This window comes from Methylobacterium litchii (genome assembly GCF_038442315.1).
GTDB lineage: Bacteria > Pseudomonadota > Alphaproteobacteria > Rhizobiales > Beijerinckiaceae > Methylobacterium > Methylobacterium litchii.
On record NZ_JBBXMY010000001.1, the window covers coordinates 384,205 to 491,082 of the forward strand.

General features: G+C 71.0%; 120 protein-coding genes (1 of these 120 only partly in view). 75 read left to right on the plus strand and 45 right to left on the minus strand.

Going from position 1 to position 106,878, the window contains the following annotated elements:
• On the minus strand, positions 1-312 hold the 5' end (the start) of the coding sequence (locus AAHF99_RS01935) for an alkene reductase (RefSeq protein WP_342162420.1). It extends 780 nt beyond the left edge of the window; 312 of the gene's 1,092 nt are visible here — the first part of the coding sequence; its start codon is at positions 310-312; the stop codon falls past the left edge of the window.
• Positions 313-551: 239 nt separating this feature from the next.
• Here AAHF99_RS01935 and AAHF99_RS01940 point away from each other — a divergent pair, with 239 nt between their 5' ends.
• The 3 genes from AAHF99_RS01940 to AAHF99_RS01950 all read left to right on the plus strand — a co-directional run bounded on the left by AAHF99_RS01940 (position 552) and on the right by AAHF99_RS01950 (position 2,238).
• Positions 552-1,184 (plus strand): TetR/AcrR family transcriptional regulator, encoded by a 633-nt coding sequence (locus AAHF99_RS01940; protein WP_342162422.1) that lies wholly within the window; start codon positions 552-554, stop codon positions 1,182-1,184.
• A gap of 83 nt (positions 1,185-1,267) precedes the next feature.
• Positions 1,268-1,636: a TA system antitoxin ParD family protein gene (locus AAHF99_RS01945; RefSeq protein WP_342162423.1), complete on the plus strand. Its 369-nt coding sequence runs from the start codon at positions 1,268-1,270 to the stop codon at positions 1,634-1,636.
• Between the two features lie 5 nt (positions 1,637-1,641).
• The gene (locus AAHF99_RS01950; RefSeq protein ID WP_342162424.1) at positions 1,642-2,238 is read left to right on the plus strand and encodes a zeta toxin family protein; all 597 of its coding nucleotides are present in this window, start codon (positions 1,642-1,644) and stop codon (positions 2,236-2,238) included.
• Positions 2,239-2,278: 40 nt separating this feature from the next.
• Here the strand turns inward: AAHF99_RS01950 and AAHF99_RS01955 are convergent, their stop codons facing one another.
• The 7 genes from AAHF99_RS01955 to AAHF99_RS01985 form a co-directional block, all read right to left on the minus strand.
• A complete protein-coding gene (locus AAHF99_RS01955; protein ID WP_342162425.1) occupies positions 2,279-4,423 on the minus strand; it encodes a sodium-translocating pyrophosphatase in 2,145 nt (714 codons plus the stop codon).
• Positions 4,424-4,669: 246 nt separating this feature from the next.
• Positions 4,670-5,668, minus strand: a complete 999-nt coding sequence (thiL, locus tag AAHF99_RS01960; RefSeq protein WP_412759832.1) for a thiamine-phosphate kinase — start codon at positions 5,666-5,668, stop codon at positions 4,670-4,672.
• Positions 5,665-6,189 (minus strand): transcription antitermination factor NusB, encoded by a 525-nt coding sequence (gene nusB, locus AAHF99_RS01965; RefSeq protein WP_342162427.1) that lies wholly within the window; start codon positions 6,187-6,189, stop codon positions 5,665-5,667. The genes thiL and nusB overlap by 4 nt, the downstream gene beginning before the upstream one ends.
• Positions 6,190-6,200: 11 nt before the next feature.
• Positions 6,201-6,683 (minus strand): 6,7-dimethyl-8-ribityllumazine synthase, encoded by a 483-nt coding sequence (gene ribH, locus AAHF99_RS01970; protein ID WP_243959354.1) that lies wholly within the window; start codon positions 6,681-6,683, stop codon positions 6,201-6,203.
• A 72-nt stretch (positions 6,684-6,755) separates the two neighbouring features.
• A complete protein-coding gene (locus tag AAHF99_RS01975; protein ID WP_342162428.1) occupies positions 6,756-7,319 on the minus strand; it encodes a carboxymuconolactone decarboxylase family protein in 564 nt (187 codons plus the stop codon).
• Positions 7,320-7,324: 5 nt separating this feature from the next.
• Entirely contained in the window at positions 7,325-8,860 is a 1,536-nt protein-coding gene (gene hisS, locus AAHF99_RS01980; RefSeq protein WP_342162430.1) for a histidine--tRNA ligase, read from the minus strand.
• Positions 8,861-8,954: 94 nt separating this feature from the next.
• On the minus strand, positions 8,955-9,458 hold the full coding sequence (locus tag AAHF99_RS01985) for a DUF3429 domain-containing protein (RefSeq protein WP_342162431.1): 504 nt from the start codon (positions 9,456-9,458) through the stop codon (positions 8,955-8,957).
• A gap of 361 nt (positions 9,459-9,819) precedes the next feature.
• On the opposite strand from AAHF99_RS01985, the gene rho reads away from it, so the two are divergent.
• The 10 genes from rho to AAHF99_RS02035 all read left to right on the plus strand — a co-directional run bounded on the left by rho (position 9,820) and on the right by AAHF99_RS02035 (position 18,496).
• Positions 9,820-11,163, plus strand: a complete 1,344-nt coding sequence (rho, locus tag AAHF99_RS01990) for a transcription termination factor Rho (RefSeq protein ID WP_342162432.1) — start codon at positions 9,820-9,822, stop codon at positions 11,161-11,163.
• Between the two features lie 102 nt (positions 11,164-11,265).
• Entirely contained in the window at positions 11,266-11,889 is a 624-nt protein-coding gene (locus tag AAHF99_RS01995; protein ID WP_243959344.1) for a PAS domain-containing protein, read from the plus strand.
• A gap of 159 nt (positions 11,890-12,048) precedes the next feature.
• Positions 12,049-12,660, plus strand: coding sequence for a Maf family protein (locus AAHF99_RS02000; RefSeq protein ID WP_342162433.1), 612 nt, complete (start codon positions 12,049-12,051; stop codon positions 12,658-12,660).
• An 18-nt stretch (positions 12,661-12,678) separates the two neighbouring features.
• Positions 12,679-13,641 carry a cation diffusion facilitator family transporter gene (locus AAHF99_RS02005; protein WP_342162434.1) on the plus strand — a complete coding sequence of 321 codons (963 nt, stop codon included), beginning with the start codon at positions 12,679-12,681 and terminating at the stop codon, positions 13,639-13,641.
• Positions 13,638-14,468, plus strand: coding sequence for a shikimate dehydrogenase (locus AAHF99_RS02010; RefSeq protein WP_342162435.1), 831 nt, complete (start codon positions 13,638-13,640; stop codon positions 14,466-14,468). Before AAHF99_RS02005 ends, AAHF99_RS02010 begins: the two co-directional genes overlap by 4 nt.
• Entirely contained in the window at positions 14,465-15,094 is a 630-nt protein-coding gene (gene coaE, locus AAHF99_RS02015; RefSeq protein WP_342162436.1) for a dephospho-CoA kinase, read from the plus strand. The genes AAHF99_RS02010 and coaE overlap by 4 nt, the downstream gene beginning before the upstream one ends.
• A gap of 31 nt (positions 15,095-15,125) precedes the next feature.
• Positions 15,126-15,845 (plus strand): DNA polymerase III subunit epsilon, encoded by a 720-nt coding sequence (gene dnaQ / locus AAHF99_RS02020; protein WP_342162437.1) that lies wholly within the window; start codon positions 15,126-15,128, stop codon positions 15,843-15,845.
• Positions 15,846-15,937: 92 nt separating this feature from the next.
• Complete coding sequence (locus AAHF99_RS02025) at positions 15,938-16,357, plus strand: CopG family transcriptional regulator (protein ID WP_342162438.1); 420 nt, start codon at positions 15,938-15,940, stop codon at positions 16,355-16,357.
• A gap of 26 nt (positions 16,358-16,383) precedes the next feature.
• Positions 16,384-17,589, plus strand: coding sequence for an extracellular catalytic domain type 1 short-chain-length polyhydroxyalkanoate depolymerase (locus AAHF99_RS02030; RefSeq protein WP_342162439.1), 1,206 nt, complete (start codon positions 16,384-16,386; stop codon positions 17,587-17,589).
• A gap of 22 nt (positions 17,590-17,611) precedes the next feature.
• The gene (locus tag AAHF99_RS02035) at positions 17,612-18,496 is read left to right on the plus strand and encodes a TIGR01459 family HAD-type hydrolase (RefSeq protein ID WP_342162440.1); all 885 of its coding nucleotides are present in this window, start codon (positions 17,612-17,614) and stop codon (positions 18,494-18,496) included.
• A gap of 4 nt (positions 18,497-18,500) precedes the next feature.
• Here AAHF99_RS02035 and AAHF99_RS02040 read toward each other — a convergent pair whose 3' ends face one another.
• On the minus strand, positions 18,501-19,886 hold the full coding sequence (locus tag AAHF99_RS02040) for an aminotransferase-like domain-containing protein (RefSeq protein WP_342162441.1): 1,386 nt from the start codon (positions 19,884-19,886) through the stop codon (positions 18,501-18,503).
• Between the two features lie 111 nt (positions 19,887-19,997).
• Here AAHF99_RS02040 and AAHF99_RS02045 point away from each other — a divergent pair, with 111 nt between their 5' ends.
• Positions 19,998-20,264, plus strand: coding sequence for a hypothetical protein (locus AAHF99_RS02045; RefSeq protein WP_342162442.1), 267 nt, complete (start codon positions 19,998-20,000; stop codon positions 20,262-20,264).
• A 94-nt stretch (positions 20,265-20,358) separates the two neighbouring features.
• Positions 20,359-21,972 carry a putative bifunctional diguanylate cyclase/phosphodiesterase gene (locus AAHF99_RS02050; RefSeq protein WP_342162443.1) on the plus strand — a complete coding sequence of 538 codons (1,614 nt, stop codon included), beginning with the start codon at positions 20,359-20,361 and terminating at the stop codon, positions 21,970-21,972.
• A 27-nt stretch (positions 21,973-21,999) separates the two neighbouring features.
• Here AAHF99_RS02050 and AAHF99_RS02055 read toward each other — a convergent pair whose 3' ends face one another.
• A complete protein-coding gene (locus AAHF99_RS02055; protein ID WP_243959322.1) occupies positions 22,000-22,269 on the minus strand; it encodes a hypothetical protein in 270 nt (89 codons plus the stop codon).
• A gap of 262 nt (positions 22,270-22,531) precedes the next feature.
• Here AAHF99_RS02055 and AAHF99_RS02060 point away from each other — a divergent pair, with 262 nt between their 5' ends.
• The 7 genes from AAHF99_RS02060 (at position 22,532) to prfB (ending at position 27,438) form a co-directional block, all read left to right on the plus strand.
• Entirely contained in the window at positions 22,532-22,657 is a 126-nt protein-coding gene (locus tag AAHF99_RS02060) for a hypothetical protein (protein WP_279598080.1), read from the plus strand.
• 118 nt (positions 22,658-22,775) lie between these two features.
• On the plus strand, positions 22,776-23,384 hold the full coding sequence (gene pth, locus AAHF99_RS02065) for an aminoacyl-tRNA hydrolase (RefSeq protein ID WP_342162445.1): 609 nt from the start codon (positions 22,776-22,778) through the stop codon (positions 23,382-23,384).
• A gap of 46 nt (positions 23,385-23,430) precedes the next feature.
• Positions 23,431-23,667 (plus strand): hypothetical protein, encoded by a 237-nt coding sequence (locus AAHF99_RS02070; RefSeq protein ID WP_243959318.1) that lies wholly within the window; start codon positions 23,431-23,433, stop codon positions 23,665-23,667.
• Positions 23,657-24,106, plus strand: a complete 450-nt coding sequence (locus AAHF99_RS02075; protein ID WP_342162446.1) for a PIN domain-containing protein — start codon at positions 23,657-23,659, stop codon at positions 24,104-24,106. The genes AAHF99_RS02070 and AAHF99_RS02075 overlap by 11 nt, the downstream gene beginning before the upstream one ends.
• Positions 24,107-24,114: 8 nt before the next feature.
• Positions 24,115-25,212, plus strand: coding sequence for a redox-regulated ATPase YchF (ychF, locus tag AAHF99_RS02080; protein ID WP_342162447.1), 1,098 nt, complete (start codon positions 24,115-24,117; stop codon positions 25,210-25,212).
• Between the two features lie 17 nt (positions 25,213-25,229).
• Positions 25,230-26,228 (plus strand): MaoC family dehydratase, encoded by a 999-nt coding sequence (locus tag AAHF99_RS02085; RefSeq protein WP_342162448.1) that lies wholly within the window; start codon positions 25,230-25,232, stop codon positions 26,226-26,228.
• Between the two features lie 81 nt (positions 26,229-26,309).
• Positions 26,310-27,438, plus strand: a protein-coding gene (gene prfB, locus AAHF99_RS02090) for a peptide chain release factor 2 (RefSeq protein ID WP_342162449.1) whose coding sequence is annotated in 2 segments (ribosomal slippage) — positions 26,310-26,378 and positions 26,380-27,438 — 1,128 coding nt in all. Because the reading frame shifts where the segments join, the coding sequence is not laid out codon by codon here.
• A 34-nt stretch (positions 27,439-27,472) separates the two neighbouring features.
• Here prfB and AAHF99_RS02095 read toward each other — a convergent pair.
• Entirely contained in the window at positions 27,473-28,915 is a 1,443-nt protein-coding gene (locus AAHF99_RS02095) for a lipopolysaccharide biosynthesis protein (RefSeq protein WP_243959308.1), read from the minus strand.
• Positions 28,916-29,004: 89 nt separating this feature from the next.
• Entirely contained in the window at positions 29,005-29,469 is a 465-nt protein-coding gene (locus AAHF99_RS02100; protein WP_342162863.1) for a GNAT family N-acetyltransferase, read from the minus strand.
• 689 nt (positions 29,470-30,158) lie between these two features.
• Here AAHF99_RS02100 and AAHF99_RS02105 point away from each other — a divergent pair.
• The 3 genes from AAHF99_RS02105 to moaB all read left to right on the plus strand — a co-directional run bounded on the left by AAHF99_RS02105 (position 30,159) and on the right by moaB (position 32,566).
• Positions 30,159-31,325: a type III PLP-dependent enzyme gene (locus AAHF99_RS02105; protein ID WP_342162450.1), complete on the plus strand. Its 1,167-nt coding sequence runs from the start codon at positions 30,159-30,161 to the stop codon at positions 31,323-31,325.
• 88 nt (positions 31,326-31,413) lie between these two features.
• The gene (locus AAHF99_RS02110; protein WP_342162864.1) at positions 31,414-31,962 is read left to right on the plus strand and encodes a GNAT family N-acetyltransferase; all 549 of its coding nucleotides are present in this window, start codon (positions 31,414-31,416) and stop codon (positions 31,960-31,962) included.
• A 55-nt stretch (positions 31,963-32,017) separates the two neighbouring features.
• Positions 32,018-32,566 (plus strand): molybdenum cofactor biosynthesis protein B, encoded by a 549-nt coding sequence (gene moaB / locus AAHF99_RS02115; protein ID WP_342162451.1) that lies wholly within the window; start codon positions 32,018-32,020, stop codon positions 32,564-32,566.
• Here moaB and AAHF99_RS02120 read toward each other — a convergent pair.
• The gene (locus AAHF99_RS02120) at positions 32,563-34,014 is read right to left on the minus strand and encodes an amino acid permease (RefSeq protein ID WP_342162452.1); all 1,452 of its coding nucleotides are present in this window, start codon (positions 34,012-34,014) and stop codon (positions 32,563-32,565) included. The genes moaB and AAHF99_RS02120 overlap by 4 nt on opposite strands.
• A 134-nt stretch (positions 34,015-34,148) precedes the next feature.
• Positions 34,149-34,664: a hypothetical protein gene (locus tag AAHF99_RS02125; RefSeq protein WP_342162453.1), complete on the minus strand. Its 516-nt coding sequence runs from the start codon at positions 34,662-34,664 to the stop codon at positions 34,149-34,151.
• A gap of 132 nt (positions 34,665-34,796) precedes the next feature.
• On the opposite strand from AAHF99_RS02125, the gene AAHF99_RS02130 reads away from it, so the two are divergent.
• On the plus strand, positions 34,797-35,894 hold the full coding sequence (locus tag AAHF99_RS02130) for a PA0069 family radical SAM protein (RefSeq protein WP_342162454.1): 1,098 nt from the start codon (positions 34,797-34,799) through the stop codon (positions 35,892-35,894).
• On the opposite strand, the gene AAHF99_RS02135 is transcribed toward AAHF99_RS02130, so the two are convergent.
• Genes AAHF99_RS02135 through AAHF99_RS02145 form a run of 3 tightly spaced genes read right to left on the minus strand, consistent with a single transcriptional unit; the run spans position 35,881 to position 38,379 of the window.
• The gene (locus AAHF99_RS02135) at positions 35,881-36,477 is read right to left on the minus strand and encodes a ribonuclease HII (protein ID WP_342162455.1); all 597 of its coding nucleotides are present in this window, start codon (positions 36,475-36,477) and stop codon (positions 35,881-35,883) included. The two genes, AAHF99_RS02130 and AAHF99_RS02135, sit on opposite strands and share 14 nt — an antisense overlap.
• 31 nt (positions 36,478-36,508) lie before the next feature.
• On the minus strand, positions 36,509-37,549 hold the full coding sequence (locus AAHF99_RS02140) for a glycosyltransferase family 4 protein (RefSeq protein ID WP_342162456.1): 1,041 nt from the start codon (positions 37,547-37,549) through the stop codon (positions 36,509-36,511).
• A complete protein-coding gene (locus tag AAHF99_RS02145) occupies positions 37,546-38,379 on the minus strand; it encodes a UDP-2,3-diacylglucosamine diphosphatase (RefSeq protein ID WP_243959291.1) in 834 nt (277 codons plus the stop codon). The genes AAHF99_RS02140 and AAHF99_RS02145 overlap by 4 nt, the downstream gene beginning before the upstream one ends.
• Positions 38,380-38,889: 510 nt before the next feature.
• Here AAHF99_RS02145 and AAHF99_RS02150 point away from each other — a divergent pair.
• The 4 genes from AAHF99_RS02150 to fchA all read left to right on the plus strand — a co-directional run bounded on the left by AAHF99_RS02150 (position 38,890) and on the right by fchA (position 42,813).
• Positions 38,890-40,101 carry an aminotransferase class V-fold PLP-dependent enzyme gene (locus tag AAHF99_RS02150; protein WP_342162457.1) on the plus strand — a complete coding sequence of 404 codons (1,212 nt, stop codon included), beginning with the start codon at positions 38,890-38,892 and terminating at the stop codon, positions 40,099-40,101.
• Positions 40,102-40,206: 105 nt separating this feature from the next.
• Positions 40,207-41,151, plus strand: a complete 945-nt coding sequence (locus AAHF99_RS02155; RefSeq protein ID WP_342162458.1) for a D-2-hydroxyacid dehydrogenase — start codon at positions 40,207-40,209, stop codon at positions 41,149-41,151.
• Between the two features lie 160 nt (positions 41,152-41,311).
• On the plus strand, positions 41,312-42,172 hold the full coding sequence (locus AAHF99_RS02160; protein ID WP_342162459.1) for an NADP-dependent methylenetetrahydromethanopterin/methylenetetrahydrofolate dehydrogenase: 861 nt from the start codon (positions 41,312-41,314) through the stop codon (positions 42,170-42,172).
• Entirely contained in the window at positions 42,172-42,813 is a 642-nt protein-coding gene (gene fchA / locus AAHF99_RS02165; RefSeq protein ID WP_243959284.1) for a methenyltetrahydrofolate cyclohydrolase, read from the plus strand. The genes AAHF99_RS02160 and fchA overlap by 1 nt, the downstream gene beginning before the upstream one ends.
• 215 nt (positions 42,814-43,028) lie before the next feature.
• Here the strand turns inward: fchA and AAHF99_RS02170 are convergent, their stop codons facing one another.
• Both AAHF99_RS02170 and AAHF99_RS02175 read right to left on the minus strand, forming a co-directional pair.
• On the minus strand, positions 43,029-43,559 hold the full coding sequence (locus tag AAHF99_RS02170; protein WP_342162460.1) for a gamma carbonic anhydrase family protein: 531 nt from the start codon (positions 43,557-43,559) through the stop codon (positions 43,029-43,031).
• Positions 43,560-43,581: 22 nt separating this feature from the next.
• Positions 43,582-44,361: an ABC transporter ATP-binding protein gene (locus AAHF99_RS02175; RefSeq protein ID WP_342162461.1), complete on the minus strand. Its 780-nt coding sequence runs from the start codon at positions 44,359-44,361 to the stop codon at positions 43,582-43,584.
• A 107-nt stretch (positions 44,362-44,468) separates the two neighbouring features.
• Here AAHF99_RS02175 and AAHF99_RS02180 point away from each other — a divergent pair, with 107 nt between their 5' ends.
• Together AAHF99_RS02180 and AAHF99_RS02185 are read left to right on the plus strand one after the other, a co-directional pair.
• Positions 44,469-44,747, plus strand: coding sequence for a hypothetical protein (locus AAHF99_RS02180; RefSeq protein ID WP_342162462.1), 279 nt, complete (start codon positions 44,469-44,471; stop codon positions 44,745-44,747).
• Between the two features lie 176 nt (positions 44,748-44,923).
• A complete protein-coding gene (locus AAHF99_RS02185) occupies positions 44,924-45,106 on the plus strand; it encodes a hypothetical protein (protein WP_342162463.1) in 183 nt (60 codons plus the stop codon).
• On the opposite strand, the gene AAHF99_RS02190 is transcribed toward AAHF99_RS02185, so the two are convergent.
• From AAHF99_RS02190 to AAHF99_RS02200, 3 genes are all read right to left on the minus strand, one after another.
• Positions 45,107-45,868 carry an ABC transporter permease gene (locus AAHF99_RS02190; protein WP_342162865.1) on the minus strand — a complete coding sequence of 254 codons (762 nt, stop codon included), beginning with the start codon at positions 45,866-45,868 and terminating at the stop codon, positions 45,107-45,109.
• Positions 45,869-45,944: 76 nt separating this feature from the next.
• A complete protein-coding gene (locus AAHF99_RS02195) occupies positions 45,945-46,106 on the minus strand; it encodes a hypothetical protein (protein WP_342162464.1) in 162 nt (53 codons plus the stop codon).
• Positions 46,107-46,200: 94 nt separating this feature from the next.
• Entirely contained in the window at positions 46,201-46,716 is a 516-nt protein-coding gene (locus tag AAHF99_RS02200) for an META domain-containing protein (RefSeq protein ID WP_342162465.1), read from the minus strand.
• A 177-nt stretch (positions 46,717-46,893) separates the two neighbouring features.
• On the opposite strand from AAHF99_RS02200, the gene AAHF99_RS02205 reads away from it, so the two are divergent.
• From AAHF99_RS02205 to AAHF99_RS02215, 3 genes are all read left to right on the plus strand, one after another.
• Complete coding sequence (locus AAHF99_RS02205; RefSeq protein WP_342162466.1) at positions 46,894-47,217, plus strand: helix-turn-helix domain-containing protein; 324 nt, start codon at positions 46,894-46,896, stop codon at positions 47,215-47,217.
• Between the two features lie 66 nt (positions 47,218-47,283).
• Positions 47,284-48,021 carry a PIG-L deacetylase family protein gene (locus AAHF99_RS02210; RefSeq protein WP_342162467.1) on the plus strand — a complete coding sequence of 246 codons (738 nt, stop codon included), beginning with the start codon at positions 47,284-47,286 and terminating at the stop codon, positions 48,019-48,021.
• Positions 48,018-48,869, plus strand: a complete 852-nt coding sequence (locus tag AAHF99_RS02215; protein ID WP_342162468.1) for a glycosyltransferase family 2 protein — start codon at positions 48,018-48,020, stop codon at positions 48,867-48,869. Before AAHF99_RS02210 ends, AAHF99_RS02215 begins: the two co-directional genes overlap by 4 nt.
• 642 nt (positions 48,870-49,511) lie before the next feature.
• Here AAHF99_RS02215 and AAHF99_RS02220 read toward each other — a convergent pair.
• The 7 genes from AAHF99_RS02220 to argJ form a co-directional block, all read right to left on the minus strand.
• A complete protein-coding gene (locus AAHF99_RS02220; RefSeq protein WP_342162469.1) occupies positions 49,512-50,480 on the minus strand; it encodes an HpcH/HpaI aldolase/citrate lyase family protein in 969 nt (322 codons plus the stop codon).
• Positions 50,481-50,589: 109 nt separating this feature from the next.
• Positions 50,590-53,334: a phosphoenolpyruvate carboxylase gene (locus AAHF99_RS02225; protein ID WP_342162470.1), complete on the minus strand. Its 2,745-nt coding sequence runs from the start codon at positions 53,332-53,334 to the stop codon at positions 50,590-50,592.
• A gap of 72 nt (positions 53,335-53,406) precedes the next feature.
• The gene (sucD, locus tag AAHF99_RS02230; protein WP_243959259.1) at positions 53,407-54,297 is read right to left on the minus strand and encodes a succinate--CoA ligase subunit alpha; all 891 of its coding nucleotides are present in this window, start codon (positions 54,295-54,297) and stop codon (positions 53,407-53,409) included.
• Positions 54,298-54,318: 21 nt separating this feature from the next.
• Complete coding sequence (locus tag AAHF99_RS02235; RefSeq protein ID WP_412759819.1) at positions 54,319-55,497, minus strand: malate--CoA ligase subunit beta; 1,179 nt, start codon at positions 55,495-55,497, stop codon at positions 54,319-54,321.
• A gap of 230 nt (positions 55,498-55,727) precedes the next feature.
• A complete protein-coding gene (locus AAHF99_RS02240; RefSeq protein ID WP_342162471.1) occupies positions 55,728-56,138 on the minus strand; it encodes a (deoxy)nucleoside triphosphate pyrophosphohydrolase in 411 nt (136 codons plus the stop codon).
• A complete protein-coding gene (locus tag AAHF99_RS02245) occupies positions 56,135-56,839 on the minus strand; it encodes an SIMPL domain-containing protein (protein ID WP_342162472.1) in 705 nt (234 codons plus the stop codon). Before AAHF99_RS02245 ends, AAHF99_RS02240 begins: the two co-directional genes overlap by 4 nt.
• A complete protein-coding gene (gene argJ, locus AAHF99_RS02250; RefSeq protein ID WP_342162473.1) occupies positions 56,836-58,083 on the minus strand; it encodes a bifunctional glutamate N-acetyltransferase/amino-acid acetyltransferase ArgJ in 1,248 nt (415 codons plus the stop codon). The genes AAHF99_RS02245 and argJ overlap by 4 nt, the downstream gene beginning before the upstream one ends.
• A gap of 240 nt (positions 58,084-58,323) precedes the next feature.
• Here argJ and AAHF99_RS02255 point away from each other — a divergent pair, with 240 nt between their 5' ends.
• The gene (locus AAHF99_RS02255; protein ID WP_342162474.1) at positions 58,324-58,752 is read left to right on the plus strand and encodes a response regulator; all 429 of its coding nucleotides are present in this window, start codon (positions 58,324-58,326) and stop codon (positions 58,750-58,752) included.
• A gap of 24 nt (positions 58,753-58,776) precedes the next feature.
• Here the strand turns inward: AAHF99_RS02255 and AAHF99_RS02260 are convergent, their stop codons facing one another.
• The 7 genes from AAHF99_RS02260 to AAHF99_RS02290 form a co-directional block, all read right to left on the minus strand.
• The gene (locus AAHF99_RS02260; RefSeq protein WP_342162475.1) at positions 58,777-59,574 is read right to left on the minus strand and encodes a TetR/AcrR family transcriptional regulator; all 798 of its coding nucleotides are present in this window, start codon (positions 59,572-59,574) and stop codon (positions 58,777-58,779) included.
• A gap of 100 nt (positions 59,575-59,674) precedes the next feature.
• Positions 59,675-60,478, minus strand: a complete 804-nt coding sequence (gene proC, locus AAHF99_RS02265) for a pyrroline-5-carboxylate reductase (protein WP_342162866.1) — start codon at positions 60,476-60,478, stop codon at positions 59,675-59,677.
• A gap of 14 nt (positions 60,479-60,492) precedes the next feature.
• Complete coding sequence (locus tag AAHF99_RS02270) at positions 60,493-61,002, minus strand: type III secretion system chaperone family protein (protein ID WP_243959244.1); 510 nt, start codon at positions 61,000-61,002, stop codon at positions 60,493-60,495.
• A 281-nt stretch (positions 61,003-61,283) separates the two neighbouring features.
• A complete protein-coding gene (locus AAHF99_RS02275; protein WP_342162476.1) occupies positions 61,284-61,565 on the minus strand; it encodes an accessory factor UbiK family protein in 282 nt (93 codons plus the stop codon).
• Between the two features lie 179 nt (positions 61,566-61,744).
• Positions 61,745-61,999 carry a hypothetical protein gene (locus tag AAHF99_RS02280; RefSeq protein ID WP_342162477.1) on the minus strand — a complete coding sequence of 85 codons (255 nt, stop codon included), beginning with the start codon at positions 61,997-61,999 and terminating at the stop codon, positions 61,745-61,747.
• Positions 62,000-62,133: 134 nt separating this feature from the next.
• Positions 62,134-62,850, minus strand: coding sequence for a PhoH family protein (locus AAHF99_RS02285; protein WP_342162478.1), 717 nt, complete (start codon positions 62,848-62,850; stop codon positions 62,134-62,136).
• A gap of 317 nt (positions 62,851-63,167) precedes the next feature.
• Positions 63,168-65,531 carry an ATP-dependent helicase gene (locus AAHF99_RS02290; RefSeq protein ID WP_342162479.1) on the minus strand — a complete coding sequence of 788 codons (2,364 nt, stop codon included), beginning with the start codon at positions 65,529-65,531 and terminating at the stop codon, positions 63,168-63,170.
• A 106-nt stretch (positions 65,532-65,637) separates the two neighbouring features.
• On the opposite strand from AAHF99_RS02290, the gene AAHF99_RS02295 reads away from it, so the two are divergent.
• The 3 genes from AAHF99_RS02295 to AAHF99_RS02305 all read left to right on the plus strand — a co-directional run bounded on the left by AAHF99_RS02295 (position 65,638) and on the right by AAHF99_RS02305 (position 69,964).
• Positions 65,638-65,895: a hypothetical protein gene (locus tag AAHF99_RS02295; RefSeq protein WP_342162480.1), complete on the plus strand. Its 258-nt coding sequence runs from the start codon at positions 65,638-65,640 to the stop codon at positions 65,893-65,895.
• Positions 65,896-65,980: 85 nt separating this feature from the next.
• Positions 65,981-69,439: an AsmA-like C-terminal region-containing protein gene (locus AAHF99_RS02300; RefSeq protein WP_342162481.1), complete on the plus strand. Its 3,459-nt coding sequence runs from the start codon at positions 65,981-65,983 to the stop codon at positions 69,437-69,439.
• A 72-nt stretch (positions 69,440-69,511) separates the two neighbouring features.
• Positions 69,512-69,964, plus strand: coding sequence for a type II toxin-antitoxin system MqsA family antitoxin (locus AAHF99_RS02305; RefSeq protein WP_342162482.1), 453 nt, complete (start codon positions 69,512-69,514; stop codon positions 69,962-69,964).
• Here the strand turns inward: AAHF99_RS02305 and AAHF99_RS02310 are convergent.
• Positions 69,928-72,039: a S9 family peptidase gene (locus AAHF99_RS02310; RefSeq protein ID WP_342162867.1), complete on the minus strand. Its 2,112-nt coding sequence runs from the start codon at positions 72,037-72,039 to the stop codon at positions 69,928-69,930. The genes AAHF99_RS02305 and AAHF99_RS02310 overlap by 37 nt on opposite strands.
• Before the next feature lie 399 nt (positions 72,040-72,438).
• Here AAHF99_RS02310 and AAHF99_RS02315 point away from each other — a divergent pair, with 399 nt between their 5' ends.
• From AAHF99_RS02315 to AAHF99_RS02325, 3 genes are all read left to right on the plus strand, one after another.
• Positions 72,439-72,870 (plus strand): Ros/MucR family transcriptional regulator, encoded by a 432-nt coding sequence (locus AAHF99_RS02315; RefSeq protein ID WP_342162483.1) that lies wholly within the window; start codon positions 72,439-72,441, stop codon positions 72,868-72,870.
• Between the two features lie 106 nt (positions 72,871-72,976).
• Positions 72,977-73,195 (plus strand): hypothetical protein, encoded by a 219-nt coding sequence (locus AAHF99_RS02320; protein ID WP_342162484.1) that lies wholly within the window; start codon positions 72,977-72,979, stop codon positions 73,193-73,195.
• Positions 73,196-73,268: 73 nt separating this feature from the next.
• The gene (locus AAHF99_RS02325) at positions 73,269-74,129 is read left to right on the plus strand and encodes a DUF6456 domain-containing protein (RefSeq protein ID WP_342162485.1); all 861 of its coding nucleotides are present in this window, start codon (positions 73,269-73,271) and stop codon (positions 74,127-74,129) included.
• Here the strand turns inward: AAHF99_RS02325 and AAHF99_RS02330 are convergent.
• Together AAHF99_RS02330 and AAHF99_RS02335 are read right to left on the minus strand one after the other, a co-directional pair.
• Positions 74,126-74,548 (minus strand): SufE family protein, encoded by a 423-nt coding sequence (locus AAHF99_RS02330; RefSeq protein ID WP_243959221.1) that lies wholly within the window; start codon positions 74,546-74,548, stop codon positions 74,126-74,128. The two genes, AAHF99_RS02325 and AAHF99_RS02330, sit on opposite strands and share 4 nt — an antisense overlap.
• 8 nt (positions 74,549-74,556) lie before the next feature.
• Positions 74,557-75,621 carry a sensor histidine kinase gene (locus AAHF99_RS02335; protein WP_342162486.1) on the minus strand — a complete coding sequence of 355 codons (1,065 nt, stop codon included), beginning with the start codon at positions 75,619-75,621 and terminating at the stop codon, positions 74,557-74,559.
• 208 nt (positions 75,622-75,829) lie between these two features.
• Here AAHF99_RS02335 and AAHF99_RS02340 point away from each other — a divergent pair, with 208 nt between their 5' ends.
• Positions 75,830-76,471 (plus strand): hypothetical protein, encoded by a 642-nt coding sequence (locus AAHF99_RS02340; protein ID WP_342162487.1) that lies wholly within the window; start codon positions 75,830-75,832, stop codon positions 76,469-76,471.
• A complete protein-coding gene (locus AAHF99_RS02345) occupies positions 76,446-77,738 on the plus strand; it encodes a DNA-packaging protein (RefSeq protein ID WP_342162868.1) in 1,293 nt (430 codons plus the stop codon). The genes AAHF99_RS02340 and AAHF99_RS02345 overlap by 26 nt, the downstream gene beginning before the upstream one ends.
• Positions 77,739-77,766: 28 nt before the next feature.
• Here the strand turns inward: AAHF99_RS02345 and AAHF99_RS02350 are convergent, their stop codons facing one another.
• On the minus strand, positions 77,767-78,033 hold the full coding sequence (locus AAHF99_RS02350; protein WP_342162488.1) for an immunoglobulin domain-containing family protein: 267 nt from the start codon (positions 78,031-78,033) through the stop codon (positions 77,767-77,769).
• Positions 78,034-78,289: 256 nt separating this feature from the next.
• On the opposite strand from AAHF99_RS02350, the gene AAHF99_RS02355 reads away from it, so the two are divergent.
• The 3 genes from AAHF99_RS02355 to AAHF99_RS02365 all read left to right on the plus strand — a co-directional run bounded on the left by AAHF99_RS02355 (position 78,290) and on the right by AAHF99_RS02365 (position 81,406).
• Positions 78,290-79,447: a phage portal protein gene (locus AAHF99_RS02355; protein WP_342162489.1), complete on the plus strand. Its 1,158-nt coding sequence runs from the start codon at positions 78,290-78,292 to the stop codon at positions 79,445-79,447.
• A gap of 139 nt (positions 79,448-79,586) precedes the next feature.
• Positions 79,587-80,078: an HK97 family phage prohead protease gene (locus tag AAHF99_RS02360; protein WP_342162490.1), complete on the plus strand. Its 492-nt coding sequence runs from the start codon at positions 79,587-79,589 to the stop codon at positions 80,076-80,078.
• Positions 80,075-81,406, plus strand: a complete 1,332-nt coding sequence (locus AAHF99_RS02365; RefSeq protein WP_342162491.1) for a phage major capsid protein — start codon at positions 80,075-80,077, stop codon at positions 81,404-81,406. The genes AAHF99_RS02360 and AAHF99_RS02365 overlap by 4 nt, the downstream gene beginning before the upstream one ends.
• Before the next feature lie 26 nt (positions 81,407-81,432).
• Here AAHF99_RS02365 and AAHF99_RS02370 read toward each other — a convergent pair whose 3' ends face one another.
• Positions 81,433-82,308: a S1 family peptidase gene (locus AAHF99_RS02370; RefSeq protein WP_342162492.1), complete on the minus strand. Its 876-nt coding sequence runs from the start codon at positions 82,306-82,308 to the stop codon at positions 81,433-81,435.
• 131 nt (positions 82,309-82,439) lie between these two features.
• Positions 82,440-83,162: a S1 family peptidase gene (locus AAHF99_RS02375; protein ID WP_342162493.1), complete on the minus strand. Its 723-nt coding sequence runs from the start codon at positions 83,160-83,162 to the stop codon at positions 82,440-82,442.
• A 26-nt stretch (positions 83,163-83,188) separates the two neighbouring features.
• Here AAHF99_RS02375 and AAHF99_RS02380 point away from each other — a divergent pair, with 26 nt between their 5' ends.
• The 28 genes from AAHF99_RS02380 (at position 83,189) to AAHF99_RS02515 (ending at position 105,590) form a co-directional block, all read left to right on the plus strand.
• The gene (locus AAHF99_RS02380; RefSeq protein WP_342162494.1) at positions 83,189-83,752 is read left to right on the plus strand and encodes a head-tail connector protein; all 564 of its coding nucleotides are present in this window, start codon (positions 83,189-83,191) and stop codon (positions 83,750-83,752) included.
• 26 nt (positions 83,753-83,778) lie between these two features.
• Positions 83,779-84,132: a head-tail adaptor protein gene (locus tag AAHF99_RS02385; protein ID WP_243959202.1), complete on the plus strand. Its 354-nt coding sequence runs from the start codon at positions 83,779-83,781 to the stop codon at positions 84,130-84,132.
• Positions 84,129-84,542 carry a tail completion protein gp17 gene (gp17, locus tag AAHF99_RS02390; protein WP_342162495.1) on the plus strand — a complete coding sequence of 138 codons (414 nt, stop codon included), beginning with the start codon at positions 84,129-84,131 and terminating at the stop codon, positions 84,540-84,542. The genes AAHF99_RS02385 and gp17 overlap by 4 nt, the downstream gene beginning before the upstream one ends.
• A 14-nt stretch (positions 84,543-84,556) precedes the next feature.
• A complete protein-coding gene (locus AAHF99_RS02395) occupies positions 84,557-84,967 on the plus strand; it encodes a phage major tail protein, TP901-1 family (RefSeq protein WP_342162496.1) in 411 nt (136 codons plus the stop codon).
• Positions 84,968-84,981: 14 nt separating this feature from the next.
• Positions 84,982-85,338: a gene transfer agent family protein gene (locus tag AAHF99_RS02400; protein WP_342162497.1), complete on the plus strand. Its 357-nt coding sequence runs from the start codon at positions 84,982-84,984 to the stop codon at positions 85,336-85,338.
• Entirely contained in the window at positions 85,314-85,553 is a 240-nt protein-coding gene (locus tag AAHF99_RS02405; RefSeq protein ID WP_243959195.1) for a phage tail assembly chaperone, read from the plus strand. Before AAHF99_RS02400 ends, AAHF99_RS02405 begins: the two co-directional genes overlap by 25 nt.
• Positions 85,550-86,131 carry a phage tail tape measure protein gene (locus AAHF99_RS02410; protein WP_342162498.1) on the plus strand — a complete coding sequence of 194 codons (582 nt, stop codon included), beginning with the start codon at positions 85,550-85,552 and terminating at the stop codon, positions 86,129-86,131. The genes AAHF99_RS02405 and AAHF99_RS02410 overlap by 4 nt, the downstream gene beginning before the upstream one ends.
• A gap of 13 nt (positions 86,132-86,144) precedes the next feature.
• A complete protein-coding gene (locus AAHF99_RS02415; protein WP_342162499.1) occupies positions 86,145-86,780 on the plus strand; it encodes a DUF2460 domain-containing protein in 636 nt (211 codons plus the stop codon).
• Positions 86,777-87,652, plus strand: coding sequence for a DUF2163 domain-containing protein (locus AAHF99_RS02420; RefSeq protein ID WP_342162500.1), 876 nt, complete (start codon positions 86,777-86,779; stop codon positions 87,650-87,652). Before AAHF99_RS02415 ends, AAHF99_RS02420 begins: the two co-directional genes overlap by 4 nt.
• The gene (locus AAHF99_RS02425) at positions 87,649-88,095 is read left to right on the plus strand and encodes an NlpC/P60 family protein (protein ID WP_342162501.1); all 447 of its coding nucleotides are present in this window, start codon (positions 87,649-87,651) and stop codon (positions 88,093-88,095) included. Before AAHF99_RS02420 ends, AAHF99_RS02425 begins: the two co-directional genes overlap by 4 nt.
• A gap of 32 nt (positions 88,096-88,127) precedes the next feature.
• Complete coding sequence (locus AAHF99_RS02430) at positions 88,128-92,009, plus strand: baseplate multidomain protein megatron (RefSeq protein WP_342162502.1); 3,882 nt, start codon at positions 88,128-88,130, stop codon at positions 92,007-92,009.
• Positions 92,010-92,024: 15 nt separating this feature from the next.
• Positions 92,025-93,509, plus strand: coding sequence for a DUF2793 domain-containing protein (locus tag AAHF99_RS02435; RefSeq protein ID WP_342162503.1), 1,485 nt, complete (start codon positions 92,025-92,027; stop codon positions 93,507-93,509).
• Between the two features lie 2 nt (positions 93,510-93,511).
• Positions 93,512-94,105 carry a phage tail tip lysozyme gene (locus AAHF99_RS02440; RefSeq protein WP_342162504.1) on the plus strand — a complete coding sequence of 198 codons (594 nt, stop codon included), beginning with the start codon at positions 93,512-93,514 and terminating at the stop codon, positions 94,103-94,105.
• Positions 94,014-94,511: a hypothetical protein gene (locus AAHF99_RS02445; RefSeq protein ID WP_342162505.1), complete on the plus strand. Its 498-nt coding sequence runs from the start codon at positions 94,014-94,016 to the stop codon at positions 94,509-94,511. Before AAHF99_RS02440 ends, AAHF99_RS02445 begins: the two co-directional genes overlap by 92 nt.
• Positions 94,512-94,555: 44 nt before the next feature.
• Positions 94,556-94,837: a hypothetical protein gene (locus tag AAHF99_RS02450; protein WP_342162506.1), complete on the plus strand. Its 282-nt coding sequence runs from the start codon at positions 94,556-94,558 to the stop codon at positions 94,835-94,837.
• Positions 94,837-95,046, plus strand: coding sequence for a hypothetical protein (locus AAHF99_RS02455; RefSeq protein WP_342162507.1), 210 nt, complete (start codon positions 94,837-94,839; stop codon positions 95,044-95,046). Before AAHF99_RS02450 ends, AAHF99_RS02455 begins: the two co-directional genes overlap by 1 nt.
• Positions 95,047-95,110: 64 nt before the next feature.
• Entirely contained in the window at positions 95,111-95,482 is a 372-nt protein-coding gene (locus AAHF99_RS02460; RefSeq protein WP_342162508.1) for a PepSY domain-containing protein, read from the plus strand.
• Positions 95,483-95,524: 42 nt separating this feature from the next.
• Positions 95,525-96,202: a response regulator transcription factor gene (locus AAHF99_RS02465; protein WP_243959171.1), complete on the plus strand. Its 678-nt coding sequence runs from the start codon at positions 95,525-95,527 to the stop codon at positions 96,200-96,202.
• Positions 96,203-96,290: 88 nt separating this feature from the next.
• Complete coding sequence (locus AAHF99_RS02470; protein WP_342162509.1) at positions 96,291-97,709, plus strand: sensor histidine kinase; 1,419 nt, start codon at positions 96,291-96,293, stop codon at positions 97,707-97,709.
• Between the two features lie 132 nt (positions 97,710-97,841).
• Entirely contained in the window at positions 97,842-99,332 is a 1,491-nt protein-coding gene (ccmI, locus tag AAHF99_RS02475) for a c-type cytochrome biogenesis protein CcmI (RefSeq protein WP_342162510.1), read from the plus strand.
• An 80-nt stretch (positions 99,333-99,412) separates the two neighbouring features.
• The gene (gene ccmE, locus AAHF99_RS02480; RefSeq protein ID WP_342162511.1) at positions 99,413-99,928 is read left to right on the plus strand and encodes a cytochrome c maturation protein CcmE; all 516 of its coding nucleotides are present in this window, start codon (positions 99,413-99,415) and stop codon (positions 99,926-99,928) included.
• 7 nt (positions 99,929-99,935) lie between these two features.
• Positions 99,936-101,939, plus strand: a complete 2,004-nt coding sequence (locus tag AAHF99_RS02485) for a heme lyase CcmF/NrfE family subunit (RefSeq protein WP_342162512.1) — start codon at positions 99,936-99,938, stop codon at positions 101,937-101,939.
• Complete coding sequence (locus tag AAHF99_RS02490; protein WP_342162513.1) at positions 101,936-102,397, plus strand: cytochrome c-type biogenesis protein; 462 nt, start codon at positions 101,936-101,938, stop codon at positions 102,395-102,397. The genes AAHF99_RS02485 and AAHF99_RS02490 overlap by 4 nt, the downstream gene beginning before the upstream one ends.
• An 89-nt stretch (positions 102,398-102,486) precedes the next feature.
• Positions 102,487-103,059 (plus strand): glutathione S-transferase family protein, encoded by a 573-nt coding sequence (locus AAHF99_RS02495; RefSeq protein ID WP_342162514.1) that lies wholly within the window; start codon positions 102,487-102,489, stop codon positions 103,057-103,059.
• A 137-nt stretch (positions 103,060-103,196) separates the two neighbouring features.
• Entirely contained in the window at positions 103,197-103,427 is a 231-nt protein-coding gene (locus AAHF99_RS02500; protein WP_342162515.1) for a hypothetical protein, read from the plus strand.
• Positions 103,427-103,762: a DUF2958 domain-containing protein gene (locus AAHF99_RS02505; protein WP_342162516.1), complete on the plus strand. Its 336-nt coding sequence runs from the start codon at positions 103,427-103,429 to the stop codon at positions 103,760-103,762. The genes AAHF99_RS02500 and AAHF99_RS02505 overlap by 1 nt, the downstream gene beginning before the upstream one ends.
• 331 nt (positions 103,763-104,093) lie before the next feature.
• Positions 104,094-104,939, plus strand: a complete 846-nt coding sequence (locus tag AAHF99_RS02510) for a hypothetical protein (protein WP_342162517.1) — start codon at positions 104,094-104,096, stop codon at positions 104,937-104,939.
• Between the two features lie 144 nt (positions 104,940-105,083).
• Positions 105,084-105,590 (plus strand): hypothetical protein, encoded by a 507-nt coding sequence (locus AAHF99_RS02515; RefSeq protein ID WP_342162518.1) that lies wholly within the window; start codon positions 105,084-105,086, stop codon positions 105,588-105,590.
• Positions 105,591-105,609: 19 nt separating this feature from the next.
• On the opposite strand, the gene AAHF99_RS02520 is transcribed toward AAHF99_RS02515, so the two are convergent.
• From AAHF99_RS02520 to AAHF99_RS02530, 3 genes are read right to left on the minus strand one after another with little or no spacing between them, the layout of a single operon-like run.
• On the minus strand, positions 105,610-106,053 hold the full coding sequence (locus tag AAHF99_RS02520) for a hypothetical protein (RefSeq protein ID WP_342162519.1): 444 nt from the start codon (positions 106,051-106,053) through the stop codon (positions 105,610-105,612).
• Between the two features lie 21 nt (positions 106,054-106,074).
• Positions 106,075-106,455, minus strand: a complete 381-nt coding sequence (locus tag AAHF99_RS02525; RefSeq protein ID WP_342162520.1) for a hypothetical protein — start codon at positions 106,453-106,455, stop codon at positions 106,075-106,077.
• A gap of 20 nt (positions 106,456-106,475) precedes the next feature.
• On the minus strand, positions 106,476-106,847 hold the full coding sequence (locus AAHF99_RS02530) for a hypothetical protein (RefSeq protein ID WP_342162521.1): 372 nt from the start codon (positions 106,845-106,847) through the stop codon (positions 106,476-106,478).
• Positions 106,848-106,878 lie beyond the last annotated feature (31 nt).

Here is a 106,878-nt window from a genome sequence, read left to right on the forward strand (position 1 = left end):
CCGGCCCATGTGCCAGATCTGGCAGACGATCTTGCCGCCGTGGTCGTGGACGGCCTTCACCACGGGACGCCACGCATCGACCTGCGCATCGGACCAGATGCCGGGCGCGAAGGGCCAGCCGAGGCCTTCCTGCGAGATGCCGGTGGCCTCCGTGAGGATCAGCCCGGCGCCCGCGCGCTGCGTGTAGTACTGCGCCATGAGCGGCGTCGGCACGTGCTCGCGGGTGGAGCGGCCACGGGTGAGGGGGGCCATGAAGATCCGGTTCTTGGCCTCGATGGCGCCGATACGGATCGGATCGAACAAGGACGGCATGCTGACTCGTTTCTTCGGGTTGGACGTGGCTCGGAGGACGAGATGGCGCGCCACCCCGGACGTGCCAGGGCAATGGGCAACGAAGCGCACCCGCGGGCGGGGGATGGCTCGCCGTCTCGCCGGCAATCGATTATTGTAGCGGCTGCTACGGATGCTATATCTGTAATGGCCGCTACAGGTCGTCAAGGCGGTGGGGCGGTTCCGGCCGCAGGATGTGCGGCACGGCACGTGGGGAGGAGATGAGCGCGATCATGCCGGCCCGGGGCAAGGGGCGTCCCCGCAGCTTCGACCGGGACAAGGCCCTGCAGAAGGCCTTGGAGGTCTTCTGGACCCGTGGCTACGGCTCGTCGACGGTGGCTGAGCTCTGCGCGGCGATCGGGATCAACCCGCCGAGCCTCTACGCGGCGTTCGGCAACAAGGATGCGCTCTTCCTCGAAGCGCTCCAGCATTACGAGACGACGTACTGGGCCATCCCGTGGCAGGCCCTCGCGGACGAGGCGGACCTGCGCCGGGGGATGGAGCGCTTCCTGTTCGCAGCGGCGGCGATCCTGTCCTCGCGCGACGTGCCGTGCGGCTGCCTCGTGGTGCAGAATTCCGGCAGCGTGTCACCGGATTCCGACGAGGTGCGCGACGCCCTCCGGCTGCTGCGGGAGGCGAGCAAGGCGGGCTTCCACCAACGGCTCGACCGCGCCCGCGCCGAGGGCGACCTGCCGCCAGACGCGGATATCGACGCCCTGGCGGCGACCTTCGCCGCCGTCCTTCAGGGCATGTCGGCCCAGGCGCGGGACGGCGCCCCGCGCGAGGATCTGGAGCGCATCGCCAGGGCGTCCCTGGCGATGCTGCCTCTACCCGTTGAGTCGCAGCGACACTGAAACTTTAAGTGGCACTCTGCCACCCGCTTTGGCTCCTAGCCGTCAGACGCGTTATCCTGCCGCTCTCGGAGGGAATCGCCGTCATGCCCAACAGGTCGTCCACCCGTGGCGCGGGGCAGGCGCTCGCGTCCGTGAAGCTCTCGCGGCCCTTGGTCGATCTGGCGCGCCTCGAAGCGGCGACGTTCTCCCGCTCCATCGGTGGCCAGATCGAGCATTGGGCGCGGCTCGGCCGGGCGCTCGAAGAGCAGGCCAGTTTCAATGCCGCCCGCGCCCGGACCGCCCTCACGGGGTCACGGGAGGAGCGCAACCGGTACGATGCGCTCGATGCCGCCATGCGCGCGGCCGACCCGGATGAGGCGGCGGCCATGGCCGAACTCGGCCGATCACCCGGCGCCGCCGGCTATGACGAGGACGGCAAGCTGGTCGTCGTCGGCGCCGACCGGCAGCGCTGACGTCCGTGCCGACGCTCCATGTCGTCGCCGGGCCCAACGGAGCCGGGAAGACGACGTTCTACACCCTTCGCCTGAAACGCCTCGTCCCCGACGCCGAGTTCGTGAATGCGGACGATCTGGCCCTGGCTGCGTTCGGCCATGTCGCCCGCACCGCCACCGAGTCGGCCCGGGGCCAGGATCTCGCCGAGGCGCGTCGGCGGACGCTGATGCAGGCCGGCGCCGACCTCGTGATGGAATCGACCTTCTCTCATCCCTCGAAGGTCGCGCTGGTCCGGGACGCAAAGGCGCTCGGCTACGAAGTGGTCGTCTACCACGTGAACGTGCGCGATCCGGACCTGTCGGTCCTTCGCGTCGCGCACCGGGTCGGGCGGGGCGGCCATCCTGTCCCGGAGGAGAAGATCCGCCAACGCTATGCGCGCAACCAGCCCCTGATCCGCGACGCCGCGCGGCTCGCGGACCGGACCTACGTCTTCGACAATTCCGGTCTCGGCAAACCCTATGAGGCGGTGCTGATCCTCGCGGGCGTCAAGCCGGTCTTCGTGCACGAAAGCCTGCCGGCCTGGGTCAGCGCCCTCTACGCGGACGAACTCGCCGCGCGTTAGCCGCCGGGCAGGATGAACCGCCCGGCGGATCGTCAAAACATCACGCGTGCGCCAGCACCGCCAGCAGGAGCAGGGCGATGATGTTGGTGATCTTGATCGCCGGGTTCACGGCGGGGCCGGCGGTGTCCTTGTAGGGGTCGCCGACCGTATCGCCCGTCACGGCGGCCTTGTGGGCCTCGGAGCCCTTGCCGCCGTGGTGGCCGTCCTCGATGTACTTCTTGGCGTTGTCCCAGGCGCCGCCGCCCGAGGTCATCGAGATCGCGACGTAGAGCCCGGTGATGATCACGCCGAGCAGCATCGCGCCGACCGTTGCGAAGGCCTGGCTCTTGCCCGCGATCGGCTGGATCACGAAGAACAGCACGATCGGCGACAGCACCGGCAGGAGCGAGGGGACGATCATCTCCTTGATCGCCGCGCGGGTCAGCATGTCGACCGCCCGGCCGTAATCCGGCCGGTCGATGCCCTGCATGATGCCGGGCTTCTCCCGGAACTGGCGGCGGACCTCCTCCACCACCGCCGAGGCGGCGCGGCCGACTGCGGTCATGGCGATGCCCGCGAACAGGAACGGGATCAGCCCGCCGAGCAGCAGCCCGACCACGACGTAGGGGTTCGAGAGGGAGAAATCGACGCTCACCCCCTGGAAGAACCGGTACTGCGTCGGGCTCGCGTTCGCGATGAAGTAGTTCAGGTCCGAGGTGTAGGCCGCGAACAGCACCAGCGCCCCGAGCCCGGCCGAGCCGATGGCGTAGCCCTTCGTCACGGCCTTGGTGGTGTTGCCCACCGCGTCCAGCGCATCGGTGGACTTGCGCACGTCCGAGGGCAGACCCGCCATCTCGGCAATGCCGCCCGCGTTGTCCGTCACCGGGCCGAAGGCGTCCAGAGCCACGATGAACCCGGCGAGCGCCAGCATGGCCGTGACCGCGATGGCGATGCCGAACAGGCCGGCGAGCGCGTAGGTGCCGATGATGCCGGCCACGATCACGATGGCCGGCAGCGCCGTCGATTCCAGCGAGATCGCCAGACCCTGGATCACGTTGGTGCCGTGGCCGGTGACGGAGGCGTCGGCGATGGACTTCACCGGCCGGAAGTTCGTGCCGGTGTAGTACTCGGTGATGACCACGATCAGCGCCGTGATGGCGAGGCCGATCACCGCGCAGCCGAGCAGCCCGCCCGCCGTGAAGGTGACGCCGGTGGAGGTGGTGAAGGCGGTCGAGAACCCGCCGAACATGGCGTAGGTCACGGCGGCGATGGCGACGATGGAGAGCGCGCCCGCGGTGATCAGCCCCTTGTACAGGGCGCCCATGATCGATTGGTTGGCGCCGAGCCGCACCGCATAGGTGCCGGCGATGGAGGTGACGATGCAGGCCGCGCCGATGGCGAGCGGGTAAAGCATCATCGGCTCCAGCACCGCCCGGCCGCTGCCGGTGGGGCCGGAGAAGAAGATCGCCGCCAGCACCATCGTGGCGACCACCGTCACCGCGTAGGTCTCGAACAAGTCGGCGGCCATGCCGGCGCAATCACCCACGTTGTCGCCGACGTTGTCCGCGATGGTGGCGGGGTTGCGCGGATCGTCCTCCGGGATCCCGGCTTCGACCTTGCCGACGAGATCGCCGCCGACATCCGCGCCCTTGGTGAAGATGCCCCCGCCGAGGCGGGCGAAGATCGAGATCAGCGAGGCGCCGAAGCCCAAAGCCACCAGCGCGTCGATCACCTCGCGACTCGACGGGTCGAGCCCGGCGCCGCGGGTCAGCACGAGGTAGTAGAGGGCGACGCCGAGCAGCGCGAGGCCCGCGACCAGCATCCCCGTGACGGCGCCCGACTTGAACGCCACGTCGAGGCCAGCGCCCAGCGAGAAGGACGAGGCCTGCGCCGTGCGCACGTTCGCCCGCACCGAGACGTTCATGCCGATGAAGCCGGCCGCGCCCGAGAGGACGGCGCCGATCAGGAAGCCGATGGCGACCTTGAGCCCGAGGAACGCGGCGAGCGCCACGAACAGCACGATCCCGACGAGGCCGATGGTGAGGTACTGGCGCTTGAGATAGGCCTGCGCGCCCTCGGCGATCGCCCCCGCGATCTCCTGCATGCGCTGCGTGCCCGCGTCGCGTTTCATCACGTCGGTGATCGTGACGATGCCGTAGGCGATGGCGCAGAGCCCGCCTACGATAATCAGAATCAGGGGAAGCATTCGACCGTCCTTGGGTTTCTGGTGCCTGGCTGGGGCTTGTCGTTGACGAGCTCGGCCGTTGAGGCCGCGGGACGAGACGCTCGGATTCGGGGCTTTCCTTCCCAGAACCATGCATTGATTGCCAAACTTCGCCGCAGAGCGCAAACGAGACCTTCGGGTCATCGGTGTTTATGGTGCGATGCGAAATAAAAAGCGCTTTGCCGGCGCGTGATCTTCGCAGATGCGACGCCGCTCGACTTGGCGGCGTCAGAAGTGGCTGAAGGATCCGGCCGCGAAGACGCGGTGCGTGCCGTCCGCCATCGCGAAGGCGGGCGGGCCATCGCCCGCGACCACCGTGCCGACGGCGCTCATCGGGATTCCGGTGGCCTCGGCCTCGGCCAGGAAGGCGTCGAGGCGTTCGGGCGGGACGGTGCAAAGGATCTCGTAATCGTCGCCGCCGGTCAGGATCGGCGCGATCAGGCTGGGCTCGGCGGCGAGGGCGGCCGTCGCAGCGGGCGAGAGGGGCAGGGCCTGCGCCTCGACGAGGGCCCCGCGCCCGTCCCCCACCATCTTGGCGAGGTCGCCCGCGAACCCGTCCGAGACATCCATCGACGCACTGGCGTGGCGGCGCAGGACCGGCGCGAGGGCGAGGCGCGGGCACGGATGCAGATAGCGGTCGGCGAGGTGGTCGCGCATCGCGCCGTCGAGGGCGGAGGCCCAGGCGGGTTGCCGCCGGAGGAGGAGCCCGAGGGCGCCGTCGCCCAGGGTGCCGCTGACGCAGAGGCGGTCGCCGATCCGCGCGGTCGTGCGCCGCACGATCCCGCCCTCGGGCACCTCGCCGAAGACGGTCACGCCGATCAGCGCCGGGCCGCCGGAGCGCACCGTGTCGCCGCCCAGCAGCGGGCAGCCGGCTTCCCGCGCCGCCTCGCCGAGCCCCGCCGTGAAGGCCGCGAGCCACGCCTCCGTCCAGTCGTCGGGCAGGGCCAGGGTCAGGAGAAAGCCGCGCGGCACGGCGCCCTTGGCGGCGATGTCCGACAGGTTCACCCCCAGCGCCTTGCGGGCGATGGAGGTGGGGGGATCGTCGGGGAAGTAGTGGACGCCCGCGACGATGGCGTCGGTGGTGAGGACGAGGTCGCAGCCGGGGGAGGGCGTGAGGGTGGCGGCGTCGTCGCGCATCCCGTCGGCGCCGGGGCCGGCGAGGGGGGCGAAGTAGCGGGCGATCAGCCCGTCCTCGCTCGGGCGCGGCGCCCCCCCGGACACGCTCAGCCCCGCTTCGCGCCGGGCTTGTTGGCAACCTCGTCGGGGCGGACCTGCCGGGCGAGGCGGTCGAGGACGGCGTTCACGAGGCCGGGCTCGTCGGCGTTGTAGAAGCTATGCGTGACGTCGACGTATTGCGAGATCGCCGCACGGGCCGGCACGTCGGGACGGAACATCAACTCGTAGGCGCCCGCGCGCAGGATGGCGCGCAGGACGGTCTCGATCCGGCGCAGGGGCCAGCCCTGGCTCAGGGCGGCATCGAGCTGCGGGTCGATGGCGCGCTGCTCGTCCACGACGCCGCGCAGGAGATCGCGGAAGAAGGCGGTCTCGGCGGGGGGATGGACGATGCCGTCGATCTCCCGGCCGATCCAATGGGCCTCGAACTCGGCCAGCGCGTCGAGGACGCCCTTGCCGGAGATGTCCATGTCGTAGAGCGCCTGCACCACGGCGAGCCGGGCGCCGCTGCGCGGGTTGATCGGGGGGGACTTGCCCTCCTGGGCGCCCGCCTGCGCGGGCTGGCCGTCGGCCATGCGGTCCTCCGTCATCGCGCCGCCGCCCGCTTGATCGCCAGCACCGCCAGCGCCGCCTCGGCCGCGCCGCCGCCCTTGTCCTGCTCGGAGACGCGGGCGCGGGCCCAGGCCTGCTCCTCGTTCTCGACGGTCAGGATGCCGTTGCCGAGCGGAATGTGCCGCTCGACCGACAGGTCCATGAGGGCGCGGGCGCTCTCCCCGGCGACGATGTCGTAATGGCCGGTCTCGCCACGGATCACGCAGCCCAGCGTCACCACGGCGTCGTAGGCGCCGGTCTCGTGGAGGATGGCGACGGCGGCGGGGATCTCCAGGGCGCCGGGCACGGTGACGACATGGGCCTGCGCCCCGGCGGCCTCGATGGCGGCGCGGGCGCCGGCCAGGAGTTCGTCGGCGAGGCCGTCGTAATAGCGGGCTTCGACGACGAGGATGCGGGCTCCGGCGACGCTGGGGTCGGCGGGGCGGCGCGCAGCGTCGGCGCGGGTATGGGCGACCATGGCTCTCGTCCGGCCGGAGGAAGAAGGATGGCGGGGGTTAGACCGAAGCGGCCGCCGCCACAAGCGGGGGCGTCACGGCACCAGCGGCGGCAGCGGGCGCGGGGCGCCCTCCGGCAGGGCCGTGCGGGCGACATTCATCGTCATGGCGAGGAGCGCGTAGTAGCCGTTGATGCCGGTGAGATCGATCGCGCCCTGCTCCCCGAACCGGGCGACGAGGGCCGCGTAGGTCGGGTCGCTCACCGCGCGGTTGCGCTGCAGTTCGAGGGAGAAATCGTAGGCCAGGGCCTCGTCCTCGCTCATCGTGGTCGGGCGTCGTCCTTCCGCGAGGGCGGCGGCCGTCTCGGGGGCGACGCCGGCCTTGAGGGCGATGGGGTGGTGGATGTGCCACTCCACCTGCTGGCTCCATTCCCGCGCGACGATCAGGATCGCGAACTCGCTGATCCGCAGGGGCAGGATGCTGTTGTAGCGCAGGTAGAGCCCCATCCGGCTCGCGCACTGCATCATCTCGGGGCTGCGCAGCAGCGGCGTGAACGGCCCGAAGACCGGCACGCCGCGCTCGGCCTGGAACGCGGCGGCGGCCTCCCGCTGCCCATCGGTGAGGGCCTCGGCCGGGAGGTCCGGCATGCGGTCGGTCATGAGACTCACCCCTGCACAGCCGAGAAATGCCGCGCCAGCACGGCGCGGACCTCGGCCACCATGTCCATCTCCGCGCAGGAGAACTGGGCCGGGCGGGCGGCCTTCCACTCGGCGTTGCTGGCGATGTTTTCGGCGGCGCGGGCGCCCTCGATCAGGTCCTTGATCTGGACCTCGCCGGCCACGCGCTCGTTGGAGCCCTGGATGATCGCCACCGGCGCCTTGCGGCGGTCGGCGTATTTCATCTGCGCCTTCATGCCGGCGGTGCCGAGGTAGAGCTCGGCCTTGATGCCGTCCGCCCGCAGGAGGGCGACGAGGCGCTGGTAATCGGCCATGTTCTCGCGGTCGAGGACGAGCACCACCACCGGGCCGGGGGCCTCGGTTCCGGCGAGCAGCGGGCTCTTCACCAGTTGCAGGGCCGAGAACAGCCGCGAGACGCCGATGGAGAAGCCGGTCGCCGGCACGGGCTCGGTGCGGAAGCGTCCGACGAGCCCATCGTAGCGTCCGCCGCCGGCCACCGAACCGAAGCGCACCACCTGCCCGTCCTCGTTGGTGACGGGGAAGGTCAGTTCGGCCTCGTAGACCGGGCCGGTGTAATATTCGAGGCCGCGCACCACGCTCGGGTCGGCGCGGATCACGTCGTGGCCGTAGCCCGCCGCCCCGCAGAGGCGCATCATCGCGTGCAACTCCGCGATGCCCTCGCGGCCGGTCTCGGACTCGCCCACCGCCGCGTGCCAGCCCTCGAAGAACCGTTCCCAGAACGCCACCCGGTCGGCACCCTCGCCTGGATCCGCCTGAAGGGAGACGTAGGCGAGGATGCGCTCGGCCGCCGCCTCGTCGAGGCCGGCGCCCTTGGTGAAGTCGCCGCTCTCGTCCTTGCGACCGCGCCCGAGGAGGTCGCGCACGCCGTCGACGCCGAGGCGGTCGAGCTTGTCGATGGCCCGCAGCACGGTGAGGCGCTGTCCGGCCTTGTCGGCGCCCGCGAGGCCGGCGGCCTCCATCACCCCGTCAAGCACCTTGCGGTTGTTGACCTTCACCACGAACTGCCCGGCCAGCCCGAGGCGGTTCAGGGTGTCGGCCATCAGCATGCAGATCTCGGCATCGCCCGCCACGGTCGGCGCGCCGACGATGTCCGCGTCGAACTGCATGAACTGGCGGAAGCGGCCCGGCCCCGGCTTCTCGTTGCGGAAGACATAGCCGTTGCGGAAGCTGCGATAGGGCTTGGGCAGGGAATCGAAGTTCTCGGCCACGAACCGGGCCAGCGGCGCGGTCAGGTCGTAGCGGAGCGACAGCCACGCCTCGTCGTCGTCCTGGAAGGAGAACACGCCGGCATTCGGCCGGTCGAGGTCGGGCAGGAACTTGCCCAGCGCCTCGGTGTACTCGACGAAGGGCGTCTCCAGCGCCTCGAACCCGTAGAGTTCGAAGCTCGTCCGGATCGTCTCCAGCATCCGCGCCTGCGCGGCGATCTCGCCCGCGCGGCGGTCCACGAAGCCGCGGGGCAGGCGGGGCTTCAGGGTGTCGGCCCGGTTTTCGCCCTTCGACATGGCTGTGATTCGTTTCGCTTTTCGCCGCGCCCCGAGGGGGGCTTCTCCCGGCCGGCTCTAGCGCAGGCGGTCGGGAAGCGGCAAGCGCGGCCCGTCAGTAGGGGGCGTTGAGCTTGATCCAGAGCAGCACCGCGAGGCTCACCACGGCGATCGGCATCTGGATCGGCCGCAGGCGGGCATGGGCCAGGGGCACGCTGCCGCTGCGGGCCTCCAGCGGGTCGAGGATGGCCACCAGCGCGTAGCCGAGGATCAGCATGGACAGGCCGAGGACGACCTTGCCCGTCACGACGGTGATGAGGCTCCCGAGGCCGAGCCCGTAGAGGACGAGCATCGTGACCATCTGCGACAGGCGCGGGCCGCCCTCGGTGCGGAAGCTGACGCCCCGGTGCACGCCGGCCAGGAAGCACAGGATCGAGGCCGCGTAGAGCAGCGTCACGAGGATCGCGAGGTAGTCGAGGGGCTCGCCCTGGAGCCACCACGCGGCGGCGGCGCCCGCCGCGATCGGCACCATCGGCCCGAAGCCGAACACGATGTCGAGCCACGGGACCCGGCGCGGTTCATGGGTGACGATGGTGCGGCCGGTGGCGTCGTCGAGCATGGAAAAGGTCTTTCGCAATCCTGTCGCCGGTCGGGGCGAAGGCTCCCGCACGGCCTTCGCTGCGGCGCGGTGAACGGCAGGGGGAACGGGCGCGCGGGGGAGGGGTTCCCGGCGCCGCCGAGGCCTGCAGGCGGGAGCCCCTTGAGCCTGCGGCGAAAACACGGTAAGTAAGCCTTGCCCTCCTCACAAGGTCAGCGCCGTAGCGCGCCGGTGAGCCTTCAGGGTCCTGCCAAGACGGTCCGCCAAAGTCGATGTACGGGCTTCACGCCGCGGTGCGGCCCGCCCTCCGGCGCCTCTCCCCGGGGCGTTTGGCGCGAAACCGACCTCCCTGTCCCGTCCCTTCGTCGGTCTTATACACTCCATGACGCCAGACTCCGACGCCCTCGCCGATCTTGAGACCGTTGAGCCGGCCGAGACTCCCATCGCCGCCCTCGAGGGCATGCGCGAGGTGAAGCTCTCCGAACTCAAGGCCAAGACGCCGACCGAGCTCACCGCCTTCGCCGAGGAGGTCGAGGTCGAGAACGCCTCGACCATGCGCAAGCAGGAGCTGATGTTCGCCATCCTGAAGCAGCTCGCTTCGAAGGATGTCGAGATCATCGGCGCCGGCACCGTCGAGGTGCTGCAGGACGGCTTCGGCTTCCTGCGCTCCAGCGACTCGAACTACCTGCCGGGGCCGGACGACATCTACATCTCGCCGACCCAGATCCGCCGGTTCGGCCTGCGGACCGGCGACACCGTCGAGGGGCCGATCCGCGGCCCGAAGGACGGCGAGCGCTATTTCGCGCTCCTCAAGGTCAATACGATCAATTTCGAGAACCCTGAGAAGATCAAGCACAAGGTCCATTTCGACAACCTGACGCCGCTCTTCCCCACGAAGCGGTTCAAGCTCGAGCTGGACAACCCCACCAAGAAGGACTTCTCGCCCCGCATCATCGACATCGTGGCCCCGATCGGGAAGGGCCAGCGCGCCCTGATCGTGGCGCCGCCGCGCACGGGTAAGACCGTGCTGATGCAGAACATCGCGCAGTCCATCACCCTCAACCACCCCGAGTGCTACCTCATCGTGCTGCTCATCGACGAGCGGCCGGAGGAGGTCACCGACATGCAGCGCTCGGTGAAGGGCGAGGTCATCGCCTCCACCTTCGACGAGCCGGCCACCCGCCACGTGCAGGTCGCCGAGATGGTGATCGAGAAGGCCAAGCGCCTCGTGGAGCATGGCCGCGACGTGGTCATCCTGCTCGATTCGATCACCCGCCTCGGCCGCGCCTACAACACGGTGGTGCCGTCCTCCGGCAAGGTGCTGACCGGCGGTGTCGATGCCAACGCCCTGCAGCGGCCGAAGCGCTTCTTCGGCGCCGCCCGCAACATCGAGGAGGGCGGCTCGCTCTCCATCATCGCCACGGCGCTGATCGACACCGGCTCGCGCATGGACGAGGTGATCTTCGAGGAGTTCAAGGGCACCGGTAACTCGGAGATTATTCTCGATCGGAAGGTCTCCGATAAAAGAATCTTCCCCGCCATCGACATCACCCGGTCGGGCACCCGGAAGGAAGAACTTCTCGTCCCGCCGGATTCTCTTAAGAAGACCTACGTGCTGCGCCGCATCCTCAACCCGATGGGCGTCACTGATGCGATTGAATTCTTGCTGGACAAGCTCCGTCAGACGAAAACGAACACTGACTTCTTCGACTCGATGAACACCTAAGTTTGATGTGGACTTTGGTACGAACGGCTTGTCTAGCGGTTAAGACTCACTAAATGCTTTCCCCGGGCCACAGTTTGTGGGGGGCGATCGATGGGAATGCGGGTGAGCCGTCAGACGGAATCGCCGACGGTCAGTGACGTTGTCGGGCTGTGGCAGGTCGATGCGAGCACCGGACTCGCGACGCTCGACGCGCAGGCGACGGCGATGATGAAGGTCGAGGGCTACAGCCCCGGCCAGCCCGTCCATCTGGAGGAGGTGATGAGCCGCCTCCAGGGGGAGGATCGCGACGTGATGCGCGAGATCCATCTGGACGTGACGCGCAACGGCGGTCCCTTCCTGAGCGAATTCCGGGTCATCGATGCGGCGGGCGACATCCGCTGGATCCAGTGCCGCGGCCAGTACGCGCTCGGCGAGGGCGGCGTGATGACCGGCCGGGGCGTGCTGGTCGACGTCACCGACCTCCATGCCTGGTCGGGGCCGATCCCGAGCCAGAGCGCCGTCCTGACGGTGCGGCAACCGCCGATGGCGGCGCCCACGGTCCCGTCCGATCCGCTGGCGGAGGCGGCCGACCTCGCGGTGCAGCTTCGCACGTCCCTAGGCCGGACGGGCCACGGCGCCCTCCGGCTCGCCGCCGACCTTCTCCTCTGGGAGATCAACACCGCCATCGCCGAGCGGCATGTGATCAGCGACATGCCGGTTCCCGGCCTTTCGCGCCGGTCGCGTTGACATTCGGCTAACCGATTCCTGCCAAGGTCTGCGCAGGGGTCAGGTGGCGTAACGACCCCAGCGACAGCCCCGCTGCCCGGTTCGAATCCGGCGGTGGGGCGCGTCGCACAGCACGGCTCATCCCCTTGCGGCAGCGAAGCGTTCCGTGACACTGGGACGATGACCTCCCCCTGGCTCGGCTCGGCGCCGCTCCTCCTCGCCTCGACCAGCGCGACACGGCGGCTGCTCCTCGACAGCGCGGCCCTGCCCGTCGAGACAGAATCGCCCGGCGTCGACGAGCGCGCGGTGGAGGTGGCCTCCGCCGGCCTCTCGCCCGTCGAACTCGCGCAGGCGTTGGCCCGCGCCAAGGCCGAGGCGGTCGCCGCCCGCCATCCCGACCGGGTGGTGATCGGCGCCGATCAGGTGCTCGCCCTCGACGGCATGGTGTTCCACAAGCCCGCCGACCTGGATGCCGCACGGGAGCATCTGGCCCGTCTCGCGGGGCGCACCCATGCGCTGCATTCCGCCGTCGCCCTGGTGCGGGACGGGCGGACCGATCTCTTCGTCGAGACAGCACGGATGACGATGCGCCCCCTCGCAGCGGAGGCCATCGAGGCCTACCTCGCCTGTGCGGGCGAGGCGCGGGTCCGTGCCAGCGTCGGCGGCTACCAGCTCGAAGGGCCGGGCATCCACCTGTTCGCGCGGGTGGAGGGCGACCACAGCACGGTCCTCGGCCTGCCGCTGATGCCGCTGCTCGCCCGGCTGCGGGACGCCGGCCTGCTGCGCTTCTAGGACGAGGGGGACCGATCCTTGGCAGGACACGACCATTCGCATGGGAGCCATGGCCACGACGGCCATAGCCACGCGGGCCATTCCCATGGAGGCCATTCCCATGCGCCGAAGCATTTCGGCACGGCCTTCGCCCTCGGCATTGCCCTGAACACGGTCTTCGTGGTGGTGGAGGCCGGCTACGGCTACGCCGCCAACGCGATGTCCCTCGTGGCCGATGCGGGCCACAACCTGTCCGACGTGCTCGGCCTCGTCGCGGCCTGGGTCGCCTCGGTGCTGGTGCGCCGCCAGCGGACGGCCCGCTTCACCTACGGGCTGCGCGGCTCCTCGATCCTGGCGGCGCTGTTCAACGCCGTGTTCCTGCTGATCGCCATGGGGGCGGTGATGTGGGAGGCGGTGGTGCGCCTCGTCCACCCGGAGCCGGTGGCGGGGGGGACGGTGATGGTGGTGGCCGCCATCGGCATCCTCGTGAACGGGATCACGGCGTGGCTGTTCGCGAGCGGCGCAAAGGACGACATCAACATAAGGGGCGCCTTCCTGCACATGGCGGCGGACGCGGCGGTCTCGGCCGGCGTGGTGGTGGCGGGCCTCGTCATCTGGATGACCGGCCAAGCCTGGATCGATCCGGCGGTCAGCCTCGTCGTGGCGGGCCTCGTGGTCTGGGCGACCTGGGGACTCCTGCGCGACAGCGTCGCCATGTCCCTGAACGCGGTACCGCCACAGATCTCCCCCGCCGTCGTCGAGGGGTTCCTGCGCGAGCGCCCCGGTGTGTCGGACCTGCACGACCTCCACATCTGGTCGATGAGCACGACGAGCGTCGCGCTCACCGCCCATCTGGTGATGGCGCAGGGGCATCCCGGCAACGGCTTCCTCGTGGAAACCTGCGAGGGCCTGCGCGCGCGGTTCGGCATCGGGCACGCCACCCTTCAGATCGAGGAGGCGGGCGGGCCCGATTGCCGCCTCGCCGGAGCCTGCGCGGCATGATCCGGGCCTTCGTCACCGGGCATCCTATCGCCCATTCGCGCTCGCCGCTGATCCACGGACATTGGCTCGCCGAGCACGGCATCAGCGGTTCCTACGAGCGGATCGACGTGCCGCCGGCCGACTTTCCCGCCTTCCTGCGCGGCCTGCCCGGATCGGGCTTCGCGGGGGGCAACGTCACCATCCCGCACAAGGAAGCCGCCTTCGCGCTGGCCGACACGCTGACGGATCGGGCCCAGCGCATCGGTGCGGTGAACACCCTCGTCGTCGGCGGCGACGGCCGGGTCCACGGCGACAACACCGACGCGCCGGGCTTCTGCGCCCATCTCGACCAGAGCCTCGGCCCCGCATGGCCGCAGCGCGGCGAGGCGGTGATCCTCGGCGCGGGCGGTGCGGCGCGGGCCATCGTGGTCGGCCTCGCGGAGCGCGGCGTCGCCCGCATCCGCGTCGCGAACCGTACGCCGGCCCGGGCCGAGGCGGTCGCCGCCCTCGCGCCGGGCATCGCCCAGCCGCTGGCCTGGGACGACCTGCCCGCCGCGCTGGAGGGGGCGGGGCTCCTCGTGAACACGACCTCGCTCGGCATGAAGGGCCAGCCGGCCCTCGACATCGACCTCGCGCCCCTCCCGGCCGGGGCGGCGGTGGCGGACATCGTCTATGCGCCCCTGGAGACCGACCTCCTCGCCGCCGCACGGCGGCGGGGGCTTGCGGCGGTCGACGGGCTCGGGATGCTGCTGCACCAGGCGGTGCCGGGCTTCGCGGCGTGGTTCGGTACGCGCCCGCAGGTGACGGCGGCCTTGCGCGATCTCATCGTCGCGGATCTCCGGCCGTGAGCGGCAAGCCCTTCGTCCTGGGGCTCACCGGCTCCATCGGCATGGGCAAGTCGGCGACCGCCGCCCTGTTCGCCCAGCGCGGCGTGCCGGTCCACGACGCCGACGCGGCGGTCCACACCCTCTACGGGCCGGGCGGGGCGGCGGCTGAGGCCATCGGGCGCGAGTTTCCCGGAACACTCGACGCGCAGGGCGGCGTCGACCGCGCAGCCCTGCGGGAAGCGGTGCTCGGGGACGCAACGCGGCTCAAGCAGCTCGAATCCCTCGTCCATCCGCTGGTGCGGCGGGAATCCGAGGCGTTCCTCGCCCGGCACGCGGGGGCACCGCTCGTCGTCCTCGACATCCCGCTCCTCTACGAGACCGGTGGCGAGGGGCGCTGCGACGCCGTCGCGGTGGTGAGTGCCCCGGCCGCGATCCAGCGCGACCGCGTCCTCGCCCGCCCCGGCATGACCGAGGCGGCCTTCGCGGCGATCCTCGCCAAGCAGATGCCGGACGCGGAGAAGAGGGCGCGGGCCGATTACGTCATCGACACCGGGAGCGGCTTTCCGGCGGCGGAAGCGGCCGTGGCGCGGATCGTGGCGGACCTGACCGCCTCACCGCCGGTGGCTCCCATTCCCGGAAAGGCGTAGGGTCTCTGCCCGACCGGCAGGGCCAGACAGAATGCTGCGCGAGATCGTCCTCGACACCGAGACCACCGGCACCGAAGCCCAGAACGGCGACCGCCTCATCGAGATCGGCGCCGTGGAGCTGTTCAACCACATTCCCACCGGCCGCACCTTCCACTGCTACGTCAACCCGCAGCGGGCAGTCTCCGAGGGTGCCTTCGGGGTGCACGGCTTGTCGGACGCGTTCCTCGCCGACAAGCCGGTCTTCGCCAAGATCGTGCCCGACCTCCTCGACTTCCTGGGTGACGCCCGCCTCGTCATCCACAACGCCCCGTTCGACGTTGGCTTCCTCAACATGGAATACGCCCGGCTCGGCGCCGAGGCCCCACCGCCGATCCGGCTGGAAGACGTGGTCGACACCCTGCCCATGGCCCGGCGCAAGCATCCGGGCGCGGCCAACAACCTCGATGCCCTCTGCTCCCGCTACGGCATCGACAATTCCCGCCGCACCAAGCACGGGGCGCTCCTCGACGCGCAGATCCTCGCCGAGGTCTATGTCGAGTTGCTCGGCGGCAAGCAGACGAGCCTCGGCCTCCTCGTCGCGGAGGCCGCCGCGCCCGCGTCCGCCGACCTGCCCAGTCTCGGAGGGCCTGCCCCGCGCGCCTTCCGCAGCCGCCTCACCGATGCCGAACGCGAGCGCCACGATGCCTTCCGCGCCGGTCTCGGCGCCAACGCGATCTGGTCGGATTACATCGGGGCCGCCGACCCGGCCTGAGCCGCGCCCGGATGCTGCAATGCGGTGGGCTTCTATTGCAATGCAAAATTGACCCTCTATATACCATCCACACGGATGGTAGAGAGTCAGCGATGGCACAGGGCCAGGGGCTGGCCGGCACGCGGGTGCCGGACAGCGAGAAGATCACGATCAACCTTGGCCATGTCGATCTGGGCTATGTGGACCTGCTCGTCGCGGAGGGCGTCTATGCCAACCGCAGCGATTTCATCCGCACGGCGATCCGCAACCAGATCGGGCGCCATTCCGACATCACCAAGCAATCGGTGGAGCGCCGCAGCGTCGAGCTGGGCCTCTGCCGGATCGGGCGGGCCGACCTCGAGGCGGCCCGTGCCGAGGGGCGGATGCTCGACATCCGTGTCCTCGGGCTCGCCATGATCGGGCCCGACGTCACCCCCGAACTCGCCCGCGAGACCATCGGCACGTTGACCGTGCTGGGCAGCCTTCAGGCCAGCCCTGCCGTTCGTGCGGCGCTGGCCGACCGCCTGCGCTGACCGCAACCCGAGACGAGGCGACCCCCATGTCCGACATCTTCGGCAAGTTCGACCCCAAGTCCGGGAAGCGTTCCTCCGGCGATCCCCTCTCCGATCTCGCGGAGGCGACCCGCCTCACCGGCCTCGGCCGGCTGGAGGAGGCGACCGCCCTCATCCAGCGCACCCTCACCGGGCGCGGCGGATCGCAGACCCCGACACCCCATCGTCACGGCGCCGCCGAGCCGTCGCCCGCCCTGCGCGTCCGCGAGGTGGTGGAGACTGTGGTGCGCGGCATCGCGCCCGTGCTGAAGGGCCTCGGCCACCGCCAGCCCGCCCCGGCCCCGGAGCGGAGCAGCGGCGGCAATGCCGGCGGACCTGGCGCCTTCCTGCCCCGCAGCCACGCGGTCGCCGCCGGGTCGCGGGACTACAAGCTCTTCGTGCCGAGTAGCCCGCAGACGCCTGCACCCCTCGTGGTGATGCTGCACGGCTGCACCCAGAACCCGGACGATTTCGCCGCCGGCACCGGCATGAACGTGCTGGCCGAGCGCCTGGGGCTGTTCGTGGCCTATCCGGCGCAGAGCCGGTCGGCCCACCCGCAGAAATGCTGGAAGTGGTACGATCCGAGCGACCAGAGCCGTGAGAGCGGCGAGCCGGCGATCATCGCGGGCATCACCCGCGCGATCATGGAGGCCTATCCGATCGATCCGGCGCGGGTCTACATCGCGGGCATGTCGGCGGGGGGTGCGGCGGCACTCAACATCGCCCATGCCTATCCGGACCTCTACGCCGCCGTGGGCGTGCATTCGGGCCTCGCGGCCGGCTGCGCCCGCGACCTCGGCTCGGCGCTGATGGCGATGCAGGTCGGCGCCCCCGGCCTCGGCACCGGGCCGAGCTTCGGCGCCCCGGTCGCGAACAAGCGCATCCCCACCATCGTCTTCCACGGCATGGAGGACAACACGGTGAGCGTGCGCAACGCCGACCAGATCCTTGCACAGGCCGAGGCCGCCGGCCTCGCCGCGAGCGCGGAGCGGTTCGAGGGGGCGAGCGACCGCTTCGGCGGCCATCCCTTCACCCGCACCCGCTTCACCGACCGCCAGGGTCGGGTCGTCGTGGAGGATTGGCGCATCCGGGGCGCCGGCCATGCGTGGTCGGGCGGAAAGCCGGAAGGCTCCTACACCGACCCGGAGGGGCCGGATGCCTCGCGGGCGATGCTCGACTTCTTCGCCGAGCACACGCTGGCGAAGTCCCAGTGATGCCAACGACCAGGATTGTTCGATGACCGCGCCGATCCCCACCCTCGCCGGCCTGTCCGGAATCGCGGAGGAGCGCGACCTGATCCTCTGCGACGTCTGGGGCGTGCTCCATGACGGCCAGAAGGCGCATGTCGCGGCGGGCGAGGCGCTGATCCGCTTCCGTGCCCTGCCGGGCCCACGGCGGCGGCGGGTGGTGCTGGTCTCGAACGCCCCCCGTCCGGGGGACGGCGTCGGGCGGATCCTCGACCGGTTCGGCGTCCCGCGCGAGGCCTACGACGCGATCCTCACCTCCGGGGACCTCACCCGCGAACTGATCGCGGCCCGGCCCGGCGCGCAGATCCGGCATCTCGGGCCCGAGCGCGACCTCGGCGTGTTCAAGGACCTCGATATCACCCTCGTGCCGGAGGGTGAGGCCGACCTCGTCGTCTGCACGGGCCTGTTCGACGACCGCGCCGAGACGCCCGACGATTACCGGGACGAACTCACCCGCCTCGCGACGCGCGGCCTGACGATGATCTGCGCCAACCCCGACCTCGTGGTCGAGAGCGGCAACCGGCTGATCCCCTGCGCCGGCCTGCTCGCCGCCGCCTACGCCGATCTCGGTGGCGCGGTGGTCTATGCCGGCAAGCCGCACCGGCCGGTCTACGAGGCAGCCCTTGCGGTCGCCGCCTCCCTCGACGGCGGCCCGCCCGACGACAAGGGCCGCGTCATCGCCATCGGCGACGCCATCCGCACCGACATCGCCGGGGCGAGCGCCTTCGGCATCGCGAGCCTCCTCGTCGCCCGAGGCATCCACGCGGAGGAACTCGGCGTCACGGCGGACCACCACACCCTCGGCGACATCGCCGAATGGCTCGGCCGGCAGGCGGTGCATCCCGACGCGGTGATCGAGCGGCTGGTCTGGTAGGGCTTTACCCCAGCACCGCCCGCAGGCCTTCCATCACCCGCGGGTCGGCGCAATGGCCGACGTTGAAGCGCAGGAAGTCCCGCCAGCCGCCGGAGGGGCTGAACACCACGCCGGGGGCGAGCAGCATGTTGCGCGAGAGGGCGCGGCGGGCGACGTCGGCGGCGTCGCGCCCGTCCGTCAGGTGCATCCAGAGGAAGTAGCCGCCGCGCGGCTCGGCCCAGATCCGCAAGCCGCAGCCTGACAAATCGCGGGAAACCTGCGCCATCGCCCCCGCCAGCCTCCGGCGGGTCTCGGCCACGGTGCGGCGGTAGCTGCCGTCGGTCAGGAGGCCGTGGGCCAGGGCGGCGCAGACATGGCCGTTGCCGAGGCTCAGCGCGAGCTTCAGGTCGACCAGGGATTCCACCCAATCCTGCCGCAGGGCGATCCAGCCGCAGCGGGCGGCGGCGGTCAGCGTCTTCGAGAAGCCGCCGATCTGGATCACCCGCTCGAACCCGTCGAACCCGGCGAGGCGCGGCGCCGCATCGGGTTCGAGATCGCCGAAGATCTCGTCCTCCACCACCAGGGTCTCGTGCGCCTCGCACAGGCGTAGGATGCGGTGGGCCGTGGCCGGAAGGAGGCTCGTGCCGGTCGGGTTCTGCAACGCCGAGTTCGTCAGGTAGAAGCGCGGCCGATGCTCCGCGAGGAGCGTGGCGAGCGCCGCGAGGTCCGGCCCCTCCGGCGTCATCGGCACGCCGATCACCGTCGCGCGCTGCGCCCGCAGCAGGGCGACGAAGTTGAAGTAGCAGGGATCGTCCACCAGCACCGTGTCGCCCGGCTGGAGCAGGAACCGGCCGATCAGGTCCAGCGCCTGCGTCGCGGAATCCACGAGGACGATCTGGTCCGGGTCGGCCACGACGCCCTTCTCGGCGCCACGCCGGGCGATCAGCGCCCGCAGTGGGCCGTAGCCGAGGGGCTGGTCGTAGCGGGTGAGCATGGCGGTCTCGGCGCGGGCCACCGCCCGCAGGCCCCGCCGCACCGCCTCGTCGGGCAGCCAACTCTCCGGCAGGTTGCCGCCTCCCGGCGTCATCATGGTCGAGCCGGCGAGCGCCGATTGCTTGGCGAGCCAGAGCGGCTCGACCGCTCGGTCGAGCTCCGGCCCCATCGCCTTCAGGCAGAGGGGCCTCGTCTTGCCCGCCACGTAGAAGCCCGAGCCGGGGCGCGAGACGATGGCGCCCTCGGCGGCGAGGCGCTCATAGGCCTCCACCACCGTCGATTTCGACACGCCCATCGCCTCGGCCTGGGCGCGCACCGACGGGATGCGCGCGCCGGGGGGCAGTGCCCGCGCGGCGATGCGCTGGCGGATGCCGGCGGCGACGGCCTCCGTCCGGCCGACTTGATCTGCGAGGCTCATCCGTACTGGTCCTTCGCCCGGACAATTCGGGCGAACCGTACGAAATCGTCCCTGTCTTGCCCAGGGCGTTGGCCGCATCCTGGCGCCTCGTTGTCGCGAGAGGAGACGGCCATGGTGGCGGAGCGTTGGCGCAGGGCATGGGATCGGATCGCGGCGGGGCTGCGCGAGGAATTCGGCCGCTCCGCGATGAACCGCCGCGTCCTCTACCGCCTCACCGCCACGGGCGAGGCCGATCTCGCCCGGCTCGGCCTGACGCCCCGCGACGTGCGCGAGGCCGCCGCGCCGGACGTCGCGGACGCGACCGCCTTCCTGATGGCGCGGCGTGCCGCCCGCGACGCGTTTTCGCTGCAATGCAAACGATCGGTTCAATGTGAATGAGCGAACCCCTGCCCCCGAAGGTGATCTTTCGGACATCGGCTTCACGCCGTTTTAGGTGATCGGTGGTGTCATGCGGCCGCAAGAGGTGGCCGTAATGACCAAGGCGACGATCAAACAGTGGCGGAAGGGCGAACTCTACGAGACGTTATGCCTGCTCCTGATCGGGGCGGGGATCTGGTTCGTCGGGATCACCCTCGGTTCCTTCGACGTGCTCCATGAGGCCGTGCAGGCCTACCGGCTCGGGGATTTCATGATCCTTGGCGCCTGCATGGGCGTGGCGATCTGCGGCGCCAGCATCCGCAAGTCGATCCTGATGCGCCGTCTCATGCTGGAGCGCGACGCCGCCGCCGCGAATGCCGAGGCCATCGCCCGCCACGACGGCCTCACCGGCCTCGCCAACCGCCGCCGCTTTCTCGAAGAGGTCGAGCGGGTGCGCCAGAACGCCTCGGGCGAACTTCTCGCGGTGCTGCTCATCGATCTCGACCGGTTCAAGCCGGTCAACGACCTGTACGGCCATGCCGCCGGCAACGCGGTGCTCTGCGCCGTCGCGGAGCGGCTGACCGGCCTGCTGCCCCAGGGCGGCGTCGCGGCCCGGCTCGGGGGCGACGAGTTCGCCCTCCTCGTTCCGCTCACCCACGGCAGCGAGGGGCTGACCCGCCTCGCCCAGAGCGTGATCGCCGCCATCGCCACGCCGATCAACTGGAGCCAGAACGAACTCAAGGTCGGCGCCACGGTGGGCGTCGCGGCGGTCTCGGCCGAGTATGCGGATTCCGACGCGATCCTGCACGCCGCCGACCTCGCCATGTACCAGGGCAAGAAGGAGGGGCGGGGCACCTACCGCTTTTTCCGCAGCGCCATGGACGAGGAGCTGCGCGCCCGCGCCCGTCTGGAGGCGGAGCTGCGCACGGCGATCGAGCAGGGGGCGATCGAGCCCTTCTACCAGCCGGTCGTGGCCCTGCCGCACAAGGAGATCGTCGGCCTGGAGGTGCTGGCCCGCTGGCGCCACCCGGAGCGGGGGCTGATCAGCCCGAACGAGTTCATCCCCGTCGCCGAGGAAACGGGCATGATCGCGGAACTGAGCTACAACCTGATCCGCCGCGCGTGCCTCGACGCGCGAGATTGGCCCGCGCATCTGGTCCTGGCGGTGAACATCGCCCCGCACCAGTTCCAGGACGTGTGGCTGGCCGAGCGGATCCTCGCCATCCTCACCGAGACGGGCTTCCCGCCGGGCCGGCTCGAGGTCGAGATCACCGAAAGCGCCCTGATCCAGGATCTGGAGGCGACGCGGGCGACGCTCACCTCTCTGCAGCGCCTCGGTGTGCGCATCGCGCTGGACGATTTCGGCACCGGCTATTCCAGCCTGTACCACCTCCGCGAGCTGAAGTTCGACAAGCTGAAGATCGACCGCAGCTACGTCGACGCCATCACCATGAGCGACGAGCGCGCGAAGCTGGTGGATGCCATCATCAAGCTCGGGTCCAGCCTGGGGCTCGCCACCACCGCCGAGGGCATCGAGACCGACGCCAGCGTCGATTGGCTCTCCGACCAGGGCTGCGATTTCGGGCAGGGCTACCTGTTCGGCCGGGCCATGCCGAAAGCCGAGATGGACGACATCCTGCGCGGGCCGGCGGGGGACCGGGCCCCCGTCGTGATCCTGCCCGAGGCCGTGCCGCGGGAGGCGATCATCACCTTGGCGCGGGCGTCCTGACCGCGTCCCGGCCGGGAGCGGAGCGCCTCAGCGGGCCTCGCTCACCCGCCGGGTGGCCTTCTGCTCCTTCTTGTAGGCGGTGATCGCCGAGGAGCAATCGGGCGAGAGCTTCTTCATGTTGGCGCGAAAGCAGGCCTCGACCTCCGGGCCGCCGGGGGCGAATTCGCTGCACAGTTCCATGTAGTCGCCGGTGCAGGACCGCTTCAGCGCGTCCCGCGCGGGCGAGGACTCGGCGAGGGACACGGCGGGGGCCGCGCCGAGGGCGAGGGCCAGCAGAGCCGCCAGGGTCTTGGACATCGGACTTCCTTCCACTCAACAACCGCAGGGACGCGCCCGTGGGGCGCAAACCGGCGAAGGCGAGCGGATGCCCTCCGACCATGGCATGAACGTGACGCAATCCTGACGGGGTTCTGCGCCCCTCGCCATGCTCGGGCTGCACCGGGGTCCCGTACGATCTGCCGCAGGCTCGGTGTCTCCGTGTCCACACTGTTGCCCGCTTTGAGGTGCTCACTGCGATTTCGCGGCGCGTTGTGGCCGCAGTGCCACGGAGTTCTCCGCCGTGTTCAAGACCGTCCTCGCGCTCCTGACCGTCCTCGTCGTCGTCGCCCTGGGCGGGTTGATCAAGCTTCCTCTCCTGCCCTTCCGCATGGTCCGAGACCTCCTGCGCCGGCACGCCGCCGCCTGAGGATCGGGTTGGGGGCCTCCTGTCGATCTGCTATGCGCGGGCCTTTCCCGCCGCGCGCTCGCTTCCGGTGAGCGCATCATAGGAGGACGGGGCGGTCTGTGGGCCGCTCCGGCACAGGATGCGCCTGATCGTCGGCCTCGGGAATCCGGGCCCCCGCTACGCCGCCAACCGGCATAATATCGGCTTCCTCGCCATCGACGAGATCGCCCGCGTCCACCGGGCGGCGCCGTTCCGGCGGCGCTTTCAGGGCGAGGCGTCGGAGGTGACGCTCGGCTCGGAGCGCGCGATCCTCCTGAAGCCCCAGACCTTCATGAACGAATCGGGCCGCTCGGTTGCGGAGGCGCAGCGCTTCTACAAGATCGCGCTGTCCGACGTGATCGTGCTCCACGACGAGCTCGACCTGCCCCCGGCCAAGCTCCGGGTGAAGCAGGGCGGCGGCAATGCGGGGCATAACGGCCTGCGCTCCATAACGGCCCAATGCGGGAACGAGTACCGCCGGGTCCGCCTCGGTATCGGGCACCCCGGCGACAAGGCGCTGGTCCATGCCTACGTGCTCAACGATTTCGGCAAGGCCGAGATGCCCTGGGTCGAGGACCTGTGCCGGGCGGTGGCCGACCACGCCGCCGTGCTCGCCGCGGGCGAGGATGCGAGCTTCCAGAACAAGGTCCACCTCGCCATGGCCGGGCGCGGCTGGGACGAGGTGAAGCCGCTGGGTTCCAAAAATTGACACGAAAACACGGGGACACGATATCGAGGGCGACGGAGCGGGGCCGATGCAGACCATCACCGTGAGCCTGGACGACGTGGTGCTCCAGCGGGCGCAGGAAGATGCTGCCCGCGAGGGGACGAGTCTGTCCGAATTCATCGCCAAGACGGTCGAGCAGCGTGTCGGGCGGCCGGCGATGTCACAGTCCGAGGCGATGAAACGATTCCTCGCCGGTCCGCCGCTGCGCGTCCTGGACGAGAACGGGAAGGCACCGACCCGCGATCAGATGTACGATGACGACTGACCCGGTCTTCGTCGATACGAACGTCTTCCTGTACGCCCGTGACGATCGTGAACCTTCCAAGCAAGCCGCCGCGGCGCGCTGGCTGTCCGTGCTGGCGGACCGGGGTGTCCTCGTGGTGAGCCCTCAGGTGCTCGGCGAGTTTCTCCACGTGACGCTCAGGGGAAAGCTGCCGATCACGGCCGACGCGGCCCGGCAGGCGACCCTGGAACTCGAAGCCTATTCCCAAGGCACCGTCGACCTTGAATTGATCCGGATCGCGTGGTCACTCCGGCGGGAGACCGCGTTCCAATGGTGGGATTGTGCCATCCTCGGCGCAGCCGTTCGCGCCGGCTGCCGGTATCTGCTGACCGAGGACTTTCAACACGTTCGCACGCTTCACGGCGTCACGATCCTCAACCCTTTCACTGTCGGCCCTGAAGCCGTCGGCGCAGAACACTAGGACACGTCATGGGCTTCAAATGCGGCATCGTCGGCCTGCCGAACGTCGGCAAGTCGACCCTCTTCAACGCGCTGACGCAGACGGCGGCGGCGCAGGCGGCGAACTATCCGTTCTGCACCATCGAGCCAAATGTCGGCGAGGTGGCGGTGCCGGATCCGCGTTTGGATGACCTCGCCCGGATCGCCTCCTCGAAGGAGATCGTCCCGACCCGCCTCACCTTCGTGGACATCGCCGGGCTGGTGCGCGGCGCCTCGAAGGGCGAGGGCCTCGGCAACCAGTTCCTCGCCAACATCCGCGAGGTCGATGCCATCGCCCACGTGGTGCGCTGCTTCGAGGACGGGGACGTCACCCACGTCGAGGGCAAGGTCGATCCGGCCGCCGACATCGAGACCATCGAGACCGAGCTGATGCTCGCCGACCTCGACAGTCTGGAGCGCCGCGCCGTCGCCCTGGAGAAGAAGGCCAAGGGCGCCGACAAGGAGGCCAAGGAGTTCCTCGATCTCGTGAACCGCGCCCTGCCGCTGCTGCGCGACGGCAAGCCCGCCCGCCTCGTGGAGCGCAAGCCCGAGGAAGAGAAGCTGTTCCAGCAACTCGGCCTGATGACCGCCAAGCCCGTCCTCTACGTCTGCAACGTGGACGAGGGCGATGCCGACCAGGGCAACGCCCATTCGGCGACCGTCTTCGCGCGCGCCAAGGCCGAGGGTGCCGTGGCCGTCGTGGTCTCGGCCAAGATCGAAAGCGAGATCGCGGTGATGCCGCAGGCCGATCAGGCCGACTTCCTCGAGGCCGTGGGGCTCACCGAGCCCGGCCTGAACCGGGTGATCCGCGCCGGCTACGATCTCCTCGGCCTCGTGACCTACTTCACGGTCGGCCCGAAGGAGGCCCGCGCCTGGACGATCACCAAGGGTACCCGCGCGCCGGGTGCGGCGGGCGTGATCCACTCGGATTTCGAGAAGGGCTTCATCCGCGCCGAGACCATCGCCTTCAAGGACTACACCAGCCTCAACGGCGAGGCCGGCGCGCGCGATGCTGGCAAGCTCAGGCTTGAAGGCAAGGAATACGTCGTGCAGGACGGAGACGTGCTGCATTTCCGCTTCGCCAACTGATCAACGTCCGGGGTCGAATGCCCGAACTGGCCTTCGAGGATTATTCCGTCGGCGATGTGCTGACCGGCGAACCGATGACGGTGAGCCGCGAGGACATCGTCGCCTTCGCCAGGGCCTTCGACTTCCAGCCCTTCCACCTGGATGAGGCGGCGGCGGAACAGACCTTCGCCGGCCGGCTCATCGCCTCGGGCTGGCACACGGCGGCGCTGGGGATGCGGCTCCTGCAGCAGGGGCCGTTCCAGGGCGGCTCGTCCCTCGGGGCGCCGGGCATCGACGAACTGCGCTGGCTCGCCCCGGTCCTGCCGGGCGACACGCTGCGGGTGAGCCTGACGATCACCGGCCTGCGCGACAGCGCCACCAAGCCGGGCCTCGGCTTCGTCAACGCCCTGCTCGCCCTCGCGAACGGCCGGGACGAGACGGTGATGACGCAGCGCTTCACCTTCATGCTCGCCCGGCGCGGCACGCAGCCCCTGCCGCCGCGCCCGGTCACGGTCGGCACGCCGTCTCCGGTTGCGGAGCCGGACGACGCCGAGCCCGTCCCCTACCTGCGCGACCTCGCCATCGGCGCGACGCGGGACCTCGGGGCCGCCAGCTTCGACGCGGACGCGATCATCGCCTTCGCGCGGGCCTACGATCCGCAGGTCTTCCACCTCGACGACGCGGCGGCACGGCAGACGCATTTCGGCGGACTCTGCGCCTCGGGCTGGCACACGGCGGCGGCCTACATGAACCGCCTGCTCACCACCCGCGCCCGCGATGTCGCCTTCACGGCCGAGCGCGGGCCCGTGCCGGAATCGGGGCCGTCTCCCGGCTTCCGCAACATGCGCTGGATCCGGCCGGTCTACGCGGGCGACACGATCCGCTTCGCCACGAAGGTCACGGACAAGCGCGCCTCGGCCTCGCGCCCCGGCTGGGGGCTGATCTTCGCCCGCAACACCGGGATGAACCAGCGCGACGAGCCGGTCTTCGCCTTCGACAGCACGGTGTTCCACCAATGGGCGCCGCCGGGGGAGTGACCCAGCGCCGTCCTCGCCCATTTACACCGTCGGACGCCACCGGTATCACCCCGGCCCTGACACCTCACTTCGAAACACCAGATGCGCGCCGAGATCGAGCAAGCCTCGGATGCCGCCAAGCAGTCTATAGGACTGCTGAGGAGGCATCTTTGACTGGGATACAGTCGACAAACGCCTCGCGGAGCTGAACGCCCGTTCCGAGGATCCCGACCTGTGGAACGACGCCGAGGCCGCCCAGGCGGTGATGCGCGAGCGCCAGCAGCTCGATGAATCCGTCCAGGCCATCCGCAAGCTCGAACGCGACCTCGAGGACGCGGCGACGCTGATCGAACTCGGCGAGATGGAGGGCGATTCCGCCTCCATCACCGAGGGCGAGCAGCAGATCCTCGCCGTCGAGAAGGAGGCCGCGAGCCGGCAGGTCGAGACCCTGCTCTCCGGCGAGGCGGACGGGTTCGACACCTATGTCGAAGTCCATGCCGGCGCGGGCGGCACCGAGAGCCAGGATTGGGCCAACATGCTCCAGCGCATGTACGCCCGCTGGGCCGAGCGGCGGAAGTTCAAGGTCGACGTGGTCGAGATGACCGACGGCGAAGAGGCCGGGATCAAGGGCGCCACGCTCCTGATCAAGGGCCACAACGCCTATGGCTGGCTCAAGACCGAATCCGGCGTGCACCGTCTGGTGCGGATCTCGCCCTACGATTCCAACGCCCGGCGGCACACCAGCTTCGCCAGCGTCTGGGTCTATCCGGTGATCGACGACCGGATCGAGATCGAGATCAAGGAATCCGACTGCCGGATCGACACCTACCGCTCCTCCGGCGCTGGCGGCCAGCACGTGAACACGACGGACTCGGCGGTGCGCATCACCCACAACCCGACCGGGATCGTGGTGGCGTGCCAGCAGGAGCGCTCGCAGCACAAGAACCGGGCCACCGCCTGGAACATGCTGCGCGCCCGCCTCTACGAGGCCGAGCTGAAGAAGCGCGAGGAGAAGGCCAATGCGGAGGCCGCCTCCAAGACCGATATCGGCTGGGGCCACCAGATCCGCTCCTACGTGCTGCAGCCCTATCAGCTGGTGAAGGACCTGCGCACGGGCACTCAGTCCACCGATCCGGACGAGGTGCTGGACGGCCATATCGACCCCTTCATGGAATCGTCGCTGGCCCAGCGCGTCTATGGCGGCGCCGAGGGGGTCGAGGACATCGAGTAACGGGTTCGGAAGGGGCGCTGCGGGCGCCCCTTTCTCATTCCGCCGCCACCGCCCGCGAGGGGCGCAGGCGCGCGAGGACCTGCCCGCGCAGGCCGGCGATGTCGAAGGCCCACACGAGTGCGCCGTAGAGCGCCATGCCCGCCGGCACGAGCACGGCAAGGGCCATGGCCGGCGGCAGGTGGCGGAAGGGGGCCAGCGCGAGGCCCATGGCGAGGCAGGCGAGCGCCGCCCCGCCGATCTGCCCCCAGGGAAAGGTCAGCCGATCCGGGCCGGTGAGCACCCGCCAGCCGAGCCACAGGCCGGCGCCCGTGAGGCCGAGCGATTGCGCCAAGGCGACGCCGAGCCCCCCGAAGGCCCCGGGCAGGACAAGGAGCCCGATCCCGTTCAGGACGAGGCCCATGACGGCGGCGACGATCACCGGCAGCGTCCGGCGGCGGATCTGGACGCCGGGGCTCACCGCGTAGAGCATCATCGAAAAGGCGAACAGGCCGGGGAGGAGCGCGAGGCTGTAGGTCTCGAACGGCCCCCGGTAGGCCTCCGGCACGACGAGGGCCTGCAACGCCGGCAGCACCGCCCAGAATCCCACGGCGCAGGGGGCCAGGATCGCGAAGACCATCGCGGCGTTGCGCGCCACCTGCGCCTCCGCCGCCGCCCGGCCGTGATGCTCCTCCGCGTGGACGGCGATCTGGAAGAGGAGCAGATCGAGGGCCATGCCGAGGGTCGTCAGCACCCGCGAGGTCACGTCGGCGGCGAGGGCGAAATAGCCGGCCTCCTCGAAGCCCGCATGGCTCGCCACGGCGCCCCGGTTCACGAAGGATAGGAGCTGGTAGGCGGCGTTCGCCGCGATCAGCGGCAGGCCGTAGCGGGCGAACACGCCCCAGGTCGTCGAGAGCCGCGCCCGCTCGAAGGTCGCCGCCGGATCGCGCAGCCAGCCCCGCAGCAGCACCACGGCCAGGAACTGGCTGATCCCCGCCGCCGCGAGCACCCAGGCCGGCTGCGGCAGGAACCACGCGGCGCCGGCCATCGTCACGAAGGCCAGACCGTTCTTCACGGCGACGAGGCCGAGATAGAGCTTGCCGTCGAACCGGGCGCGGGCGAGCGCGGCGTGATAATCGAACACGCCGATGCCGAGGGCCGCGAGGCCGGTGCCGCAGAGAACCGCCTCGCGGGCCTCCGCGCCCTCGCCGTAGCCGAGGGCGCCGCAGAGGGCGGCGGCGGCGGCGAGCAGGATCCCGAGGCGGAGATAGGCCCGGTCGAGCCCGTGGCGGATCCACGGCTCGTCCACCCGCACGCGGCCGGAATAGAAGCGCGTGGCCGAGAGGCGCAGCCACTCGAACAGCACGGTGTTGAGGACGATGGCCCCCGTCGTCGCCAGGGCGAAGCGGCCGAAATCGGCCGGGCCGAGGAGCCGCGCGATCAGCAGGCCGAGGACGAAGTTCAGCCCCGCATTGATGATGAAGGCGGCGATGACGGCCAAGGCGTTCGGGTCCGTGCGGAGCGGCGGCGCCCAGGATCTAGCGCCGCCGCCCGTAAGAATCCTCTAATCGGGCGTCTTCGGGGCGGGCCTCAGAGGGAGCGCTCGTAGCGCCACGCCTCCATCCCGTCCTCGTAATAATCCGGCCGCACCGCGAATCGCGTGTAGCCCCGCCGCTCGTAGAGGCGGATGCCGGCGCCGTTGTCGGCGCGGACCTCCAGGCGCAGGCGGTCGCAGCCATGGGCGCGGGCGGTCTCCTCCGCCGCGTCGAGGAGGTGGCCGCCGAGGCCGAGCCCGCCCCGGTTCGGCGCCACGGCGATGGAGGCGAGGCGGGCGATGCGGCTCGCCCGGCGGCGCTCCAGCACCGCTGCGCCGACGAGCACGTCCCCGTCCAGGAGCGCCACCAGGACGTCCATGGTGGGCGAGCGGATCGCGTGGCGGATCGCCCGCCGCTCCGCCCGGTCGGTGGCGAAGGCGGCGTGTTCCAGGGCGACCAGCGCGTCGAGGTCGCCGAGGGTGGCCGGGCGCAGATCGGGTTCCGGCCGGGCCGGCGGCATCTCGCGGAGGGGAGCGTTCACGCGGCGGCCCGCGCTGCGGTCGATTGCGTCACTCTCGGCCCTGCCATCGCCCGTCCGTCGGATCCCTGTGCCGGTGGGAGATGCCCCGGATGCGGCGCCGCTGCAACACCAACGGCCCGGCGGGTTGCATTTTGGGGATGGGGCACAATTCGGTCTTGCCGTCGGGGTCGTCAGCCCTTATGTCCGCCCTGCCCAATTTCGCACGTGCCTGTGGCCGCGTGTCGGTTGGTGGGTATCCGGTCAACTGCCGGACAGCCGCCAGGGGTCTTAGGATCGATGGTCGTGGGGGTGGATCCCCCGCTTCCGGCAATCCAGGTGGCAACACCGGACCCCGACAACAACCGGCAGCCGGAGGCGAAACCGGCGAACCCCGCTCTCCACGGGGGACGCAGCTTAAAGCAACGACGAACGGGCTTTTTTGGTCTCGCCGACCCTCCAAAGGTCGGCACCGAAGAGGCTTGTTTCTCTTTGCCCGGCGTGCGGTGGGGATTCTCCCTTCCAATCCACGGCAGCTTCCGGGTGCTCTGCGCCCGCTCGGATCGACGTGTCTCCAAAGCACGCCGCACCGCGCGACGCATCGCCCCCTGACGCCGGCGGCCGCGAGGTCGCCTGATTTCGACATGGCGCTCCGGCAGAGGGCGCTCTCGAGACGTGGATGGGAGCCTACCATGACCGACCGGATCCGCGACTTCCTGCGCGCGCGCCGCGACCTCGGCCGCGACGAGGGCCCCGTGATGGTGCTCGACCTCGAGGTCGTGCGCGAGAACTACACCGCCTTCGCCCGCTCCCTCCCGGACACGCGGGTGTTCTACGCCGTGAAGGCGAACCCGGCGCCGGAGGTGCTGCGCCTGCTCGCCGAGATGGGCTCCTGCTTCGACACCGCCTCGGTCGCCGAGATCGAGATGGTGCTCGCCGCCGGCGCCACGCCGGACCGGATCTCCTTCGGCAACACCATCAAGAAGGAGCGCTGCATCGGCCGCGCCCTGGCGCACGGCATCCGTCTGTTCGCGGTGGATTGCGAGGCCGAGGTCGAGAAGATCGCCCGCGCCGCCGCTGCCGCCGGCCTCGAGGCGGGCGCGGTGCAGGTGTTCTGCCGCATCCTGTGCGACGGCGCGGGCGCCGACTGGCCGCTCTCCCGCAAGTTCGGCTGCGTGCCGGAGATGGCGACCGACGTGCTGGAGCACGCCCACCGCCAGGGCCTCGCCGCCTACGGCGTGTCGTTCCACGTCGGCTCGCAGCAGGGCAACACCGAGGCGTGGGACGGGGCCCTGGCCTCGGCCGCCGCGATCTTCCGCGAGTGCGCCGAGCGGGGCATCTTCCTGTCGATGGTCAACCTCGGCGGCGGCTTCCCGACCCAGTATCTGAAGGCCGTCCCGGGCGTGGAGAGCTACGGCGACGCGATCTTCCGCGCGCTCACCAAGCATTTCGGCAACCGCATCCCGGAGACGATCATCGAGCCGGGTCGCGGCATGGTCGGCAATGCCGGGATGATCGAGGCCGAGGTCGTGCTCGTCTCGAAGAAGTCCGCGGACGAGGACGAGGTCCGATGGGTCTACCTCGACATCGGAAAGTTCGGTGGGCTGGCCGAGACGATGGACGAGGCGATCCGCTACCCGATCCGCACCCGCCACGACGGCGAGCGGACCGAGCCCTGCGTGATCGCCGGCCCGACCTGCGATTCGGTGGACGTGCTCTACGAGCGGCAGCACTACCCGCTGCCGGTCTCCCTCTTGATCGGTGACAAGGTGTTGATCGAGGGAACGGGCGCCTACACCACGACTTATGCGGCCGTCGCCTTCAACGGCTTCCCGCCGTTGCAGCAGATCGTGATCTAGCAGGGCGCCATCGCCCTGCACGCGCGGAAGGGTTCGTCCGTCCGCACTCCTGTTCTGTCACCTGGGTCCACCCTGGGAGGGCATGCCTGTGATCGAGATCCGCACGGAATTCCCCCACGACGTCCCGGCGCGCGAGCGCCTGCTCGACGTCTGCTTTCCCGGCCACCGCCGTGCCAAGACCTCCGAGCGCCTGCGCGAGGGGCGTCTGCCCGCGCGCGGCCTTGCCTTCGCGGCGATGCGCCGGGGCCAGCTCGTCGGCACCCTGCGCCTGTGGCACGTCGAGGCCGGGCCGGACCGGGCCGCGCTGCTGCTCGGGCCGCTCGCCGTCGATCCGGCGGTGCAGGGCCAGGGGCTCGGCTCGGTGATGATGCAGGCGGCCATCGGCCGGGCCGAGGCGCTGGGCCATGGGGCGATCCTGCTCATGGGCGATGCGCCCTATTACGCCCGGTTCGGCTTCCGCGGCGATCTCGCCACCGGGCTGGCCATGCCCGGCCCGTTCGAGCGCGACCGCTTTCTCGGGCTGGAGCTGCGCGAGGGCGCCCTGGCGGGGGCGGAGGGCATCCTGCGGGCGACGGGCCTGCCCGAGCCGGTGGCGGTGCCGGGCGCCGGAGCGGCCGCGCGACGACGCGCGGCCTAACCCTTCGTTCGGGTCCGTCCCATATCTCCCGTCACGACCGGGAGAGCCCTGACCGATGGCCGATATTTCCGAAGCCCGCCGTTTCATCCCCCTGGGGATCGCGGTGCTGACCGTCTCCGACACGCGCAAGCCCGAGGACGACCGCTCGGGCGACACCCTGGTCGGGCGGTTGACCGAGGCGGGGCACCGCCTCGCCGGCCGCGCCATCGTCCCCGACGAGGTGGCGCGGATCCGGGCGCAGGTGGAGCAGTGGCTCGCCGACCCGGCCGTCGACGTGGTGCTGACCACGGGCGGCACCGGCTTCACCGGCCGCGACGTGACGCCGGAGGCCTTGGAGCCCCTGTTCGAGAAGCGCATGGACGGCTTCTCGGCGGTGTTCCACCGCATCTCCTACGACAAGATCGGCACCTCGACCCTGCAGTCGCGGGCGACCGCCGGGGTGGCGAAATCGACCTACGTCTTCGTGCTGCCGGGCTCCCCCGGCGCCTGCCGGGATGCCTGGGACGGCATACTCGGCCAGCAGCTCGATTACCGCCACCGCCCCTGCAACTTCGTCGAGATCATGCCCCGCCTGGACGAGCACCTGCGGCGGGGGGCGGGTTAGACCGTCGTCCCGTTGCGCTTGCGCAGCACGGAGTGGCGGCGGCCGTAGAAGAAGTAGATCACGAGGCCGATCGCCATCCAGATGAAGAGGCGCAGCCACGTGTCGAGGGGCAGGCCCGCCATCAGCAGAAGGCAAAACAGGATGCCGAGGATCGGCACCAGCGGCACGGCGGGGACGCGGAACGGGCGTTTCATCCGCTTCTCGGTGCGGCGCAGGTGGATCACCGCTCCGCAGACGAGGCAGAAGGCGGCCAGCGTCCCGATGCTGACCATCTCGCCGAGGATGTTGATCGGTACGAGCGCCGCCACCAGGGCGACGCAGGTGCCGATCAAGGCCTGGCTGCGGTAGGGCGTCTGGTAGGTTGGGTGGACGTGGGAGAACAGCTTCGGCAGCAGCCCGTCCGAGGCCATCGTGTAGAAGATCCGGCTCTGGCCGTAGAGCAGCACGAGGATCACCGTGGTGAGCCCGGTGAGCGCGCCGAGCTTGATGAGCGCCCCGAACCAGCCGATGCCGATCACGTCGACGCCCTTGGCGATCGGGTCCGGCACGTTCAGGTCCTTGTAGGGGACGAGGCCGGTGAGCACCGCCGCCACCAGCACGTAGAGGATCGTGCACACGGCCAGCGATCCGAGGATGCCGATGGGCATGTCCTTCTGCGGGCGCTTGGCCTCCTGCGCCGCCGTCGAGACCGCATCGAAGCCGATGAAGGCGAAGAACACCACGCCCGCGCCGCGCAGGATGCCGCTGTAGCCGTACTGGCCGAAGGTGCCGTCGTTCGGCGGGATCAGCGGGCTCCAGTTGGCCGAGTTGGTGTAGCGCCAGCCCAGCCCGATGAAGGCGAGGACGACCACGAGCTTCACCGCCACCATGATGTTGTTGAGCCGCGCGGATTCTTTGGTGCCGCGCATCAGGAGCAGGGTCAGCACCGCCACGATCAGCACGGCGGGCAGGTTGAACAGGGCGGTGCCGCCGCCCTCGATGGCGGTGCCCGGCGCGTGGGCGATCTGGGCCGGGATGACGATCCCGACATCCTTGAGGATGCTCGTGACGTAGCCCGACCAGCCGACCGCCACCGTCGCCGCGCCCATCGCGTATTCGAGGATCAGGTCCCAGCCGATCAACCACGCGAAGAACTCGCCCAGCGTCGCGTAGGTGTAGGTGTAGCTCGACCCCGCCACGGGGATCAGGGCGGCCATCTCGGAGTAGCACAGGCCGACGAAGGCGCAGGCGATGCCGCCGAGTACGAAGGACAGCATGATGCCCGGGCCCGCATATTGCGCGGCGGCGGTGCCGGTGAGCACGAAGATACCCGCGCCGATGATGGCGCCGATGCCCATGGCCATGATGGAGAACGGCCCGAGGGTGCGCGACAGGCTCTGCGCCTCCGCTTCCCCACCCGAGACGATGTCCTCGACGGACTTGCGCGCCATCAGGCCGGAGCTATCCATCGGCAATGTCCCACAGCGGCTCCGCCAAGGCGGCGGCTTATCGTTGCCGGCAACTGAGCAAGTTTCCGGCCGTTCCGCCAGGGATGCATCCCACAATTACATGGGATGAGCTTTCGCACCGTCGTAGTTGTTGCTCAGGACCGGTCGATTCGCCCGTTCAGGGTGCGGATGCGCAGCCGCCCACTGCGTCCGGAGCGGCCGAGAAGGTCCTCCTTCCGCACCACGTCCCCGGCCCGGACGCCGCGCGCGCCGACCACGCCCTCGATGCGGGCGAGGAGGCGGGTGCGCAGCGGCGCAAAGCGGTGAAGGCGGCCGATGCCGATGTCGGCCTTGGCCATGCCGACGAAACGGTCGAGGGTGCGGATCCAGCCCTCGGCCGGCACGTCGCCGGCCTCCAGGCACAGGATCCAGTCGCGCCGGGCGTGCGCCGCTCCGGCCGCGAAGGGCGCCCCGCCGTCATGGACGACGAGGACCGCGCCGGTCGCCTCCGCGACGGTCTCCACCCCCGGCGCCTCCCGCGGTACGACGATGATCGCATCGCCGACGAGGCCGCCCGCCACGCCCGACACGAGCGCGCTGAGGGTGTCGGCCAGCCGGTCGATCGCATCCGGATCGGCCGGATCGTCGAGGAGGGTCACGGCGGAGAGCATGCGGCGCGCATACCCGATTCTCCACGCGGGACAACGCCCCTCCCGGTCTCGACGGCTCAAGTCTTTCGTTTTGCCCGCATTTTCGGCAGACCAATCAGAATGTTCGTGTTACGTTCCCAAGAGGAGCGACCCATGCGCCACGACCCGTCTCCCGCCCTGCGCTTGCCGGGGAGCACCCCACCGCCGGAGGGCCGGCGGGGGCGCGGCGCCACGGCGAATCCCGCCAGTCGCTTCGAGCCCGCCCGGCGGGAGGCGTTCGACGATGGCTGGGAGCCGGAGGCCCCGGCACCCCTGCGGACGGAGGTCCGGCCCGAGCGCTCGTCGTCGATCATCGCCCGCAACACTTCGCCGGACATCCCCTTCGACCGCTCGATCAACCCGTATCGGGGCTGCGAGCACGGCTGCATCTACTGCTACGCCCGGCCGACCCACGCCTATCTCGGGCTCTCGCCGGGGCTCGATTTCGAATCGCGGCTGTTCACCAAGCCCGACGCGGCGCGGCTGCTGCGGCGGGAGCTGGCGGCGCCAGGCTACCGGCCGGAGACCATCGCGCTGGGCACCGCGACGGACCCCTACCAGCCCATCGAGCGGGAGCAGCGCCTGACGCGCGCCGTGCTGGAGGTGCTGGACGAGGCCCGCCATCCGGTGGGCGTCACGACGAAATCGGACCTGATCCTGCGCGACCTCGAGCTGCTGGCGCGGATGGCGTCGCGGAATCTCTCCCTCGTCGCGATTTCGCTGCCGACCCTCGACCCCACCCTGTCCCGGCGCCTCGACCCCCGCGCGCCGCGCCCGGAGAAGCGGCTCGCGGCCATGCGGGCCCTGTCGGAAGCGGGGGTGCCGGTGATGGTCAACGTCTCGCCGATCATCCCCGGCCTCACCGACCATGAGATCGAATCGGTGCTGGAGGCCGCCCGCGCCCATGGGGCCAGCCGGATCGGCCACGCGCTGCTGCGGCTACCGGGGGAGGTGAAGGACCTCGTGGCCGATTGGTTCGCCGCGCATTACCCCGAGCGGAAGGAGCGGGCCTTCGCCCTGCTTCGCCAGTCGCGCGGCGGCCAGGAGAACGATTCGCGCTTCGGCCACCGCTTCCGGGGGGAGGGGCCCTACGCCGAGATGGTGAGCCAGCGGGTGCGGCTCGCGGGACGGCGGCTCGGGTTCGCGTTCGGGCGCATGGCCCTGAACTGCGAGGATTTCCGGGCGCCGGGGGCGCAGCTCAGTCTGTTCTGAACCCGCGGGTAAAGCTCATCCGATGGTGCGGGCTGCGGCCGAGGGTGGCGAGGCAGGCGCGGTGGAGGGCGGTGCCGTAGCCGACGTTGCGCTCCCAGCCATAGCCGGGATGCGTCCGGGCGAGGCGCCGCATGAAGGCATCACGCATCACCTTCGCGACGATGGAGGCGGCGGCGATCTGCGGCACCAGCCGCTCGCCCCCCACCAGGGCCTTCCCCGCGAAGCCCGGCAGCGCATCCCGCCCATCGACATAGACCGGGGCATCGATCCCGAGCTTCGTCACCGCCCGCGCCATGGCGTCGAGGGTGGCGGCGCGGATGTTGATCCGGTCGATGAGCGCGGGCGAGCCCGCCGCCAGGGCGACGCGCCCGTGCCGGCGGATCAGCGGCGCGAGACGGTTCCGCACCGGCTCCGGGAGCTTCTTGCTGTCGTCCAGGGAGGAGAGAAGATCCGGCGGGATGGCGGTCGGCGCGAACCAGACGGCGGCGACCACCACCGGGCCGCTCAGCGCCCCCCGCCCGACCTCGTCGCAGCCGATGACGATGGGGTAGTGGGCGGCGAGAGCGGGGTCGAAGGGCGGCATGGCGCCCTCCTGGCATCTGCGGGCGTCCGCGTCACGCCGCCTGCGGCTCGGCGAGGCGCCGGGCGAGGAGGATGTTCCCGTAGAATTGCCGGGCGCTCTCGTCCCAGCCCCGGCGCAGGACCTCGTCGCGGCAGGCGGCGCGGGAGAGCGTGAGCGCCCGCAGGCAGGCCGCGCGCAGGTCGTTGTCCAGCACGCCGACGGCGCTCGTGCCGATCACGTCGAGGGGGCCAGGAACGGGGAAGGCCGCCACCGGCAGGCCACAGGCCAGGGCTTCGAGGAGCACGATGCCGAACGTGTCGGTGAGGCTCGGGAAGACGAAGGCGTCGCAGGCGGCGTAGACGGCTGCGAGGTCGGCTCCCGTCCGGGTGCCGAGGAAGCGCGCCTCCGGGGCGAGCCCCTGCAACCTTGCCCGGTCCGGCCCGTCGCCCACCACCACCTTGGTGCCCGGCAGGTCGAGGGCGAGGAAGGCGGCGACGTTCTTCTCGATGGCGAGGCGCCCGACGAACAGAAAGAACGGCCGGGGCAGGCCGGCGAGGGCGGCGGGCTCCGGGGTCCCCGGCGCGGCGGGGCGAAACAGGTCGGTGTCCACCCCCCGCGTCCAGCGCATGATCCGCCCGAAGCCCCGTGATTCCAGCTCGGTCTGCAGGCTTCCCGTGCTCACCATCGTGCCGTTCGCGGCCCCGTGGAAGCGGCGCAGATAGGCGTAGGACCACGCCTCCGGCACGGGGGCGCGGGCGGCGAGGTATTCGGGGAAACGGGTGTGGTAGCTCGTGGTGAAGGGCAACCGCTGCGCGAGGCAGCGGCGGCGCACCGCGAAGCCCACCGGCCCCTCGGTGGCGATGTGGACATGGGTCGGCGCCGCCTCGTCCCAGCGGGCGGCGAGGCGACCCGGCACCGGGCAGGCGAGGCGGATCTCGGAATAGCCCGGCAGGGGCATCGAGGGGAATTCGGACGGGCTCAGCACCGAGGCCTGGAAGCCGTGGGCGGGGGCGCGCCGCACCATCTGCTCCAGGGAGCGCACCACGCCGTTCACCTGCGGGTGCCATGCGTCGCTGGCGATCAGCAGCCTCAAGCGACCGCTCTCCGTCCCGGCGGCAGCGCCTGCTGCGTCTCGGCCTGGGCCTGCGCTTCGGCCTCCTTGGCGCGCAGGAGCGAGGGATAGTGGATCACTTCGATCCGGCCGTCGTAATGTTCGACGATGCCGGTGCAGGATTCCACCCAATCCCCCGTGTTGAGGTAGCGCAGGTCGCCGATGGCGCGGTCGGCCGCGTGGTGGATGTGGCCGCAGATCACCCCCTGGGCGCCCCGGCGGCGGGCCTCCTCGGCCAGGATCTCCTCGAACTTGCCGATGAAGCTGACGGCGTTCTTCACCTTCAGCTTGGCCCAGGCCGAGAGCGACCAGTAGGACAGGCCGAGCCGGCGGCGGAAGCGGTTGATGAGCGTGTTCAACCACAGAGCGAGCGTGTAGGCGCCGTCGCCGAGATGGGCGAGCCAGCGCTGGTGGCGCATCACCATGTCGAACTGGTCGCCGTGGATGACGAGGTAGCGGCGGCCGTCGGGCGAATCGTGCAGCGCCGTGTCGGCGATCTCGATGCCACCAAAGGTTGTGCCGACATAGTCGCGCAGGAACTCGTCGTGGTTGCCCGGCAGGTAGACGACATGCGTCCCCTTGCGGACCTTGCGCAGGAGCTTCTGCACCACGTCGTTGTGCGCCTGGGGCCAGTACCACCCGGAGCGGAGCTGCCAGCCGTCGACGATGTCGCCGACGAGGTAGATGGTGTCCGCGTCGTAGTCCCTCAGGAAGCCGAGCAGCATCCCCGCCTGGCACCCCCTGGTGCCGAGGTGCAGATCGGACAGGAACAGGGTGCGGACGCGGATCGGCCTGTCGTCGTCCTCTGCCACTCTTCGGTCTCCCCGCGACAAGTGCTGGGATCCAGAGCGCGATTACGTCTCGTTTTGATGACGATGCCGGTTGGTCGGGCCGGAGCAACTGTCGAGAGAAGGTGCGTTCAACCTTCAGGGCGAGAGGTTGCACTGCACGCCAAATTTTTTTGGCGCCCCTCCGAAGATTTATCGGTTTTGCTTTGGGGCCTCACCATCCCATAATACATGCGATCCGACGGCCCCGGCCGGGCCGCCGGTGGGGCCAGCGCGGAAGGGAATGCGGCGCGAGATCCGGCGCCGCGAGGATAGGACGGCACATCGGAGGCGACCGGCGCGGGATTACGGCGCGCCGCGACGCGAGCGGCACGAGCCGCCTGCCGCTCCGCAGCGCCCAGGGTCCAGGGTGGGCGCCGGCCGCGAGAGCGGGCGGACCCGCCCGGCATTCCCCGAAGCCCGACACCCCGACGAGCGCGACACATCCCGCCTCGGGCCCGATCCCGTGCGCGAAACCAATTCGGAGGAGACATCATGGCCGCATCCCGGCGCCCCGGTCGCAACCACCTGTTCATCCCCGGTCCGACCACGATCCCCGACCGGGTGATCCGGGCGATGTCGGTGCAGTCCGAGGATCACCGCTCGCCGAGCTTCCCCGAGCTCGCCAAGCCGCTCTTCCAAGACGCCAAGATGGTCTACGGCACGACCGAGGGCACCATCCTGCTGTACCCGTCCTCGGGCACCGGCATCTGGGAATCGGCGCTGACCAACACCCTCTGCCGGGGTGACAAGGTGATCGCGGCCCGCTTCGGCCAGTTCAGCCACCTCTGGGTCGACATGGCCCAGCGCCTCGGCCTCGACGTCATCGTCCAGGACGAGGAATGGGGCACCGGCGCCGACCCCGAGAAGATCGGCGAGGCCCTGCGCGCCGACAAGGACCACGCCATCAAGGCGGTGATGATCGTCCACAACGAGACGGCCACGGGCGTCACGAGCGACGTCGGCGCGGTGCGCAAGGCGATGGACGCCGCCGGCCACCCGGCGCTGCTCTTCGTGGACGGCATCTCCTCCATCGGCTCGCTGCCGTTCAAGATGGACGAGTGGAAGGTCGATTGCGCGGTGGCGGGCTCGCAGAAGGGCTTCATGCTGCCGGCGGGCCTCGGCCTGCTCTGCGTCAGCCAGAAGGCGCTCAAGGTCGCCGAGGGCGGCCAGGGCGGCGCCAACGACCGTCTCGGCCACGTCTACTTCGCGTGGTCCGATCAGCTCAACGCCAACAAGGGCGGTTACTTCCCCTATACTCCGGCCCTGCCGCTCCTCTACGGCCTGCGCGAGGCGCTTGCCGTGATGAAGGAGGAGGGGATGGAGAACATCTATCACCGCCACCACGTGCTCGCCGAGGCGACCCGCCAGGCCGTGGCCGCCTGGGGCCTGAAGACCTGCGCCAAGGAGCCGAAGTGGAACTCCGACACCGTCACGGCCATCGTCGTGCCGGAGGGGACCGATGCGGCCAAGGTCATCAGCCACGCCTATGACCGCTACAACCTCTCCCTCGGCGCCGGCCTGTCCAAGGTCGCGGGCAAGGTGTTCCGCATCGGCCACCTGGGTGACCTCAACGAGCTGTCGCTGCTCGGCGCCATCGCGGGCGCGGAGATGGCGATGATCGATTGCGGCGTGAAGGTCACGCCCGGCTCCGGCGTGGCCGCCGCGTCGAGCTACCTGCGCGAGAATCCGCTGCACAAGGCGTGATCCGTGGCCGGCGGAGGGCTCGCCCCCTCCGCCGGACGCCAATAAGAATGACAATCCAGACAGAGCCGGCCGCCGCCCGGCCGCCGGAGAGGGAGCCGACGACCCATGGCGAAGAAAATCGTGTTCCTCGACCGGGAATCGCTCGATGCGACGCTGAAGCCGTTCAGCTTCGAGCATGAGTATGTCGAGCACGAATCGACCTGGACGCCGGAGGACACGGTCGCCCGCCTGCAGGGCGCCGAGATCGCCCTCATCAACAAGGTGCCGATGCGCGCCGAGGTGCTGAAGCAGCTCCCGGACCTCAAGCTCATCGCGGTGGCCGCCACCGGCACGGACGTGGTGGATAAGGCCCAGTCGAAGGCCCAAGGCATCACCGTCGTCAATATCCGCAACTACGCCTTCAACACCGTGCCCGAGCACGTGGTCGGCCTGATGTTCGCCCTGCGCCGGGCCATCGTGCCCTACGCCAATTCGGTGAAGCGGGGCGATTGGGCGAAGTCTCGCCAGTTCTGCTATTTCGATTACCCGATCTACGACATCGCCGGCTCGACGCTCGGCATCGTCGGCTACGGGGCGCTGGGCAAGTCCATCGCCAAGCGGGCCGAGGCCCTGGGCATGAAGGTCCTGGCCTACGACACCTTCCCGCAGGAGGGCCTGTCCGACTTCGAGACGGTGCTCACCCAGTCCGACGTCATCACCCTGCACGTCCCGCTCACGCCGGAGACGAAGGGCCTGATCGGCGCGGCCGAACTCAAGCGGATGAAGAGGAACGCCATCCTCATCAACACCGCCCGGGGCGGCCTCGTGGACGAGGCAGCGCTGCTGGAAGCCCTCAAGGACGGCACCATCGCGGGCGCCGGCTTCGACGTGGTGGCGCAGGAGCCGCCGCGCGACGGCAACATCCTGTGTGAGGCGGATCTGCCGAACTTGATCGTCACCCCGCACGTCGCCTGGGCGAGCAAGGAGGCGATGCAGATCCTGGCCGACCAGCTCGTCGACAACGTCGAGGCGTTCGTCGCCGGCAAGCCGCAGAACGTGGTCGAGGGGTAGGTTTCGCCTCACCCCCCCCGTCATCGCGAACGCAGTGAAGCGATCCAGGGCGGCGGGACGTCTCCGGATGTGGCGCTGCCCTGGATTGCTTCGCTCCGCTCGCAAAGACGGTGAGCGGATCGGTACATTGACCTGATTTAAAAGCAGGACTTACGAGCCCATGAAAAAGCTGCTGTTCCAGTTCGACACCGATGCGGCCCCGAGCGTCTTCGACGTGGTGGTGGGCTACGATGGCGGGGCCGACCACATCACCGGATACGGCAACGTCACGCCGGACAATGTCGGCGCCTATGTCGACGGGACGATCTACACCCGCGGCGGCTCGGAGAAGAAGTCGACCGCGATCTTCGTCGGCGGCGGCTCCATGGCCGAGGGCGAGGCGGTGTTCGCGGCGGTGAAGAAGCGCTTCTTCGGCCCGTTCCGCGTCTCCTGCATGCTGGATTCGAACGGCTCGAACACCACGGCCGCCGCTGGCGTCGCGCTGGTGGCCAAGGCCGCCGGCTCGCTGCAGGGCAAGACCGCCGTGGTGCTCGCCGGCACCGGCCCGGTGGGCATGCGCTCGGCCGCGCTCCTGGCGGGCGAGGGCGCGCAGGTGACCATCGCCGGCCGCAGCCTCGACAAGACCCAGGCCGCGGCGGATGCCATCAACAAGCGCTTCAAGGTGAGCGTCCAGGCCGCGGCGACGCCGGACGAGGCGTCCCGCATCGCGCTCGCCAAGGGCAAGAACCTGATCTTCTCGGCCGGCGCCATCGGCGTCGAGCTGCTGCCGGAATCGGCCTGGAGCCAGGATCCGGCGGTGGAGTTCCTGGCCGATTACAACGCCCAGCCCCCGACGGGCATCGGCGGCCTCGACGCCATGGACAAGGGCAAGGAGCGCCACGGCAAGAGCGCGTTCGGCGCGCTCGGCATCGGCGGCCTGAAGCTCAAGCTGCACCGCGCCTGCATCGGCAAGCTCTTCGAGAGCACCGACACGATGTTCGACGCCGAGGAGATCTACGCGCTCGCCAAGGAGATGGCGTGATGGGCGACAAGACCCGGCCCGAGTCCGACTCGATCGAGACGTTCCTGACGGAACTCGCCAGCGCCGCCCCCACCCCCGGCGGCGGCGGGGCGGCGGCCATCTCCGGGGCCATGGGCGCGGCCCTGGTCTCGATGGTGTGCAACCTGACCATCGGCAAGAAGAAGTACGTCGAGGTCGAGGCGGAGCTGAAGGACGTGCTGGCCCGCTCCGAGGGCCTGCGCGTCGGCCTCACCGGCATGATCGCCCAGGACGTCGCCGCCTTCGACGCGGTGATGGGCGCCTACGGCCTGCCGAAGGGCACCGACGAGGAGAAGGCGACCCGCTCCGAGCGGATCCAGGCGGCGCTGAAGGAGGCGTGCGACGTGCCGCTCTCCTGCTGCCGGGCCTGCCGGGCGGTGATCGACCTCGCCAAGATCACGGCGGAGAAGGGCAACCTGAACGTCGTGTCGGACGCGGGCGTCGCGGTGCTCTCGGCCTATGCGGGCCTGCGCAGCGCCGCGCTCAACGTCTACGTCAACGCCAAGGGCCTTGAGGATCGCGAGTTCGCGAAGGAGCGCCTGGACGAACTGGAAGGCATCCTGGCCGAGGCCGGGCCGCTGACCGAAGAGATCTACGAGGTGGTCAAGGGTAAGGTGAACTGACGGGGCACCCTTCCCCTCTCCCCGCCTGCGGGGAGAGGCCCGCCGACACCTTGTCGTGTCGGCGGGAAGCGGAGGCGAAGCCGAAGCGGCGGTGAGGGGGCTTGCCGGATGAGACATCTCCGGGCGACCCCCTCACCCCCGGCTGCCGCCTCGCTTCGCCCCCGGCAAGGGGGGCTCAGCCCTCTCCCCGCAGGCGGGGAGAGGGGCCCTCACGCTCAATCCACCCGCCGCAGCCCCGCCTTGTACCGCTGCCCGTTCTCGACGTAGCGCCGCGCGGAGTCCCGCAGGGCTTCGACCGCCGTCTCGTCCAGCACCCGGATCGCCTTGGCCGGCGCGCCGACGATCAGGCTGTTGTCTGGGAATTCCTTGCCCTCCGTGACCAGCGCGTTGGCGCCGACGAGGCAGCCCTTCCCGATCCTCGCCCCGTTCAGCACCGTCGCGCCCATGCCGATGAGCGTGCCGTCGCCGATCGTGCAGCCGTGGACGATGGCCCCGTGGCCAACGGTGACGTCCTCGCCGAGGGTCAGCGGGAAGCCCGGATCGACGTGCATCACCACGCCCTCCTGCACGTTGCTGCGGTCGCCGATGCGGATCGGCTCGTTGTCGCCCCGCAGGCTCGCCCCGAACCAGATCCCCACGTCGACGCCCAGATGCACCTGCCCGATCACCGCCGCGTCCGGCGCGATCCAGGTGCGGTTCGGGTCGGCGAGCTGGGGGACGTGCGCGTCGAGGGCGTAGAGGGGCATGGCGTCTCTCCGGTCGGGGGGGCTACCACCAGTTGGCGTTGGTGGGGGCGGCGTCGGCGCGGGCCGGCGTGGGTTTCAGCGAACGGTCGAGGGCGGCGAGGATCGCCCGCACCGAGGCCTCGCTCTGCGGCGAGGCCGGATCGCGCGGGCGCGGCAGGCCGATGCGGATCGTCTCGTCGAGGCGTCCGGGGCGGGGGCGCATCACCACCGCCCGGTCGGCCAGGGCCACCGCCTCCCCGACATCGTGCGTGACGAGCACGACCGTCGGCCGGTGCTCCTCCCACAGGGCGAGGAGATGCCCGTGCAGATCCTTGCGGGTGAAGGCGTCGAGCGCGGAGAACGGCTCGTCGAGGAGCAGCACCCGCGGCTCGGCCACGAAGGCGCGGGCGATGGAGACCCGCTGCTGCTGGCCGCCCGAAAGGTCGCGGGGCCAGCGCCCGGCATGGTCCGCGAGGCCGACCCGCTCCAGGGCGTGCATCACCCGCGCCCGGCGCTCGCCGCGCTTCAGGGCGGACAGGCCGAAGCCGACATTGGCGGCGACATCGAGCCAGGGCAGCAGGCGCGGCTCCTGAAACACCAGCCCGACGCTCGCGTGGGGGCCGGCGATGGCCTCGCCGTCGAGGGTGATCGCCCCCGCGCTCGGCCGGTCGAGGCCCGCGATCAGGCGGAGCAGGGTGGTCTTGCCGCAGCCGGAGCCGCCGACCAGCGCCAGGATCTCCCCCGCCGGCACGGTGAGCGCGATGCCCTCCAGCGCCCGCGTGCCGTCGGCATAGGTCTTGGTCAGGTCGCCGATGGCGAGCACGCCGCGCTCCGATTGTCTCGGGGCCGTTCCCGGTCCCCGCTCCCTGTCGCGGGAATGGCACAGGTGCGTCCGGCCTGCCAATGCTAAGTGGGGTCCCGGAGGGCGCGATGACACGTTGGAAGTTCGCTGTCGGTCTCTTGGGCCTGTTCGCCGCCGCGCCCGCCCCGGCGGCCGACCTGCTGCGGCCGGCGCCCCTCGGCCGCTTCCTCGCCACCTGTGAGGATCTGGGCCGGCTCTGCTTCGCCGAAGGCTGCGGGCGCGATCAGATCGAGGCCGCGCAGAGCTGCCGGGCCCAGTGCCGGAGCGCGGTGATCATGACCGTGCGGCCCGCCGCCTGCCCCCTGCCGGCCCCGCCCGACGCGGTGATCCTCCGCCGCCGCGGCTGAGCTTTTTCCTCTCACGGGTGCCGCGCCGCGACACTCAGTGAAGGAAAAAAATTCTTCCGTAGGAAAAAGCTGGAGCGTCCTGCAACAAAGTCGCGCGTGCCGCATTGACCCTGCGCTGACCGTCAATGGTGTGAAGGCCGGTAATCGCCATCCGTTGCGAAGGCCGGACCACGACAATGCTGAAGAGTGATCTCCACCCGCCGCTCGACGGCCCCAATGCCGATCCCGTCCTCTACGGCGTCGCCGCCGGGCTGGCGCGGCTGTTCCCGCCGGTCGAATCGCCCGCGCCCCGCCCGGCGCGGGACGAGCTCCGCGACGATAGTGGTGCGGACGCCCCCGGGGAGCGCCGCGAGCGCTGATCAGAGCGAATCGCGCGCCGTATCCTGCCAACGCACCAGCGGCGCGGTGAGGCCGACGAGGAGCGCGTCGGCGAGCTTGCCGACCACGGCGAAGGCGATGATCGCGGCCAGGATCTGGTCCGGCTTGCCGAATTGCTGGCCGTCGACCAGCAGGTAGCCCAGGCCCTCGGACGCGCCCATCAGTTCCGCCGCCACCACGAACAGGAAGCCGAGGCCCAGCCCCGTCCGCAGGGCGGTGAGGGTGGCCGGCAGCACGGCCGGGAGCAGGATCCGCCGGACCTGCGCCGCCTTCGACAGGCGGAACACGCGGCCGACCTCCACGAGCTTGCGGTCCACCGAGGCGATGGCGCCCGCCACCCCGACATAGACCGGGAAGAACACGCCCACCGCGATCAGCAGCACCTTCGGCGTCTCCAGGATGCCGAACCACAGGATGAACAGCGGCACCCAGGCGAGGGAGGGCACGGCGCGGAGCGCCTGCAGGCTCGGATCGATGAGGGCGCGCAGGCGGGGCAGGGTGGCGACCAGGGCCCCGGCCAGGATGCCCGCGAGCGCCCCGAAGGCGAAGCCGAGGCCGACGCGGGTCAGCGTCGCCTCGACATGGGTGGCGAGGTCGCCCGAGGCGGCGAGGCCCCAGAGGGTCGCCCCGATCCGGCTCGGCGGCGGCAGCAGGCGACCGGAGAACAGGCCCGCCGCGACGCCCCCTTCCCACAGGAGGCCGAGCACCAGGGGCGGCAGCAGCCCGAGCAGCCCGAGCAGCAGAGGGGCGCCGCGCCGGGGGGCGGCGGGCTTCGGATCGGCGTCGGGGATGGCGGTCACCGGGTGGCGGGAGGCCGGATCAGGCGGCCAGCCGCGAGAGGAGGAGCAGGGTCGCGGCCAGCGGCGAGGCGGCGGCGATCCACAGGGCGAGGGGGTTGAAACTGCGGGGTCCGGCGGCGCTCACCGGAGCCGGGGCACGCCCGGCCGCATCGCCTCGTCCTGCACCCGATCCGACCGGCATACGCCACCTCCCTGTCGCGGGACGTAGAGAATACCGGAAGCCCTGAAAGCCGCCTCAACCGGGGCGGCTTTCACGGATCGTCATGAACAGAGTCTTACAGGGCGCGGTCGAACTTCAGCTCGCCGTTCGGGCTCTTCAGCACCAGTTGCGAGCCGACGAGGTCCCAGGCGGCTGCCGTGCGCAGGGCGACGAAGAACGCCTGCTCGGTGGCGGCCAGGGACTTGTCGCAGGACTTCTTGGTGAGGGCGAGGGGCCCCACCGCGATGTGCTGCTCCTTGAGCGGGAAGGCGGTGGCCGCGAAGGTGTTGCAGCCGCCGTAGCCGCGGGCGCGGTACTGCTTGTCCACGATGAAGCTCGGCCGGTCGGCGCCGCCGAAGGGCTTGCCGTTCAGGCTCACCGCCGTCCAGGTGGAATCGAGGGGGAAGTTCTTTTCCTGCGCCTTGGCACCCGGCACGTATTGGGGCTTCTTGCCCTCCTCGCCGCCGGGGCGGCGATAGCCCTTGCCGTAGCCTGTGGACGGACCGCCCATCTGCGCCTGCGCCTCGTTCGTCACGAACACGCTCGCGGCCGTCACGGTACAGGCCAGCGTGGCGATCAGCACCGCTCTCATCGTTCTGCCCCTTCAGTCGCGCGTTCGCGCGGATTAGCCATCCGGCGCCCGCCCCCCGGCGGTTCCGGCGTCGGCGTCCATGGCGGCGAATTTCAGCACAATTATGATCATGGCGGGCGCCGCAGGGAAACGTTGCCGTGCGCACGCCGTTGTGGACGCAGTGACGGGAGGGTTGGCGTGACGGGATCCGACGAAGGCGTCCAGAGCGGCGCGGTGCCCCTGGCGATGAGCCCGGCGCAGTCGCGGGCGGCGCGCGGCCTGCTCGGCTGGTCCGAGTCGGACCTCGCGGAGAAGGCGGGCTGCGAGGCCTCCCTCGTGACGAGTTTCGAGAACGGCTACGGTGATTCGCCCTCGGGGCAGATCGAGGTGCTGCGCAGCGCGCTGACCGCCGCCGGCATCGTCTTCACCGAATCGCCCCAGCCGGGGGTGAGCCTCGGCGAGGCGCGGGGCGTCGACGAGGGCACCCGGCTCGGCAACCTGACGACCGAGAACGACCGCTAGCGCGCTCAGGGCCCGTTCAGCCGGCCTGACCGATGGTCCGGCCGAACCTGGAGAGCCCCGACCGCGATGCGTGCCGACGATTTCCTCGCCGCCGCCGATTCCCTGCCGTTCGGCACCCTCGATGCCCTGGCTGGGCCCGGCGGCCTCGTCGTGGTCGCGCCGCACCCGGACGACGAGAGCCTCGGCTGCGGCGGGCTCATCGCCGCCGCCCGCGCCGAGGGCCGCGTCGTGCGCCTCGTCGTGGTAAGCGACGGCTGCGGCTCGCACACCCATTCCGCCCTCTACCCGCCCGAGCGGCTGCGCTCCTTACGCGAGGACGAGACCCGCCGCGCCGTCACAACGCTCGGCATGGACCCCGCCCACGTCACCTTCCTGCGCCTGCCCGACGCCCACGTCCCGAGCGAGGGGCACGAAGCCGAGGCGGCGGCGCTCGCTGTGGCCGAGGCGGCGCGGGCGAGTTCAGCGAGCGCCGTGTTCGTGACGTGGCGGCACGATCCCCATTGCGACCACAAGGCCTCCGCCGCCATCGTCGGCCTCGCCCGGCGGCACATGCCCGGCGTGAAGATCTACGAATACCCCGTCTGGGGCTGGACCCTGCCGCCGGAGACCGAGGTCGGCCCCCCACCGCAGGGGATGCGCCTCGACGTGTCGGCCCATGCGGCCACCAAGGCGAAGGCGGTCCAGGCCCACGAATCGCAGACCACCGGCCTCATCAGCGACGACCCCACCGGATTCCGCCTGGAGCCGGCGATGATCGAGCGCCTGTGCGGGCCGAGCGAGCGCTTCGTGGCAATCCCCGCATGAGCCTCGCGGTCGTCACCCTGAACAAGGGGCGGGGCGCGCATCTCGCGCGGCTCCTCGAGGGGCTGGCCCGGGGGCGGGCGCCGGATCGCTGCATCGTCGTGGAGATGGGCGGGGACACGACGCCCCTGCCGCCGCTGCCCTTCCCCGTGGAGCGGGTCCCCCTCGCGGGCGAGGGCCTGCCCCTGGCGGCGGCGCGCAATGCCGGGCGCCGGGCGGCGGGCGAGGCCGAGACGCTGGTCTATCTCGATGTCGATTGCATCCCCTCGGCGGATCTCGTCGCGGGCCTCGCGGCGGCGGTCGCGGAGCGCGACGGGCTGATCTGCTGCGCGGTGCGCTACCTCCCGGCGGGCGCCGTGCGGGACGGCTGGCGCGAGGCCGACCTCGCGGCGGCGGGGCACCTGCATCCGGTGCGGCATTTTCCGGAGAGCGGGATCGTCCCCTCGCCGCAGCCCGGCCTGTTCTGGTCGCTGGCCTTCGCGGTGCGGGCCGCGACCTACGACCGGCTCGGCGGGTTCGATGAGACCTTTTCCGGCTACGGCGCGGAGGACACGGACATTGCCTTCCGCGCGGCGGCGATGGGGGTGCCGATCCTGTTCCTCGGCGGCCCGCTGGCCTTCCACCAGCACCATGCGGCCTACGACCCGCCCCTGCAGCATTTCCGCGACATCGTCGCCAACGCGCAGCGCTTCCATGATCGCCATGGGATCTGGCCGATGGACGGCTGGCTCGACGGCTTCGCCCGGCTCGGCCTCATCGCGGAGACTTGGCGGGAGGGCATCACGCTGCGGCGCGACCCCACGCCGGAGGAGATCGCCGCCGCCCGGTTGCCGAACGACCGCCCGTTCTGACAGGCGTTCCATTGTCTTGAGGGGGAGGCTTCGCCGGTTCTTGGCGCGGCGGGCGATTTGGCTTATCATTCGGGAGTGGGATCGGTGCGGCATACACCGATCCCTGGCGATCACCCGTTAGGGTTTAGCCATTTCAGGAAGATTGGATGGACGGCGAGGCGGAGCTGAATTCTCCACTCGCCGTTTCCCTTCCTGACGACCACCAAAGCGAAGACCATTCGCTTGACTCCCGGCCGCAACCGACCGCGTGCGGCCCGTCACGGGCGGGCTGGTGAGGCCCGCGGAAACTTTCCTATCAAGTTGGATTTGAGCAGCGCAACCGAAAGCGTCGGTCCTTGGCGCGGCGGGCGATTTCGCCTATATTCGGGAGCGGAGCCGGTGATGGCTACACCGGCTCCTGGCGATCACCCGTTAGGGTTTAGCCATGTCAGACCGAACACGTGGACGGCGAGGCGGAGATGAACTCTCCACTCGCCGTCTGCTCTTCTGACGATCGTCAGAGCGAAGACCATTCGCTTACTCCCGGCCGCAACCGGCCGCGTGCGGCCCATCACGGGCGGGCTGGTCAGGCCCGCGACAATATCCCTATCAGGACGGACAGAAGGCGCAACCGAAGTCACGCCTCCTATCCGGTGTGCGCGGTCAGCGCATCGCGTCGGCCTTCTCGATCAGCGCCTCGGCCATGCGGATCGAGGCGATGTCGATGAGGCGGCCGTCGAGGGAGACGGCGCCGCGTCCGGCCTTGGCGGCCTCCTGCATCGCTTCCAGGATGCGGCGGGCCTTGGTCACTTCGGCCTCGGAAGGGGTGAACACCTCGTTGGCGAGCTCGATCTGGCTCGGGTGGATCGCCCACTTGCCCTCGAAGCCCAGGGCCGAGCAGCGGCGGGCCGCCGAGCGGTAGCCGTCCGCATCGGAGAAGTCGCCGAACGGGCCGTCGATCGGACGCAGGCCGTAGGCGCGGCAGGCCACCAGCATCCGGTTCTGGGCGAACAGCCACGGGTCCTGCCAATGGGTCTGGCGGGCGCCGGACTCGTCCTTGTCGGTCAGCACCGAGAAGTCGGGGTTCACGCCGCCGATCACGGTGGAGCGGGCGCGGGTCGAGGCGGCGTAGTCGGCCACGCCGAAGGACATGGCCTCCAGGCGCTTCGAGGACTGGGCGATGGCCTCCACGTTGGCCATGCCGAGCGCGGTCTCGATCAGCACCTCGAAGCCGATCTTCTTCTCGCGCTTCTTGGCCTGCTCGATCTGGGTGGTGAGCACGTCGATGGCGTAGACGTCGGCCGGCACGCCGACCTTGGGGATCAGGATCATGTCGAGGCGCGGGCAGGCCTCCACGATGTCCACCACGTCCCGGTACATGTAGTGGGTGTCGAGACCGTTGATGCGGATCATCATGGTCTTGGTGCCCCAATCCAGGTCGTTCAGCGCCTGGATGATGTTCTTGCGGGCCTGCTCCTTGTCGTCAGGCGCGACGGCATCCTCGAGGTCGAGGAAGATCACGTCGGCGGCCGAGGAGGCCGACTTCTCCATGAAGGTCGGGTTCGAGCCGGGAACGGCGAGTTCCGAGCGGTGCAGGCGCGCCTTGGCCTGTTGGATCAGGGTGAAGCTCATTCGTGTTTTCCTCCTTGGGTAATCTTGTCCCGCGCGGGTGGGATGGGGCGCGCCGGGGTTTCAACTGGGGCCGCCGACCCGTCCGAACAGGGCCGCCGGGGTGTCGCGCTCACCCGGTCGCCCCGAAGCCGACGGCGATGCAGTTGATCGACAGGAGGAGGGCGGATTTCACCGCCTCCTTCCGGTCTTCGTCCGTCTCGCTGCGGTAGCGGGCGAGCAGTTCGACCTGCTCGCGGGACACCTGATTGATCGTCGGCAGACGCCCCTTCAGGCGGTCGCGGAACAGGGGGAAGCGCTCGGCCAGTTCCGAGCCGCCGCTCACCCGCAGCACCATCTCCCGCGTCAGGGCGTATTCGGCCTCGATGGCGGAGAAGATCCGGTCGCGGATGCCCGCATCCGGCACGAGGCCGGCATAGGCGCGGGCGATGTCGAGATCGACCATCAGCAGCGTCTTCTCGACCTCATCGAGCACGAGGCGCAGCACCCGCGAATCGGCGAACAGGCGCTTCAGGGTGGCCTCGCCCTCCCGACCGCGCACGTCGATGAAGCTCGCGAGCCCCGACCCGACGCCGTACCAGCCGGTCACGACGTGCCGGTTCTGCGACCACGCGAACACCCACGGGATCGCCCGCAGGTCCGAGAGCGAGCGCGCGCCGAAGCGCCGGGCCGGGCGCGAGCCGATGTTGAGGAGCGCGATCTCGTCCAGCGGGCTCGCGGCCTGGAAGTAATCGACGAGGCCCGGTGTGTTGAGCAGGTTGACGTAGGCCGCCCGCGAGGCCCCCGCGAGGGCTTCCAGGGCGTCGTCGTGCCCCGCCGGCTGGCCGTTGCCGTCCCCGGCGAGCGCGTGCTCGAACACCGAGGCCGCGAGCAATTCCATCTGGTAGGCGGCGGTGCCCCGGTTCGCGTATTTGAACGAGACGACCTCGCCCTGCTCGGTGATGCGGAAGCGTCCCCGGATCGAGCCCGGCGGCTGGGCCGCGATGCCGCGATGGGTCGGCACGCCGCCCCGGCTCACCGAGCCGCCGCGCCCGTGGAAGAAGGCGATCGGCACGCCGAGTTCCTGACCGAGCCGCGTCAGCTTGCTCTGCGCCTTGTAGAGCTCCCAGTTCGCCGCGACGAAGCCGCCATCCTTGTTCGAGTCGGAATAGCCGATCATCACCTCCTGCACTCCGCCCTGCCAGCGGGTGGAGCGGCGCACCACCGGCACGGCGAGCAATTCGCGCATGATCGCGGGGCCGGCGCGCAGGTCGTCGATGGTCTCGAACAGCGGCACGATGGGCAGCGGGCAGATCTCGGTGCCCGAGGCGTCGAGGAACACCCCCGCCTCCTTGGCGAGCAGGTAGGCGCCGAGGATGTCCGGGACCGAGCGAGTCATCGACAGGACGAAGGCGCCGAAGGCCTCGCGGTCGAGGTTCTCGCGCATCTCGGCCACGAGGGCGAAGGTGGCCAGCGTCTCGCGGGCGGCGTCCGGCAGGTTCTCGAAGGAGCGCTCGGGGTTGCGCGGCCGGGCGAGGCTGGCATCGAGCCAGGACCGCCACGCGGGGGAATCGAGGGCCGGGGGCTCGCCCTCGCCGTTCTCCTGCTGCCACAGGGCGCGCAGGGTCTCGCTGGTGCGGGTGGTGTTCTCGCGCAGGTCGAGGCGCACCGTTGAGAAGCGGAAGATCTCCACCATCCGCCGCACCGGCCGCACGAGGTCGCGGGCCAGGGCGCTGCATTTCGCGTCGGCGAGGCCCCGTTCCAGGGTGCGCAGGTCCTCGATCAAGCCATCCGCGCTCGGATAATCCGGGCCGGAGGGGTGCCGCCCCTCGTTGCGGGCGATGGTCGCTTCGATCTTGCGCAGGACGCAGGACAGGTACTGGCGATAGGCCTCGCCGGGGTTGCGCCGCTCGATGGCCCGCGCCTGCCCGCTCTCGGACAACTGGTGCGTCAGGGCGTCGCGAAACGCCGGGGGCACGGGAAGCGTCCGCTCGGTGAGCGACAGGGTGCGGCCGAGTTCGCGCACGCCGTCGCGGTAGCGGCTCAGCGAGGCCAGAGCGTTGCGCTGCAGGGTGGTGCGCGTCACCGCCGCCGTGACGAAGGGGTTGCCGTCCCGGTCGCCGCCGATCCACGAGCCGAACTGGAAGAAGGGCGGCACCTTGAACGGGGTGTCGGGATAGGCCTCGCTCAGCGACTCTTCCAGGGAGACCATGGTCTCCGGCAGCATCTCGAAGAGCGATTCATCGAAGAAGTGCAGGCCCCAGGCGACCTCGCGCTCGACGGTCGCCTTCTCGAGGTGCAGCTCGCCCGTCATCCAGACCAGTTCGATCTGGTCGCGCAGCTCGTTCATCAGGCCGTTGCGCTCGCGGTCGGTCCAGCGCGGCATCTCCAGCTCGCGCAGCACGAGGTAGATGCGGCGGAACTTCTCCAGCACGGTCACGCGCTTGCCCTCGGTGGGGTGGGCGGTGAGCGTCGGGCGGATGCGCAGGTCGTTGAGTAGCGCCTGGATCGTCTCCGGCGGGATGCCCCGGGCGCGGGCCTCGGAGAACACCTTCGCGAAGGACCCGCCCAGCGCCGCGCGCCCCTCCGTGCGCTCCGTATGGCGGCGGCGGCGCATGGCGGCGTTCTGCTCCGCGATGGAGATCAGCTGGAACCAGATCCCCTGCACCTGGAGGGCGCGGGCCAGCATCTCCGGCGAGAAGCGCGAGATGTCGGCGGTGCCGTGCAGCACCGCCTCCAGCTCGGGATCGTGCCGGCGGGCGACGTCGAGCAGGGCCTGGAACAGGATGTCCAGCGCGCCCTCGGACGAGGTGCCGGTGATGACCGGCGGCGCGAAGCCAGTGACCGAGGCCGGGCTGGCGTGAAGCGTCGTGGGCATGGGGTAGCCCTTTGTCACGTTCGGTTTGGGCGAAATGGGTGTCCCTCCCCCGCAGAGGGGGGAGGGGAGGGGCTACGCCGCCCGCGCGAGCACGTCGGCGACGGTCTGGCCGAAGGAGCCGGGATCCGGCGCCACGGTGAGGCCGTAGCTCTTCATGATCTCGGCCTTCTCGGCGGCGCTGTCGCCGGTCGCGGAGATGATCGCGCCGGCATGGCCCATGCGGCGGCCCTTCGGGGCGGTGAGGCCGGCGACGAAGCCGATCACCGGCTTCGACATGTTGTCCCGGATCCAGGCCGAGGCCTCGGCCTCCTGCGGGCCGCCGATCTCGCCGATCATCAGCACCGCGTCGGTGTCCGGGTCCATCTCGAACAGGGCGAGGTGGTCGAGGAAGGACGAGCCGTTGATCGGGTCGCCGCCGATGCCCACCGAGGTCGAGATGCCGAGGCCGAGTTCCTTCAGCTGCGAGGCGGCCTCGTAGCCGAGGGTGCCGGAGCGCGAGATCACGCCGACATTGCCCTTCAGGTAGATGTGGCCGGGCATGATGCCGAGCATCGACTTGCCGGGCGAGATGATGCCCGCGCAGTTCGGGCCCACCACCATCGTCCGCTTCTCCTTGGGATAGCGGTAGAGGTAGCGCTTCACCCGCATCATGTCCTGGGCGGGGATGCCGTCGGTGATGGAGCAGACGAGGCGCAGGCCCGCATCGGCCGCCTCCATGATCGCGTCCGCGGCGAAGGGCGGGGCGACGAAGGTGATCGAGGTGGTGGCGCCGGTCGCCTCCACGGCCTCCTTCACGGTGTTGAACACCGGCAGGCCGAGATGGGTGCGCCCGCCCTTGCCGGGCGTGACGCCGCCGACGACGTTGGAGCCGTAATCCAGCATCTCCTTGGCGTGGAAGGTGCCCTTGTCGCCGGTGATGCCCTGGACGATGATCGGCGTGGTTTCGTCGATGAGGATGCTCATGGCGCGATCTCCCCCCTTGGCTCAGCGGTTGTTCTTGGCGGCGTTGCAGGCGTCGACCGCCTTGCGCGCGGCCTCGGTCAGCGTGTCGGCGGTGATGAGGTCGAGGCCGCTTTCGGCCAAAATCTTCTTGCCGGCCTCGACGTTCGTGCCGGCCAGCCGCACCACCAGCGGCACGTCGATCTTCACCTCGCGGGCGGCCTGGATGACGCCTTCGGCCACCCAGTCGCAGCGGTTGATGCCGGCGAAGATGTTGACGAGGATCGCCTTCACGTTGCGGTCCGAGAGGACCAGCCGGAAGGCGGTCGCCACGCGCTCGGGGGAGGCGCCGCCGCCGACATCGAGGAAGTTCGCCGGCTCACCACCCGCGTGCTTGATCATGTCCATCGTGGCCATGGCCAGCCCGGCGCCGTTGACGATGCAGCCGATCTCGCCCTCGAGGCCAATGTAGCTGAGGTTGTGCTCGGCGGCCTGGGCCTCGCGCGGGTCGCCCTGGGACGGGTCGTGCATGTCCGCGATGCCGGGGCGGCGGAACAGGGCGTTGTCGTCGAAGGACATCTTGGCGTCGAGGGCCAGCACCCGGTCGTCCTTGGTGACGACCAGCGGGTTGATCTCCAGCATCGTGCCGTCGCAATCGCGGAACGCCCGGTAGGCGTTCATGATCGTCTTCACGGCGGCGGCGACCTGCTTGATGTTGAGGCCGAGCTTGAACGCGATCTCGCGGGCCTGGAACTGCTGCAGGCCGACGGCGGGCTCCACCACGACCTGGATCAGCGCCTGCGGCTCCTCGGCGGCGATCTGCTCGATCTCCATGCCGCCGCGCTGGCTGGCGATGACGCGGACGCGCTCGGCCTTCCGGTCGAGGACGAAGCCCAGATACAACTCGCGCTCGAAGGGGTCGGCGGTCTCGACGTAGACGCGCTGGACCGGCTTGCCCTCGGGGCCGGTCTGGTGCGTGACGAGGCGCTTGCCGAGGAGTTCCTTGGCCGCGTCGCGGACGTCGTTGTAGGTCCGGCAGAGCTTGATGCCGCCGGCCTTGCCGCGGGCGCCGGCATGGATCTGCGCCTTCACGGCCCAGAAGGAGCCGCCGAGTTCGGTGGCCGCGTAGACCGCTTGGTCCGGGCTGAAGGCGATGGCGCCTTTCGGAACCGCGACGCCGAAGCTCGCGAGCAGCTCCTTGGCCTGGTACTCGTGAACGTCCATGCGGCGCCTCCTCCGGTGTTTCTTGGTGACCCGTGTTCGGCGCTTATTTTACTTGTGGCCAGGGATTCCGCCCGTCAAATTTTTTGATTTGCTGGTTCAGCCGGCCTTTCTCGCGGACGCAGCACGAACCGTATGCAATGGTGCGCTGCGAAATGCTTGAAACGACGAAGCCGGACGCATTTCCGCGCCCGGCTTCGACTTGACGTGCCGGCAAAAATATTTTGCCGTGGCTATCCGAGCAGGTCGATGAGGAACGGAATCAGCGGCGCGTCGGCCGGGGGCATGGCGAGGTCGCGCAGGGCCTTCGGAGACACCCACTTCAGGGCCTGCCCCTCCAGGGAGCGCGGCGTGCCCTCCCAGCGGCGGCAGATGTAGAGCGGCATCAGCAGGTGGAAGTCCGGATAGGGGTGGCTCGCGAAGGTGAGGGGCGCGAGGCAGGGCTCTTCGACCGTGATGCCGAGTTCTTCCGCCAGCTCGCGGATCAGGGTCTCCTCCGGGCGCTCGCCGGGCTCGACCTTGCCGCCGGGGAATTCCCACAGGCCGGCGAGCTGCTTGCCGGCGGGGCGCTCGCTCACCAGCACGCGCCCGTCCGCATCCACGAGGGCCACGGCGACGACGATGAGGAGGCGAAGGCCGCTCATCGGTCGAGGGCGAAGGTGGCCGAGACGGAGGCCGCGCTCTCGATGCTGCCGGCCTCCACCGGCACCGGCCGCGCCTTGGGGGAGGGCGCCGCCATGGCGCGCATGGCGAAGGGCCCGGGGCCGGTGTCGAGGGCGGTGAGGGTGCAGAGGCTCCCGAGCTTCGCGCCCACGGCCTCGGCGAGGGCGGCGGCGCGGGTGCGGGCATCCTTGGCGGCGGCGACCTGCAGGGCGGCGCGGGCCGCCTCCGGGTCGCGCAGGCCGAAGGTGATGCCGTCGATGCGGTTCGCGCCCGAATCGAGGATCCGCCGCAGGAGGTCGCCGAGGCGAGCCATGTCGCCGACGCGCAGGCGCACGATGTTGGTCGCCGCGTAGCCGTCCGGCTCCTCGGTGACGCCCCCCGGCCGGTTGACCGCGCGGGTGGCGGGCTGGAGGCTCACCGCCGCCGTGCCGATCTCCGCCGACGACAGGCCGGCGTCGCGGGCGGCGGCGGTGAGACCCGCCACGGCCTTCGAGGCGGCGTCGAGGGCGGCGGCGGCGTTGGCGCCCTTCGCCTCGATGCCGACGGCGACCTCGGCGAAATCCGGCGCCTGCGCGGAGGCGGCGTGCCCGGTGACGCTGACGTGCCGCTCGCAGGGTCGGTCGTCGGCGCGGGCGGCCCCGCCGGCCAGCAGCGCGAGGAGGGCGAGGGGGGCCGCCCTCACGAGCGGTAATCCCCGTTGATCTCGATGTAGCCCTTGGTCAGGTCGCAGGTCCACACCCGCGCCTTCCCCGAACCGAGGCCGAGATCGACGCGGATCTCCACCTCCGGCTCCCGCATCACGGCGCTCGCCGCATCCTCGCTGTAGGCGGGGTCGCGGGCGCCCTCGACGGCGACGCGGACATCCCCGAACCAGATCGCGAGGCGGTCGCGGTCGGCGGGCTCGCCGGCCTTGCCGACCGCCATCACGACGCGGCCCCAGTTGGCGTCCTCGCCGGCCACGGCGGTCTTCACCAGCGGCGAGTTGGCGATGGACATCGCGATCCGGTGGGCGGAGGCGTCGCTCTCGGCGCCGCCGACCCGCACCGTCACGAACTTGCGCGCGCCCTCGCCGTCGCGGGCGACGAGTTGCGCCAGTTCCGCGAGCAGGTCGTCCAGCGCCGCCTTGAAGCCGGCGAGCGCCGGGTCGGCGGCATCCGCCACCTCGGCGTTGCCGGCCTGTCCGGTGGCGAACAGCATCAGCGTGTCGGAGGTCGAGGTGTCGCCATCGACGGTCACGCAGTTGAAGCTGTCGTTCGCGCCCTGCGCCAGCAGGGCCTGCGCCGCCCCCTGGGAGAGCGCCGCGTCGGTGAACACGAAGGCGAGCATCGTCGCCATGTCGGGGGCGATCATGCCCGCGCCCTTTGCGATGCCGTTGATGCGCACCCTGGTGCCGCCGATCTCGGCCTCGCGGGTGGCGAGCTTGGGGAACGTGTCGGTGGTCATGATGGCGTGGGCGGCCTCGGCCCAGGCCTCGGCGCCGTCCCGCGCCCGGCCCGCGCACTCGGCGAGCACGCCCTCGAACCGCTCGGCCGGCAGGGGTTCGCCGATCACCCCGGTCGAGGCGATGTAGACCTCGTCCTCGGCGCAGGCGGCGGCCTGCGCGGCGATCCGGGCGGTGAGCGCCACGGCCTCGCGGCCGAGCCGGCCGGTGAAGGCGTTGGCGTTGCCCGAATTCACCACGAGGGCGCGGGCCCCGCCGTTGGCAAGGGCGTCACGGCACCAATCGACCGGCGCGGAGGGGCATTTCGAGCGGGTGAACACCCCCGCCGCCCGGGTGCCGGCATCGAGCCCGACGAACAGCACGTCGGTGCGCCCGCTGTAGCGGATGCCGGCCTGGGCGGTGGCGAGGCGCACCCCGGCGACCGGCGGCAGGTCGGGATAGGAGGTCGGCGCGAGGGGCGAAACGGGCGACGGCTTGGACGACATCGAATCGGAAGCTCCGTGATCCGGCTGAGAGCCGGCCGCCCATTGGTGTTGCCCGCCGGGCCCCCGCCGCGTCAACCGGTTCCGGAGGCCGTTGCCTCATACGGCGCCACCTTCGGCGCATGCCTCCCCCTTGGGCAGAACAGGCGCCCTTTGGGGCAATTTCGCGGTTCCTCCCTTGCGCGAAAACGAGATCACGGCATAGCATGCCGCATTGCAACGCGAAGTGGTGGTCTTACGCGCATGGGATCAACCGCCGTCGGACCCTCCGTACGGTTTCCTTCCGCTACCGGGGGTTGCTACCGCATCCAGGTGCTCGTGGTGGGGCACGACAAGCGCTGGCGCGACGAGGCGGCGGCGCATGTGCACCGCGTCGGCTATCAGGCCACGCTCTGCGACCGTGGGGTCGACGCGATGACGGTGCTGGCGCTGGGCCTGCCCGTGGATGTGCTGGTCATCGATACGGCTTTGCAGGGCAACCTGTGCTGCAGCCGCCTCGCCGTGGAGGCGCGGGTGCTGCGGCCGAACCTGCGCATCGTCTTCGCCAGCGACGACACCGACGACGGCATCGCCGACATGATCCCCGACGCCCTCACCGTGGACCGCGACCGCCTCACCGGGGGCGAGGTGGTCGGCACCGTGCGGGACGTGCTGGCCGGGCGGCTGTCCTGAGAGGCACCCCGACCCTCCACGACCTCAGGATGAGGTCGAGGCAGGCGGCTCGTCGCGAAGGTTGTCCTCCCGATCCGCCCGCGAGCGGCGGTCGAGGAGGGAGCGGCCCACGGCGCGCAGGGGGGCGGTGAGGCGGCGGACGTCCTCCGCCCGCTCCATGAACCGCTCGCCGTTGCGGATCTCCTTGTCGAGCCGGGCCATGGTCCGGGCGAGCGCCGGATCCTCGTCCTCCAGCCACACCTGCGTCACGCGGGCGAAGGCGATCACTACGCCCTGCAGCTTGAGCTGGCCGAGCGGCCCCTCGGTGTCGATGCCGGCGGCGGCCAGCATGTAGCGGTGCGAGTTCAGCATCACGCCGTTGAGGGCGAGCAGCGAGAACGGGTCGCCGCGCAGGGAGTAGGAGATCCGCTGCAGGGCGGTCTTGTAGGGGGTCATCGCGTCGAGGCGGCGCATCAGCACGTCGAACAGGCGCTCCCGCGTCGGCTCGTCGGCGAGGTCCGTGCCGTCGCCCTCCAGCACCTTCCGGTCGATGATCCGCGCGAGGCCGCCGAGCACGGCGCCCTTGGAGGGGAACAGTTCGCGCAATTCGCCGAGCGTCATCCCCGCCTCGCGGGCGATGTCGCTGACCTCGATGTCGTTCCAGGGCTGCTCGGCGGCGAGCCGCATCAGTGCCTCGACGGCGGCTTCGCGCGGCGCCGGCTTCGGGGCGGCCGGGGCCTCCTCGCGCTCCGGCGCGGCGGCGGGCGCCTCGGTGGCGGCGGCGGAAGCGGCGGGCGCGGCGGCCTTGCGGGGGCGCTTGGTCGGGCCTTTGGGATCAGTCATCGCAGGTCGTCGTTCCGGTCTGTCCTGCCCCCCATTTAGGCGCGGACCCGCCCCATGTCAGGGGCGGGCGCGGGATGCCGCAGAAGGAAGGCCCCCCGGTTCAGCCCGACAATTCGCCCGCGCGGCGCTGGGCGGCGGCCACCGCCCGGCGCATCAGCGGCGCCATCCCGTCCTCGGCCATCAGCACCTGAAGGGCCGCCGCCGTGGTGCCGCCGGGGGAGGTCACGGCCTGCCGCAGGGCGCCGGCCTCGGTCGAGTCGGCGTCGAGCAGGGCGCCCGCGCCGGCCACCGTCGCCCGCGCCAACCGCGTCGCCACCGCCGGCGGGAGCCCCGCCTCGATCCCGGCCTGGGCCAGGGTCTCGACCAGGAGGAAGACATAGGCCGGGCCGGAGCCCGACACGGCGGTCACGGCGTCGATCATCGCCTCGTCGTCGAGCCACGCGACCATGCCCGAGGCCGCGAGCAGCGCGTCGGCGCTCGCCCGCTGTCCCTCGGAGACCGCGCCGTTGGCGAAGGCCCCCGTCGCGCCGTGGCCGATGCTCGCCGGCAGGTTCGGCATCGCCCGCACCACGGCCCGCGCCGCCGGCAGGCGCCCGCGCAGATCCGCGACGGTCTTGCCGGCCAGCACCGAGACGAGGAGGGTGTCCGGCCCGATCCGCCGGTCGAGGCCGGGCGCGGCCGCGTCGAGCCCCTGGGGCTTGATCGCGAGCACCAGCACGGCCGCCGGGGCGGGGTCGGGCGGGTTGAGGGCGACACCCCGGTCGGCGCAGAGCTGCGCCATCGTCTCGGAGGGCGCCGGGTCGAGCACGACGGTGGCGGCCGGGTCGAGGCCGGCCTCCAGCCAGCCCTCCAGCATCGCCCCGCCCATCTTGCCCGCGCCGACCAGCATCAGCGAGGCGGGCATGCCCGGCCGGGCGCTCACGCCTCGCCTTCGGTCTCGAACAGGGCGGCGTCGAGGGCCTCACGGGCGTTCTTGCCCGCCCAGAGAACGAACTGGAACGCCTGGAAGTAGCGCTCGCAGGCATCGACCGCGCATTTCATCATGGTCGCGCATTGCGGCTGGGTCGGCACCACCCCGCCCGCCAGGAGCAGGGAGTGGCGGAACATCACCACGTGGTCGCTCGACCACAGGTCGAAATGGCCGATCCAGAGCTGCTCGTTCACGAGGCCGATCAGCTTCTGGATCTCGGGGCGACGGCGCTCCGGCACCTTCAGGTCGAAGGCACAGGCCACGTGCAGGGCCTCCACGTCCTCGATCCAGGTGAAGGCGACGTGATAGTCGGTCCACCGGCCGGGACTGTTCACGGACATCTCGTCCGTTTCCGCCCGGTCGAAGATCCAGTCGCGCAGCGAAGCCAGCCGTTCGACCACGTCGAGCGGGTGCTCGGTCCGGTTCGGATCGTGATAGTCGATGTGAAGCAGCGGCATGACGATCCAAGTTGACGGCGCGGATACTCTCCGTGCCGGCGCAATGACCACGTGGCGAGGGGCGCCTCGACGCCCCGAGATCGAGAGTTGTTTGGCCGATAGGGAGGTGGACAACGAGAACGACTAGGAAACGTCCGCTCTCATCCTTCCGCCTGCCCCGAATCAGTCCATGACCCAATATAAACCGGGCGCGACTCGCGACACAAAGCCGATTGCGGGATCGGTGAACAGGAAACGGAATCGCCGGGGCGGCTTCCTGTGCAAAACCATTTCCGCCGAAATCAAGCCCCTTCGCTCAGGCCCGTGACCCCGGCGGCGGGGCCTGCCTTGGCTTCGAGGGCGGCGACGCGGGCGGTGAGGGCGTCGTTCTGGGTGCGGAGCGTGGTGACGAGGTCGCGCAGCACGTCCAGCTCCTCGCGGGAGGCCACGTCGAGGTCGCGGATCAGCCGTTCGGCCTGGGCGCGGACGACCGTCTCGGCCTCGCGGCGCACGCCCTGGGCGGCTCCGGCGGCGTCGGTCATCAGGCGGGCGAGGTCGTCGAACAGGCGGTTGGAGGGGGGCATCGTCCGTCTCCCGGAAGGGTCGCCGGACGCCGCGCCGGCGGCGCTGGCAAATCCGGGGACCGCGTGCGCCCCGACATAAGAATCTTGCGGCGCCGGGGCAACGCCGGCCCGGCTCGGATCGGTTCGTCGTCGGTCGAGGGGTGGCGCCCTCCGGTCGCGACCGGAAGGCGCCGAACGGCTTACATGCCGCGGCGCATCATCCGGCGCTCCATGTGGCGGCGCATCATGCGGCGCTCCATGTGCCGGTGCATCATGCGGCGCTCCATACGACGGTGCATCATCCGGCGCTCCATCGGCGACATGCGCACGTCCGTGGTCATGGCCTCGGGGGCGGCGATCGCGGTCGGGGAAGCGGGGACGGCAAGGGCGGGGGTCGCCAGCGCCGCGCCGAACAGGGACGCGAAGGCGGCGGCGGTCAGGGTCAGTTTCCTCACGAGGGAGACTCCAATTCTTCCGTTTGCCGGGATGACACCCGGTTTGTCCTCCCACTGGGGGAGGTTCGGGGAGCTTTCTCGTGCCCGCGAGGGCACGGCGGACCGTCGCCGATCCGCCGTGTGTAACGGTTAGGTCAGAGATTCGTTTCCTCGAAGGCTGCGACCCATTCTGCGCAGATGCCGGAGCGGACGATGTCCGCGCGGGTGAACTCCACGATCGGGATCGGCATCATCCGGCTCTTCACGAGGTGGATGACCGTGCGCAGGCCCGAGGTCTCCCGCAGGTCGGTCTGGGACACGTCGCCGTTGATGATGACCTGGCAATCGTCACCGATGCGGGTCAGGAACATCTTGATCTCGTTGGTGGTGGTGTTCTGCGCCTCGTCGAGGATCACGAGGCAGTTCTTGAAGGTGCGTCCGCGCATCACCTCGAAGGGGACGATCTCGATGTCCCCGGCCTTGAGGGCGATCTCGAAGGCGCCCGCACCCATCCGCTCCTTCATCGCCTCGGTGAGCGGGGCGACCCAGGGGGCGATCTTCTCTTCGAGGGTTCCGGGAAAGAAGCCGAGCGACCGGCCGGAGGGCACGTTGGGCCGCGTGATGACCACCTTGGCGATGCGGCGCTGGCGAAGCTGGTCGGCGGCGCGGGTCCCGGCGATGAAGGTCTTGCCGGTGCCGGCGGGGCCGAGGACGATGACTTGGGGGGAGCGGCCGAGGGCTTCGAGATACTCGGCCTGGCGATCGGTGAGAGGTTGTATCGGGCTAAGATGCCGCTCCTCGTCGAACCGTGTGCGGTGGAGGCGGGTCGTTCGGTCTTCAACCAATTCAAGGCGTGCGCGGCGTCTCTTCATGGGTCAACACTCCAACGGGGCTGGCCTATCTGGACGTGTACCTGAACCGACGTAGTCTACGTACTCCTGCTACTTTCAAGCATAGCGATGGGCCAATTCTTGGCGCTCATCGAAGTTCCAGGGCTTCGAAGGTTGCCTGTGGAGAGTAAACCATTTCACCCCCGGAACGGAGCCGGCGAAGCAACCAACACACCAAAATCGGCTGCGCGCCAGATTTGTTCACCGGGTGTGACTCGCGGGTGACGGTTTCGGGCCGGAGGGCCGGAAAGGCGCGAAGTCCAATTCCGTCCCGGGCCGCCGTGTCCCGGCGGCCACGCTCAGGCGGGCTGGACGAAGCTGTCGAGGACCATCTTCCGCCCCGCCTTGTCGAAATCGACCGTGAGCTTGTTGCCGTCCACCGCCGCGACCTCGCCGGGGCCGAACTTCGTGTGGAAGACCCGCTGCCCCGTGCTGTAGGCGGAGGGCGTGCCCGTCGACTTGGCGATCAACTCGCCCTCGATCTGCCGGGGGCCCGACGAGGCCGTGCCCCGCCGGCCGGGCGAGGCGCCGAAGCCGCGCCCGCCGGTATTGGCATTCGTGCGCTCTTGCGCCCGCTGCCAGCCCGGCGTGCCGTAGCTCGATCCGAAGGGCTGCGGGTTGCGGTCGAAGCGCGAGGCGCCGGCCGAATAATGGGCGGGGGCGTCCACCACATCCACCGAGGCGGCGGGCAACTCATCGATGAAGCGCGAGGGGATGGTCGAGGACCACAGCCCGTGGATGCGCCGGTTGACCGCGAAGGAGAGCTTCGCGCGCTTGCGGGCGCGGGTGAGGCCGACATGGGCGAGGCGGCGCTCTTCCTCCAGGCCCGCGCGGCCGCTCTCGTCCAGGGCGCGCTGGTTCGGGAACAGCCCGTCCTCCCAGCCGGGGAGAAACACCGTGTCGAACTCCAGACCCTTGGCGGCGTGGAGCGTCATCAGCGAGACGCGGTCGGCGCCCTCGGCCTCGGAGGCTTCCATCACCAGGGAGACGTGTTCGAGGAAGGCCGCCATGTCGGGGAATTCCTCCATGGAGCGGACGAATTCCTTCAGGTTCTCCAATCGGCCGGCGGCGTCGGCGGAACGCTCCTTCTGCCACATCTCGGTGTAGCCGGATTCCTCCAGGATCGTCTGTGCGACCTCGTTGTGCGGCTGGCTCTCCACGAGGCGCGCCCAGCGGGAAAAGCTCTCGGTCAGCGCCCGCAGGGTCTGGCGGACCTTGGGCTTGAGTTCGTCGGTCTCGCACAGGCGACGGGCGGCGGTGAGCAGCGGCACCCGCTCCGCGCGGCCGTAGCCGTGCAGTTGCTGCAAGGTGGCGTCGCCGAGGCCGCGCTTGGGCGTGTTGACGATCCGCTCGAAGGCGAGGTCGTCGCTGCCGTTCATGGTGACGCGCAGATAGGCGAGCGCGTCGCGGATCTCGGCCCGCTCGTAGAAGCGCGGGCCGCCGATCACCCGGTAGGGCAGGCCGAGCTGCACGAACCGATCCTCGATCTCGCGCATCTGCGCCGAGATGCGCACCAGCACCGCAATCTCCGAGAGCGCATGCTTCTTCACCTGAAGCGTTTCGATGGCCTCGGCGAGCAGACGCGCCTCCTCCTCGGAATCCCAGGCGCCCGTCACCGTCACCGGCTCGCCGGGCTCGTCCTCGGTGCGCAGCGTCTTGCCGAGCCGGCTCTCGTTCTTGGCGATGAGGCCCGAGGCGGCGGCGAGGATGTGCCCCGTCGAGCGGTAGTTGCGCTCCAGCCGGACCACGGTGGCGCCGGGGAAGTCGTGCTCGAAGCGCAGGATGTTGTCGACCTCGGCGCCGCGCCAGCCATAGATCGACTGGTCGTCGTCGCCGACGCAGGCGACGTTCTTGCGCTTCTGCGCCAGCAGCCGCAGCCACAGGTACTGCGCGACGTTGGTGTCCTGGTACTCGTCGACGAGGATGTACTTGAACCGCTCCTGGTAGTTTTCGAGGACGTCCGGGTTCTCACGCCAGAGCTTGAGGCACAGCAGCAGCAGATCGCCGAAATCGACCGCGTTCAGGGTCGCGAGGCGGGCCTGGTAGGCGGTGTAGAGGGCGCCGCCCTTGCCGAAGGCGAAGGAGGTCGCCTCGCCCGGCGGCACCTGCTCCGGCGAGAGGCCGCGGTTCTTCCAGCCGTCGATCGTGTGGGCGAGGGCGCGGGCGGGCCAGCGCTTCTCGTCGATGTTCTGGTCGGCCAGCACCTGCTTCATCAGGCGAAGCTGGTCGTCGGTGCCGAGGATGGTGAAGTCCGATTTCAGCCCCACCATCTCGGCGTGGCGGCGCAGGATCTTGGTGCCGATGGCGTGGAAGGTGCCGAGCCAGGGCATGCCCTCGCCCGCCGGGCCGATCAGCGACCCGATCCGCGACTTCATCTCGCGGGCGGCCTTGTTGGTGAAGGTCACGGCCAGGATGTCGAAGGGCCGGGCGCGGCCGGTGGTGATCAGGTGCGCGATACGCGTGGTCAGCACCCGCGTCTTGCCCGTGCCCGCGCCCGCGAGCACGAGGATCGGCCCCTCCGTCGTCTCGACGGCGAGGCGCTGCTCGGGGTTCAGCCCGTCGAGATAGCCGTCCGACTCCCGCCTCAGCGTGCCGAGGGCGCGGGCGGTGATCGATGCGGTGGGGCCGTCCGCGGCGGGCAGGGCATTCGGGCGGTTCTGCATCGTCCCTCACTGGACCAAATCGCGAACGGCGTCGAGGCCGGAACCCCTCCGCGGGCCACCGCTTGACCCGTCAGACATCTCGATATCCGACACCGCAAGGCCCCCCATGCGTCCGTTCACCGCCCTCGCCACTCTCTCTCTGTCCCTCGCCCTCACCGCCGCCCCGGCCCTGGCACAGGTGCAGCAGGCCAACCCGAACGCCGCCAACGATTCGATGTCGCGGATGAGCACCCAGCGCTCGCAGGAGATCGGCGCCGGCCCCTCCGCGAACAGCGGCGCGACGATGACCCAGCCGCGCAGCGCCCCGACCCCGCCGCCCATCCCGTCGCCCATCCCCAGGGCCGGCGGCGCCACGGGCCGCTGAGGGCTCGCGCGGGGCCGCCCCCTTCATGCTATAGGCGCGGGCGGGCGGCCCACGGGGGCACGCGGAGAGGTCTGGAACGGGAACGGTGCGTGATCTGCTGACCGCGCTGGCAGGCGCGATCGTCCTCGTCCTGATCGCGGCGCTCGCCGTTCCGCCCTTCATCGACTGGACGGCCCACCGGGCCTTCATCGACCGCACGCTGTCGCAATCCCTCGGGGTGCCGGTGCAGAGCCAGGGCCGGGTCGAGGTGCGGCTCCTGCCCTCGCCGCGCCTGCGCGTCGACCGGCTCGTCGTCGGCGGGCGGGACGGCCCCGCCCTCGACGCCCGCTTCGTGAAATCCGAGATCGCGCTGGCCCCGCTCCTGAAGGGCGAGGCGCGGTTCACCGAGACGCGGGTCGGCCGGGCCGAAATCCGTCTGCCGGTGAGCGAGGGCGAATCGGTCCACCTGCCGCGCGGCCTCCTCGACGGGCTGCGCACGAAGGATCTCGCCATCGAGAACCTTCAGATCCAGCAATTCCTCGTCACCACGGCGGTGCGCGCCACCGGCCGGACGGACCAGTTCACCGCCGACGACGTGCGGGTGCAGGCGCCCTCCCTCGTCGGCCCCTGGCGCATCGAGGCGACGAGCGGCGGCGTGCCCTTCCGGGCCGTCAGCGGCACGCCCGATCCCGAGGACCGTCTGCCGGTGAAGATCTCCGGCGGCGGCGACGCTTCGCCCCTGTTCGAGGTCGACGCGAAGTTCGGGCTCGCCCTCGACGACACCGATTCGGATGCCAGCATCGTGCGGGCCGAGGGCACCGCGCGGCTCGTCGTCGGGCCGCCGAGCCAGGCGGCGGGCGCCTACCTGCCCTTCACCCTGTCCGGCGCGTTCAAGTCGCGCGGCACGCAGGTGCGGTTCGATCAGGCGAGCGTGGACATCGATCCCGGCGGCAAGACCCTGCGCCTCGAAGGGACCGGCCGCCTCGACCTGCACCAGTGGCGGGCGGCTCTCGCCCTCAAGGCGCGCCGGCTCGATCTCGACGCCTTTCTCACCTCCACCGAGGGCGGGGCCCTGCTGGCACGGGGCATCCCGCGCGGTGGCTGGGGCCTGCCGGTGATGCTCGATCTCGACGTCGCGGTGGACAGCGCCGCCTTCGGGGCCGCCGAATGGAGCGACATCGCGGTCGCGGGCACGGCGGAGCGGGGGGGCGGGCTCCTCATCCGGCGCCTCGCCGCGACCGGCCCCGGCGAGGCGCGGATCACCGCCAGCGGCGAGATCGAGGGGGCGCCCCTGCGGCTCACCGGCCCGGTCTCGCTCCTCGCCAAGCAGTCGGACGCCCTCGGGCGGCTGCTGCGCCGCCTCGGCGCCGAGGGGCCGTGGCTGAGCCTGTTCGACGGGCGGCCCCTCGACCTCTCGGCGGATGTCGCGGCCTCGCCCTCCGATCTTTCCCTGCGGAACCTGCGCGCCGGGTTCGGCACCGCCCGCCTCAGCGGCAATGCCCGCTACGTCGCCCCCGAGGCCGGCACGCGGGGCCGGTTCGAGGCGCAGCTGCTGGCGAGCGGCCTCGACATCGCCGCCCTCCCGCCCTCCGGCACGGCCCTCTCGGCCCTGCGCGACATGGACCTCGCCCTGACCCTCCAGGCGAAGGACGTGCGCTTCGGCAGCGTCGGCTCCGGGGCGGGCACCATCGCCGCGCGGATTCAGTCCGACGGAAGCCGCCTCGTAGTGGACAGCCTTGACGTGAGCGACCTCGCGGGCGCCAGCGCCAAGCTCTCCGGCTCCCTCGCGGCGGACGGCACGGGTCGCATCGCCGGCCGGCTCCAGGCCCCCGCCGCCGCGCCCCTGGTCGGGCTGCTCGAACGGGTGTGGTCGGACGAGTTGCAGGCCGTCCCCGCCTTCCTGCGCACCGCGCCCCTCGACCTCGCCGTGGTCCTCGACCGGGACGCGCCGGAGAGCGGCGGCCTGCGGGTGCAGGCCAAGGGCAAGGCCGGCGGCGGCACCCTCGACCTCGCCGTGCGCAGCCGCGACGGACGCATCCTGGCCGGCAACGGCACGCTCTCCACCCCCCACGCGGGATCGTGGTTCGGCCGCACCGACATCCCCGGGCTGCAACAGCCGGCGGACCTGCGCGTCACCGCCGAGCCGCGCGGCGCGGTCTCGGAGCTGCGCCTGCCGAAGGAGCCCGAGGGGACGGGCTTCGCCCTCACCCTCGCCGGCACCGTGGCGGGGCTCTCCATCGGCACCGACCAGCCGATCCTCCTGCCCGCGAAGGGCGCGGCGCCGGAGGGCGGGCGGATCACCCTGCGCACGGCCGACCTCGCCCCGTTCCTCACCCTCGCGGGCGCGGCGCGGCTGGAGCCGGGCGCATGGCCCGCCGACCTCACCGCGACCCTGTCCGCGGACGGGGGCGATCCGCAGGCGGCGGTCAGCGGCACCGTCGCGGGCTCCGCCGTCGAGGGCACGCTCATCCGCGGCGGCGACGGCGCCTTGCGCGGCAGGGCGCGCCTCGCCCAGCTGTCGCTGCCCCGGCTCGCGGCCGCCTTGCTCATGCCGCAGGAGGGGGGCCGCCCCGGCCCGCTCCCGGCCCGGCCGCAGGGCAGCCTCGACCTCGGTGTCGCGCGCCTCGATCTCGGCCGGGGGCTCGTCGCCTCGGACGCGGCCTTCACCCTCGGCCTGGAGCCCGACACCCTCACCCTCGGCGGCCTGACGGCGCGGCTAGCGGACGGGCGACTCTCCGGCACCGCGACCCTGGCGCGCCGGGGCGACAGCCTCGCCGTGACGGGGGAGGGGAGCGCGGAGGATTTGTCGCTCGCCGCCCTGTCCGGGGGCCGCGCGCTCACCGGTCGCCTGACCGCCGGGATGCGATTCGCGGCGAGCGCCAACGCCCTGCCGGCGCTGGCGGCCAACCTCGCCGGGAGCGGTCGCCTGACGCTCAAAGACCTCGCCGTCTCGGGGCTCGATCCCGCCGCCCTCGGCCGGGCCCTGGCGCTGGCCGCCGAGGCCGAGGACCCGCTGCGCGAGGGGCGGCTCGGTGCTCTGGTCTCGCAGGAACTCGGCAAGGCGGGGGCGCAGGCTCCCGCGCCGGTCTCGGCCCCCGCCACCATCGTCGGCGGCGTGCTGCGGGCCGGACCCCTCGACATCGATCTCGGCCCCGCCCGCTGGACCGGCAGCGTCACCGAGGATCTGCGGGAAGGCCGCCTCGACGCGCGCGGTACCCTCGTCGGCGGCGCGGTGCCCCCAGGCTGGCCGGCGGGCCCGCCTTCGGTGCAGTACGCCCTGACCGGCAGCCTTGCCGACCCGGCGCGGAGCCTCGATGCCGGCCCCCTGGCGACCGGCCTCGCGGCCTTCGTCCTGCAGCGCGAACTGGAATCGCTGGAACTGAACGAGGCGGACCAGATCGAGCGACAGCGCCGCCGCGACCGGATCGAGCTCGACAAGACCCGCGCCGCCGCCCTCAAGGCCTACGCGGACAAGCTCGCCGCCGAGGAGGCCGAGCGCCAAGCCCGCGAGCGCAGCGAAGCGCCCGCCCCGGCAGCCCCGGAGCCGGTGTCGCCGCAACCGTAGCGACCCATTGATCTGCCTTCCTTGCAGAGGAGATGATCCAGTTTCGCCTTATGTCGTTCATAGAGCGGTGAGATGCCCCGGCCGATCCTGCCAGAGACGATGACCTCGCCGGAGACGGGCCTGACGCTCGCGCGCGGCGTGCGTCCCTTCGCGGTGACATACAAGGGCGAGACGCTCACCGTCGACCTGCCGGGCTATTACCCCGACGGCGAGGGGGAGGGCGTCCATGTCGGCGACGACATGACCATCGTGGATGCGGCGCTGCGGACCCTCAAGGAGAGGATCGACGGGCTACCGAGCCCGGCGACCATCCGCCGGGTCCGGCGCAAGCTCAAGCTCTCCCAGCGGGAGGCCGGGACCCTGCTGCGGGTGGGCGAGGCCGCGTTCGACAAGTACGAGCGCGGCCTCGTGGAACCCAGCGGGCCGACGATCCAGCTCATGCGCGTGCTGGACCGCCACCCCGAACTGGCCGAGGAGCTTCGGCTTTCCTACTCCACCCCCGCCGCCGTCAGGGCGAAGGCGTAGATCAGGGCGACCTCTTCCAGGCGGTCGAACCGGCCGGCGGCGCCGCCGTGGCCGGCTTCCATGTTGATCTTGAGCAGGATCGGCCCCCCGCCCGTCATGGTCGCGCGCAGGCGGGCGACCCATTTCGCCGGCTCCCAATAGGTCACGCGCGGGTCGGTGAGGCCGCCGAGCGCCAGGATCGCCGGATAGGCCTTCGCCTGCACGTTGTCGTAGGGCGAGTAGGCGAGGATCGTCTCGAAGGCCGCGACGCTCTCGGCCGGGTTGCCCCATTCGGGCCATTCCGGCGGGGTGAGCGGCAGTTCCGCGTCGAGCATCGTGTTCAGCACGTCCACGAAGGGCACGTCCGCGACGATGCCGGCGAAGAGCTCCGGCGCGATGTTGGCCACCGCGCCCATCAGCATCCCGCCCGCCGAGCCGCCATGGGCGACGATGCGCTTCTCCGCCGTGTAGCCGGCCGCGATCAGCGCCCGCGCGCAGGCCACGAAATCCGTGAAGGTGTTCGGCTTCTTCTCGCGCTTGCCGTCGAGGTACCAGCGCCAGCCCTTCTCCGTGCCGCCCCGGACATGGGCGATGGCGTAGACGAAGCCGCGATCCACCAGGGAGAGCAGGTTCGTGCGGAAGGCCGCCGGCATCAGCGTGCCGTAGGAGCCGTAGCCGTAGAGCAGCAGCGGCGCGGAGCCGTCGAGCGCCTGCCCCTTCCGGTGAAGGAGCGAGATCGGCACCTCCTGCCCGTCCTCGGCGGTCGCGAACAGGCGGCGCGTCACGTAGTTCGCCGGATCGTGCCCGCTCGGCACCTCCTGGCGCTTGCGCAGGTAGCGCTCGCGACTGGCGCAATCGTAGTCGAAGGTCTCGGCCGGGGTCGTCATGGAGGAATAGACGAAGCGGATCCGCGCCGTCTCGAACTCGCTGCCGGGCTGCAGGCCCAGGGAATAGGCCTCCTCCCCGAAGGCCACCGGGTGCTCCTGCCCGTCGAGGAGGTCGCGCACCACGATGCGGGGCTTCGCGTTCTCGATCTCCAGCCGCACCATGTGGCCGGAGAGGACGTGCAGGTGGCGGATCATCACCCCCGCCCGGTGGGGCACCAGATCCCGCCAGTTCTCAATGCCCGGATCGGAGAGCGGCGCGGTGACGACCTTGAAGTCCTCGGCGCCGTCCGCGTTGGTGCGGATGAACAGGCTCTCGCCGTGGTCGTCCACCGAGTAGATCAGGAGCGGCGTGCGCGCCTGGACGAGGAGCGCGGGCGAGGTCGGCGCGGCGCGCGCGATGAGGCGCACCTCGGCAGTCTCGTGGTCGCTCGCGGTGATGGCCAGGAACCGGCCGGACTGCGTCTCCGAGATGTGGACGAAGTAGCCGGCATCCGGCTCGACATAGACCGTCTCGTCTTCGCCCTGCGTCGTCCCGAGCCGGTGAAACATCACCCGCGCCGGGCGGTGGTTGGCGTCGAGGGCGACGTACCAGAAGCCGCTGCCGTCCGCCGTCCAGACGGCCTCGCCGGAGGTCGCCTCGATCAGGTCCGGTCCGTCCTCCCCCGTGGCGAGGTCGCGCACCCGAATCGCGTGCAATTCCGAGCCCTTAGTGTCGGCGCCCCAGGCGAGGCGGGCGTGGTCGTCCGAATGGGAGGCCGAGGCGATCTCGAAGAAGGGGAGCCCCGTGCCCTCCTTGTCGCCGTCGATGAGGATCGTCTCCTCCTCCGGCAGGCCGAGCGGCGCCTCCGGCCGGGTGGGGCGGCGGCAGACCAGGGGGTGCTGCCCGCCGTCGCGGTGGCGGGTGTAGTAGGCGAAGGGCCCGTCCGGCTCGGGCACGCCGCTGTCGTCCTCGCGGATGCGGGCGCGCATCTCGGCGACGAGGCGCTTGCGCAGGTCGGCGGTGCCGGCGAGCGCGGCGTCGGTATAGGCGTTCTCCGCGCGGAGATACGCGGCGATGTCCTCCGGCAGCGCGGCGGGGTCCTTCAGCACCGCCTGCCAGTTCGCGGCCTTGAGCCACGCGTAATCGTCCTCGACCGTCCGCCCGTGGACGGTGACCTGCGACGGGCGGATCTCGGCGACCGGCGCGTCCCCGCCCTTGCCCTTCAGCATCTGCGCCCACTCCGTCTCGGCATTCATGGTCTTGGCATTCATGGCGCCGGGTGTGCCGCGTGCGGCGGACGGAGGCAAGCGGAGCCGTCGCGAGGTCCCAAAGCAACTGCGGATCGTATCTAAGTGCTGAATACTACTGCAGGAGAGGTATTGCAAATCAAATGAGGGATATTGGAAGCAATTGATTCGTCAATTTTGCCGTATTGGCGCCTTGCGATGCCTTGTCCGATATCTTACCCGAATTGAATGCCGCATGGTGTGGTTGTCGCGAAGTCAGGCTCCGGCGGCATGAAGCAAGATTGTTAGTGATAACTCAGTCAGCGCGTTAGCGATTTAAAAACTAAACAGGAAACGACACGGGCTAACCACTCACTGCCCTTGAGGTAAGGATCTAAGGTCATGAAAAGACAGCAAGTCGCGCTCGACCGGATGCGGATGACCGTCAAGATCGCCACGTCCTACGTCGGCAACAGGAACGTCGCGGCGGAAGAACTCGTGCCCCTGCTCGAGCGCATCAGTCATGCGCTGGTCGGGGTGGCGACGGGCAAGGTCGTGGCGAAGGCGTCCACCGGCCCACTCGAGCCGGCGGTGCCGATCAAGAAGTCGGTGACGGACGAGTACATCATCTGCCTGGAGGACGGGCGCAGCTTCAAGTCGCTGAAGCGGCACTTGCGGGCGAAATACAATCTCAGCCCCGAGCAGTACCGAGCCAAGTGGGGCCTGCCGCCGGATTACCCGATGGTGGCGCCGAACTACGCCGAGGCGCGCTCCAAACTCGCCAAGGCGATCGGCCTCGGCCAGCCACGCGAGAGCTTCGGGCAGGCGGCCTGATCCGCCGCTTCGGCCCCGGGTTCCGGCCCGGGGCAGGGCAACGCTTGCGCGCCCGCGGCGTTATGGCTGAGCCAAGCTTGCAGCATTGGGCTCAGCGAGGAACGACATGGCCCGTGACCCCGTGACCGGCGAGGCGAGCCCCGCCGAGGATCTTGATGCCATCAACGCCAACCTCGCGGAGTGGGCGGCGCGCTCGGCCGCGACCAGCGACGCGCTGGTGGAGCGGTTCGAGGCCATGGGCTACGAAGTCCGCGGCAAGGACGAGGACGCGATCGCCGAGGTGCTGCGCCACCCGCCGACGCGCCCTGTGGACAGATCGGCCTGAATTCTTGACCTAAGACTATTTTCTGGTATCTCGGGTTCCCTCGGTCCACCGCGTCACGACGAGGGAACAAATCATGAACAAGCGCATGGATAGCGTGACCCGTGGCCCCCTGCGGCGGGGCGAGGCGCGGCGGGCGGCCCCCGCGAGCGTGATCCTCTCGCGGGAGGCGACGCGGCTGCTGGCGGCCCTGGCGAATCCGGGGGCGGAGGCGCGGCCCGATCCGTTCGACGGGGAGGCGCTGATCGTCCGCCGGGCGGAAGGCGGGGTGTCCCTCGGCGGCGGGCGGTTCCCCCGGCGGGCGGCGGAGGAGTTGCGCGCGGCCGACCTCGCGGCGGCGATGGCGGGCGGGCGCGTGGTGGTGACGGCGCCGGGCCTCGCGCGGCTGCGGCGGGAGCAGGGCGGCGCCATCGAGCCGTTCCGGGGGCAGCATCTCGACGTGGTGCGGGGCCGGGGGCCGGGCGAGCCGCCCCTGCGCGATGCCGGGGAGAGCCCGCTCGCCTGGATGGCCCGCCGCCGGGACCGCGACGGGCGCCCGATGATCGATCCGGTCGAGTACGAGGCGGGGGAGCGCCTGCGCCGGGACATCGCCCAGGCGCTGATGCTGCCGAAGATGGGCGCGGACTGGACCGCCCCCCGCGTCGATGGCGGCGGCGCGCGGGATCCGGCCTCCGGGTCCGACACGGCGGTGGCGGCGCGCCAGCGGGTGCGGGCGGCGCTCGCGGCGGTGGGGCGCGACCTGTCGGACCTGCTCCTCGACCTCTGCGGCTTTCTGAAGGGGCTGGAGCGGATCGAGACCGAGCGCCGCTGGCCGGCGCGCTCGGCCAAGGTGGTGGCCCGCATCGCCCTGGCCCGGCTCGCGGAGCATTACGGGCTGGAGCGCGAGGCGCGCGGGCCGGAGCGGGCCCGCTCCCGCCTGTGGCGGATGAACGGCTAGGCCGAGAGGCGCACCGCGTCGCGGTGGATGCGGTCGGCCATGGCGCGCACGCCGTTGGAGCGCTGCGGCGTCAGGTGCTCGCCGAGGCCGAGCTTGGTGTAGAGGGCGAAGGCGTCGGTGTCGGCGGCTTCGCGGGGGGATTTGCCGTCGAACAGGGCGACCATCAGGGCGACGAGGCCCCGCACGATATGGGCGTCGCTGTCGCCTTTCACCCGCAACCTGCGGTCGCCGCCGGCCTCGTCCACCGCGAGGTCGAGCCAGACCTGGCTGGCGCAGCCCTGCACCTTGTTGGCCTCGGCGTGCAGGGCCTCGTCGGCGGGGGGCAGCTGGCGGCCGAGTTCGATCAGGTAGCGGTAGCGCTCCTCCCAATCGTCGATGAACTCGAAATTGTCGATGATGGTCGTGATGGGCGGCAGCATGATGGGGCTCACGGCGCCTCGGTGGCGCGGGGCAGGGGCAGTTCCAGCGTCAGCGGGTTGGCGGGGGTCGCCTCGCCGCTGGCCAGGATCTCGGCCTGGGCGGCGTAGGCGGCGATGAGGCGCGGGCCGAGCTTCGGCACGGTCGGCCGGTTCGGCTCGCCGACATCGCTGACGTTGGAGATGACGGTGACGGTGATCGGCGCGTCCGGCGGCGCCTCGATGCCGATAGCGATGGAGCAGGCCACGGTCTCGGCGGTGGCGTCGAGGCATTCGGCGACAATCTCGGCGACGATCATACCGAGCGCGTTGGCGGTGCGCGGCTCCACGAGGCCGTTGCCGCCGCCGTTCACCTGCACGCCGATCCGCCCGGCCCGGCGCAACTGCCCGAGGCCGGAGGCGAGGCGGCGCAGGTAGTCGCGCAGGTCGATGGAGGCGATGTGCGGCGCCTCGTGCAGGTGCTGCTGCACCAGGGCGATGGCCCGCACCCGCTGGCCCAGGGCCTCGAAGCTGCCCCGGCAGGCATCCGGGGCGGCGCGGCCGTAGAGGCCGATCAGGCTCACCATCACCTGAAGGTTGTTGCGCACCCGGTGGTAGACCTCGGCAAGCAGCGCCTCCTTCTCGGCGAGGGCGTGCTCGATATGCTCCTCGGCATGCTTCCGGTCGGTGATGTCGAAGCAGGAGCCGAGATAGCCGAGGAAGCGACCCTCCTCCACGAGGGGGCGCGCGGTGTCGAGGAGCCAGCGGTAGACGCCGTCGTGCCGGCGCAGCCGGAACTCCACGGTGAAGGGCTCCCGCGCGGCCAGCGCCGTCTCGACGATCCGGGCGTGGCGCTCGAAATCCTCCGGGTGCAGGCCCTCGCGCCAGCCCCGGCCGAGCTCGTCCGCCAGGGTCCGCCCGGTGAATTCCAGCCAGCATTCATTGTGGTGGACCGCCTGACCATACTGGTCGGAACGCCACAACATCAGAGGCACCACGTCCGCGAAACGGCGGAAGCTGTCGCTCAGGGCAGCAGCCCCCGCATCGTCCGACACCTGGGATCCGCTCCGATCAGCCGATGATGGGATTTCGCCCATGCTTAACTCTTAGCGCTATCGGGATGGGTGGCCGAAGGAAACGCGCCGGTCAACGTGTCGGGGTGGGTGCCGTTCCGGCTTCACACAGGGGACATGCCGACGCGCCACCTCTCTCAAGACCGCAGGCCCAGGATATGATTTTTATCGTTGACAGCGGTGCGCTGGTTCGGTAGAAGGTACGCACGCTCAAGAAGTGTGGGGGCGGCCGATGCCTAACAAAGCCGGCCACCCGGCCGCATTGCGCGCCGAGGCGCAGCGTCTCCTTCAAGACAGAAGCCTGACCGTCGGCGCCATCGCGCAGCGGCTCGGCGTGCCCGCGCGCACAGTCGTCGGGTGGAACCTGCGCTGCGGCGCGCGCCCGCCGAAGCCCCATCCGCGCACCCTCAAGGAATGGCTCCCGTCCCGGCGGGGGGCGATGTCCCGGCTTCTCGCGGTGCCGGAGATCGACCCCGGCGACGTCGCGGAGGCGGCGGGCTATGCGCGGGACGCGGCGGACATGCTGCTCGCCGCCTTCGGCGCCGCGCCCTGGCGCGAATCGGATGGGGACGTGGCGGACCCGCCCCATCTGCGGGCGCGGCTGCGGGCGCATATCGGCCGGCAGATCGCGGTGCTCGATGCGGCGCTCTCGGCGCCGGAGCGGCCGGGGCTCGATTCGGCCAAGGTGCTGCGCGACCTCGGCGGCCTGAAGCGGCTGCTGGACGATCTCGATTCCGATGGGGCAGGGGAGGGCGCGGTCCATGACGAGCCGTCCCGCTCCGATGATTCCGCCGGCTTCGGCGACCCAGCCGCCCTCCGCGAGGAGATCGCGCGGCGCTTTGATCGCTTTGTCGCGGGCGGGGAGGCTCCCTGACTTCCTGGCTGGCCTGCCGCCGGATCTGCTGGCCGGGCTCGACGCCGATTGGCTCCACCGGGCGCGGGCGGATCAGCTCCCGCCGGAGGGCGACTGGACCATCTGGGCGGTGATCGGCGGGCGCGGCTGCGGCAAGACGCGGGCGGGGGCCGAATGGGTCGATGCCCTGGCGCGGGGCGACCCCGCCTTCACGGGGGAGGCGGTGGGGCGGATCGCCCTGGTCGGCGAGACCCTGCACGATGTCCGCGACGTGATGATCGAGGGGGAATCGGGCCTGCTCAACCTGCCCCGGCGGGGCCGGGCGCGGCCCGTCTGGTTCCCCAGCCGCCGCCGGCTGGTCTGGGGCAACGGGGCGGTGGCGCAGGCCTTCTCGGCCGAGGAGGCCGATTCCCTGCGCGGCCCGCAATTCGGCGCGGCGTGGTGCGACGAGATCGCCAAGTGGCGCGAGGCGGAGGCCGCCTTTGACATGCTGCAATTCGGCCTGCGCCTCGGGGCGCGGCCGCGCAGCCTCGTCACCACCACGCCCCGGCCGGTGCCGCTGATCCGGCGGCTGCTCGCCGACCCGCGCACGGTCGTCACCCGGGCGCGCACCCACGACAACGCCGAGAACCTCGCCCCGGATTTTCTCTCGGCGGTGGTCGGGCGCTACGCCGGCACCCGCCTCGGGCGGCAGGAGCTCGACGGCGAGCTCATCGCCGACCGGCCGGACGCCCTGTGGACGCGGGAGGGGATCGAGGCGGCCCGCGTCGCGGCGGCGCCGGACCTCTCGCGGATCGTCGTGGCAGTGGACCCGCCCGCGAGTTCCGGGGCGCGCTCGGATGCCTGCGGGATCGTCGCCGCCGGGCGGCAGGGGGAGCGCGCCTTCGTGCTCGCGGATGCGAGCCTGCGCCGGGCCACGCCCGAGGCCTGGGCGGCGGCGGCGCTCGCGCTCTACCACCGGTTGGAGGCCGACGCCCTCGTGGTGGAGGTGAACCAGGGGGGCGAGATGGCGGAGAGCGTCATCGCCCAATGCGACCCCGCCGTGCCGGTGGTGGCGGTGCGGGCGCGGCGGGGGAAATACCTGCGGGCGGAGCCGGTCTCGCTGCTCTACGCCCGTGGCCTCGTCCACCATGTCGGCACGCTGCCCGCGCTGGAGGACGAGATGTGCGATTTCGGGCCCGACGGCCTGTCGAACGGGGCCTCCCCGGACAGGCTCGACGCCCTCGTCTGGGCGCTCACCGACCTCATGCTCGGCGCCCGCGCCGAGCCGAGGATCCGGCGCCTGTAGCGGGAACCGCGAGGCGCCGGGACCGGCCTTACTTGTTGCTGCCGCCGCCTTGCGGCACGGCGCGGGAGGGCTGGCCCGCATTGCCGCCGGCCGAGGAATTGGTGGTGACCGTGTCGGCGGGGTTGCCGTTCGAGATGGTGGCGGCGTTCGGCGCACCGGTCGAGCCCGATTGCGGCGTGACCACGGGGGCCGAGGATTGCGGCGCGGTGGGCGGGGTCGCGGCCGTCTGCGCCAGGGCGGCGCCGGTCAGGCCGAGCACGATGGTCGTGGACGCGACGATGGAACGAACGAGCATGTAAGCGAACCCTCTTTGCAAGATGTCTCGCTGTCCAACGTGCCCCGGCGCGAAGAGGTTCGCAGAAAAACGGCGCGCCCCGTGAAGGGCGCGCCGTCAGTGGGTCCGTGGTCTCTGGAACGAACCGTATTCCGAATACAGCATCATGCTGTGGCTCGCTGTGGCGAAAGCATCACGCCCACCGGGCAATGCGTCATTCTTTCGCGCCTAAGTTGCGTCGCCCCGCGCGCCGCCTTCCTCCCGCACGAGGCAAACCATGCCCAAGCTTCTCGACCGGCTCGTCCGGGCGGCCGGACGCGCACGCCCGCCTCTCGCCACCAAGGCGTCGCCGCCGGGCTTCGCGCTCTATGCCGATTGCCGGCCGAACTGGACGCCGCGCGATCCGGCCTCCCTGGCGCTCGCGGGCTACCAGCGCAATCCGGTCGTCTACCGGGCGGTGCGGCTCGTGGCGGAATCGGCCGCGAGCCTGCCGCTCAGCGCAGTCTCCGGCGACGGGCGGGGGCTGATGGCGCTCCTCGCCCGGCCGAACCTGCGCGAGAGCGGCGTGCAGCTGCTGGAGACGGTCTATGCCGACCTGTTGCTCGCCGGCTCGGCCTATCTCGAAGCGGTGAGCGTCGATGGCCGCGTGGTCGGGTTGCAGGCCCTGCGGCCGGAGCGGATGCGGGTGGTGACGGGGCCCGACGGCTGGCCGAGCGCCTACGTCTACACGGTGGGCGGGCGCAGCCGCCGCTTTGACCTGATGGACGGAATGGTGCCGCCGATCCTGGCGCTCACCCTGTTCCATCCCGGCGACGACCATGGCGGCCTGCCGCCCATCGCGGCGGCGGCGACGGCGCTCGACATCCACAACGCGGCGGCGGCCTGGAACAAGGCGCTCCTCGACAACGCCGCCCGGCCCTCCGGCGCCCTCGTCTTCGCGGGGGCCTCCCTGTCCGAGACGCAGTTCGACCGGCTGAAGGGCGAGCTGGAGGCGAATTACCAGGGGGCGGGCAATGCGGGGCGCCCGCTCCTTCTGGAGGGCGGGCTCGACTGGAAGCCGCTGGCGCTTTCCCCCCGCGACATGGATTTCGTGGAGGCCAAGAACGCGGCAGCGCGGGAGATCGCCCTGGCCTTCGGGGTGCCGCCCCTGCTCCTCGGCCTGCCGGGGGACAGCACCCACGCCAACTACGCCGAGGCCAACCGCGCCCTCTACCGCCAGACCCTGATCCCCCTCGCGCGGCGCACGGCGCAGACCATCGCCCATTGGCTCGAACCGGCCTTCGGCGCGGTGGAGCTGGAACCGGACCTCGACCGGATCGAGGCCCTGGCCTCCGAGCGGGAATCCCTGTGGCGGCGCGTCCAGGGCGCCGACTTCCTCACCCAGGCCGAGAAGCGCGAGGCGGTGGGCTACCCGCCCGAGGCCCCGTCCCTCTGAGCCGTCATCGCGAGCGTAGCGAAGCGACCCAGGGCAGCGGGACGCCTCAAGTGGTGGCGCATCCCTGGATTGCTTCGCTGCGCTCGCAAAGACGGGTGTGGTCGAAGGCTCGGGTCTTCTCCTCAAGCAGGACACTTCCATGGATGGCCTCATCACCGGCTATGCCAGCCTTTTCGGCGTGCCCGATCTCGGCCGCGACGTGGTCATGCCCGGCGCCTTCGCCGGCACGCTGGCCCGGCGCGGCGCGGCGGGCGTGCGGATGCTGTTCCAGCACGATCCGGCCGAGCCCATCGGCCGCTGGATCGCGCTCCGCGAGGATGCGCGCGGCCTCTACGCGGAGGGCCGGCTCAACCTCGCCGTCCAGCGCGCCCGCGAGATCGCGGCGCTGATGCGCGAAGGGTCGCTCGACGGCCTCTCCATCGGTTTCCGCACCCTCAGCGCCCGCCCCGGCGCCGACGGGTCCCGCCGCCTGCAGGGGATCGACCTCTGGGAGATCTCCGTCGTGACCTTTCCCCTGCAGCCGGGGGCGCGGGCGAGCCCGAGCCCCAGCCCCGAGGCCCTGCGCGGCCTCGCCCGGCTCATCGCCCCCGCCCGACCCCTTTCCACCCCCCGCACCGAGGTTTGCCGATGACGTTCCATGCCGCCCTCGAAACCAAGGCCCTCGAAACCAAGGCCCTCGAAACCAAGGCCCTCGAAACCAAGGCCCTCGAAACCAAGGCCGTTTTGCCCCCGCTGGAGAACAAGGCCGCCGAGCCCGCCCCCGTCCGCTCGGCCGTCGATGACGTCGCCGCCGCCTTCGCGGCCTTCAAGGAGACCAACGACGAACGCCTGCGCCAGATCGAGACCCGCTTCGGCACGGATGTGGTGACGGAGGAGAAGCTCGCCCGCCTCGACGCCGCCATCGATGCCGCCCGCACCCGCCTCGACCGGATGGGCCTGGAACGCGCCCGCCCGGCGCTCGCCGACCCGCTGACCCGCGACGACGGCGCCGCGCAGGAGCACAAGGCGGCCTTCGACCTCTATGTCCGAGCCGGCGAGAGCGGCGGACTGAAGCGGCTCGAATCCAAGGCGATGTCGGCGGGCTCCGGACCGGATGGCGGCTACCTCGTCCCCGACACCCTGGAGCGGACGGTGCTGCAACGGCTCGCCGTGCTCTCGCCGATCCGCGCCATCGCCAGCGTGCAGCAGATCTCCGGCGGCCAGTACAAGCGGGCGGTCTCGACCGGCGCCCCCGTCACCGGTTGGGTGTCCGAGACGGCGGCCCGCCCCGGCACCGACGCGCCGAGCCTCGCGCAGCTCGCCTTCCCGGCGGCGGAACTCTACGCGATGCCCGCCGCCACCCAGACGCTCCTCGACGATGCGGTGGTCAACGTCGAGGAATGGCTGGCGGGGGAGGTCGAGACCGCCTTCGCCGAACAGGAGGGCATCGCCTTCGTCACCGGCAGCGGCGTCGGGCGGCCGAAGGGCTTCCTCGCCTCCGACACGGTGGCGAACGCGTCCTGGGTGCCGGGCAAGCTCGGCTTCGTCGGCACGGGCAACTCGGCGGCCTTCGCGGCGTCGAACCCGTCCGACGTGCTGTTCGACCTCGTCTACGCCCTGCGGGCCGCCTACCGCCAGAACGCCCGCTTCGTGATGAACCGGAAGACGCAGAGCGCCATCCGCAAGTTCAAGGACGCGGACGGGAACTACCTGTGGCAGCCGGCGCTCGCCGCCGACCGCTCCGCGACGCTGATGGGCTTCCCCGTCACGGAAGCGGAGGCCATGCCCGACATCGGCGCGGGGAGCCTGTCCGTCGCCTTCGGCGACTTCCGGCGGGGCTATCTCGTGGTGGACCGGACGGGCCTGCGGGTGCTGCGCGACCCGTATTCCGCCAAGCCCTACGTGCTGTTCTACACCACGAAGCGCGTCGGCGGCGGGGTGCAGGACTTCGACGCGATCAAGCTCCTGAAGTTCGCCTGATCGCGCGTCCGCCCGGCCGGTGCGCCTCAGCGCCGGCCGGGACGGGCCATCCAGTCGGAGCGGTGGCGGCGGGGGATCACCTCGCCGGGCTGCACCTGCGCCAGCTCGGCCGCCCGCGAGGCGATCCAGCCGGTATGCTCGGCCACGGGGGTCACGGCGGTGAAGCCGCCGCAGGCGGTGCGGCGTGCGCCCTGCTGCAGGGCGCCGCTCGACCAGCTCACCACCCCCGCGATGCGGTAGCCGCCGGGCCCACCGGTCAGGATCGGCCCGCCGGAATCGCCGAGGCAGGCGCCCGCGCCCGCCGTCTCCGCGAGGCGGCGGCGGTCCGTCACCACGGTGACGCGGTTGGCGACCTGCAGCGAGCCGATGGACACGAGCGGGGCCTGCCGCAGCACCCGCGCGCTGCCGCGCCGGTTCTCGGCCACCACGCCGTAGCCGGCGATCTCGACCGTGTCGCCCGTGCCGATGGAGCCGGCGCTGCGCGGATCGAGGGGCATGTAATCGGCCCCGAGGGGCTGGGCGAGCTTGAGCAGGGCGAGGTCGACGCCCGGCTGGTCCTCCGGCGTCGTGCCGGGGACGAAATCGGGGTGCATCGTCGCGGCGACGACGTCGATGCGGTGCTGCCGGAAGGCGCGGTCCACGCTCACCACGCGGTAGCCCGCCGGGCGCATCACGCAATGGGCGGCGGTGAGGACCAGATCCGGCCCGATCAGCGTGCCGGAGCAGATCTCGCCGTCCGTGCTCTCCACGCGCACCACGAAGCTGCGGGTGCCGTTGGGGTCGCGGGCCACCTCGCCCTGGATCACCGCCCGCGCCGGGGGCACCGCCCCGAAGGTCAGGCCGACGAAGGCCGCGAGGCCGGCGAGGATCGGGCCGGTCGTGCGGGGCAAACGGGCGGGCATCGGGGACTCCGGGGGAAGGGCCAAGGCGACGCCAGGGGGACCGTACCCAAGCAACGGTAGTTCAGACAAACCGAGCGGCCAAGCTGCGGTTCCGCAATACTGGCCGTTGTGCAGGGTCATCCAAGGGAATTCTAGGGTGTCCAGCGGGCCGTGATGCCCCACCCCCCGAGGGTGCGGTCGAGCCAGTCGCGCTGGGGGCCGAGGCGCACCGCCTGGGTGAGCCCGCCACAGGCCCCGCCGATCCAGGCGGAGACCGCGAGCACCGCGCCGTCCGTCCCCGTCACCGGGCCGCCGGAATCCCCCTGGCAGGCGCCCGCGCCCTGGCCGCCTTGAAGCCACAGGAGGATGCCACTCGGACCGTAGGGCTCCACCACGGGCACCGCCACGCTGCGGAAGGTGCCGGTGGAGCGCGGATCGCCGGGCCGCGACGCGCCGTAGCCCGCGAGCGTCAGGCTCTCCCCCGCCCGCGCCGGCGCGGTGCCGAGGGTCGCGGGGGCGAAGCGCGGCGGCAGGGGCTCGGCGGTGCGCACCAGCGCGAGGTCGATGGAGCGGCGGCGCTTGGTCACCGCCCCCGGATCGTAGCCCGGATGCACCGCGCGGGCGGCGACCTCCACGAGGACCGGCGCCCCGTCCGTGCCCCGGTAATGCACCCGCAGGGCGTGCGGCCCGGCGGCGCAATGGCCGGCGGTGAGCACCGCGTCCGGGGCGAGCACGATGCCCGTGCACACGCCGCCCACCGCGTTCAGCACCATCACGGCGCCCCCCGGCGGGGTGTCGGCCCCGCCCACGATCGCCGCCGCCGGCCAAGTCGCCAGCGTCAGGCAGAGGGCGAGCACGGCTCTGGGTAACGGCATCGAACGTCCTGAAGGAGACCCGCGCGATGACCCCGATACGCGCCGCGACGCCCCCCGTCGAGCCGGTGAGCGTCACCGACCTGCGCCTGTACCTGCGCCTCGATCCCGACGACGGCGGCGTCGAGGACGCGCTCCTCGGGCAACTCCTCGCCGGGGCGCGGGCGAACCTGGAGCGGGAGGCGCGGCGGGTCCTCGTGCCCGGCCGCTACCGCATCGCCCTGCCGGGCTGGCCGCGCGAGAACTGGCTGCCCCTGCCGCTGAGCCCCCTCGTCGGGCTGGTGCGGGCGGGGCTCGCGGCGCCTGACGGGAGCGTCGCCGACCTGCCCGCCGGGCTCGTCGGCCTCGGGCCGGACCCTGTGGAGGCGCCGGCCCTGTGCTTCACTGGCCCGCTGCCCGACCTCGGCGCGGCGACCCTCGTGATCGAGGTGAGCGCCGGCTACGGCGGCGACGGGCCGCCGCTGCCGGACGACCTCCGGCTCGCCATCCTGCGCCTCGCCGCCGCCTGCTACGAGCACCGGGGCGACGAGCCCGACGACAGCCCCGCCGACGCGCGCCGCCTCGCCGCGCCCGCGCGCCGTCTGCGCCTCTGACGCCCCCCGAAAACCCGGAGCCCGCCATGGCATCCCCTGACCGCCGCCCGTCGCTTGGCGCGCGGCGCCGACGCTTCGTGCTCGAAAAGCCGGTGGAGCAGCCGGACGGGTTCGGCGGCGTGCTGCGCCGCTACGTGGCGGGCCCCACCCTCTGGGGCGCCATCGCGGCAGTCGGCGCCGTGGAGCGCCCGCGCGGGGGCCGGGCCGACAGGCTCGTGACCCACCGCGTCACCCTTCGTGCCCGCGCCGACCTGACCCCCGCCATGCGCCTCAGCGCCGGCCCGCGCCGCTTCGCGATCCGCGCCGTGTCCGACCCGGACGAGCGCGGGCGCGACTGCGTCTGCGAAGTCGAGGAACTGGTGCCGGAGGCGGGCCAATGAGCGACCCGAGCCCGCTCTTGGCCTTCCGCGCCGGCCTCCTCACGCGGTTCGCCGCCGACGCGGCCCTCGTGGCGCTGCTCGGCGGCGTCCGCCTCTACGACGAGCCGCCGCGCGGGGCCGTGCCGGTCTACGCGCTGTTCGGCGAGGCCGAGATCCGCGACGATTCCGTCGACGGCGCCGGCCGCCACCGCCACCGGCACGAGGTGGCGGTGATCGCCAAGCCCGGCTCCGTCCGCACCGCGCTGGACGCCGCCGCGCGGATGGCGGCGCTCCTGGCCCAACCGGACATGCCGCTCCAGGGCTGCCGCCTCGTCACCCTGCGGGTGAGCGCCCTGAAGGCGGGCCGCGACGAGCGCACGGGCGAGGCCCGCGCGACCCTGACGGTCGAGGCCGTCACCGAAGCACTCTGACACGGAGGATTGAGATGGGCGCGCAGGCGGGCAAGGACCTGTTGATCCGGGCGAGCGACGGGGCCGGCGGCTACGTCGCGGTGGCAGGCCTGCGGGCCCGGCAATTTAGCCTCAACGCGGAGGCGGTGGACGTCACCAACGCTGATTCCGCCGGCCGCTGGCGGGAATTGCTCGCCGGGGCGGGCGTGCGCCGCGCCTCGGTGTCGGGCTCCGGGGTGTTCCGGGACCAGGCGTCGGACCTGCGCCTGCGGCAGATGTTCTTCGACGGGCAGGTCGCGCCCTTCCAGATCGTGGTGCCCGCCTTCGGGACGATGGAGGGGCCGTTCCAGATCGCGAGCCTCGACTATCGCGGCGAGCATACGGGCGAAGTCACCTTCGACATGAGCCTGGAATCGGCCGGCGCCCTCACCTTCACGGCGGCCTGAGGGAGGGCGACGCCATGGCCAACCGCAGGCGCGGCGAGGTGCCCCTCGCTCTCGGGGGACACCGCTACACCCTCTGCCTCACCCTCGGGGCGCTGGCCGACCTGGAGGACGCGCTGCGGGCCGGCGACCTCGCCGGGCTCAGCCAGCGCCTCGCCGCCGGCCGCCCCCGCACCGCCGACCTGATCGCGCTCCTCGGCGCCGCCCTGCGCGGCGGCGGCCACGCCCTCACCGACGAGGACGTCCGCCGCCTGCCGCTGGCCGGCGACATGGACGCCCTGGTCGAAGCCCTCGCCGAAGTGCTGGAGGCGGCCTTCGGCGCGGGGGCGCCGGCAAACCCTCCCCCGCCGTGGGGGGAGGAGCGCGGGGCCTGAGCCCCGCCCCCCCACGGCCCTTCCCCTGGGACGACGCCCTCGCCCTCGCCCTGGGCCCGCTCGGCTGGCGCCCGGCCGATTTCTGGGCGGCGACGCCCCGTGAACTCGCCGCCGCCCTCGGCCGGGCCGGCGCCCCCGACGGGCTCGGCCGGGCCGAGTTCGAGCGGATGCTCGCGGCCCATCCCGATCCCTCGCCCCGCAGGAGCGCCCCATGAGCGACGAGACCGACACCGACCGGCAGAACGATGCGCGGGCCGTGCAGCTCGTGAACCTCGACCGGCTCTCGCAGAGCTTCGGCCGCAGCCTCAGCGGCGCTCTCGCCCGCAGCGCCACCTCAGGCCGCAGCCTCGACGGGGTGCTGGGCACGCTGGGCGCCCGACTCGCGACCCTCGCGGCGAAGGCCGCCGCCAAGCCCCTGCAGGCCGGCTTCAGGAGCCTGTTCGATTCCCTCGGGGAAACGGGGTCGGAAGACACCGCCCCGACCTTCGCGAAGGGGGCCGTCTTCCGGGGCGGGCGGGTCACGCCCTTCGCGTCCGGCGGGGTCGTGGCCGCGCCGACCTACTTCCCCATGGCGGGCGGCGCCGGGCTGATGGGCGAGGCGGGGCCGGAGGCGATCATGCCGCTCCGCCGGGGGGCGGACGGCAAGCTCGGCGTCGCGGCGGGGGCGCCGGCCCGTCCGGTGGCGGTGAACGTCACCATCGCGACGCCGGACCCCGCCGCCTTCCGCCGCTCCGAGGCGCAGGTCGCCGCGACCCTGGCGCGGGCGGTCGCCCGTGGCCAGCGCGCCCTCTGACCGGGAGGGCGCCATGGCTGAGGATTTCCACGAGGTGCTGTTCCCCCTCGACGTCGCCCTGCGCGGCAGCGGCGGGCCGCAGCGGCTGACCGAGATCGTCACGCTCGCCTCGGGGCGGGAGCACCGCAACGGCCGCTGGGCCGATTCCCGCCGCCGCTACGATGCCGGCTTCGGCATCCGCAGCCTCGACGCGCTCCACGCGGTGATCGGCTTCTTCGAGGAAAGGCGCGGGCGCCTCTACGGCTTCCGCTACCGCGACAGGGTCGATTTCCGCTCCGGCCCGCCGGGGCAGGCGCCGGGGCCGTTCGATCAGGTGATCGGGCGGGGCGACGGCACGACCACCGCCTTCCCCCTCACCAAGACCTATGGCGGCGGCTTCGCGCCCTACCGCAGGGCCATCGCCAAGCCGGTGGCGGGCAGCGTGCGGGTGGCGGTGGCGGGCACCGAACTGGCGCCCGCCGCCTTCGCCTGCGACCCGGCGACGGGCCTCGTGACCCTCGCCCGCGCGCCCGCCGCGAACGCCCCCGTGACGGCGGGCTTCGCCTTCGACGTGCCCGTCCGCTTCGACACCGACGACCTCACCATCGACCTCGCCGCCTTCACGGCGGGGGAGATCCCGAAAGTGCCGCTCGTGGAGATCGTGCCGTGAGGGACCTGCCTCCCGCCTTCGTCGCCCATTGCGCGGGCGGCGTCACCACCCTGTGCCGCTGCTGGTCGCTGCGCCGCCGGGACGGCGTCGCCCTCGGCTTCACCGACCATGATCGCGACCTGACGTTTGCCGGCCTCGTCCACGCCGCCCGCACCGGGTTGGAGGCGGCCGAGGCCAGCGCCGAGGGCGGCTTTGCCGTCTCCGGCGGCGACGTGGCCGGGGCGCTGTCCTCCCTCGGGCTCACCGAGGCCGACATCGCGGGCGGCCTCTACGACGGGGCGAGCGTCGAGACCTGGCTCGTGGACTGGACGAACCCCGAGACGCGCCTCCTCCTCGACATCGGCACGATCGGCGAGATCCGCCGCGAGGACGACGCCTTCGTGGCCGAGTTGCGCGGGGTCGCCGCCCGCCTCGACGCCGAAATCGGGCACAGCTACCGGGCGACCTGCGGCGCCGTGCTGGGGGACGCAAGCTGCCGGGTGGACCTCGCGGCGTGGCGGGAAACGGGCCGCGTCCTCGCCCTGCCGGAGCCGGCCACGCTGCGTGTGGCCATCGACGGCACTTTCGCGGACGGGCTGTTCACGGGCGGGCGCCTCGCCTGGACCGGCGGGGCCAACGCAGGCCTTTCTGCCGACTTGCGATTGCACGCGGGCGATCTCGTGGAATTGTGGGAGGCGCCGCCGCGACCGGTGGCGGCGGGGGACACGTTCACCCTCACGGCCGGCTGCGACAAGCGCCTCGCCACCTGCCGCGACCGCTTCGCCAACACGGTGAACTTCCAGGGCTTCCCGCACATGCCCGGCAACGACACGCTGCTGCACGGTGTGCCGGGCTCCGCGCCGGTCCTCGACGGCGGGAGTTATTTCCGATGATCGGCGAGGAGGCCGTGGCGCAGGCGCGCCTGTGGCTCGGCACGCCCTACCGCCATCAGGCTTCATTGCACGGCGTCGGGTGCGATTGCCTCGGCCTGCTGCGCGGAGTCTGGCGGGGACTCTACGGCGACGAGCCGGAGCGCCTGCCGCCCTATGGCGCCACCTGGGCGGAATCGGCGCCCGCCGGCGCCGACCCGTTCCGCGAGGCCGCCGTCCGCCATCTCCTCCCCGTCGAGGAGCCGCTGCCGGCCTACCGGCCCGCCCCCGGCGACGTGCTGCTCTTCGCCTTCCGCGCGCATCTGCCCGCGCGCCACTGCGCCATCGCCACCGGGCCGGACGCGATGATCCACGCCCACGACCGGGCGGAGGTGACGGAAGTCGCCCTCACCCCCTGGTGGCGGCGGCATCTGGCGGGGGCGTTCCGCTTCCCGCCACGCCCCTGACCCGCCCGCACTGACCCGCTTCGGAGCCGTCCATGGCGACCCTGGTCCTCTCCACCGTCGGCAACGCCCTTGGCTCCGCCTTCGGGGGACCCGTCGGCGGGGCGCTCGGGCGCGCGGCCGGGGCGGCGCTCGGCGGCGCGCTGTCCGGCGCAGGCCACAAGACCCGCTTCGTCGAGGGGCCACGCCTCTCCGACGTGGCGGGCATGACCTCCACCGAGGGCGACCCGATCCCGCGCGTCTACGGCCGGGCGCGGATCGGCGGGTGCCTGATCTGGGCGACGCGGCCCCTGGAAATCGCCAACACCCATGTCGAGCGTGCGGCTTCCCCGTCGAAGGGCTCGGGTGGCCAGCGCACCGTGCGCACCGCCTACGCCTATTACGCCAACCTCGCGGTGGGGCTGTGCGAGGGCGAGATCGCCTATGTCCGCCGGATCTGGGCGGACGGGGTCGAGGTGGACCGGACGCGCCTCACGCTGCGCGTCCACACCGGCACGGCGGATCAGGCGCCCGATCCGCTGATCGTCGCCAAGGAGGGCGCGCAGAACGCCCCCGCCTATCGCGGCCTCGCCTACGTGGTGTTCGAGGCCCTGCCGCTCGCGGATTACGGCAACCGCATCCCGCAATTCACCTTCGAGGTGGTGCGCCCGGTCAACGGCCTGTGCCCGCTGATCCGCGCCGTCGACCTCATCCCCGGTGCGGGGGAGTTCGTCCTCGATCCCGCCGCCGTCACGGTGGATCTCGGCTGCGGGCGCACGCAGGCTGCGAACCGCCACCAGCAGACCCATGCCAGCGACGTGCTGGCCTCCCTCGACGCGCTCCAGGCGCTCTGCCCCAACCTGCGCCGGGTCGCCGTCGTGGCGGCGTGGTTCGGGGACGACCTGCGCGCCGGCCAATGCCGCATCGCGCCGAAGGTCGAGACCGCGCTGAAGGCGACGACGGGCGATGAGTGGAGCGTCGCCGGCCTGTCGCGCGAGGCGGCGGGCACCGTCTCCCTCCTGCCCGACGGCACGACCCCCGCCTATGGCGGCACGCCCTCCGATGCCGGGCTCGGGCGGCTCGTGGCGGAACTCTCCGCGCGGGGGCTCGACGTGGTGCTCTACCCGTTCGTGATGATGGACGTGCCGCCGGGCAACGCCCTGCCGGATCCGCGCGACCCGGCGGCCCGCCAGCCGCCCTATCCCTGGCGCGGGCGCATCACCTGCGATCCCGCCCCCGGCGTCGCCGGAAGCCCGGACGGCACGCAGGCCGCCGAGGCGCAGGTCGCGGCCTTCTTCGCCAACGGCTACCGCGCCCTCGTCCTGCACTACGCCGACCTCGCCGCCGGGTGGATCGGCGCGGGGGCGCGGATCGCGGGCTTCCTCATCGGCAGCGAACTCCTCGGGCTGACGCGGGTGCGGGGCGCCTCCGGCTACCCGGCGGTCGCCGCCCTGCGCGACCTCGCCGCCGAGGTGCGCCGCCGGCTCGGGGCGGGCGTGCCCCTCGTCTACGCCGCCGACTGGACCGAGTACGGCGCCCATGTCCGCGACGGCGGGGCGACGATCCGCTTCCCCCTCGACGACCTGTTCGCGGACGCCAACATCGCGGCGGTCGGCATCGACTGGTATCCGCCCTTCACCGATTGGCGCGACGGGCCGGGCCATGCCGACCTCGCGCTGGCGGGCGACATCCACGACCGCGCCTATCTCAAGGCGGCCGGCGCCTCGGCCGAGGCCTTCGACTGGTACTACCCGAACACGACGGCCCGCGCCGCGCAGGACCGCCACCCGATCACCGACGGCGCCTCCGGCAAGCCGTGGATCTTCCGGCCGAAGGACCTCGTCGGCTGGTGGTCGAACCGCCACGTCGAGCGCGACGGCGGCGTCGAGACCCGCGCCACCGCCTGGGTGCCGGCGGGCAAGCCGATCTGGCTCACGGAGGTGGGCGTGCCGGCGGTGGACAAAGGCACGAACGGCCCCAACGTCTTCCCCGATCCGAAATCCGCCGAGAACGCCGTCCCGCCCTTCTCGCGCGGGGTGCGCGACGACCTGATCCAGCTGCGCGGCCTGGAGGCGGTGCTCACGCGCTTCGACCCCGCCGCGCCGGGCTTCTCGGCCGCCAACAACCCGGTCTCGCCGGTCTATGGCGGGCGGATGGTCGATCCGGCCGGCGTGTTCGTCTGGTGCTGGGACGCGCGGCCCTTCCCCGTCTTCTCCGACATGACGGCCACCTGGGCGGACGCGCCGCAATGGGGCCTCGGCCACTGGATCACCGGCCGGATCGAGGGCTGCGACCTCGACCTCCTGATCGCGCGCATCCTCGCCGAGTTCGGCTTGGACGCCCCTGTCACGGTGGAGGCGGCGGCCTTCTGCGACGGCTACGCCATCGATCGGCCGCTCACCGCGCGCGGCGCCCTCGAACCCTTGGCGCAGGTCTTCGGCCTCGACGTGTCGGCCACGGGCGGCACCCTGCGCCTGCGCGGCCCCCGTCGCGACGCGCCCCTCGCCCTGGCCGAATCCGACCTCGTGCGGACCTCGGAGGAGGCGCCGCTCCTGCGCCGGGTCCGCGCCGAGGAGAGCGCGCTGCCCCTCGGCGTCGCCCTCGCCATCACCGATGCGGACAGCCTCGATTACCGCCGGGCCGGCGCCGCCGCGACCCGGCCCGTGGGCGGGCGGCGCGGTCAGACCAAGCTCGACACCGCCCTCGTCACCCGCCGGGAGGTGGGCGACTCCCTCGCGGAGGAATGGCTCGACCGGCTGATCGCCGCCCGCGACAGCGCGGTTCTGACGCTCAGCCCGAGGCGGCAGGAGGTGGAGCCCGGCGATGTCCTCGCCCTGCCGGGGGACGGGATGGTCGTGCGCGTCGAGCGCATCGACGACAGCCCGGCCGGGCGGCGGATCGAGGCAAGCCGGGTGCCGCCCCGCGCCGGCCCCGCCCGCGCCGTGGCGCGGGGCCGGTCCGCGCCGCTGCCGGTGGCCTCCCCCGCGCCGGGGGCGCCGTTCCCCGTCGCCCTGGACCTGCCGGTGGATCGCGGCAGCCCGACCGCCCTGCAATACCTCGCGGTGGCCGCCGAGCCCTGGCCGGGGCCGATGGTCGTGTGGCGCGCGGAAGCCGAGGGCGCCTTCGCTGTCCAGGGCAGCGTCGACTTCCCCGCCTGCCTCGGCCGCCTCCTCGCGCCCCTGCCGCCGGGGCCGCTCTGGCGCCTCGACCGGGGCACGCGCCTGCCGGTGATGCTGCGGCGGGCGGGGGCGCTCGCCTCGGTGCCGCTGCCCGCGATGCTGGCGGGCGGCAACCTCTTCGCCGTCGTGGCGCCGGACGGGACGGTGGAAATCCTGTCCGCCGCCGGGGCCGAGGCGACCGGCGCCGACACGTTCCGGCTGACGGGCCTGCTGCGCGGCCTTGCCGGCAGCGAGGCGGCGGCGGGCCGGGGCGCACCCACGGGGAGCCTCATCGTGCGCCTCGACGACGGTGCGGCGATCCCCCTCGTGGACCGGCTCGACGAGGCGGGCCGCGCCTTCCGCTACCGGATCGGCGCGCAGGGGCTCGATCCGGCCGATCCGGCTATGGCCCCGCTCTCGGCCACGGCCGGGCTCGCGGCGTTGCGGCCCCTGCGGCCGGTGCATCTGCGGGCGCGGCGGGTCGGCGGCGACGTGAACCTCACCTGGATCCGCCGGGCGCGGCGCTCGGCCGACGCCTGGGAGCCGGCCGACATCCCCCTGGACGAGGCCGCCGAGCGCTACGCGGTCACGCTCCATGCCAACGGCACGGCGATCCGCTCGCTCACGGCGACCGGCCCCGCCCTGGTCTACCCGGCCGCCGACGAGACCGCCGATTTCGGCGGGCCGCAGCGCGCCCTCGACGTGGCGGTGGCCCAGGCCGGTGCCGCCGCCGGGCTCGGGCCGGCGACCCGCGCCCTCGTCCCCATCCGCACCGCCTGATCCGAAGGAGCTTCCATGCCCGACGTCACGCCCCATCTCGGCCTCCCGCTCCTCGCGGCGGGGCAGGCACAGAAGCACGTCACCCACAACGAGGCGCTGACCCTGCTCGACGGCCTCGTGCAGCTCGCCTGCCGCGACAAGGACCTCGCCTCGCCCCCCGCGAACCCCGCCGAGGGCGACCGCTACCTCGTCACCGCTGCGACGCCGACCGGCGCCTGGGCGGGGCTCTCGGGGCAGGTGGTCCGCTTCGCGGACGGGGTCTGGGTCGGCGCCGTGCCGGCGGCGGGCTGGCTCGCCTACGTCGCCGACGAGAAGCTGGTCTACGCCTTCGACGGGAGCGTGTGGGCGTCTCTGACCACGGCGGGCTCCGCCCCCGCCGCCACCGACCGCCTGGGGGTGAACGCCCAGGCCGACGCCACGAACCGGCTGGCGGTGAAGACGGACGCGGCGTTCCTGTCGTGGGACGATGTCACGCCGGGCTCCGGCGACCTGCGCGTCACCGTCAACAAGAAGGCGGCGGCCAAGGATGCCGGCTTCGTCTTCCAGACCGGATGGTCCAGCCGCGCCCTGTTCGGGACGCTGGGCGGGGACGATGTCGTGCTCAAGACCTCGCCGGACGGCCAGAGCTTCCACACGGCGCTCACGGCCAAAGCCGCGACGGGCGTGGTCGCCTTCGAGGCGAGCCCCACCGCCCCGACCCCCGATGCGGGCGACGCCACCACGCGGCTCGCCACCACCGCCTTCGTCGCGGCGAGCGCGGCGGCGGCCACGGCGCGGGTGCAGGTGTCCGATGCCGCCTACACGATCCGCGGCAGCGACCGCACGGTGGCGGTGATCGCGCTGACGGCGGCGCGCACCCTCACCCTGCCGGCGGCCTCGGCCTACCCGCAGGGCACGGTGCTCACCGTGATGGACGAGAGCGGCGCCTGCTCGGGGGCCTGCGCCGTCACCATCGCCGCGCAGGGCAACGACCGGATCAACGGGCTCGCCGCCACCGCCCTGGTGACGCCCTACGGCAGCGTCGCGCTGCAGAGCAACGGTTACAACAAGTGGACGGTGAACGACCGGGGGCTCAGCTTCAACGAGCGCACCTTCGTGGACGTGGCGGAGCCGGCCTCGACGCAGGTCGTCCAGGGCGGCTTCCCCCGCATCACGATGCGGAGCGTGAACAGCGATCCCGGCGGCAACTGGAACGCGACGGAGAGCTGGTACACCTGCCCGCGCCGGGGCATCTACCAGATCACGGCGTCCCTGCGGGTGAAGGACCAGAGCAGCGCCGGCACGCAATACGGGATCGGGGTCTACACCTCCGAGGTGGACGGCCCGTGGTTCCTGTGGTGCGGCGTCGGCCCGACCCCGGCGACGCGCTCGACCTACCCGTACAGCCGGCTGTCGCTGCAGAGCGCCGGGGACCGGCTGCGGATGTTCAGCTACTCGGACCAGGGCGTGTACGTGAGCGCCGCCGGCCTGCAGATCTGCCTCGTCGCCGACGCGGCCTAGCCATGGTGGCGCCTTCCTCCTCCGGCGCGGCGGTCGATCCGTTCGCGGCCCGCTGCGCCCGCCTCGGGCCGGTGCTGATGCACGCCCTCGCGCTCACCGATGTCCAGGCCGCCGGCCTCCTCGGCAATCTCGGCTACGAGACCGGCGGCTTCCGCCATCTCCAGGAGATCGCGCCCCTCGTGCCGGGCTCGCGCGGCGGCTGGGGCCTCGCGCAATGGACCGGCCCGCGCCGGGTGGCGATGGAGGCCTGGAGCCGGGCGCGCGGCCTCGATCCCGCCTCCGACGCCGCCAACGAGGGCTACCTGATCGCCGAGTTGTGCGGGCCGGAATCCGCCGCCCTCGACGCCCTGCGCCGCTGCGCGACCCTCGAACAGGCGACAGAGACCGTCTGCCGCCTGTTCGAACGCCCGGCCATCCCCGCCCTGCCGCGCCGCCTCGCCTACGCGGGGCGGGCCCTGCGGGCGATCCGCCCCACCCCCGTTCCCCACCCGCCAGGAGGTCCCCATGACACGCGTCCCGCTCGTTCTCGCCCTGCTCTTCGCCGCCGGCCCCGCCGTCGCGGCTTCGCCGGAGGCCGCCGCCCTTCCCTGGGGTGACTGGCTGTCGGCGGCTCTCTCGGCCGCCTCCTCGGCCCTCGTCCCCGTGGCGGCGGCGGCGGTGACGGCCGGCATCGCCCGCACCGCCCCCTGGGCCGGCTCGATACTCACCCGCGAGCGGGTCGAGGCGGCGATCCGCGCCGGCGTCGATTACGGCCAGAACGCCGTGTCCGGCGCCATGCGCGGGCGCAGCGTCGCCGTGAGCGTGGCCCCGGCGGTGGTGGCCGAGGGCACACGGCACGTCCTCGCCACCGCGCCCGCCCGCGTCGTGCGCGGCGCGGGCGGGGCGGAGGGCGTGGCGGCGCGGATCTTCCGCGCGCTGCCCCTCGACGCGCAGGGCAGCGCCGAGACGGTCCTCGAACCGGCCCTGCGCCTCCTGAAGGCCGATCCGCCCCGCCGGGGCTGAGGGGCGGGGCAGGGGGGGACGGCCGCAGGGCCGGAGGAGGTGCGATGACGGCCCGTTCCCCCGATCCCCCCGACGCCCCGCCCCCCTGGCAGGCCTGGATCGCCCGCCAGAGCGCGCAGCGGCTCGCCCTCCTCGACGAGATCGTGGACGAGCGCATCGCGCGGCGGGCCCTGCGTGCGTTCCTGTGCCGCCTGAAACACGCCGTCGTCGCCGCCTTCCTCGGGGCGGCGGCGGTGGCCCACTGGTTCTCGGATCAGGCGGCCTGGATCGCCGAGCGGCTGCCGGCGCTGCGGCTGCTCTGGCGCCTCGTCACGGGAGGGCACTGATGCCGGACAAGGCCGACCGCCTCCTCACCCGCCTCTGGCTCGCCGTCGCGGCGCCCCTCGCCCTGGCGGTGAGCCTGCATCTCGGGGCGCTGTTCGGCGCGGGGCTCCGTCCCCAACCGTTGATGGAACCGGGGGCGGGCTCGGCCGTCATGGTCTGCAACCGACGATCCACACATGAGAAGCTTTGCCCCTTCCCCGCCGAGAACTGACGCCCGCCGGACGAACTCCGGTATTCAGGGGGCATTCAGTGCCTGGAGCACAAAGCTCGGCCCAATGCGCCACGCCATCGCCCTTGCTGCCATCTGCCTGACCGTCGCGGCCTTCGTCGCGGGCGGGATCGGCTCCATGGCCGAGGACGCCCCGGCGACGCAGACCGCCCAGGCCGCCCTGTCGCCGGCCCCCCGGGTCGAGACCTGCCTCTCCCCCGCCGACATGCGCGAGGAGGTGGGCGAGCGCCGGGTGATCGAGCCCATCGCCGCCATCCGCGCCGCGCGGACGGTGATCCCGCGGGCCGAGATCCAGCGGGCCAGCCTCTGCAAGGTCGAGGACGGGCTCGTGTACATGCTGACGGCCTTGCGCCGGGACGGACATTTCGTGCACGTCATCGTGGATGCGCGCACTGGCAAGGTCGCGGGTCAATACTGACGGGGTGCCGCCCGCCCCAGGGGACCCCAAGGGAGATGTGACGTGCGACTGCTCGTCGTCGAGGATGACAAGGACATCAACCGGCAGGTCGTGGCCGCGCTGGAGGAGGCCGGCTACGTCGCCGACAAGGCGTATGACGGCGAGGAGGGGGGCTATCTCGGCGAGAGCGAACCCTACGACGCCATCATCCTCGACATGGGCCTGCCCAAGGCGGACGGCGTGAGCGTGCTGCAGAAGTGGCGCCGGGCCGGGGTGAAGACGCCGGTGATCATCCTCACCGCCCGCGACCGCTGGTCGGACAAGGTCGACGGCTTCGATGCCGGCGCCGATGACTACGTGACCAAGCCCTTCCACATGGAGGAGCTGATGGCCCGGGTCCGCGCCCTGCTGCGCCGCGCCGCCGGCCACGCCTCCAGCCAGATCACCTGCGGGCCCGTGACCCTCGACACCCGCTCCGGCAAGGTCTTCGTGGACGGCGCCCAGGTGAAGCTGACGAGCCACGAATACCGGCTGCTCTCCTACCTCATGCACCACACCGGCCGGGTCGTCTCCCGCGCCGAGCTGACCGAACACCTGTACGACCAGGATTTCGACCGCGACTCGAACACGATCGAGGTCTTCGTCGGCCGCCTGCGCAAGAAGCTGGCGGTGGATCTCATCCAGACCGTGCGCGGCCTCGGCTATCTCGTGGACCCGAACCAGCCGGCGGCGCGGGTGTGAGGGGCGAGGCACGGTTGCAGATGCGGGACGAGGTGGCCTACGACGCCGCCGCTCCGTCGTGAGCGAAGCCGAGCCCGACGATTCCCCGATGCGCCGCGTTCTCGACCTTTTCGCCCTGCGGCGGCGCTCCATCGCCGTGCGCCTTGCCGTCTCGGCGTTCCTGTCGAGTTCGGCGATCCTGCTGATCGCGGCCTGGATCCTCACGACCCTCTACCGCGAGAACACCGAGCGCGCCTTCGACAGCCGGCTCCTCGTCTTCACGAACAACCTCGCCACCGATCTCGTCACCCCCAACGATCCCGAGAGCCGCACCTTCTCCCTGGGCGATCCGCGCTTCGACCTGCCCCTGTCCGGCTGGTACTGGCAGGTCGGCAAGCCCGATGCGAAGCCGCGCGACGTCCGCACCTCGCGCTCCCTCGTCGGCGTGCCCCTGCCGCCGGCCACCGACGCGGACGGCAAGGTCGGTGTTGGGCAGATCCGCCAGGGCTACGGCAAGGGCCAGGACGGACGGCTGCTGCGCATCATGGAGCGCGACGTCGATCTCGGCGAGGAGGGCCGCTACACCGTGCGCGTGGCCGGGCCGGCGGACGAGATCGTCAACGACGTCGATCGCTTCCGCAACAGCCTCTACATGACCTTCGCGCTGCTCGGGGCGTCGCTGGCCCTGACCACGCTGCTGCAGATCCGCTTCGGCCTCGCGCCCTTGAAGAAGATGCGCGCGGCGCTCGGTGCCGTCCGCCAGGGCGAGGCCGACCGCATCACCGGGACTTATCCCCGCGACATCGCGCCGCTGACCGGCGAGGTGAACCTGCTCATCGAGACCAACCGCGAGATCCTGGAGCGCGCCCGCACCCAGGTCGGCAACCTCGCCCACGCCCTGAAGACGCCGCTCTCGATCATCGTCAACGAGGTCGGCTCGTCCGACGCGCCGGAGGACCTCGCCTTGAAGATCCGCGAGCAGGCGGCGGTGATGCGCGATCAGGTGAACTACCACCTCGACCGGGCGCGGGCGGCGGCGCTGGCGGGCACGCTGGGCACCTCCACGGAGATCGAGCCGGCGCTGGCGGGCCTCGTGCGCACCTTCGGCAAGATCTACCGCGACAAGGATATCGCCTACGAGGTCCACGTGCCGCCGGGCGTGCGCTTCCGGGGCGAGCGCCAGGACTTCGAGGAGATGGTCGGCAACCTCGTCGACAACGCCTCCAAGTGGGCGCACGGCCGGGTGGCGATCCGGGCCGAGGTGACGGCGCGGGACGGCTATCCCCTCCTCGTCGTCGCCATCGAGGACGACGGCCCCGGCCTGCCGCCGGAGGCGCGGCAGGCGGTGCTCGGGCGCGGGCGGCGCCTCGACGAATCGAAGCCGGGCTCGGGGCTCGGCCTCTCCATCGTGGCCGACCTCGCCGCCCTTTATCGCGGCCGATTCGGGCTGGAGGAGGCGACGCTCGGGGGCCTGCGCGCCGTGCTCGAAGTGCCCGGCGACGCGCCGGCCGGGGCGGCGGCCCATTGAGCGTGCGGCCAAGGTAAGGGTTGCTACCGGGCACGAGTTGGGTGACACCGTGCCGCCCGTCCGAGGCATGACGTCGGGTCGGAGCCGCCTCCATATGAAGACCGGACCCATCCGGTCCGCACGCGGGATCTGATGACGGCGATCTGGTTCATCCTGGCGGGCATGACAGCCCTGGCCGTGCTCAGCCTGCTCTGGCCGATGTCGCGACGCGTGACGGACCCGCGCGGCGAGGAGCCGGACGCGCTCGTCGCCACCGAGACGGCCTTCTACGAGGACCAGCTCGCCGAGATTTCGCGCGACGTGGAGCGCGGGCTCATGGCGCCGGAGGAGGCCGAGGCCGCCCGCGCCGAGGCCGCCCGCCGCCTGCTGCGCGCGAGCCGCGAGGCCGACAGCAAGGCCGAGGATGCGCCGACGCTGGCCGAGCCGCGCCTGCGCCGCCGCCGCGCGGCTTCCGCCTTCGCCCTCTCGACCATCCCGTTGGTCGCCCTCATCGCCTACGGGCTCTACGGCTCCCCGGAACTGCCCGCTCAGACCGAGGCCGACCGCACGGCGGCGCGCGGCGGCACCGACGAGCTCGCCAAGGCCGTGGGCCAGATCGAGGCGCGGCTGTCGCGCGATCCCGACGACGCGCGCGGCTGGCAGGTCCTCGCCCCGGTCTACATGCGCACCGGCCGCTTCGACGACGCGGCTCGCGCCTACGGGCAGCTCGCCCGGCTGAAGGGCGAACCGCCCGAGATCCTGGCCGATTGGGGCGAGGCCCTGACGGCGGCGGGCGACGGCACCGTCTCCCCCGAGGCCAAGGGCCTGTTCGAGCGCTCGCTCGCCAAGGATCCGAAGGCCGCCAAGGCCCGCTTCTACGTCGCCCGCGCCGCCGAGCAGGCCGGCGACACCGGCGAGGCGATCCGCCAGCTCACCACCCTCGAAGGCCTGAGCGCCCCCGACGCCCCCTGGCTCGGCGTCGTCCGTTCGACGCTGGCCCGGCTGAAGGGCGAGCCCGCCCCGCCCCCCGTCGCGCCCGAGGGCCCGCCCACGATCCCCGCCGAGCAGCAGGCCGCCATCCGCGGCATGGTCGATGGGCTCGACGCGCGGCTGAAGGCCGGCACCGGCACCCCGGACGAATGGGTGCGGCTCATCCGCTCGCGCACCGTCCTCGGTGAGCGCGATCAGGCGATGGCGGCCCTGGCCCGCGCCCGCACGGCGCTGGCCTCCGACCCGCAGGGCCTCGCCCATGTCGAGGCGGCGGCCGGCGAACTCGGCCTCGCGCAGGCCCAGGCCAATCCGCAGAGCCAGCCTCCCAGCGTCCCCACCCCCAACCCCACGGCCAAGGCCGACACCGAGGCCGCCATGGCGGCGGTGCGGGCGATGCCCCCGGCCGAGCGGGACGCGGCGGTGCGCGGCATGGTCGAGGCCCTGGACCGGCGCCTCGCGGCCAAGGGCGGCAACCCCGACGAGTGGATGCGGCTCGTGCGCTCCTACAGCGTGCTGGGCGAGCGCGATCAGGCGGTGAAGGCCCTCGACCGCGCCCGCATGGCGCTCGCCGCGAACCCCGAGGCGGTGGCGCGCATCGACGGCCTCGCCCGCGATCTCGACCTCGCGACCCCTGTCGCCAAAGGTCGCCCCTGAGGGCCGGACGGCCTTCCGCCCTTGACCGGGAGGCCGCCGCGTCCGACACCCCTAGTCACAAAATGGGGGAACGATCCGTCGTGACGCGCAAGAAGCGCCGCCTGATCCTGATCGCCGCCTGCGGCAGCGTGCTCGCGCTGGCCGTGGGGCTGATCCTGTTCGCGATGAGCGGCTCCATCGTCTTCTTCAAGTCGCCCTCGGAGATCGAGGCGCAGGCGATCCCCTCCGGCACGCGGCTGCGGCTCGGCGGCCTGGTGCAGGACGGCTCGCTGAAGCGCGGGCCGGACCAGATCATCGACTTCGCGGTGACGGACCACGGCGCCACCATCGCCGTGCAGTACAAGGGCCTCCTGCCGGACCTCTTCCGTGAGGGGCAGGGCGTGGTGGCCGAGGGCGTGCTGGAGCCGGGCAACCGCTTCCGCGCCGACACGGTGCTGGCCAAGCACGACGAATCCTACATGCCCCGCGAAGTCGCCGACGCCCTCAAGAAGCAGGGCCGGTGGCAGGAGGGTGGGCCGCAGGGCGGGCCTCAGGGTCAGGCGCCTGCCGCCTCGGCCTCGGCCGGCGGCACGCTCGGGCCGCGCAGCGAACGGTGAGGCTCACGTGATCGTCGAGACCGGACATTTCGCCCTCGCCCTGGCGCTCGCCCTGTCCCTCGTCCAGACGGCGATGCCGATCTGGGCGGCGCGCTCGGGCGACCCGACCCTGCGGCAGGCCACCTTCCAGGCGGCGCTGGGCGCCTTCGCCTGCGTGCTCTTCGCCTTCGCGGCACTCACCTGGGCACACGTCACGTCGGACTTCTCGGTCCAGAACGTGGTCGAGAACTCGCACACGCAGAAGCCGCTGATCTACAAGATCTCCGGCGTGTGGGGGAACCACGAGGGCTCGATGCTCCTCTGGGTGCTCATCCTCACCCTGTTCGGTGCCTGCGTCGCCGCTGCGCGCAATTCCGTGCCGCCGAAGCTCAGGGCCAACACGCTGGGCGTGCAGGGGCTCGTCAGCTTCGTCTTCCTGCTGTTCATCATCACGACCTCGAACCCGTTCACCCGCGTGGTGCCGGCGCCGCTCGAAGGCCGCGACCTGAACCCGCTGCTGCAGGATCCCGGCCTCGCGATCCACCCGCCGCTCCTCTACCTCGGCTATGTCGGGTTCTCGATCTCCTTCGCCTTCGCCGCCGCCGCGCTGATCGAGGGCCGGATCGACGCCGTCTGGGCGCGGGCCGTGCGGCCCTGGACCCTGTCCGCGTGGTGCTTCCTGACGCTCGGCATCGCGATGGGCTCGTACTGGGCCTATTACGAGCTCGGCTGGGGCGGCTGGTGGTTCTGGGATCCGGTGGAGAACGCCTCCCTGATGCCGTGGATCGCCGGCACGGCGCTCCTCCATTCCACCGTGGTGATGGAGAAGCGCGACGCCCTGAAGGTCTGGACGGTGCTGCTCGCCATCCTCACCTTCTCGCTCTCGCTGGTGGGCACCTTCATCGTCCGCTCGGGCGTGCTGACCTCGGTGCATTCCTTCGCCACCGATCCGACGCGCGGCGTGTTCATCCTCGCCATCCTCGTCCTGTTCATCGGCGGGTCGCTCGCGTTGTTCGCGTGGCGGGCGCCGCTGCTGCGGCAGGGCGGGCTGTTCGCGCCGATCTCCCGCGAGGGGTCGCTCGTCCTGAACAACCTGTTCCTCGTCGCGGCCTGCGCGACGGTGTTCGTGGGCACGCTCTACCCGCTGCTCCTGGAGATGCTGACCGGCGACAAGATCACCGTCGGCCCGCCCTTCTTCAATTCCACCTTCGTGCCCCTGGCGATCCCGCTGCTGCTGATCGTGCCGTTCGGACAGGCCCTGGCCTGGAAGCGCGGGGACCTGCACGCCGCAACGCAGCGCCTGTTCTTCGCCCTCGCCCTGGCGCTCGCCGCCGGCCTCGCGGTGCTGGCCTTCCATTCGGGCGGGCCCTGGATGGCGCCGGTCGGTATCGGGCTCGGCGCATACCTGATCATCGGCTCCGTGCTGGAGATCGTCGGCCGCGCCCGTGGCTACGGCGCGCGGCGGACCCGCGCGGCCGGGGAGATCGCCCGCCGGGCCATCGGCCTGCCGCGCTCGGCCTGGGGCACGGCCTTCGCCCATGCGGGCGTCGGCGTGGTGGTGATCGGCATCGCCGCCCAGGGTTGGGCGAGCGAGGGGCTGGCGAGCCTCAATCCCGGGGGCACGCTCACGGTCGGCCCCTACGTGGCGACGCTCGACTCGGTCGCCCCGCGCAAGGGCCCGAACTACGAGGAGGCGGGCGCCTTCCTCACCATCCGCAACCGTGAGGGCGACGAGATCGGCAAGGTCGAGACCGGCCGCCGCTTCTACCCGAGCCGGCAGATGACCGTGACCGAGTCCGGCCTGCTCACCATCGGTGCCAGCCAGGTCTACGCGAGCCTCGGCGAGGTCGGGAAGGACGGCGCCATCGGCCTGCGGCTCTACTACAAGCCGCTGGTGCTGCTGATCTGGCTCGGCGCCGTGGTGATGGCGTTGGGCGGCGGCCTCTCCCTCACCGACCGGCGGATGCGCGTCGGCGCCCCCGCCAAGGCGAAGGGCCGTGCCCTTCCCGCGAGCGTGGTGCCTGCGGAATGAGCGTGACGGCCCGCTGCGCGCTCGCCGCCGCGCTCCTCCTCGCCTCGCTCCCGGCGCTCGCCGTGCAGCCGGGCGAGGTGATGAAGGACCCCGCCCTGGAACACCGGGCGCGGGAGATCTCCGAGGGGCTGCGCTGCCTCGTCTGCCAGAACCAGTCCATCGACGATTCCGACGCGCCGCTTGCCAAGGACCTCCGCCTGCTGGTGCGCGACCGCTTGGCGAAGGGCGACAGCAACGAGGCGGTGCGGGACTACGTCGTCGCCCGCTACGGCGAGTTCGTGCTGCTGCGCCCGGTCTTCGCCCTCCACACCCTCATCCTGTGGCTGACGCCCGCGCTCGCGGTGGTGCTCGGCCTGTTCGGCCTGTGGCGCCTCGCGCGCCGCCGCCCCACCGCCCCCGTGCGGCACCTCTCGGCCGCCGAAGAGGCCGAGGTCGCCGCGCTGCTGCGACGGGAGTAGGCTCGTCCCCATCGGCCTGATTCGCCCCTCCGGACCGTTCGGCACGAGTCTTGGATCGGGCAGCGGATCAACGAAGCCGGGAGGGGACGATGACCGCTGCGACGCTGACCATCTCCAGCCGCAACTATTCCTCCTGGTCCCTGCGGGGCTGGCTGATCTGCCGGATGGCGGGTCTCGATTTCTCCACCGAACTCCTGTCCGGCGAGGACACGACCAGCCGGGCGGAGCTTCTGCATCTCTCGCCCTCCTTCCTCGTGCCCCGGCTGCGCCACGGCGACATCGTCGTGTGGGACACCCTCGCCATCACCGCCTACCTGAACGAGACCTTCCCGGAGGCCGGCCTGCTGCCGGAGGGGCGGGCCGAGCGGGCGCATTGCTTCTCCATCGCGGGGGAGATGCACGGGGGGTTCGTGAACCTGCGCTCGGCCCTGCCGATGAACCTGAAGGCGTTCCACCCCGGCTTCCGGGTGTTCAACGGCGCCAAGGCCGACATCGAGCGCATCGTCACGATCTTCGACGATTGCCTCGACCGCTACGAGGGCCCGTACCTGTTCGGGAAGACGCCTTCCCTCGCGGATGCGATGTTCGCCCCCGTCTCCTGGCGCGTACGATTGCACAACGCTTCCTGCGCTAGTTTGGCGCAGCGCGCAAGCCTTAATTAATACTCTGGTGCGCCCGCCCCTTCCACGAGCAGCCCACAAGGCGCGCACAGAAAAGAATGCTCGCGAGAGCAGATTTTCTTCCTAGAGCGCTCGCTCTGATTTAGGAATGGTTGCACATTTTCCGTTGCGGGAACGCAATGGAGAACAACATGTGCAGCACTAATGCAGAACAAGTGGTGGCGCGGAGCACCAAAGGTGGCTTCGCCCCGGTCGAGCGCACGGCCCAGGACGCAATCACTGTTTGGGGCACTCTCGACGGCATCACATTCCGCCGCTCTTTCCCCAGCGTGCGGGCATGGCGCGCTTGGCGCAACATGCAGCGCGTGAACGTCGAGGTTCGCGGCATGCAGAGCGGGGAGATCGCTTGATGCTGCCGCTGATCGACAGCGCATCGCGCGAACTGCTGCTGGCCAATGGCAACCAGCAGGAGGAGCAGGATCACAGGCCGGTGATCAAACTGTTCAACCCCACGGGTGGCCAGACCTGGCTCATTTCGGAGATGGCCGCTGATGGCGACACGCTGTTTGGGCTAGCCGACCTCGGCTTTGGTCAGCCGGAGATGGGCTACATCCGCCTCAGTGAACTGCTCGACGTGAGCGCCACCCTGCCCATCGGGTTGGAACGCGATCTGGGCTTTCGAGCCAACAAGACGCTCAGCGAGTATGCGCGTGATGCGCGGATCATGGGGCGCATCGTAGCCTAGCAACGGCGGGCATGTGCGAAAGGGGCGGCAACAGTCGCCCCTTTCCTACCTGCACAATTGCAAGGTTGACGCTCGGTAAACATAGTACGCGCGCCTTCGCAAATAGTGAGCGAAGGATGAAGCATTGTAATTCTGCAAAAAGGTGCTTGACGGTGTTCTTTGCCGCTGGCACAAAGATCACTGTCTGAGGCAGGAGTGTCTGCGACTGAATTGAGAGAGCGCCAAGCAAGTGCTGCGGCACGAGCGAGGAAGATCGACATGTGTTGGACTGTCAACACACGCGCCCGTGGCTGCCGGGTAACGCAGCAAGTTCTCTCGATGGAGTAGGTCAATGACGAATACGAACGCCTCTGAAAGTGCTCTGGCCCTCGGGCTGGAGGGCTCGCCTCTTGATGTGAAGGCCGAAATTGAACTGCTTAACAAGCAGTTCAACGAGGACTTCCAGTATGAGGAAGAAGGTCGTCGTCGCACTTATCGGCGCGTGGCTGCCATGCTGAAGTTCGTGGAGCAGGTTCACAACAACCCGCTCCACGCCGAGGCTTGGGATCACGAGCGGTCTTTGCGGCAGATCTCCATACCGGAGAAGGATGCTAACCCGTACTTGCAGTACGTTCGCGCACTGGATGGCCGGTTTCGTCCCGATCTAGATAAAGTGGAGTTTGATGGTCAGTCAGTGACCAAGTGGGAGCCCAATCGTTCGAGCGAGAAATTCGCTAAGACGATCCGGCACTGCATCGAGAAGGGCGTCAAGAGCGATGTGGCCGCAGAATACATCGAAAACTATGTCCGTCCCGATCATGAGGAAGAGAAGCGTTTGTTCGGCATTGAACAGCAGGACAAGCACGATCATCCGGCTCCCAAACGGGTGAGCAAGTTGAAGGAGGCAGAACAGGAAATCGTCCGCAAGTCGGAAGGTCTCTTGCAACTGCCTGACAGCATCGCGGATCACGTAAAGTTCTACGGAGATTTCGCTGCTGTTATCCTTCGCCGCCACGAAGGTCGCATCGTGATCCTGGACGACGCTGGTTTCAGCGCTGACCAGATCACCAACGCGGTCAAGCGGCGCAAGGATACCATCAAGGCGGTGAAGACCATGGAAGTGGTCGTGACGCCAAACATGCAGAAGGCGCATCAGGCCAGGGCTGCTGAAAAGGCTGCTACTCCTGCTGCCAACTGACAACTGCGATGATCTTACATCAGGGGCTACGTCAGGTGACTGGCGTAGCCCCTATGCTGTTTGGGGCTACGCATGGATCCGTTTGACACTCAGCGGCTAGTAGCACTGCGCAGGCTTTGCGCTCGCTGGGCCGCTGATGCCACTATGGAACTACCTGCCCGCCAGTTTGATGCCTATCTCGCTGAACGAGAGCGGGTGGAGTGGCGTGCCACGCTAGCCCAGCGCAGAGCCACCAAAGCCGAGGGCGTGGCTGCGCTATTGAAGGGTGATGCGCGGGACTACTGGGATCGGCTCACCCATCTGTACGGGCAGAGCGGCCGACGGCGAAGCCCGGAGCAGGAGCGTGCGTTCTGGAACTCGGTTGAAGACCTCTGGGGCGACTTCCAGGCTCTGTCACCCGAGCATGCTAGTCAATTTGACAGCGCGGATGAAACTCCTTGGCAGGATTTGCCCCTCACCTTGCAGTACCCATTCCACGTGATCCGCGATGGCTCCTACTATGAGCCCTGGTGGGACCACCCCGTTGCCTTCACGCAGCGTGAAATGGCTCAGTCGGTGATCAATCGGCTCGCGCCACCTGTGCAGCCAGCCAGTGCCCCCACACCGGCTGGCAATCGCCTCCGTACTCTCATGAAGCAGTTCAACCGCTAGCCCACTAGTAGTGAAGCCCTCAGGGCACGCTTGTCTCTGCGAAGGTGGAGCCCAGCAGCGCGTTCACATCCCGCACGATGCGGTTGAAGGCCGTCAACTGCTTGATGGAGAGGTCTTTGCCCACACGGGCACGCACCACGGGATGGTTGCCCTGCATCTTCTCCACAATGCCCTCTAGGATGTCCTCAAGGGTCTGCTTGCGGCCAGCGCCGCGACGGCCATACATAGTGCTGGGTGCGCTCAGCACGCTGCGCAGTGAAGCCCTCACGTCCCAGAGGCCCAGAGCGAGGCCACGCAGGTAGTCGTGATCCTCGTCGCTCAGCCGGGCATACTCAACGTCCTTGCCGTATGTGCTGGGCTTGGTGACGCGCTCGCTGAAAATGATGCGAGCCGTTGGCATGCCGCGAGTGCGGGTGGCTGGCTGCTGGGGCTGCTGCGCTGGAAATTCGATTAGGTCGCACATGGTTGTCTCCTCGGCGTTTTCTTAGTTGTTGTCGTAGGTAAGTTTGAACAGCATGGCCTGATCCTTGGTGCGGAAGGCAATCTCCACCGGATAAGGCTGATAGCGGTTCACCTTGATGGGCGTGGTTGCGGGGATCAAGGTTGTGATTTCCCAGTCATTGGGCACGTTGCTATCCAGCCAGCCGCTGTACCTGTCGTTGGCAACCGACATCGCAATGCCATTCTTATCGAAATCCAACATGGCAAATCGGCGGTACTTTTCGGAAATTGCTTGACGGAGATCAAACATCTCTTTGAACACCATCATCCCGATTGACGACACGAGGCCGTTGATGACAGAGCCGTTAATTTCTACCGTGATGAGGTGCGGAAACTCGCCGCCCTTGAGTTCGGTGTACTTCATGTGGTCCTCTTTTTTTATTGTTAGTTGCTGCTATGGGTAAGTTTGAACATCATAGCCTTGTTCTTATCCGCAAAGCGCACACGCACCCACCAATCGAGATTGCCTTCGACGCTGCTGAGCATCCAATCATCATCGGCTTCGCCCACGTTATTGCGAAGCCAATCAGCGAATGCTTGCATACCAAAGGTTGTGGCAGCCTCGCGATCTCCAATTGAAACTCTCTCGATTGCGAAATCGTGCTTGAGAGCAAACTTGCGCACTCTGCTCGGCATAACATCGCGCAAGAAGAACATCGCGTCCGATGGTACCTTAAACGACACCACATGAGGATTTCTCCAGTCGTCGCTGTACTCGTATTCCATTTCCACGGGGTAATGATCTAGATCAAACATGCGAAATCTCCTCTTTTTCTTGTTGTTTGTC

What these genes read in the sequence shown, in the direction of transcription:
- AAHF99_RS02365 (WP_342162491.1), top strand. Translation starts at nt 80,075, where the DNA reads ATGACGTTCCATGCCGCCCTCGAAACCAAGGCCCTCGAAACCAAGGCC.
- AAHF99_RS02515 (WP_342162518.1), top strand. Translation starts at nt 105,084, where the DNA reads ATGGAACTACCTGCCCGCCAGTTTGATGCCTATCTCGCTGAACGAGAG.
- AAHF99_RS02030 (WP_342162439.1), top strand. Translation starts at nt 16,384, where the DNA reads ATGTCCGACATCTTCGGCAAGTTCGACCCCAAGTCCGGGAAGCGTTCC.
- AAHF99_RS02200 (WP_342162465.1), bottom strand. Translation starts at nt 46,716, where the DNA reads ATGAGAGCGGTGCTGATCGCCACGCTGGCCTGTACCGTGACGGCCGCG.
- AAHF99_RS02490 (WP_342162513.1), top strand. Translation starts at nt 101,936, where the DNA reads ATGAGCGTGACGGCCCGCTGCGCGCTCGCCGCCGCGCTCCTCCTCGCC.
- AAHF99_RS02530 (WP_342162521.1), bottom strand. Translation starts at nt 106,847, where the DNA reads ATGTTTGATCTAGATCATTACCCCGTGGAAATGGAATACGAGTACAGC.
- fchA (WP_243959284.1), top strand. Translation starts at nt 42,172, where the DNA reads ATGGGCGACAAGACCCGGCCCGAGTCCGACTCGATCGAGACGTTCCTG.
- AAHF99_RS02525 (WP_342162520.1), bottom strand. Translation starts at nt 106,455, where the DNA reads ATGAAGTACACCGAACTCAAGGGCGGCGAGTTTCCGCACCTCATCACG.
- AAHF99_RS02310 (WP_342162867.1), bottom strand. Translation starts at nt 72,039, where the DNA reads ATGCTGAAGGGCAAGGGCGGGGACGCGCCGGTCGCCGAGATCCGCCCG.
- AAHF99_RS02315 (WP_342162483.1), top strand. Translation starts at nt 72,439, where the DNA reads ATGAAAAGACAGCAAGTCGCGCTCGACCGGATGCGGATGACCGTCAAG.
- gp17 (WP_342162495.1), top strand. Translation starts at nt 84,129, where the DNA reads ATGAGCGACCCGAGCCCGCTCTTGGCCTTCCGCGCCGGCCTCCTCACG.
- AAHF99_RS02380 (WP_342162494.1), top strand. Translation starts at nt 83,189, where the DNA reads ATGACCCCGATACGCGCCGCGACGCCCCCCGTCGAGCCGGTGAGCGTC.
- AAHF99_RS02130 (WP_342162454.1), top strand. Translation starts at nt 34,797, where the DNA reads ATGCGCCACGACCCGTCTCCCGCCCTGCGCTTGCCGGGGAGCACCCCA.
- AAHF99_RS02125 (WP_342162453.1), bottom strand. Translation starts at nt 34,664, where the DNA reads ATGCTCTCCGCCGTGACCCTCCTCGACGATCCGGCCGATCCGGATGCG.
- ccmI (WP_342162510.1), top strand. Translation starts at nt 97,842, where the DNA reads ATGACGGCGATCTGGTTCATCCTGGCGGGCATGACAGCCCTGGCCGTG.
- AAHF99_RS02150 (WP_342162457.1), top strand. Translation starts at nt 38,890, where the DNA reads ATGGCCGCATCCCGGCGCCCCGGTCGCAACCACCTGTTCATCCCCGGT.
- AAHF99_RS02410 (WP_342162498.1), top strand. Translation starts at nt 85,550, where the DNA reads ATGAGCGACGAGACCGACACCGACCGGCAGAACGATGCGCGGGCCGTG.
- AAHF99_RS01945 (WP_342162423.1), top strand. Translation starts at nt 1,268, where the DNA reads ATGCCCAACAGGTCGTCCACCCGTGGCGCGGGGCAGGCGCTCGCGTCC.
- AAHF99_RS02355 (WP_342162489.1), top strand. Translation starts at nt 78,290, where the DNA reads ATGCCCAAGCTTCTCGACCGGCTCGTCCGGGCGGCCGGACGCGCACGC.
- AAHF99_RS02100 (WP_342162863.1), bottom strand. Translation starts at nt 29,469, where the DNA reads ATGCCGCCGGCCCGGCCGGAACCCGATCTGCGCCCGGCCACCCTCGGC.
- AAHF99_RS02210 (WP_342162467.1), top strand. Translation starts at nt 47,284, where the DNA reads ATGCGTGCCGACGATTTCCTCGCCGCCGCCGATTCCCTGCCGTTCGGC.
- AAHF99_RS02025 (WP_342162438.1), top strand. Translation starts at nt 15,938, where the DNA reads ATGGCACAGGGCCAGGGGCTGGCCGGCACGCGGGTGCCGGACAGCGAG.
- AAHF99_RS02450 (WP_342162506.1), top strand. Translation starts at nt 94,556, where the DNA reads ATGACGGCCCGTTCCCCCGATCCCCCCGACGCCCCGCCCCCCTGGCAG.
- AAHF99_RS02105 (WP_342162450.1), top strand. Translation starts at nt 30,159, where the DNA reads ATGACCGACCGGATCCGCGACTTCCTGCGCGCGCGCCGCGACCTCGGC.
- sucD (WP_243959259.1), bottom strand. Translation starts at nt 54,297, where the DNA reads ATGAGCATCCTCATCGACGAAACCACGCCGATCATCGTCCAGGGCATC.
- argJ (WP_342162473.1), bottom strand. Translation starts at nt 58,083, where the DNA reads ATGTCGTCCAAGCCGTCGCCCGTTTCGCCCCTCGCGCCGACCTCCTAT.
- AAHF99_RS02135 (WP_342162455.1), bottom strand. Translation starts at nt 36,477, where the DNA reads ATGCCGCCCTTCGACCCCGCTCTCGCCGCCCACTACCCCATCGTCATC.
- AAHF99_RS02160 (WP_342162459.1), top strand. Translation starts at nt 41,312, where the DNA reads ATGAAAAAGCTGCTGTTCCAGTTCGACACCGATGCGGCCCCGAGCGTC.
- ychF (WP_342162447.1), top strand. Translation starts at nt 24,115, where the DNA reads ATGGGCTTCAAATGCGGCATCGTCGGCCTGCCGAACGTCGGCAAGTCG.
- AAHF99_RS02335 (WP_342162486.1), bottom strand. Translation starts at nt 75,621, where the DNA reads ATGGGCGAAATCCCATCATCGGCTGATCGGAGCGGATCCCAGGTGTCG.
- AAHF99_RS02415 (WP_342162499.1), top strand. Translation starts at nt 86,145, where the DNA reads ATGGCTGAGGATTTCCACGAGGTGCTGTTCCCCCTCGACGTCGCCCTG.
- AAHF99_RS02070 (WP_243959318.1), top strand. Translation starts at nt 23,431, where the DNA reads ATGCAGACCATCACCGTGAGCCTGGACGACGTGGTGCTCCAGCGGGCG.
- AAHF99_RS02050 (WP_342162443.1), top strand. Translation starts at nt 20,359, where the DNA reads ATGACCAAGGCGACGATCAAACAGTGGCGGAAGGGCGAACTCTACGAG.
- AAHF99_RS02320 (WP_342162484.1), top strand. Translation starts at nt 72,977, where the DNA reads ATGGCCCGTGACCCCGTGACCGGCGAGGCGAGCCCCGCCGAGGATCTT.
- AAHF99_RS02240 (WP_342162471.1), bottom strand. Translation starts at nt 56,138, where the DNA reads ATGAGCGGCCTTCGCCTCCTCATCGTCGTCGCCGTGGCCCTCGTGGAT.
- AAHF99_RS02455 (WP_342162507.1), top strand. Translation starts at nt 94,837, where the DNA reads ATGCCGGACAAGGCCGACCGCCTCCTCACCCGCCTCTGGCTCGCCGTC.
- pth (WP_342162445.1), top strand. Translation starts at nt 22,776, where the DNA reads ATGCGCCTGATCGTCGGCCTCGGGAATCCGGGCCCCCGCTACGCCGCC.
- rho (WP_342162432.1), top strand. Translation starts at nt 9,820, where the DNA reads ATGACGCCAGACTCCGACGCCCTCGCCGATCTTGAGACCGTTGAGCCG.
- AAHF99_RS02370 (WP_342162492.1), bottom strand. Translation starts at nt 82,308, where the DNA reads ATGCCCGCCCGTTTGCCCCGCACGACCGGCCCGATCCTCGCCGGCCTC.
- AAHF99_RS02275 (WP_342162476.1), bottom strand. Translation starts at nt 61,565, where the DNA reads ATGCCCCCCTCCAACCGCCTGTTCGACGACCTCGCCCGCCTGATGACC.
- AAHF99_RS02460 (WP_342162508.1), top strand. Translation starts at nt 95,111, where the DNA reads ATGCGCCACGCCATCGCCCTTGCTGCCATCTGCCTGACCGTCGCGGCC.
- AAHF99_RS02215 (WP_342162468.1), top strand. Translation starts at nt 48,018, where the DNA reads ATGAGCCTCGCGGTCGTCACCCTGAACAAGGGGCGGGGCGCGCATCTC.
- AAHF99_RS02040 (WP_342162441.1), bottom strand. Translation starts at nt 19,886, where the DNA reads ATGAGCCTCGCAGATCAAGTCGGCCGGACGGAGGCCGTCGCCGCCGGC.
- AAHF99_RS02155 (WP_342162458.1), top strand. Translation starts at nt 40,207, where the DNA reads ATGGCGAAGAAAATCGTGTTCCTCGACCGGGAATCGCTCGATGCGACG.
- proC (WP_342162866.1), bottom strand. Translation starts at nt 60,478, where the DNA reads ATGCCCGCCTCGCTGATGCTGGTCGGCGCGGGCAAGATGGGCGGGGCG.
- AAHF99_RS01940 (WP_342162422.1), top strand. Translation starts at nt 552, where the DNA reads ATGAGCGCGATCATGCCGGCCCGGGGCAAGGGGCGTCCCCGCAGCTTC.
- AAHF99_RS02375 (WP_342162493.1), bottom strand. Translation starts at nt 83,162, where the DNA reads ATGCCGTTACCCAGAGCCGTGCTCGCCCTCTGCCTGACGCTGGCGACT.
- AAHF99_RS02235 (WP_412759819.1), bottom strand. Translation starts at nt 55,497, where the DNA reads ATGGACGTTCACGAGTACCAGGCCAAGGAGCTGCTCGCGAGCTTCGGC.
- AAHF99_RS02000 (WP_342162433.1), top strand. Translation starts at nt 12,049, where the DNA reads ATGACCTCCCCCTGGCTCGGCTCGGCGCCGCTCCTCCTCGCCTCGACC.
- AAHF99_RS02395 (WP_342162496.1), top strand. Translation starts at nt 84,557, where the DNA reads ATGGGCGCGCAGGCGGGCAAGGACCTGTTGATCCGGGCGAGCGACGGG.
- AAHF99_RS02045 (WP_342162442.1), top strand. Translation starts at nt 19,998, where the DNA reads ATGGTGGCGGAGCGTTGGCGCAGGGCATGGGATCGGATCGCGGCGGGG.
- AAHF99_RS02495 (WP_342162514.1), top strand. Translation starts at nt 102,487, where the DNA reads ATGACCGCTGCGACGCTGACCATCTCCAGCCGCAACTATTCCTCCTGG.
- AAHF99_RS01975 (WP_342162428.1), bottom strand. Translation starts at nt 7,319, where the DNA reads ATGACCGACCGCATGCCGGACCTCCCGGCCGAGGCCCTCACCGATGGG.
- AAHF99_RS02435 (WP_342162503.1), top strand. Translation starts at nt 92,025, where the DNA reads ATGCCCGACGTCACGCCCCATCTCGGCCTCCCGCTCCTCGCGGCGGGG.
- AAHF99_RS02440 (WP_342162504.1), top strand. Translation starts at nt 93,512, where the DNA reads ATGGTGGCGCCTTCCTCCTCCGGCGCGGCGGTCGATCCGTTCGCGGCC.
- moaB (WP_342162451.1), top strand. Translation starts at nt 32,018, where the DNA reads ATGGCCGATATTTCCGAAGCCCGCCGTTTCATCCCCCTGGGGATCGCG.
- AAHF99_RS02500 (WP_342162515.1), top strand. Translation starts at nt 103,197, where the DNA reads ATGGAGAACAACATGTGCAGCACTAATGCAGAACAAGTGGTGGCGCGG.
- dnaQ (WP_342162437.1), top strand. Translation starts at nt 15,126, where the DNA reads ATGCTGCGCGAGATCGTCCTCGACACCGAGACCACCGGCACCGAAGCC.
- AAHF99_RS01985 (WP_342162431.1), bottom strand. Translation starts at nt 9,458, where the DNA reads ATGCTCGACGACGCCACCGGCCGCACCATCGTCACCCATGAACCGCGC.
- AAHF99_RS01955 (WP_342162425.1), bottom strand. Translation starts at nt 4,423, where the DNA reads ATGCTTCCCCTGATTCTGATTATCGTAGGCGGGCTCTGCGCCATCGCC.
- AAHF99_RS02085 (WP_342162448.1), top strand. Translation starts at nt 25,230, where the DNA reads ATGCCCGAACTGGCCTTCGAGGATTATTCCGTCGGCGATGTGCTGACC.
- AAHF99_RS02400 (WP_342162497.1), top strand. Translation starts at nt 84,982, where the DNA reads ATGGCCAACCGCAGGCGCGGCGAGGTGCCCCTCGCTCTCGGGGGACAC.
- nusB (WP_342162427.1), bottom strand. Translation starts at nt 6,189, where the DNA reads ATGGCCGACGGCCAGCCCGCGCAGGCGGGCGCCCAGGAGGGCAAGTCC.
- AAHF99_RS02305 (WP_342162482.1), top strand. Translation starts at nt 69,512, where the DNA reads ATGCCCCGGCCGATCCTGCCAGAGACGATGACCTCGCCGGAGACGGGC.
- AAHF99_RS02520 (WP_342162519.1), bottom strand. Translation starts at nt 106,053, where the DNA reads ATGTGCGACCTAATCGAATTTCCAGCGCAGCAGCCCCAGCAGCCAGCC.
- AAHF99_RS02225 (WP_342162470.1), bottom strand. Translation starts at nt 53,334, where the DNA reads ATGCCCACGACGCTTCACGCCAGCCCGGCCTCGGTCACTGGCTTCGCG.
- AAHF99_RS02285 (WP_342162478.1), bottom strand. Translation starts at nt 62,850, where the DNA reads ATGAAGAGACGCCGCGCACGCCTTGAATTGGTTGAAGACCGAACGACC.
- AAHF99_RS02260 (WP_342162475.1), bottom strand. Translation starts at nt 59,574, where the DNA reads ATGACTGATCCCAAAGGCCCGACCAAGCGCCCCCGCAAGGCCGCCGCG.
- AAHF99_RS02385 (WP_243959202.1), top strand. Translation starts at nt 83,779, where the DNA reads ATGGCATCCCCTGACCGCCGCCCGTCGCTTGGCGCGCGGCGCCGACGC.
- AAHF99_RS02340 (WP_342162487.1), top strand. Translation starts at nt 75,830, where the DNA reads ATGCCTAACAAAGCCGGCCACCCGGCCGCATTGCGCGCCGAGGCGCAG.
- AAHF99_RS02510 (WP_342162517.1), top strand. Translation starts at nt 104,094, where the DNA reads ATGACGAATACGAACGCCTCTGAAAGTGCTCTGGCCCTCGGGCTGGAG.
- AAHF99_RS02290 (WP_342162479.1), bottom strand. Translation starts at nt 65,531, where the DNA reads ATGCAGAACCGCCCGAATGCCCTGCCCGCCGCGGACGGCCCCACCGCA.
- AAHF99_RS02425 (WP_342162501.1), top strand. Translation starts at nt 87,649, where the DNA reads ATGATCGGCGAGGAGGCCGTGGCGCAGGCGCGCCTGTGGCTCGGCACG.
- hisS (WP_342162430.1), bottom strand. Translation starts at nt 8,860, where the DNA reads ATGTCGAAGGGCGAAAACCGGGCCGACACCCTGAAGCCCCGCCTGCCC.
- AAHF99_RS02470 (WP_342162509.1), top strand. Translation starts at nt 96,291, where the DNA reads ATGCGCCGCGTTCTCGACCTTTTCGCCCTGCGGCGGCGCTCCATCGCC.
- AAHF99_RS02010 (WP_342162435.1), top strand. Translation starts at nt 13,638, where the DNA reads ATGATCCGGGCCTTCGTCACCGGGCATCCTATCGCCCATTCGCGCTCG.
- AAHF99_RS02195 (WP_342162464.1), bottom strand. Translation starts at nt 46,106, where the DNA reads ATGCCGGTCGGATCGGGTGCAGGACGAGGCGATGCGGCCGGGCGTGCC.
- AAHF99_RS02445 (WP_342162505.1), top strand. Translation starts at nt 94,014, where the DNA reads ATGACACGCGTCCCGCTCGTTCTCGCCCTGCTCTTCGCCGCCGGCCCC.
- AAHF99_RS02180 (WP_342162462.1), top strand. Translation starts at nt 44,469, where the DNA reads ATGACACGTTGGAAGTTCGCTGTCGGTCTCTTGGGCCTGTTCGCCGCC.
- AAHF99_RS02075 (WP_342162446.1), top strand. Translation starts at nt 23,657, where the DNA reads ATGACGACTGACCCGGTCTTCGTCGATACGAACGTCTTCCTGTACGCC.
- AAHF99_RS02220 (WP_342162469.1), bottom strand. Translation starts at nt 50,480, where the DNA reads ATGAGCTTCACCCTGATCCAACAGGCCAAGGCGCGCCTGCACCGCTCG.
- AAHF99_RS02035 (WP_342162440.1), top strand. Translation starts at nt 17,612, where the DNA reads ATGACCGCGCCGATCCCCACCCTCGCCGGCCTGTCCGGAATCGCGGAG.
- AAHF99_RS02430 (WP_342162502.1), top strand. Translation starts at nt 88,128, where the DNA reads ATGGCGACCCTGGTCCTCTCCACCGTCGGCAACGCCCTTGGCTCCGCC.
- AAHF99_RS02295 (WP_342162480.1), top strand. Translation starts at nt 65,638, where the DNA reads ATGCGTCCGTTCACCGCCCTCGCCACTCTCTCTCTGTCCCTCGCCCTC.
- AAHF99_RS02255 (WP_342162474.1), top strand. Translation starts at nt 58,324, where the DNA reads ATGGGATCAACCGCCGTCGGACCCTCCGTACGGTTTCCTTCCGCTACC.
- AAHF99_RS02325 (WP_342162485.1), top strand. Translation starts at nt 73,269, where the DNA reads ATGAACAAGCGCATGGATAGCGTGACCCGTGGCCCCCTGCGGCGGGGC.
- AAHF99_RS02055 (WP_243959322.1), bottom strand. Translation starts at nt 22,269, where the DNA reads ATGTCCAAGACCCTGGCGGCTCTGCTGGCCCTCGCCCTCGGCGCGGCC.
- AAHF99_RS02350 (WP_342162488.1), bottom strand. Translation starts at nt 78,033, where the DNA reads ATGCTCGTTCGTTCCATCGTCGCGTCCACGACCATCGTGCTCGGCCTG.
- AAHF99_RS02185 (WP_342162463.1), top strand. Translation starts at nt 44,924, where the DNA reads ATGCTGAAGAGTGATCTCCACCCGCCGCTCGACGGCCCCAATGCCGAT.
- AAHF99_RS02330 (WP_243959221.1), bottom strand. Translation starts at nt 74,548, where the DNA reads ATGCTGCCGCCCATCACGACCATCATCGACAATTTCGAGTTCATCGAC.
- AAHF99_RS02170 (WP_342162460.1), bottom strand. Translation starts at nt 43,559, where the DNA reads ATGCCCCTCTACGCCCTCGACGCGCACGTCCCCCAGCTCGCCGACCCG.
- AAHF99_RS02120 (WP_342162452.1), bottom strand. Translation starts at nt 34,014, where the DNA reads ATGGATAGCTCCGGCCTGATGGCGCGCAAGTCCGTCGAGGACATCGTC.
- ribH (WP_243959354.1), bottom strand. Translation starts at nt 6,683, where the DNA reads ATGGTCGCCCATACCCGCGCCGACGCTGCGCGCCGCCCCGCCGACCCC.
- AAHF99_RS02360 (WP_342162490.1), top strand. Translation starts at nt 79,587, where the DNA reads ATGGATGGCCTCATCACCGGCTATGCCAGCCTTTTCGGCGTGCCCGAT.
- AAHF99_RS02270 (WP_243959244.1), bottom strand. Translation starts at nt 61,002, where the DNA reads ATGCCGCTGCTTCACATCGACTATCACGATCCGAACCGGACCGAGCAC.
- AAHF99_RS02505 (WP_342162516.1), top strand. Translation starts at nt 103,427, where the DNA reads ATGCTGCCGCTGATCGACAGCGCATCGCGCGAACTGCTGCTGGCCAAT.